Source organism: Flavobacterium gelatinilyticum, from assembly GCF_027111295.1.
GTDB lineage: Bacteria > Bacteroidota > Bacteroidia > Flavobacteriales > Flavobacteriaceae > Flavobacterium > Flavobacterium gelatinilyticum.
The window spans coordinates 4,497,150-4,612,492 of record NZ_CP114287.1; the positions used below are offsets into that span (position 1 = coordinate 4,497,150).

110 protein-coding genes, 3 tRNA genes and 3 rRNA genes (2 of these 116 cut by a window edge) are annotated in these 115,343 nt (G+C 34.9%); 55 read left to right on the forward strand and 61 right to left on the reverse strand.

Features of this window, described 5'->3' with window-relative positions; translation table 11 throughout:
• Positions 1 to 108: the start of an RNA-binding S4 domain-containing protein gene (locus OZP11_RS19385; RefSeq protein ID WP_281232151.1), read on the reverse strand. It extends 288 nt beyond the left edge of the window; only the first 108 of its 396 coding nucleotides appear in the window; it begins with the start codon at positions 106 to 108; its stop codon lies beyond the left edge, outside the window.
• Positions 109 to 187: 79 nt separating this feature from the next.
• On the opposite strand from OZP11_RS19385, the gene bamM reads away from it, so the two are divergent.
• A complete protein-coding gene (bamM, locus tag OZP11_RS19390) occupies positions 188 to 1,315 on the forward strand; it encodes a BamM family beta-barrel-assembly machinery protein (protein ID WP_281232152.1) in 1,128 nt (375 codons plus the stop codon).
• Positions 1,316 to 1,390: 75 nt separating this feature from the next.
• Here the strand turns inward: bamM and OZP11_RS19395 are convergent, their stop codons facing one another.
• The 3 genes from OZP11_RS19395 to OZP11_RS19405 all read right to left on the reverse strand — a co-directional run bounded on the left by OZP11_RS19395 (position 1,391) and on the right by OZP11_RS19405 (position 3,819).
• Positions 1,391 to 2,344: a transketolase family protein gene (locus tag OZP11_RS19395; RefSeq protein WP_281232153.1), complete on the reverse strand. Its 954-nt coding sequence runs from the start codon at positions 2,342 to 2,344 to the stop codon at positions 1,391 to 1,393.
• An 81-nt stretch (positions 2,345 to 2,425) separates the two neighbouring features.
• Positions 2,426 to 3,277: a transketolase gene (locus tag OZP11_RS19400; RefSeq protein ID WP_281232154.1), complete on the reverse strand. Its 852-nt coding sequence runs from the start codon at positions 3,275 to 3,277 to the stop codon at positions 2,426 to 2,428.
• Positions 3,278 to 3,519: 242 nt separating this feature from the next.
• Positions 3,520 to 3,819 (reverse strand): hypothetical protein, encoded by a 300-nt coding sequence (locus OZP11_RS19405; protein ID WP_281232155.1) that lies wholly within the window; start codon positions 3,817 to 3,819, stop codon positions 3,520 to 3,522.
• A 265-nt stretch (positions 3,820 to 4,084) separates the two neighbouring features.
• On the opposite strand from OZP11_RS19405, the gene tgt reads away from it, so the two are divergent.
• The 15 genes from tgt to OZP11_RS19480 all read left to right on the forward strand — a co-directional run bounded on the left by tgt (position 4,085) and on the right by OZP11_RS19480 (position 20,133).
• On the forward strand, positions 4,085 to 5,215 hold the full coding sequence (tgt, locus tag OZP11_RS19410; protein WP_281232156.1) for a tRNA guanosine(34) transglycosylase Tgt: 1,131 nt from the start codon (positions 4,085 to 4,087) through the stop codon (positions 5,213 to 5,215).
• Positions 5,216 to 5,280: 65 nt separating this feature from the next.
• Complete coding sequence (locus tag OZP11_RS19415) at positions 5,281 to 6,369, forward strand: LptF/LptG family permease (RefSeq protein ID WP_281232157.1); 1,089 nt, start codon at positions 5,281 to 5,283, stop codon at positions 6,367 to 6,369.
• Positions 6,356 to 7,258 (forward strand): DMT family transporter, encoded by a 903-nt coding sequence (locus tag OZP11_RS19420; protein ID WP_281232158.1) that lies wholly within the window; start codon positions 6,356 to 6,358, stop codon positions 7,256 to 7,258. Before OZP11_RS19415 ends, OZP11_RS19420 begins: the two co-directional genes overlap by 14 nt.
• A 45-nt stretch (positions 7,259 to 7,303) precedes the next feature.
• On the forward strand, positions 7,304 to 9,235 hold the full coding sequence (locus tag OZP11_RS19425) for an LTA synthase family protein (protein WP_281232159.1): 1,932 nt from the start codon (positions 7,304 to 7,306) through the stop codon (positions 9,233 to 9,235).
• A gap of 143 nt (positions 9,236 to 9,378) precedes the next feature.
• Positions 9,379 to 9,969 carry a dual specificity protein phosphatase family protein gene (locus tag OZP11_RS19430; RefSeq protein WP_281232160.1) on the forward strand — a complete coding sequence of 197 codons (591 nt, stop codon included), beginning with the start codon at positions 9,379 to 9,381 and terminating at the stop codon, positions 9,967 to 9,969.
• A 151-nt stretch (positions 9,970 to 10,120) separates the two neighbouring features.
• Positions 10,121 to 11,074: an acetyl-CoA carboxylase carboxyltransferase subunit alpha gene (locus tag OZP11_RS19435; RefSeq protein ID WP_281232161.1), complete on the forward strand. Its 954-nt coding sequence runs from the start codon at positions 10,121 to 10,123 to the stop codon at positions 11,072 to 11,074.
• Positions 11,075 to 11,214: 140 nt separating this feature from the next.
• On the forward strand, positions 11,215 to 12,759 hold the full coding sequence (dnaB, locus tag OZP11_RS19440) for a replicative DNA helicase (RefSeq protein WP_281232162.1): 1,545 nt from the start codon (positions 11,215 to 11,217) through the stop codon (positions 12,757 to 12,759).
• A gap of 175 nt (positions 12,760 to 12,934) precedes the next feature.
• Entirely contained in the window at positions 12,935 to 13,297 is a 363-nt protein-coding gene (locus OZP11_RS19445; protein ID WP_281232163.1) for a hypothetical protein, read from the forward strand.
• 26 nt (positions 13,298 to 13,323) lie between these two features.
• Positions 13,324 to 13,953: a hypothetical protein gene (locus OZP11_RS19450; protein WP_281232164.1), complete on the forward strand. Its 630-nt coding sequence runs from the start codon at positions 13,324 to 13,326 to the stop codon at positions 13,951 to 13,953.
• 275 nt (positions 13,954 to 14,228) lie between these two features.
• The gene (locus tag OZP11_RS19455) at positions 14,229 to 14,981 is read left to right on the forward strand and encodes a hypothetical protein (RefSeq protein WP_281232165.1); all 753 of its coding nucleotides are present in this window, start codon (positions 14,229 to 14,231) and stop codon (positions 14,979 to 14,981) included.
• A gap of 168 nt (positions 14,982 to 15,149) precedes the next feature.
• Complete coding sequence (locus tag OZP11_RS19460; protein WP_281232166.1) at positions 15,150 to 15,899, forward strand: hypothetical protein; 750 nt, start codon at positions 15,150 to 15,152, stop codon at positions 15,897 to 15,899.
• A 154-nt stretch (positions 15,900 to 16,053) separates the two neighbouring features.
• Positions 16,054 to 16,800, forward strand: a complete 747-nt coding sequence (locus tag OZP11_RS19465) for a hypothetical protein (protein WP_281232167.1) — start codon at positions 16,054 to 16,056, stop codon at positions 16,798 to 16,800.
• Positions 16,801 to 16,964: 164 nt separating this feature from the next.
• Positions 16,965 to 17,765 (forward strand): sensor histidine kinase, encoded by an 801-nt coding sequence (locus OZP11_RS19470; RefSeq protein WP_281232168.1) that lies wholly within the window; start codon positions 16,965 to 16,967, stop codon positions 17,763 to 17,765.
• Between the two features lie 110 nt (positions 17,766 to 17,875).
• Positions 17,876 to 18,541: a response regulator transcription factor gene (locus OZP11_RS19475; RefSeq protein ID WP_281232169.1), complete on the forward strand. Its 666-nt coding sequence runs from the start codon at positions 17,876 to 17,878 to the stop codon at positions 18,539 to 18,541.
• Positions 18,542 to 18,873: 332 nt separating this feature from the next.
• Complete coding sequence (locus OZP11_RS19480; RefSeq protein WP_281232170.1) at positions 18,874 to 20,133, forward strand: asparagine synthetase B; 1,260 nt, start codon at positions 18,874 to 18,876, stop codon at positions 20,131 to 20,133.
• On the opposite strand, the gene OZP11_RS19485 is transcribed toward OZP11_RS19480, so the two are convergent.
• The 10 genes from OZP11_RS19485 to thrS form a co-directional block, all read right to left on the reverse strand.
• Entirely contained in the window at positions 20,134 to 20,940 is an 807-nt protein-coding gene (locus OZP11_RS19485) for an endonuclease/exonuclease/phosphatase family protein (protein ID WP_281232171.1), read from the reverse strand.
• 85 nt (positions 20,941 to 21,025) lie between these two features.
• Positions 21,026 to 21,253 (reverse strand): hypothetical protein, encoded by a 228-nt coding sequence (locus OZP11_RS19490; RefSeq protein WP_281232172.1) that lies wholly within the window; start codon positions 21,251 to 21,253, stop codon positions 21,026 to 21,028.
• An 81-nt stretch (positions 21,254 to 21,334) separates the two neighbouring features.
• Positions 21,335 to 22,003 (reverse strand): DNA-binding transcriptional response regulator, encoded by a 669-nt coding sequence (locus tag OZP11_RS19495; RefSeq protein WP_281232173.1) that lies wholly within the window; start codon positions 22,001 to 22,003, stop codon positions 21,335 to 21,337.
• Between the two features lie 170 nt (positions 22,004 to 22,173).
• Positions 22,174 to 23,259: a sensor histidine kinase gene (locus OZP11_RS19500; protein WP_281232174.1), complete on the reverse strand. Its 1,086-nt coding sequence runs from the start codon at positions 23,257 to 23,259 to the stop codon at positions 22,174 to 22,176.
• Positions 23,260 to 23,430: 171 nt separating this feature from the next.
• Positions 23,431 to 23,865 carry a carboxymuconolactone decarboxylase family protein gene (locus tag OZP11_RS19505; protein ID WP_281232175.1) on the reverse strand — a complete coding sequence of 145 codons (435 nt, stop codon included), beginning with the start codon at positions 23,863 to 23,865 and terminating at the stop codon, positions 23,431 to 23,433.
• A 79-nt stretch (positions 23,866 to 23,944) separates the two neighbouring features.
• A complete protein-coding gene (locus OZP11_RS19510) occupies positions 23,945 to 24,517 on the reverse strand; it encodes a Crp/Fnr family transcriptional regulator (RefSeq protein WP_281232176.1) in 573 nt (190 codons plus the stop codon).
• A 123-nt stretch (positions 24,518 to 24,640) separates the two neighbouring features.
• The gene (gene rplT / locus OZP11_RS19515; RefSeq protein ID WP_008464948.1) at positions 24,641 to 24,985 is read right to left on the reverse strand and encodes a 50S ribosomal protein L20; all 345 of its coding nucleotides are present in this window, start codon (positions 24,983 to 24,985) and stop codon (positions 24,641 to 24,643) included.
• Positions 24,986 to 25,169: 184 nt separating this feature from the next.
• Complete coding sequence (gene rpmI / locus OZP11_RS19520) at positions 25,170 to 25,367, reverse strand: 50S ribosomal protein L35 (RefSeq protein ID WP_011921545.1); 198 nt, start codon at positions 25,365 to 25,367, stop codon at positions 25,170 to 25,172.
• 117 nt (positions 25,368 to 25,484) lie between these two features.
• Positions 25,485 to 26,039: a translation initiation factor IF-3 gene (gene infC, locus OZP11_RS19525; RefSeq protein WP_373921656.1), complete on the reverse strand. Its 555-nt coding sequence runs from the start codon at positions 26,037 to 26,039 to the stop codon at positions 25,485 to 25,487.
• Between the two features lie 16 nt (positions 26,040 to 26,055).
• The gene (thrS, locus tag OZP11_RS19530) at positions 26,056 to 28,002 is read right to left on the reverse strand and encodes a threonine--tRNA ligase (RefSeq protein ID WP_281232177.1); all 1,947 of its coding nucleotides are present in this window, start codon (positions 28,000 to 28,002) and stop codon (positions 26,056 to 26,058) included.
• A gap of 1,007 nt (positions 28,003 to 29,009) precedes the next feature.
• Between thrS and OZP11_RS19535 the strand changes: the two genes are divergently transcribed.
• The 6 genes from OZP11_RS19535 (at position 29,010) to pafA (ending at position 36,047) form a co-directional block, all read left to right on the forward strand.
• A 16S ribosomal RNA gene (locus tag OZP11_RS19535) occupies positions 29,010 to 30,523 on the forward strand.
• Positions 30,524 to 30,650: 127 nt separating this feature from the next.
• Positions 30,651 to 30,724: transfer RNA gene (locus OZP11_RS19540), tRNA-Ile, on the forward strand.
• Positions 30,725 to 30,821: 97 nt separating this feature from the next.
• Positions 30,822 to 30,895: transfer RNA gene (locus OZP11_RS19545), tRNA-Ala, on the forward strand.
• 143 nt (positions 30,896 to 31,038) lie between these two features.
• Positions 31,039 to 33,920 (forward strand): 23S ribosomal RNA (locus OZP11_RS19550).
• 184 nt (positions 33,921 to 34,104) lie between these two features.
• Positions 34,105 to 34,214: ribosomal RNA gene (rrf, locus tag OZP11_RS19555) — 5S ribosomal RNA — on the forward strand.
• Together the 16S, 23S and 5S rRNA genes with 2 tRNA genes alongside form the textbook arrangement of a ribosomal RNA operon.
• A 213-nt stretch (positions 34,215 to 34,427) precedes the next feature.
• Positions 34,428 to 36,047, forward strand: coding sequence for an alkaline phosphatase PafA (gene pafA / locus OZP11_RS19560; RefSeq protein ID WP_281232178.1), 1,620 nt, complete (start codon positions 34,428 to 34,430; stop codon positions 36,045 to 36,047).
• A gap of 117 nt (positions 36,048 to 36,164) precedes the next feature.
• On the opposite strand, the gene ald is transcribed toward pafA, so the two are convergent.
• Entirely contained in the window at positions 36,165 to 37,283 is a 1,119-nt protein-coding gene (gene ald / locus OZP11_RS19565; protein WP_281232179.1) for an alanine dehydrogenase, read from the reverse strand.
• Between the two features lie 203 nt (positions 37,284 to 37,486).
• Between ald and OZP11_RS19570 the strand changes: the two genes are divergently transcribed.
• Positions 37,487 to 37,945, forward strand: a complete 459-nt coding sequence (locus OZP11_RS19570; protein WP_008467950.1) for an Lrp/AsnC family transcriptional regulator — start codon at positions 37,487 to 37,489, stop codon at positions 37,943 to 37,945.
• 60 nt (positions 37,946 to 38,005) lie between these two features.
• Here the strand turns inward: OZP11_RS19570 and OZP11_RS19575 are convergent, their stop codons facing one another.
• Together OZP11_RS19575 and OZP11_RS19580 are read right to left on the reverse strand one after the other, a co-directional pair.
• Positions 38,006 to 39,454: a glyceraldehyde-3-phosphate dehydrogenase gene (locus OZP11_RS19575; protein ID WP_281232180.1), complete on the reverse strand. Its 1,449-nt coding sequence runs from the start codon at positions 39,452 to 39,454 to the stop codon at positions 38,006 to 38,008.
• A 206-nt stretch (positions 39,455 to 39,660) separates the two neighbouring features.
• Positions 39,661 to 41,061 (reverse strand): trypsin-like peptidase domain-containing protein, encoded by a 1,401-nt coding sequence (locus OZP11_RS19580; protein ID WP_281232181.1) that lies wholly within the window; start codon positions 41,059 to 41,061, stop codon positions 39,661 to 39,663.
• A gap of 164 nt (positions 41,062 to 41,225) precedes the next feature.
• Here OZP11_RS19580 and dapF point away from each other — a divergent pair, with 164 nt between their 5' ends.
• The 4 genes from dapF (at position 41,226) to OZP11_RS19600 (ending at position 44,687) form a co-directional block, all read left to right on the forward strand.
• A complete protein-coding gene (gene dapF / locus OZP11_RS19585) occupies positions 41,226 to 42,008 on the forward strand; it encodes a diaminopimelate epimerase (RefSeq protein WP_281232182.1) in 783 nt (260 codons plus the stop codon).
• 55 nt (positions 42,009 to 42,063) lie between these two features.
• The gene (locus tag OZP11_RS19590; RefSeq protein ID WP_281232183.1) at positions 42,064 to 42,597 is read left to right on the forward strand and encodes a GNAT family N-acetyltransferase; all 534 of its coding nucleotides are present in this window, start codon (positions 42,064 to 42,066) and stop codon (positions 42,595 to 42,597) included.
• A 13-nt stretch (positions 42,598 to 42,610) separates the two neighbouring features.
• Positions 42,611 to 43,651 carry an endolytic transglycosylase MltG gene (gene mltG, locus OZP11_RS19595; protein ID WP_281232184.1) on the forward strand — a complete coding sequence of 347 codons (1,041 nt, stop codon included), beginning with the start codon at positions 42,611 to 42,613 and terminating at the stop codon, positions 43,649 to 43,651.
• A 391-nt stretch (positions 43,652 to 44,042) separates the two neighbouring features.
• Positions 44,043 to 44,687: a peptidoglycan-binding protein LysM gene (locus tag OZP11_RS19600; protein WP_281232185.1), complete on the forward strand. Its 645-nt coding sequence runs from the start codon at positions 44,043 to 44,045 to the stop codon at positions 44,685 to 44,687.
• A gap of 36 nt (positions 44,688 to 44,723) precedes the next feature.
• On the opposite strand, the gene scpA is transcribed toward OZP11_RS19600, so the two are convergent.
• The 10 genes from scpA to dnaA form a co-directional block, all read right to left on the reverse strand.
• Positions 44,724 to 46,865 carry a methylmalonyl-CoA mutase gene (gene scpA, locus OZP11_RS19605; RefSeq protein WP_281232186.1) on the reverse strand — a complete coding sequence of 714 codons (2,142 nt, stop codon included), beginning with the start codon at positions 46,863 to 46,865 and terminating at the stop codon, positions 44,724 to 44,726.
• Between the two features lie 35 nt (positions 46,866 to 46,900).
• Positions 46,901 to 48,262 carry a methylmalonyl-CoA mutase subunit beta gene (locus OZP11_RS19610; RefSeq protein WP_281232187.1) on the reverse strand — a complete coding sequence of 454 codons (1,362 nt, stop codon included), beginning with the start codon at positions 48,260 to 48,262 and terminating at the stop codon, positions 46,901 to 46,903.
• 18 nt (positions 48,263 to 48,280) lie between these two features.
• Positions 48,281 to 48,619, reverse strand: coding sequence for an FtsB family cell division protein (locus OZP11_RS19615; protein WP_281232188.1), 339 nt, complete (start codon positions 48,617 to 48,619; stop codon positions 48,281 to 48,283).
• Positions 48,620 to 48,692: 73 nt separating this feature from the next.
• On the reverse strand, positions 48,693 to 49,301 hold the full coding sequence (gene udk / locus OZP11_RS19620; protein ID WP_281232189.1) for a uridine kinase: 609 nt from the start codon (positions 49,299 to 49,301) through the stop codon (positions 48,693 to 48,695).
• A gap of 298 nt (positions 49,302 to 49,599) precedes the next feature.
• Positions 49,600 to 50,481 (reverse strand): SDR family oxidoreductase, encoded by an 882-nt coding sequence (locus OZP11_RS19625; RefSeq protein ID WP_281232190.1) that lies wholly within the window; start codon positions 50,479 to 50,481, stop codon positions 49,600 to 49,602.
• Positions 50,482 to 50,558: 77 nt separating this feature from the next.
• Positions 50,559 to 51,686 (reverse strand): methionine aminotransferase, encoded by a 1,128-nt coding sequence (locus OZP11_RS19630; protein ID WP_281232191.1) that lies wholly within the window; start codon positions 51,684 to 51,686, stop codon positions 50,559 to 50,561.
• A gap of 39 nt (positions 51,687 to 51,725) precedes the next feature.
• The gene (locus tag OZP11_RS19635; protein ID WP_281232192.1) at positions 51,726 to 52,517 is read right to left on the reverse strand and encodes an energy transducer TonB; all 792 of its coding nucleotides are present in this window, start codon (positions 52,515 to 52,517) and stop codon (positions 51,726 to 51,728) included.
• A gap of 21 nt (positions 52,518 to 52,538) precedes the next feature.
• Positions 52,539 to 53,252 (reverse strand): SAM-dependent methyltransferase, encoded by a 714-nt coding sequence (locus tag OZP11_RS19640; protein WP_281232193.1) that lies wholly within the window; start codon positions 53,250 to 53,252, stop codon positions 52,539 to 52,541.
• 60 nt (positions 53,253 to 53,312) lie between these two features.
• Complete coding sequence (locus OZP11_RS19645; protein ID WP_281232194.1) at positions 53,313 to 53,780, reverse strand: low molecular weight protein-tyrosine-phosphatase; 468 nt, start codon at positions 53,778 to 53,780, stop codon at positions 53,313 to 53,315.
• A gap of 8 nt (positions 53,781 to 53,788) precedes the next feature.
• On the reverse strand, positions 53,789 to 55,216 hold the full coding sequence (gene dnaA, locus OZP11_RS19650; protein WP_281232195.1) for a chromosomal replication initiator protein DnaA: 1,428 nt from the start codon (positions 55,214 to 55,216) through the stop codon (positions 53,789 to 53,791).
• A gap of 187 nt (positions 55,217 to 55,403) precedes the next feature.
• Between dnaA and OZP11_RS19655 the strand changes: the two genes are divergently transcribed.
• Complete coding sequence (locus tag OZP11_RS19655; protein WP_281232196.1) at positions 55,404 to 55,808, forward strand: acyl-CoA thioesterase; 405 nt, start codon at positions 55,404 to 55,406, stop codon at positions 55,806 to 55,808.
• Between the two features lie 31 nt (positions 55,809 to 55,839).
• Here the strand turns inward: OZP11_RS19655 and OZP11_RS19660 are convergent, their stop codons facing one another.
• The 3 genes from OZP11_RS19660 to ribD all read right to left on the reverse strand — a co-directional run bounded on the left by OZP11_RS19660 (position 55,840) and on the right by ribD (position 58,187).
• Entirely contained in the window at positions 55,840 to 56,472 is a 633-nt protein-coding gene (locus tag OZP11_RS19660) for an IMPACT family protein (protein ID WP_281232197.1), read from the reverse strand.
• A 70-nt stretch (positions 56,473 to 56,542) separates the two neighbouring features.
• The gene (locus OZP11_RS19665) at positions 56,543 to 57,145 is read right to left on the reverse strand and encodes an HAD family hydrolase (protein WP_281232198.1); all 603 of its coding nucleotides are present in this window, start codon (positions 57,143 to 57,145) and stop codon (positions 56,543 to 56,545) included.
• The gene (gene ribD, locus OZP11_RS19670; protein ID WP_281235549.1) at positions 57,138 to 58,187 is read right to left on the reverse strand and encodes a bifunctional diaminohydroxyphosphoribosylaminopyrimidine deaminase/5-amino-6-(5-phosphoribosylamino)uracil reductase RibD; all 1,050 of its coding nucleotides are present in this window, start codon (positions 58,185 to 58,187) and stop codon (positions 57,138 to 57,140) included. The genes OZP11_RS19665 and ribD overlap by 8 nt, the downstream gene beginning before the upstream one ends.
• Before the next feature lie 127 nt (positions 58,188 to 58,314).
• On the opposite strand from ribD, the gene OZP11_RS19675 reads away from it, so the two are divergent.
• The 3 genes from OZP11_RS19675 to prmC are packed head-to-tail and all read left to right on the forward strand — an operon-like array spanning position 58,315 to position 60,504.
• On the forward strand, positions 58,315 to 58,800 hold the full coding sequence (locus tag OZP11_RS19675; RefSeq protein WP_281232199.1) for a GNAT family N-acetyltransferase: 486 nt from the start codon (positions 58,315 to 58,317) through the stop codon (positions 58,798 to 58,800).
• Positions 58,801 to 58,804: 4 nt separating this feature from the next.
• On the forward strand, positions 58,805 to 59,620 hold the full coding sequence (locus OZP11_RS19680; RefSeq protein WP_281232200.1) for a hypothetical protein: 816 nt from the start codon (positions 58,805 to 58,807) through the stop codon (positions 59,618 to 59,620).
• A gap of 35 nt (positions 59,621 to 59,655) precedes the next feature.
• Positions 59,656 to 60,504: a peptide chain release factor N(5)-glutamine methyltransferase gene (prmC, locus tag OZP11_RS19685; protein WP_281232201.1), complete on the forward strand. Its 849-nt coding sequence runs from the start codon at positions 59,656 to 59,658 to the stop codon at positions 60,502 to 60,504.
• Between the two features lie 67 nt (positions 60,505 to 60,571).
• Here prmC and OZP11_RS19690 read toward each other — a convergent pair whose 3' ends face one another.
• Positions 60,572 to 61,816 carry an ABC transporter permease gene (locus OZP11_RS19690; RefSeq protein ID WP_281232202.1) on the reverse strand — a complete coding sequence of 415 codons (1,245 nt, stop codon included), beginning with the start codon at positions 61,814 to 61,816 and terminating at the stop codon, positions 60,572 to 60,574.
• Between the two features lie 245 nt (positions 61,817 to 62,061).
• On the opposite strand from OZP11_RS19690, the gene hisS reads away from it, so the two are divergent.
• From hisS to OZP11_RS19745, 11 genes are all read left to right on the forward strand, one after another.
• Positions 62,062 to 63,486, forward strand: a complete 1,425-nt coding sequence (gene hisS / locus OZP11_RS19695) for a histidine--tRNA ligase (protein WP_281232203.1) — start codon at positions 62,062 to 62,064, stop codon at positions 63,484 to 63,486.
• A 312-nt stretch (positions 63,487 to 63,798) separates the two neighbouring features.
• A tRNA-Trp gene (locus OZP11_RS19700) sits at positions 63,799 to 63,869 on the forward strand.
• 358 nt (positions 63,870 to 64,227) lie between these two features.
• Positions 64,228 to 64,806 carry a nucleotide exchange factor GrpE gene (locus OZP11_RS19705; RefSeq protein ID WP_281232204.1) on the forward strand — a complete coding sequence of 193 codons (579 nt, stop codon included), beginning with the start codon at positions 64,228 to 64,230 and terminating at the stop codon, positions 64,804 to 64,806.
• Positions 64,807 to 64,881: 75 nt separating this feature from the next.
• The gene (gene dnaJ, locus OZP11_RS19710) at positions 64,882 to 65,991 is read left to right on the forward strand and encodes a molecular chaperone DnaJ (RefSeq protein ID WP_281232205.1); all 1,110 of its coding nucleotides are present in this window, start codon (positions 64,882 to 64,884) and stop codon (positions 65,989 to 65,991) included.
• A 159-nt stretch (positions 65,992 to 66,150) separates the two neighbouring features.
• Positions 66,151 to 67,080 carry an ABC transporter ATP-binding protein gene (locus OZP11_RS19715; protein WP_281232206.1) on the forward strand — a complete coding sequence of 310 codons (930 nt, stop codon included), beginning with the start codon at positions 66,151 to 66,153 and terminating at the stop codon, positions 67,078 to 67,080.
• A 77-nt stretch (positions 67,081 to 67,157) separates the two neighbouring features.
• Positions 67,158 to 68,474, forward strand: a complete 1,317-nt coding sequence (locus tag OZP11_RS19720; protein WP_281232207.1) for an ABC transporter permease — start codon at positions 67,158 to 67,160, stop codon at positions 68,472 to 68,474.
• A 179-nt stretch (positions 68,475 to 68,653) separates the two neighbouring features.
• Positions 68,654 to 69,817 carry a sigma-54-dependent transcriptional regulator gene (locus tag OZP11_RS19725; RefSeq protein WP_281232208.1) on the forward strand — a complete coding sequence of 388 codons (1,164 nt, stop codon included), beginning with the start codon at positions 68,654 to 68,656 and terminating at the stop codon, positions 69,815 to 69,817.
• A 102-nt stretch (positions 69,818 to 69,919) separates the two neighbouring features.
• Positions 69,920 to 70,618, forward strand: a complete 699-nt coding sequence (locus tag OZP11_RS19730) for a DEAD/DEAH box helicase (protein WP_281232209.1) — start codon at positions 69,920 to 69,922, stop codon at positions 70,616 to 70,618.
• A gap of 220 nt (positions 70,619 to 70,838) precedes the next feature.
• Positions 70,839 to 71,549, forward strand: coding sequence for an alpha/beta hydrolase (locus OZP11_RS19735; protein ID WP_281232210.1), 711 nt, complete (start codon positions 70,839 to 70,841; stop codon positions 71,547 to 71,549).
• 75 nt (positions 71,550 to 71,624) lie between these two features.
• Positions 71,625 to 72,428, forward strand: a complete 804-nt coding sequence (locus OZP11_RS19740; protein ID WP_281232211.1) for a Cof-type HAD-IIB family hydrolase — start codon at positions 71,625 to 71,627, stop codon at positions 72,426 to 72,428.
• A gap of 5 nt (positions 72,429 to 72,433) precedes the next feature.
• The gene (locus tag OZP11_RS19745) at positions 72,434 to 72,964 is read left to right on the forward strand and encodes a GNAT family N-acetyltransferase (RefSeq protein WP_281232212.1); all 531 of its coding nucleotides are present in this window, start codon (positions 72,434 to 72,436) and stop codon (positions 72,962 to 72,964) included.
• An 81-nt stretch (positions 72,965 to 73,045) separates the two neighbouring features.
• Here OZP11_RS19745 and OZP11_RS19750 read toward each other — a convergent pair whose 3' ends face one another.
• On the reverse strand, positions 73,046 to 73,567 hold the full coding sequence (locus OZP11_RS19750; RefSeq protein ID WP_281232213.1) for a hypothetical protein: 522 nt from the start codon (positions 73,565 to 73,567) through the stop codon (positions 73,046 to 73,048).
• Positions 73,568 to 74,053: 486 nt separating this feature from the next.
• On the opposite strand from OZP11_RS19750, the gene mtaB reads away from it, so the two are divergent.
• A complete protein-coding gene (mtaB, locus tag OZP11_RS19755) occupies positions 74,054 to 75,388 on the forward strand; it encodes a tRNA (N(6)-L-threonylcarbamoyladenosine(37)-C(2))-methylthiotransferase MtaB (RefSeq protein ID WP_281232214.1) in 1,335 nt (444 codons plus the stop codon).
• 75 nt (positions 75,389 to 75,463) lie between these two features.
• Here the strand turns inward: mtaB and OZP11_RS19760 are convergent, their stop codons facing one another.
• The 9 genes from OZP11_RS19760 to OZP11_RS19800 form a co-directional block, all read right to left on the reverse strand.
• Positions 75,464 to 75,973: a hypothetical protein gene (locus tag OZP11_RS19760; protein ID WP_281232215.1), complete on the reverse strand. Its 510-nt coding sequence runs from the start codon at positions 75,971 to 75,973 to the stop codon at positions 75,464 to 75,466.
• A 90-nt stretch (positions 75,974 to 76,063) separates the two neighbouring features.
• A complete protein-coding gene (locus OZP11_RS19765) occupies positions 76,064 to 76,780 on the reverse strand; it encodes a 3-ketoacyl-ACP reductase (protein WP_281232216.1) in 717 nt (238 codons plus the stop codon).
• Between the two features lie 114 nt (positions 76,781 to 76,894).
• Entirely contained in the window at positions 76,895 to 77,482 is a 588-nt protein-coding gene (locus tag OZP11_RS19770; RefSeq protein WP_281232217.1) for an LURP-one-related/scramblase family protein, read from the reverse strand.
• A 109-nt stretch (positions 77,483 to 77,591) separates the two neighbouring features.
• Positions 77,592 to 78,302 (reverse strand): SIMPL domain-containing protein, encoded by a 711-nt coding sequence (locus OZP11_RS19775; RefSeq protein ID WP_281232218.1) that lies wholly within the window; start codon positions 78,300 to 78,302, stop codon positions 77,592 to 77,594.
• A gap of 24 nt (positions 78,303 to 78,326) precedes the next feature.
• Positions 78,327 to 80,444, reverse strand: coding sequence for a vWA domain-containing protein (locus tag OZP11_RS19780; protein WP_281232219.1), 2,118 nt, complete (start codon positions 80,442 to 80,444; stop codon positions 78,327 to 78,329).
• Positions 80,445 to 80,525: 81 nt separating this feature from the next.
• The gene (locus tag OZP11_RS19785) at positions 80,526 to 81,488 is read right to left on the reverse strand and encodes a hypothetical protein (protein WP_281232220.1); all 963 of its coding nucleotides are present in this window, start codon (positions 81,486 to 81,488) and stop codon (positions 80,526 to 80,528) included.
• A 2-nt stretch (positions 81,489 to 81,490) separates the two neighbouring features.
• Positions 81,491 to 81,991 carry an RNA polymerase sigma factor gene (locus tag OZP11_RS19790; RefSeq protein WP_281232221.1) on the reverse strand — a complete coding sequence of 167 codons (501 nt, stop codon included), beginning with the start codon at positions 81,989 to 81,991 and terminating at the stop codon, positions 81,491 to 81,493.
• A gap of 217 nt (positions 81,992 to 82,208) precedes the next feature.
• Complete coding sequence (locus OZP11_RS19795) at positions 82,209 to 82,676, reverse strand: hypothetical protein (RefSeq protein WP_281232222.1); 468 nt, start codon at positions 82,674 to 82,676, stop codon at positions 82,209 to 82,211.
• A gap of 7 nt (positions 82,677 to 82,683) precedes the next feature.
• Positions 82,684 to 83,520 (reverse strand): DUF6929 family protein, encoded by an 837-nt coding sequence (locus tag OZP11_RS19800; RefSeq protein WP_281232223.1) that lies wholly within the window; start codon positions 83,518 to 83,520, stop codon positions 82,684 to 82,686.
• 211 nt (positions 83,521 to 83,731) lie between these two features.
• On the opposite strand from OZP11_RS19800, the gene OZP11_RS19805 reads away from it, so the two are divergent.
• Complete coding sequence (locus OZP11_RS19805; RefSeq protein ID WP_281232224.1) at positions 83,732 to 84,610, forward strand: PPK2 family polyphosphate kinase; 879 nt, start codon at positions 83,732 to 83,734, stop codon at positions 84,608 to 84,610.
• 218 nt (positions 84,611 to 84,828) lie between these two features.
• Here OZP11_RS19805 and OZP11_RS19810 read toward each other — a convergent pair whose 3' ends face one another.
• The gene (locus tag OZP11_RS19810; RefSeq protein ID WP_281232225.1) at positions 84,829 to 85,335 is read right to left on the reverse strand and encodes a hypothetical protein; all 507 of its coding nucleotides are present in this window, start codon (positions 85,333 to 85,335) and stop codon (positions 84,829 to 84,831) included.
• 190 nt (positions 85,336 to 85,525) lie between these two features.
• Between OZP11_RS19810 and OZP11_RS19815 the strand changes: the two genes are divergently transcribed.
• The 4 genes from OZP11_RS19815 (at position 85,526) to OZP11_RS19830 (ending at position 89,744) form a co-directional block, all read left to right on the forward strand.
• Positions 85,526 to 86,956: an MATE family efflux transporter gene (locus tag OZP11_RS19815; RefSeq protein ID WP_281232226.1), complete on the forward strand. Its 1,431-nt coding sequence runs from the start codon at positions 85,526 to 85,528 to the stop codon at positions 86,954 to 86,956.
• A gap of 23 nt (positions 86,957 to 86,979) precedes the next feature.
• Positions 86,980 to 87,207 carry a DUF8828 family protein gene (locus tag OZP11_RS19820; protein WP_012026986.1) on the forward strand — a complete coding sequence of 76 codons (228 nt, stop codon included), beginning with the start codon at positions 86,980 to 86,982 and terminating at the stop codon, positions 87,205 to 87,207.
• Positions 87,208 to 87,244: 37 nt separating this feature from the next.
• The gene (locus OZP11_RS19825; protein ID WP_281232227.1) at positions 87,245 to 89,179 is read left to right on the forward strand and encodes an LTA synthase family protein; all 1,935 of its coding nucleotides are present in this window, start codon (positions 87,245 to 87,247) and stop codon (positions 89,177 to 89,179) included.
• 106 nt (positions 89,180 to 89,285) lie between these two features.
• Positions 89,286 to 89,744 carry an HAD domain-containing protein gene (locus OZP11_RS19830; RefSeq protein ID WP_281232228.1) on the forward strand — a complete coding sequence of 153 codons (459 nt, stop codon included), beginning with the start codon at positions 89,286 to 89,288 and terminating at the stop codon, positions 89,742 to 89,744.
• Between the two features lie 53 nt (positions 89,745 to 89,797).
• Here OZP11_RS19830 and meaB read toward each other — a convergent pair whose 3' ends face one another.
• The 3 genes from meaB to OZP11_RS19845 all read right to left on the reverse strand — a co-directional run bounded on the left by meaB (position 89,798) and on the right by OZP11_RS19845 (position 92,127).
• On the reverse strand, positions 89,798 to 90,892 hold the full coding sequence (gene meaB, locus OZP11_RS19835; RefSeq protein WP_281232229.1) for a methylmalonyl Co-A mutase-associated GTPase MeaB: 1,095 nt from the start codon (positions 90,890 to 90,892) through the stop codon (positions 89,798 to 89,800).
• 128 nt (positions 90,893 to 91,020) lie between these two features.
• Positions 91,021 to 91,662 (reverse strand): NAD(P)-dependent oxidoreductase, encoded by a 642-nt coding sequence (locus tag OZP11_RS19840; protein WP_281232230.1) that lies wholly within the window; start codon positions 91,660 to 91,662, stop codon positions 91,021 to 91,023.
• A gap of 57 nt (positions 91,663 to 91,719) precedes the next feature.
• Positions 91,720 to 92,127, reverse strand: a complete 408-nt coding sequence (locus OZP11_RS19845; RefSeq protein WP_281232231.1) for an RrF2 family transcriptional regulator — start codon at positions 92,125 to 92,127, stop codon at positions 91,720 to 91,722.
• 117 nt (positions 92,128 to 92,244) lie between these two features.
• Here OZP11_RS19845 and OZP11_RS19850 point away from each other — a divergent pair, with 117 nt between their 5' ends.
• Entirely contained in the window at positions 92,245 to 93,156 is a 912-nt protein-coding gene (locus OZP11_RS19850) for an AEC family transporter (protein WP_281232232.1), read from the forward strand.
• Positions 93,157 to 93,267: 111 nt separating this feature from the next.
• Positions 93,268 to 93,906 carry a peroxiredoxin gene (locus OZP11_RS19855; RefSeq protein ID WP_281232233.1) on the forward strand — a complete coding sequence of 213 codons (639 nt, stop codon included), beginning with the start codon at positions 93,268 to 93,270 and terminating at the stop codon, positions 93,904 to 93,906.
• A gap of 143 nt (positions 93,907 to 94,049) precedes the next feature.
• Here OZP11_RS19855 and OZP11_RS19860 read toward each other — a convergent pair whose 3' ends face one another.
• The 4 genes from OZP11_RS19860 to OZP11_RS19875 form a co-directional block, all read right to left on the reverse strand.
• Positions 94,050 to 96,287, reverse strand: a complete 2,238-nt coding sequence (locus OZP11_RS19860) for a cation:proton antiporter domain-containing protein (RefSeq protein WP_281232234.1) — start codon at positions 96,285 to 96,287, stop codon at positions 94,050 to 94,052.
• 137 nt (positions 96,288 to 96,424) lie between these two features.
• A complete protein-coding gene (purB, locus tag OZP11_RS19865; RefSeq protein WP_281232235.1) occupies positions 96,425 to 97,771 on the reverse strand; it encodes an adenylosuccinate lyase in 1,347 nt (448 codons plus the stop codon).
• A 90-nt stretch (positions 97,772 to 97,861) separates the two neighbouring features.
• Positions 97,862 to 98,554: a sterol desaturase family protein gene (locus OZP11_RS19870; protein WP_281232236.1), complete on the reverse strand. Its 693-nt coding sequence runs from the start codon at positions 98,552 to 98,554 to the stop codon at positions 97,862 to 97,864.
• The gene (locus tag OZP11_RS19875; RefSeq protein ID WP_281232237.1) at positions 98,551 to 99,252 is read right to left on the reverse strand and encodes an SIR2 family NAD-dependent protein deacylase; all 702 of its coding nucleotides are present in this window, start codon (positions 99,250 to 99,252) and stop codon (positions 98,551 to 98,553) included. Before OZP11_RS19875 ends, OZP11_RS19870 begins: the two co-directional genes overlap by 4 nt.
• 176 nt (positions 99,253 to 99,428) lie before the next feature.
• Between OZP11_RS19875 and cysC the strand changes: the two genes are divergently transcribed.
• From cysC to OZP11_RS19895, 4 genes are all read left to right on the forward strand, one after another.
• A complete protein-coding gene (gene cysC, locus OZP11_RS19880; RefSeq protein WP_281232238.1) occupies positions 99,429 to 99,962 on the forward strand; it encodes an adenylyl-sulfate kinase in 534 nt (177 codons plus the stop codon).
• A 118-nt stretch (positions 99,963 to 100,080) separates the two neighbouring features.
• Positions 100,081 to 100,764 (forward strand): aspartyl/asparaginyl beta-hydroxylase domain-containing protein, encoded by a 684-nt coding sequence (locus OZP11_RS19885; RefSeq protein ID WP_281232239.1) that lies wholly within the window; start codon positions 100,081 to 100,083, stop codon positions 100,762 to 100,764.
• A 9-nt stretch (positions 100,765 to 100,773) separates the two neighbouring features.
• Positions 100,774 to 101,742 (forward strand): sulfotransferase family protein, encoded by a 969-nt coding sequence (locus tag OZP11_RS19890; protein ID WP_281232240.1) that lies wholly within the window; start codon positions 100,774 to 100,776, stop codon positions 101,740 to 101,742.
• A gap of 59 nt (positions 101,743 to 101,801) precedes the next feature.
• Entirely contained in the window at positions 101,802 to 102,464 is a 663-nt protein-coding gene (locus OZP11_RS19895) for a TrmH family RNA methyltransferase (protein ID WP_281232241.1), read from the forward strand.
• Positions 102,465 to 102,559: 95 nt separating this feature from the next.
• On the opposite strand, the gene secA is transcribed toward OZP11_RS19895, so the two are convergent.
• The 4 genes from secA to OZP11_RS19915 all read right to left on the reverse strand — a co-directional run bounded on the left by secA (position 102,560) and on the right by OZP11_RS19915 (position 107,779).
• On the reverse strand, positions 102,560 to 105,901 hold the full coding sequence (secA, locus tag OZP11_RS19900; RefSeq protein WP_281232242.1) for a preprotein translocase subunit SecA: 3,342 nt from the start codon (positions 105,899 to 105,901) through the stop codon (positions 102,560 to 102,562).
• Between the two features lie 86 nt (positions 105,902 to 105,987).
• Positions 105,988 to 106,209: a DUF2795 domain-containing protein gene (locus tag OZP11_RS19905; RefSeq protein WP_007138072.1), complete on the reverse strand. Its 222-nt coding sequence runs from the start codon at positions 106,207 to 106,209 to the stop codon at positions 105,988 to 105,990.
• Positions 106,210 to 106,428: 219 nt separating this feature from the next.
• Positions 106,429 to 106,998, reverse strand: coding sequence for a cob(I)yrinic acid a,c-diamide adenosyltransferase (locus OZP11_RS19910; RefSeq protein WP_281232243.1), 570 nt, complete (start codon positions 106,996 to 106,998; stop codon positions 106,429 to 106,431).
• A gap of 94 nt (positions 106,999 to 107,092) precedes the next feature.
• On the reverse strand, positions 107,093 to 107,779 hold the full coding sequence (locus OZP11_RS19915; RefSeq protein ID WP_281232244.1) for an ABC transporter ATP-binding protein: 687 nt from the start codon (positions 107,777 to 107,779) through the stop codon (positions 107,093 to 107,095).
• Between the two features lie 289 nt (positions 107,780 to 108,068).
• Here OZP11_RS19915 and OZP11_RS19920 point away from each other — a divergent pair, with 289 nt between their 5' ends.
• Positions 108,069 to 108,728, forward strand: coding sequence for a DUF6565 domain-containing protein (locus OZP11_RS19920; RefSeq protein ID WP_281232245.1), 660 nt, complete (start codon positions 108,069 to 108,071; stop codon positions 108,726 to 108,728).
• A 97-nt stretch (positions 108,729 to 108,825) separates the two neighbouring features.
• On the opposite strand, the gene OZP11_RS19925 is transcribed toward OZP11_RS19920, so the two are convergent.
• The 8 genes from OZP11_RS19925 to OZP11_RS19960 form a co-directional block, all read right to left on the reverse strand.
• Positions 108,826 to 109,227 carry an XRE family transcriptional regulator gene (locus OZP11_RS19925; RefSeq protein WP_281232246.1) on the reverse strand — a complete coding sequence of 134 codons (402 nt, stop codon included), beginning with the start codon at positions 109,225 to 109,227 and terminating at the stop codon, positions 108,826 to 108,828.
• Between the two features lie 220 nt (positions 109,228 to 109,447).
• Complete coding sequence (locus OZP11_RS19930; protein WP_281232247.1) at positions 109,448 to 110,227, reverse strand: O-methyltransferase; 780 nt, start codon at positions 110,225 to 110,227, stop codon at positions 109,448 to 109,450.
• Between the two features lie 17 nt (positions 110,228 to 110,244).
• Positions 110,245 to 110,730, reverse strand: coding sequence for an FKBP-type peptidyl-prolyl cis-trans isomerase (locus tag OZP11_RS19935; RefSeq protein WP_281232248.1), 486 nt, complete (start codon positions 110,728 to 110,730; stop codon positions 110,245 to 110,247).
• 53 nt (positions 110,731 to 110,783) lie between these two features.
• Positions 110,784 to 111,206, reverse strand: a complete 423-nt coding sequence (locus OZP11_RS19940; protein WP_281232249.1) for a four helix bundle protein — start codon at positions 111,204 to 111,206, stop codon at positions 110,784 to 110,786.
• Positions 111,207 to 111,316: 110 nt separating this feature from the next.
• A complete protein-coding gene (locus tag OZP11_RS19945; protein ID WP_281232250.1) occupies positions 111,317 to 113,179 on the reverse strand; it encodes an ABC-F family ATP-binding cassette domain-containing protein in 1,863 nt (620 codons plus the stop codon).
• A gap of 263 nt (positions 113,180 to 113,442) precedes the next feature.
• The gene (locus tag OZP11_RS19950) at positions 113,443 to 114,030 is read right to left on the reverse strand and encodes a hypothetical protein (protein WP_281232251.1); all 588 of its coding nucleotides are present in this window, start codon (positions 114,028 to 114,030) and stop codon (positions 113,443 to 113,445) included.
• The gene (locus tag OZP11_RS19955) at positions 114,027 to 114,425 is read right to left on the reverse strand and encodes a hypothetical protein (RefSeq protein ID WP_281232252.1); all 399 of its coding nucleotides are present in this window, start codon (positions 114,423 to 114,425) and stop codon (positions 114,027 to 114,029) included. Before OZP11_RS19955 ends, OZP11_RS19950 begins: the two co-directional genes overlap by 4 nt.
• A 379-nt stretch (positions 114,426 to 114,804) precedes the next feature.
• On the reverse strand, positions 114,805 to 115,343 hold the 3' portion of the coding sequence (locus tag OZP11_RS19960) for a T9SS C-terminal target domain-containing protein (RefSeq protein ID WP_281232253.1). It continues 427 nt past the right edge of the window; 539 of the gene's 966 nt are visible here — the last part of the coding sequence; its start codon lies off the right edge, out of view; the stop codon is at positions 114,805 to 114,807.

The window sequence follows — 115,343 nt, forward strand, 5'->3', positions numbered from 1 at the left end:
TTTTGCGACTTGCCCATTTACAGTAATCTGATTCTTTTTACAGGCTTCAGTCACCATGTTTCGGGTTTTGTAATAACGTACGCACCATAAGTATTTATCTACTCGCATAATTTTTCTAAATTCCAAGTTAAATTCTTTACAAAAATAAATCAATATTGTATCTTGCGCACCTAAAAAATTAACAATAATGAATAAATTTAAATATTATTTTATTTTATTACTGGCAGGAGCGGCAATAGTATCCTGCAATAAAAGTGACGACGATGATGTGGTGACTGTACCTTTGAGAGATTATGCAGAACAGTATAAAGCAGATAATGATTCTATTGTTAAGTATTTAAAAACTAACTATATGACGGTTACGGCGGATTTGGATGTTACTTTTGCTAAAATTCCGGCGGGAGGAACACAGCAGTCGATCTGGGACCAAAAAGAGTATCCGCTTAAAACCAGAGAGGTTTATGATGATGCTATTACGTATACGGTATATTATATAAGTTTTAATGAAGGAACGGTAGATAATCCTATGAATACAGATCGAATTTATGCCTCATACACGGGGTATACGTTAGGAAATGTTATGTTCGACAGTTCATATAATGTTCCGGGTATCTGGGATTTGGACGGTTCAGGATCAAGAGGGGTTTTTGTAGACGGATGGAAAGAAATCTTCCCGCAGTTTAAAACCGCAAAAAGAAGTGATAAGCCAGGTGCTGACGGAGCTTATACCTATACAGGTTATGGTGCCGGGGTTATGTTTCTGCCTTCGGGATTGGCTTATTATGCTAGTGCAGGAACAAAGTATGCGGCTTATTCGCCTATGATTTTTTCTTTTAAATTATTTGATTTAACAAGACTGGATCATGATTTTGACGGAATTTACGATGTAGATGAAGATTTAAACGGAGACGGATATGTGTACGATTTTAGAAACACAACCAAATATCCAAATCCGCCCGCTGATTTGATTGATGATACAGATAAAGACGGAATTCCGGACTTTTTAGATGCAGATGATGATAATGACGGTTATTCGACTTTGTATGAAATTACAAAACCTGATGATCCTGAGTTTTTATTTTTAGGCGGATTAAGTAAATATTATCCTTATAATCCAATTGCAGATAATCCTGATACGCCAAATTATGATGAATCTGAAATATATGGTATTCCAAGAAGACCTACGGGGGATTTAACGAATGATAAACTTCCTGAGTCAATAGATAATCCAAGAAAATTTGTTAAAGAAGATTTTGAAGCTCCAGGAAGAAAAAGAATACATTTGGATAACACATATCCATATCAAAAGAGATAAAACCAATTCAATTTGGTCGTAAATAAAAAAACCTCGAAATTCATATTTCGAGGTTTTTTTATAGTATGAAGAAAATTATTTTCTTTTAATTACTCTTTCTACAGCCTCAACAATTGCCTGATTGTTTAATTTGTATTTTTCCATTAACTGCTCAGGAGTTCCAGATTCTCCAAAACTATCTTTTACAGCTACAAATTCCTGCGGCGTTGGATTGTTTAAAGCTAATACTCCGGAAACACTTTCTCCAAGACCTCCAAGGTAATTGTGCTCTTCTGCAGTAACTACACACTTAGTTTTAGCAACAGATTTTAAAATAGCTTCTTCGTCAAGAGGTTTGATAGTGTGAATGTTGATTACTTCGGCAGAAATTCCTTTTGCTTCAAGAGCTTCAGCAGCAATAAGCGCTTCCCAAACTAAGTGTCCTGTTGCAATGATAGTAACATCTGTTCCTTCGTTTAACATAATTGCTTTTCCAATTACGAAAGGTTCGTCAGCAGGAGTAAAGTTAGCTACAACCGGACGGCCAAAACGTAAATAAGCAGGACCGTGGTGATCTGCTAAAGCTAATGTAGCCGCTTTTGTCTGATTGTAATCGCAAGTATTGATTACAGTCATTCCCGGTAACATTTTCATTAATCCGATATCTTCTAAGATTTGGTGTGTTGCTCCGTCTTCTCCTAAAGTTAAACCAGCGTGAGAAGCACAGATTTTTACGTTTTTATCTGAATAAGCAACAGACTGACGAATTTGATCGTAAACCCTTCCTGTAGAGAAGTTGGCAAAAGTTCCTGTAAAAGGAATTTTCCCTCCAATTGTTAAACCTGCAGCAATACCAATCATGTTAGCTTCTGCAATACCAATCTGGAAAAAACGTTCCGGGTGATTTTTTTTGAAATCATCAAATTTCAATGATCCAATTAAGTCAGCACATAATGCTACTACATTTTCGTTCTTTTGACCTAGTTCAGTCATTCCCGCTCCAAAACCAGAACGGGTATCTTTACTTCCTGTATTTGTATATTTTTTCATTTTTGTGTTTTTGAGGTTCGTTTTCAGTTATGGTGTTTGGGTATTATACTTAACACTAAAACCGATCACTGAACACTTTTTTTAGTAATCAACTTGATCTGCAGAATAGTTTTGAGCTAAAGCACTTGCTAATTGGTCATTATTTGGCGCTTTACCATGCCATGCATGTGTATGCATCATAAAATCAACTCCGTTCCCCATTTCTGTATGCAGTAAAACACAAACTGGTTTTCCTTTACCTGTTCTTGATTTAGCATCTGTTAATCCTGCAATGATGGCATCAATGTTGTTTCCTTCTGTAATTTCAAGAACATCCCAGTCAAAAGCTTCAAATTTAGCGCGAAGGCTTCCCATTGCTAAAACTTCATCTGTTGTTCCGTCAATTTGTTTTCCGTTAACGTCTACAGTTGCAATCAGGTTGTCTACTTTTTTAGCAGAAGCATACATAATAGCTTCCCAGTTTTGACCTTCCTGTAATTCTCCGTCTCCGTGTAATGTGAAAACTAAGTGGCTGTCGCCGTTTAATTTTTTAGCCTGTGCAGCACCAAGGGCAACTGATAATCCTTGTCCTAATGACCCAGAGGCCATACGAACACCAGGTAATCCTTCGTGAGTGGTAGGATGTCCCTGCAGGCGAGAGTTTAATAATCTGAAAGTTGCTAGTTCTGAAATTGGAAAGTAACCGCTGCGAGCTAATACGCTGTAAAATACCGGTGAAATATGTCCGTTTGAAAGGAAGAAAATATCTTCTCCAATTCCGTCCATATCAAATCCTTCTTTACGATCCATAATGTTTTGGTACAATGTTACCAAAAATTCAGTACAACCTAATGATCCACCTGGGTGACCTGAGTTGACAGCATGTACCATTCTCAGAATATCTCTTCTTACCTGGATCGTTAAATCGCTTAATTGTTGTGTGTTAGGCTTCATTTTATTTGTAAAAGTTAATACTGGTAACAAATGTAATTGTTATTTTGCGGGGAGACAAATGATTTTCTGCTTTAGTTTGCTGTAATTGTTAAATATTACTGCTTTTTTTATTGATTCTGAAAAAATATGAAACGATTCTGTTTTATCATAGAAAAACAGCCTTTTGGCGGGTGCCGGAAATAAAAAAGTCCTGCGTTTTGCAGGACTTTTAAATACAATTTTTTTATTGGTAAAAAACAGCGTCAGTTGTCACCTTGGCTGTAATAGTTGTTTTCCTCGTCTTCTGAACCTATTTCTTCCTGCTGGTCGTCAAGTTCAGAACCGGGAATATCTAAATCATTTCCTATTTTATCACTATTTTGTTTCCATTCGTGATTGTCCTGATTAATGATTCGCTCTCCCGAAATTTCTTCAGGATTGATGTCTTCCAGTTTATTGTCCTGATTGTAAATATCTTCGTTTGCCGGATAATCCATGTTTTCAAGATTTCTTTCGATTTGATCATCCTTGATCTGATCTAATTTTTCTTCAGAGTTTATCATGATTCCTATAATTTTAAGTGTATTCTATTTGGTATTTTGAATAATATAAAATTACAGATAGCAAATTTCATAATGTTATACTTTATCACTTTGATATTGTAGTTTTTACATTCCATTTTAATTTGTAAATGAATTTTACGGATGGGGATCTGAAATCGAAAAACAGATATTAAGAAAACATTAGCAGATTTTCTAATTGACAAATTATCTAATTAATAAAATTTACCCGAAATTAAATTATCTTTGCCGACTGAAAAACGAATTTATGAAGTTTGATTTACTACAGAAAGATCCGCAGTCGAAAGCAAGAGCGGGAAGTATTACTACTGATCACGGGGTTATAGAAACTCCTATTTTTATGCCCGTTGGAACGGTTGCATCTGTAAAAGGGGTTCATCAGCGTGAACTTAAAGAAGAAATTAATCCTGATATTATTTTAGGAAACACTTACCATTTATATTTACGTCCACAGACAGAAATTCTTGAAAAAGCAGGAGGACTGCACAAATTCATGAACTGGGATCGTAATATTTTAACAGATTCTGGCGGATATCAGGTATATTCTCTTTCTTCAAATAGAAAAATTAAAGAAGAAGGGGTGAAGTTTAAATCGCATATCGACGGTTCATACCACTTTTTTACACCAGAAAATGTTATGGAAATTCAGCGAACCATTGGTGCTGATATTATTATGGCATTTGATGAGTGTACGCCATATCCTTGCGATTATCGTTATGCACAGCGTTCTATGCATATGACACACCGCTGGTTAGATCGTTGTATTGCTCATTTAGATAAAGTGCCTTACAAATATGGCTACGAACAAAATTTCTTTCCAATCGTTCAGGGAAGCACCTACAAAGATCTGCGTCGTCAATCGGCTGAATATATTGCCAATGCCGGACAGCAGGGAAATGCAATTGGAGGGTTGTCAGTAGGAGAACCTGCTGAAGAAATGTACGCTATGACTGAAGTCGTATGTGAGATCCTTCCGGAAGACAAACCCCGTTATTTAATGGGAGTAGGAACTCCTATAAATATATTAGAAAATATTGCGCTGGGAATTGATATGTTCGACTGCGTTATGCCAACCCGTAATGCCAGAAACGGAATGTTGTTTACAGCAAACGGAACTATCAATATTAAAAATAAAAAATGGGAAGCCGATTTCTCTCCAATCGATGAAATGGGACATACCTTTGTTGATACAGAATATTCGAAAGCGTATTTGCGCCACTTGTTTGCTGCCAATGAGTATTTAGGAAAACAAATCGCAACTATTCATAATCTTGGATTTTATATGTGGCTGGTTCGTGAAGCCAGAAAACATATCCTGGCCGGAGATTTCAGACCATGGAAAGAAATGATGGTCAAAAACATGAGTCAAAGACTTTAAGAAGTTTCAAGTTTCAAGTTCTCTATGGAACGTGAAACCTGAAACAAAAACAAACAAAAATATATATGCTGACGATAATAGATAAGTATATTCTAAAAAGATATTTAGCCACCTTTTCGGTCATGATCTTATTATTTATTCCAATTGGAATTGTAATAGACGTTTCGGAAAAGGTGAACAAAATGTTGGAAAATAAGGTGCCGTTTACAGAAATTGCACTTTACTATTACAATTTTACAGTATATTTTGCAAACTCACTGTTTCCTATTTTTTTATTTTTGTCAGTAATCTGGTTTACTTCAAAATTGGCAAATAATACTGAAATTATTGCAATTTTAAGTTCAGGGATTTCATTTACAAGATTTTTAAGACCCTATGTTATTGGAGCAAGTATTGTTTCGGTTTTTGTACTTATTATGGGTTTTTTTATTGTTCCTGCCGCAAGTGAAGGATTTAATAATTTTAGGTACACTTATCTGAAAGGAAATGGAAAAGCCGAAATGCGGGGAGAAAGTACCAATGTATACAGGCAGATAAATGATAATGATTTTATTTTTGTAAATAGTTTTAACGAAGAATCGAAAACAGCTTTTAATTTTACGCTGGAGCATTTCGAAAAAGAAAAACTGACATATAAAATCACGGCAAGCCGTATAAAATGGGACCCGAAAGCGAAGACCTATGTTTTGTACGATTATACTAAAAGAACACTGGGAGAATTAAACGATGTGATCGAAAAAGTTCCGGAAAAAAATGTAAAGTTTAAATTCGAACTTGCCGATTTAACTCCGGTTGTTTATATTGCTGAAACACTCACATTAGGTAAATTAATTGATTTTATTGAAAAAGAAAGAAAAAGAGGTTCAGGGAATATAAATGTTTATTTAGTAGTACTGTACAAAAAATACAGTGTTCCGGTTTCTGCTTTTATTCTTACTGTTATTGCAGTAGCGGTTTCTTCAATGAAACGCCGCGGCGGAATGGGAATGAACCTGGCAATTGGTATCGCAATTGCATTTTTATTTGTGTTTTTTGACAAAATTTTTGGTACCCTTGCCGAAAAATCTACTTTTTCACCATTTTTAGCTGTTTGGTTTCCAAATATTGCTTTTGGAATTCTGGCAGTTTATTTATTACGCAATGCGAAACGATAATTTAAAAAGTTATTTAAATCTTCACTTAATTGTTTTTATCTGGGGTTTTACAGCCATTCTGGGTGCTTTAATTACAATTGATGCCGAAAACCTGGTCTGGTACAGAATGCTGCTGGCCTTAATTTTTTTGGGCGGATTCATTGCGGTTAAAAAAAAGTCTTTTAAAGTTCCTGTCAAAGAATTTTTTAAACTCATTTTTGTTGGACTATTGATTGCACTGCACTGGATTTTCTTTTTTAAGGCGATTCATGTTTCCAACGTTTCAATTACCCTTTCTATATTTTCTTTGGGTGCATTTTTTGCCTCCTTACTGGAACCTTTATTTTATAGAAGAAAAGTGCTTTGGTACGAGGTTTTCTTCGGACTTATAATTATTGCAGGTCTGGGATTAATTCTTCAGGTCGAGATTAAGTATCTTACGGGGGTATATTATGCACTGGCAGCTATTATTTTGGGGGTTTTGTTTACATTAATGAATGGAAAATTAATCTCAGATCATGAACCTTCAGTAATTACATTTTATGAATTTGGTGCCGGCGTTTTCTTCATTTCTGTTTATTTTTTATTTCAAGGAAAATTTACAGCAGATTTTTTCGAAATGTCTTTAAAAAATTGGCTTCTGTTATTTCTTTTGGCCTCAATTTGTACAGCCTATGCCTTTACAGCTTCTGTAAAAGTAATGCAGCGATTATCTCCTTATACTGTAATGCTGACTACCAACTTAGAACCTGTTTACGGTATTATTTTGGCTTATTTTATTTTGGGAGGAAAAGAAAAAATGAGCGTAGAATTTTATATTGGTGCCATTATAATTGTAATTACTGTTATCTTAAACGGAGTGATTAAACATTACTTAGAAAAAAATAAACAAAAATCGACACATTTGTAAGTAAAATCTTCTTATATTGCGCGCTGTTTTTGAATATTTTTTATAATGTATAAATATCTACGGGTAAACGAGTTAAAGGTCTTGGTTTACAGGCTGTTTTTGGCTTATCTTTTTTATTTTTTCGCCAGAATTCTTTTTTTTCTTTTTAATAAGGATTTATTAAAAGTAACCTCAGTTTCTGATTTTTTCTCTCTTTGCTATTACGGTTTGGCCTTTGATACTACAGCAATTTTATATGTAAACCTGCTGTTTATAGTGTTATCTGTTGTTCCCGCATATCGAAATACAAATGCCGGATATCAAAAAATCCTTTTCTATTTGTACTTTACGACGAATTTAATTGCTTATGCGTTAAATTTTGTAGATTTTATTTATTACAAATATACTTTTGCGAGAACTACAACTGCTGTAATGAATGTTTTGGAGCATGAAACTAATAAAATGACTTTATTTTTTAGTTTTCTGTTTAATTACTGGTATGTATTTGCACTGTTTGTTGTTGCAGCTGCATTTTGGATATTTCTTTACAAAAAAGTCCGGATTCAGGTTTTTATAGTTTCAGACAAAATCAAATATTTCGGTTTTTCATTGGTTATTTTCGTCGTCACTATTTTGTTGGTTGTAGGAGGAATAAGAGGCGGTGATTTTAAAAAATCAACAAGACCAATTAATATTGTAGATGCAAGCCGTCATGTTTCTTATGTTCCACATTCAGATATTGTTCTCAATACACCGTTTGCTGTTATTAGAACATTGTTTTCAAATAGCTTTAAAATTCCTGATTATAAAGAAGTAACTGAAAAAATAATACTGGAAAAAGTACAGCCGATAAAACAGTATAAAAATAATGTATCGTCAAAACCAAATGTTGTTGTTTTTATATTGGAAAGTTATGGGAGGGAATATGTTGGAGCATTTAATCAAAAGAACAAAATTCCAAATTATAAAAGCTATACCCCTTTTTTAGATTCTTTAAGCAAACAAAGCATGATTTTTACAAATGCTTATGCAAATGGACGCCAGTCTATACATGGAATGTCATCTATTTTAGCCGGAATTCCTTCTTTTAAAGATGCATTTACTTCATCTCCTTACCCCAAACAAAAAATAGAATCTTTGGTTTCTGTTCTAAAAAGTTTAGGATATGATACTTCATTTTTTCATAATGCAGCAAATGGTTCTATGGGATTCTTAGGGTTTGCTAATATTTTGGGCATCGAGAATTATTACGGAAGGACTGAATTTAACGACGATTCTGAATTTGATGGTTATTGGGGAATTTGGGACGAACCTTTTTTGCAGTTCATGGAAAAGACTCTCGAAACCAAAAAGACACCTTTTTTTGCAAGTGTATTTACCGTTTCATCTCACGAACCTTACATAATACCTGAGAAATATAAAAATAAATTTCCTGAAGGTAATATACCCATACATAAGTGTGTAGCCTATACTGATTATGCTCTGAAAAGATTTTTTGATCAAGCTCAAAAAAAACCTTGGTTCTCTAATACAATTTTCGTTTTTGCCGCAGACCATTGTAATCAGATTTATTACGATGAATATCAAAAAGCTGTTAATCGTTACGCAATACCTATTATAATATATAAACCCAATAGTCAATATGTAGGTGTAGATGATGATTTTGCCCAGCAAATAGATATTTATCCTACTATAATGGATATGATAGGATATGATAAACCTTTTAGAAGCTGGGGCAGGAGTTTGTTTGATAAAAAAGGTCAGCAGCCATTTGTTATAAATTCGACAGGCACAATTTATCAGTTTTCTAAAGGAAAATACATTTGCACATTTGACGGAAGTAAAGTACTTGGTTTTTATAATAAGGAAGATAAAGATTTGAAAAATAATCTAATATCAGAAAAGAACCCTGAAATGGAAGAGATAGAGCTGAATTGCAAAGCTTTTATATTCGATTATTACAGCAGAATTGTAAATAAAAAACTTTCTACTGAATAAATTACGAATTTTTAATTCTAGATCAATAGTATTACTGTCATAGAATTTATTTTGTGAGAATTTAAATGCTTATTTTTTATATTATGTAAGAATTTTATTCTTTATTGTTGTTTTTTGTTTTAGTTTTGCAAAAAATGATAATAATGAAAAAGAATAAGAAAAGGATTGGACTAGTGCTTATTGCCCTAGTACTTGCGGGAGTTGGAAAGTATGTCTATGATATGCATATAAACCATAATTTTGAAACAATAACAGAAGGTAAAGTATACAAATCAGGAGTAATCCCTCCGGATGAAATAGAGGATTACGTTAAAAAGTATCATATAAAATCAATTGTTGACCTACGTTTTCCCGGTACTCAGGATTTAGTAAATAACCCGGAAGTTCCAGAAGAACTTATGGCAGAAAAAGAAGCAGTGGCTAAAATTAAAGGAGTAAATTATTTTAATAACGGATCAGATCAAATACCAACCCAAAAAGATTTGGATGCCTTTTTTAAAATTATGGATGACAAATCAAATTATCCTGTATTAATTCACTGCTACCATGGGATAGGAAGAGCGCAAATGTATTCTGCTTTATATAGAATTGAATATGAAGGCTTTACAAATGAGGAAGCCCGAAATAAAACAAGGGCAATAATAAAATTTGGTTCTTTTGATGACGGAACACCCAAAGGGGAGTACTTAAAATCCTATAAATCAAGAAAGGAACTTGCAAAAGAAAAAAAGTAAAGAAACTTTTTTAATTGGAGGAAGACTGTTTTAAATCGTAATTGTTTTGTTCGTTAGATATTAAATCCATTTTTTAATGCTAAATAAGCATGTCAAACGATATAATATTTTTATATTTGCGGTTCGATTTAAAAACAAAATTCAAAAATCCATGGAATATTTAGATTTTGAGCTTCCAATAAAAGAACTTGAAGAACAGTTAGAAAAGTGTGTTATAATTGGAAAAGAATCTGATGTTGATGTTACACCTACTTGTAAAGAAATCAACAAGAAATTAGAACAAACTAAGAAAGATATATACAAAAACCTTACCGCCTGGCAGCGTGTACAATTGTCAAGGCATCCAAACAGACCTTATACTTTAGACTACGTTAAGGCAATCTGCGGTGATACTTTTTTAGAGCTTCATGGAGACAGAGGATTTAAAGATGACAAAGCCATGGTGGGCGGACTTGGAAAAGTAAACGGACAATCGTTTATGATCATTGGCCAGCAAAAAGGATATAATACAAAAACACGTCAGTACCGTAATTTTGGTATGGCAAATCCTGAAGGATACCGTAAAGCTTTGCGTTTAATGAAAATGGCAGAGAAATTTGGAATTCCAGTTTTAACTTTGGTAGATACTCCGGGTGCATACCCTGGATTAGAAGCCGAAGAAAGAGGACAAGGAGAAGCTATCGCAAGAAATATCTTCGAAATGGTTCGTCTGCAAGTGCCAATTATTACCATTATTGTAGGTGAAGGTGCTTCTGGAGGAGCATTAGGGATTGGTGTTGGAGACCGTGTTTATATGTTAGAAAATACTTGGTATTCTGTAATTTCTCCAGAATCATGTTCGTCGATTTTATGGAAAAGCTGGGAGTACAAAGAACGTGCTGCCGAAGCTTTGAAACTGACTTCATCAGACATGAAAAAACAAAAACTTGTTGATGATGTAATTCCTGAGCCGCTTGGTGGAGCACATTACGACAGAGATACTACTTTTAAAACAGTAGCAGAATATATTACAAAAGGATATAACGAATTGAAGGACTTATCAACAGCCGATTTAATTGCCCAGAGAATGGACAAATACAGTAATATGGGCGAGTTTAAAGAATAAATTCAAATGATATGATTAAAAATCCGAAGCCCCGCGGTTTCGGATTTTTTTTTGGTTATGAACAAAAAAACTTATTTATAAACATAAAACTAGTTATAACTCGATAGCAGATTTTTTTTAATTTTTGCTACTTTCGCTATATGGAAAATTTCAAAAACTTTAGTCCTGTAAAGGTCGACAAAACCACTATTATCAATCTCGAAAAAGGTAAACTTCCTCCTCAGGTAATTGATCTGGAAGAGGCAGTGCTTGGTGCGATGATGATTGATAAAAAAGGGGTTGATGATGTAATTGATATTTTACAGCCTGATGCTTTTTACAAAGACGCACACAAACATATTTTTGAAGCGATCCTACAGCTTTTTACTGAAACGCAGCCTATTGATATTTTAACTGTTTCAACTCAGTTAAAGAAAAACGGAAAGCTGGATTTGGCTGGAGGAGATTTTTACCTGATTCAGCTTACGCAGAAAATTGCTTCGTCTGCGCACATCGAGTTTCACTCACGTATCATTCTTCAAAAATTCATTCAAAGAAGTTTGATTCGAATTTCTTCTGAAATTATCGAAGAATCATATGATGAAACAACAGACGTATTCGATTTGCTGGATAAAGCTGAGTCTAAATTATACGAAGTAACTCAGGGAAATATCAAGCGTAGTTCTGAAACTGCACAGAGTTTGGTTCTTCAGGCGAAAAAACGTATTGAAGAAATTGCCGGTAAAGAAGGTTTGAGTGGTATTGCAACCGGATTTGAAAAACTAGATGAAGTAACTTCCGGATGGCAGCCTTCGGATTTGATTATTATCGCGGCACGTCCGGGTATGGGTAAAACAGCTTTCGTACTTTCGATGGCGCGAAACGTTAGTATCCAGTTTGGACATGCAGTAGCGATTTTCTCTCTGGAGATGGCGTCGGTTCAGTTAATTACCAGGCTTATTTCTTCTGAAACAGGTTTGTCTTCAGAAAAATTAAGAACCGGAAAACTGGAAAAACATGAATGGGAACAATTAAGTACAAAAGTAAAAAATTTGGAAAAAGCCCCATTGTTTATTGATGATACTCCTTCACTGTCGATATTCGATTTACGTGCAAAATGCCGTCGTCTGGCATCGCAGCACGGAATTAAATTGATTATTATTGACTACTTGCAGTTAATGACTGCCGGAGGAAGCGGAAAAGGAGGAGGAAACCGTGAGCAGGAGATCTCGACCATTTCCCGAAACTTAAAAGCCCTGGCAAAGGAGCTTAACGTTCCTGTAATTGCACTTTCGCAGTTATCACGTGCGGTAGAGACCCGTGGATCTAGTAAAAGACCCTTACTTTCGGATCTTCGTGAATCTGGAGCAATCGAGCAGGATGCCGATATCGTATCGTTTATCTACCGTCCTGAATATTATAAAATTGAAGAGTGGGATGATGATGAACAATCTTCAACAACGGGTCAGGCAGAATTTATTATAGCCAAACACCGTAACGGTGGACTTGAAAATATACGTTTGAAATTCTTAGGACACTTAGGAAAGTTCGACAACTTAGAAGAGTTTACAGGAGGTTATGATGATTTACCTTCAAAAATGAATCACGACGATAATCCGTTTATCACTAAAAATCTTCCTTCGGCTAATGAAGCTTTTGGAAGTAACCTTAATGATGACGATGATGATAGTGATGTTCCGTTTTAATCGAATAAAACCTAAACACGAAAGCCTTTGTAAGAACGAGATTACAAAGGCTTTTTTGTTTTTATTATTTAATATTTCCCTGCTATAATTTTAACAATAAAATTTCCTCTATAAAAATTATTTCGGTAGTTTAGCAAGACCATAAACAAGTAACTAATTTTAATCCTTAAAAACTATGAATGAAGAAGTCTTCCCAGGACCTATCCAGATTCCGTTGTCTACTGCCAAAGAGTGGGAAAAGAAGTACGATGAAACAGATATCAGTACTATCGAAACTGCAAGAGGAGCAGAAAAAGTAAAAGCATTTTTAATACCAAGAGAAACTTTAGAAAGTGTTCTTAAACTGGATACTGAAGCAGTTCGTGCCTATCTTGGTATAAATGATGAGGGTGAAAAAACTTTAATATTTGTTGGAGCAGAACTTGATAAAGAAACCGGTAAATATGTTGATGTTTACGGACAAGCTTCACAAGGTATGAGTGCCAAAGCAGCAGATTATGTTGTATATGATGGTGCACGCCCAAGTCCTCCATATTGATTTTTTTATAAAATGTAGTATTCAAAATGGATGATTTTTTAATATACTCAGGTTATTTGATTTTATTAATAAATCTTATACTATATTCATTTAGCTTTTTCCGCAAGGAAAAAGCTAATGTTTTTTTTGTTTTATATTTAGTATTTGCATTTACGATGCAGTTTTCGATGGAATTATTGTATCAAATAGGTATGACTAATTTAGTTGTCGTGAATATATTTTTTATCGGACAAATGATATTGTTAGGGTTGTTTTATAATTCATTATTACAGATAAAAAGCCATAAATTATTTGTAAAAATCGCTATGGCAGCTGCTCTATTAGTTTTAGCAGTACAATTTGTATTAGATCCTGACCAGTTTTTAAAGTTTAATTTGTTTGCAATCACTTTAACTTCATTACTTATTGTAGTATTTGCTTTATTGCATTTCTACAATATGCTTACAGAAACTAAAACCTATTATTATGTAAGTATAGCTATTGTACTTTATTTATTATCGAGCACAGTATTATTTTTAATAGGAAATCTGTCTTTAGGGCTAAGTGATGATGTAAAATATATAAGCTGGAAATTAAACGCCTTTTTATTGGTAGTGTATCAAACTTTTATTTTGTATGACTGGATACAAAGTTATTGTAATAAGGTAACAATTTAAACACCTATTAATTACTATGAATAATAATTACTAACCATGAAAAAAACAATTTTATTTTAGTATCAGGTTAGCTAAAACCAATTTTATTAAAACATCTGCATCTTCAATAGAGTTTGCAGATGTATTAATCACACTTCAACGCCAAGTTCTCCTTTACGAAGGTTCTGAACCATAATTTATCCGCCGTTTTTTTTATCACTTTTTGATTTCAAGTTTTAGAATATATTTTACCCAATAAATATTATTAACAAACATTACCAAAATCAATTATTATTATGAAGAAAACAATTTTATGTGCTTTGGCAGCAATGCTTTTTGCAGTTTCCTGTCAAAAAGATAATTCCCAAGAGGATAACAGTGCAGTCTCAAAAGCACAAAAACAAGATTGGCTTACTGCTGATTTGAATTCCGAATTCGCAAATTCACAAAAAAAAGTTACAGCTTATTTATTTTCGGCAGAAGAAACTGCAAAACTCGTAAAAACACCTAATATTAAAGAAGTTAGATTCGTATTAGGGTATTTAGATCATACTATACAAATTAATATGATAGGTATAGATGAGAACGGTCAAAAGTTAGGCATAGTTAATTCTGTCATATTGAAAGAATCAAATTATGATGAGCAGCTTACTAAACTAAATGAGTTAACAATTAGTAAAACTGCTAAAAGAACTCCTTTATTAAATAAACATTTGCTATTACCTCAGGAAGCTTTTAAAGGAATAGAAGCGTGGCAGAAAAAACTGAATTCTGTTTCTGGTCTAGACGAAGCAACTTCTCATGAAGGTTCCCGTTTCAGGTACTTTACTCTGGAATCAGCAGTAATCGAAGCCATGATCGATAAAGGAAATACTTCTAATGTTGGATTGTTTTTAGGACTTAATCCAAAAGAAAAAGTCACTACGATTCTTATAAGCCTGGATAAAAACAATGCGATCAAAAAAACATCTGTAACTTCAAAAGAAGGTGATGATGTGTATGACGCTACAAGACCATGTCCTCCGAATGGAGATCCCGAAGCATTCTAAAATTTATTAAAAACTTTAATTGTCCAAATAATTAAAGTTACATACCTCAGGAATCTTTTTTGTAAAGATTCCAATCATAAAATATTCAAGTTGTTTTAATCGCTTTTGGATTAAAAGGTTTGAAGAGTAAAATCTTACCATTTATATTAACCAAAATTAACTATTACTATGAAGAATGCCATTTTATGCGCTGCAATGTCAGCAATTCTTTTTGCAGTTTCCTGTCAAAAAGACAACTCCCTGGAGGATAAAAGTGCAATGACAACAGTCCAAAAACAAAACTGGCTTACTGTTGATCTTGACGCTGAATTTGCAAATTCGCAAAAAGAAGTGACAGCCTATTTATTTTCAACAAAAGAATTGACAAAATTAGTAAAAACCCCAAATGTTACCGAAGTTCATTTTGTTCTTGGATATTCAGACCATACTATACAAATTAGTACGGCAGGAGTAGATGCGAATGGAAAAAAATTAGGAGAAGTAAACTCTGTTGTGTTAAAAGAAACAGATTATAGTGCTCAATTAAGTAATCTAAATGAATCAACATTAAACACAACTGCAAAAAGAACTCCTTTGCAAAATGCACACATAATGTCTCCTCAAGTTGCTTTTGCAGGAATAACAGCCTGGCAGCAGAAATTAAATTCGGTTTCAGATCTGGACGAAGTAACTTCTTTTGAAGGAACTCGTTTTCGTTATTTTAGTTTAGAATCTTCAATTATAGAAGATATGGTAAAAAAGAATCCGGCTAATATTGGACTGTTTTTAGGATTAAATTCAAAAGGCAAAGTAACTACAATCCTGGTAGGTCTGGACAAAAATAATGCAGTCAAAAAAACATCTTTAACATCTAAAGAAGCTGAAGATGTTTATGATGGCACCCGACCTGTTCCTCCTTTTGGTGATCCGGAACCTTGAAACTAATTTTAAATAAAAGTTACCAAATACCCATGGAATTTTTTCTAATGAGATTCCAATCATAAAATATTCAAGTTGTTTTAATCGCTTTTTGGATTAAAAGTTTTGAAGAGTAAAATCTTGCTATTTATAATTAACCAAAATCACTATTACTATGAAGAATACCATTTTATGCGCTGCGATGGCAGCAATGCTTTTTGCAGTATCCTGCCAAAAGGATAATTCCCAAGAGGATAACAGTGCAATCTCAAAAGCACAAAAACAAGATTGGCTTACTGCTGATTTGAATTCCGAATTTGCTGATTCACAAAAAAAAGTTACAGCTTATTTATTGCCTGTAGAAGATGTGGCAAAGTTAATTAACACACCAGACGTTTTAAATGTACGTTTTGTTTTGGGTTACGAAAATAACACCATTCAAATAGATGTAGTTGGCGTTGATAAAGAGGGAAATGAATTAGGAACTGTAAAATCAAAAATATTGAAAGAAGCAGATTATGGAACTGAATTAGCAAAACTGAATCAGCTTTCTGTGAGTAAAACCAAAAAAAGAACAGCTTTACAAAACGAACATTTGCTGTCTCCTCAGGCTGCTTTTGCAGGTATAGAAGCCTGGCAGCAAAAGCTTAATACGGTTTCAGACTTAAATGAAATTACCTCTTACAATGGTGATCGTTTTGTTCATTTTACTCTTGAAGCTGAAGTTTTACAAGCTATGATAAATAAGTCAAGTGCCAATATTGGAGTTTTTTTAGGACTTAATCCAAAAGGAAAAGTTACTACGATATTAGTTGGACTTGATAAAAACAATGCTGTAAAAAAAGCATCATTAACATCAAAAGAAGAATTAGGGGATGATGATGATGTATACGATGGAGTTCGTCCTAGCCCGCCATATTAATATATATTTTTTTTGCAATAATTAATTTGAAATCTCTATTAGTGAAAACTAGTAGAGATTTTTTTAATTATTTACAAATTAAAATACCAGTAATGTTCTGTTTATAATAAATAGAAATGAATATATTTGACCTTGAAAATACCTTCTGAAATAAATTTAATTTGATGATTCTTCTTAACACAAATCCACTTCCGGAAAAAGAACTGGTTGCCATAATATTATACATCTCCCTGTTTTTAATAATTGTAGCAGTTGTATTGATCGTATTTTTTTATTTTTCAAGAAAAAAGATCATTCAAAAAGAACTTGAAAAAAAAGATTTGATATTGCAATATCAAAAAGAACAGCTTCATGCTATTGTTTTTACACAAGAAGAAGAGCGCAAACGCATCGCACAGGATTTGCACGATGATATTAGTTCAAAACTTAATATAGTTTCTTTGAATACGCATTTACTTTCGGCACCCAATTTAACAGTAGAAGAAACAAATGAAATTACCGAAAACATAATTAATCTTACGGCAAAGGCCCTTGAAAATTCAAGAAAAATTGCGCATAATTTACTGCCGCCTGTATTTGAAAAGTTTGGTTTAAACGCTGGTGTAGAAGAATTATGCCAGGAATTTGAGACTGCCAAATCGGTAAAAACGCATTATGATAACGAAATTGATTTTGATGCTAAAGAAATCGATCGTCATTTGCACGTTTTTAGAATTTTACAGGAATTAATGAATAATTCTGTCCGTCATGGCAAGGCTGGAGAAATTTGGATTGCTTTTAAAAATATAAATGGGATAAATACCTGCGATTACAAAGACAATGGTATTGGTTTTGACAGCAATGACCTTGAGAATCAAAAAGGATTAGGTATGAAAAACATCGACAGCCGTGTTTCATTTTTAGACGGAACGATCAAATTTCATTCAGAATTAAATAAGGGGATCTCAGTTATTTTTACTTTTTAATATAAAATCAAGAAATAATAGTCCTTTAACATCAATATAATGAGGTAATTTAGTTATTATTGATTGATATTTCGTACTTTCGATAAACCAAACGACCAAAAACAAATAGAATGAATGCCGTTATTAAAATCGCATTAGTCGATGATGAAGTTTTATTTCGAAAAGGAATAGCTTTTTTATTGCAAAGAGAAGATAACATTGATGTTATTTTTGAAGCTTCAAATGGCGAAGAGCTTATTTCAAAATTGCATAATAATGAGGAAAAACCGGATATCATTATTATGGATTTGAAAATGCCTGTGCTGAACGGTGTTGAAGCAACCAAAATTATTCGGAAATCTTTTCCCGATATTAAAATTATTGCACTCACCAGTTACGATTCAAAATCTTTTATTGCAAATATGATTCAGGTAGGTGCTGTTGCTTACCTTATCAAAAATACTACACCAAAAGATTTGATTACCACAATTAATGAGGTTAACAAAAAAGGTTTCTATTACAACGAAAATGTTTTAAAAACGATTCAGGAAACCATTGTGTCTTCAAAAAACTCAAAAGGTAATCTGGAAACCAGTTTTCTTTCGCCTCGCGAAGTTGAAATTCTGCAGCTTATCTGCCAGCAAAAAACAACTTCGGAAATCGCGGAACATCTTTTTTTGAGTCCAAGAACGATAGAGGGACACCGCAACAATTTGCTGCTTAAAACAGAGTCCAGAAATATTGCGGGTCTTGTAGTGTATGCAATTCAAAATGAAATTGCAGTTCTAAGTCTTTAATCTAATCCGGCTAAAAACTGGATAGACAAAATATAATACGCTACTATTGTTATTACAAGTATACAAACTCCGATTTTTTGAATAATATTTAATCCATTTGGCTGATTATCACTATCACTAAATTTCATGGCGTTGACTTTTTTATAGATTTGAGATTCCAAATATAATTAGAAATTGAATTTTTAAATCAGGTGTTTATACCTGTTTTTTGAGAATTTTTGTATTAATTATTAAATTTCGTTTTTATTTTAACTTTTTATTGATTTATAAAACCTGCATAATTGTGGTGTTTTAGGAACTTCCTTTATATCTTTACTAAAATATATTTTTTAATGAGAAAGAGTTTAGTCTGCATCTTTGTTGTATTACTGTCATTGAATGCAAAAGCGGCGTTCATTTTACTTCCAATGGACGAAAATACACAGCAAAATCACTTAAAAGCTTATGGGATAACATATTGGTGTTTGAGCCGCGACTACAAAGCGAGCTGGCTTCTTAATTATCGCGGCGGCTCATTTTTACTTCCGGATGCTGAAGAAATCCGCAAAGAATGTAAAATTCGCGGTGTAAGTTTTGAAGTGCTTTCAGACAGTGAAGAAGCTTCAATTTTAAATGATATTTCAAGTCCTTCTCAAAATATGGAATCTGTAATTCTTGAGAAAGCGCCCAAAATAGCAGTTTATACCCCAAAAGGCAAACAACCATGGGATGATGCCGTGACCTTGGTTTTGACTTATGCTGAAATTCCGTTTACACCAATATACGATGAGGAAGTTTTAACAGACCAGCTTTTGCTTTACGATTGGCTGCATCTGCATCATGAAGATTTTACCGGACAATATGGTAAATTTTATGCTGCATATAAAAATACACCTTGGTATATTGATCAAAAAAGAGATTCTGAAGCTATGGCAGCTAAACTGGGATATTCAAAAGTATCGCAGGAAAAAGGCGCTGTGGCAAAAAAAATAAGGGATTTTGTTATTGGAGGCGGTTTTATGTTTGCTATGTGTTCTGCTACAGATAGTTTTGATATTGCTCTTGCAGCAGACGGTGTAGATATTTGTGAAACTATGTTTGACGGTGATCCAAGTGAATCCAATTACCAGTCAAAATTAAACTATGGAAATTCTTTTGCTTTTAAAGACTTTATTTTAGAAAGAAAACCGGAAGTTTACGAGTTCTCAGATATTGATATGACCACAAAACGCAGAATTCCTATGGACAAAGATTATTTTACATTAATGGAATTTTCTGCAAAATGGGATCCAATTCCAAGTATGTTGTGCCAGAATCATACGCAGCTTGTTAAAGGTTTTATGGGACAGACAACTTCTTTTAATGAAGTTTTGGTGAAATCAAATGTTCTGGTAATGGGAACCTGCGAGTTAAATGGCGAAGCAAGGTACATTCATGGTGAAAAAGGAAAAGGAATGTTTACTTTTTTTGGAGGCCACGATCCCGAAGATTATCAGCATCAGGTTGGAGATCCGCCAACAGTTTTAGATCTGCATCCAAACTCTCCAGGTTATCGTTTAATCCTGAATAATGTTTTATTTCCGGCAGCCAAGAAGAAAAAGCTTAAAACATAATCAATTCAGGGAAAATTCTGTCCAGGCAGGAATATGATCCGATATTTTTCGGGCCTCTTGTAAGGAATTAAATTTCTTGTAAAAATGAATTACGCCAAAATTTAATACTTTGAGTTTAGCTGTATCATAAAAAATATTATCAAATTCAGACGCTAAACAAATTTCCGCAACACATTTTTGTTTTAATGTCGTTTTTTGCTTTTGAAAAACCGAAACATATCCCATTTTCTTTAATGGATTGAAAACAGTATGGGATTCCGGACAATTAAAATCTCCTGCAAAAACTAGATTTAAATCCGGATATTCCTGTGGGAGAAACTTAAAATATTTAATTTCTGTTTCTGGCTGTTTACTTTTTGTTATCGCATGAAAATTAACGACAGTAAATGTCTTTTTATTTACTTCAAAAGTAGCAAAGTAAGGTTCTCTGTCAATTACCAGATGAAATTTTTTCTCAAGCCAGGCATCACCTTTTAATTTTACTTTACCCGGTTTCCAAAGAAAAGCGTAACGCTCTGTTTTGTAACTGCTGCCGCTTGTTGGATTACTAATAGTATAATCCCATTTTGAACCCTTCTCATTTAGTAGTGCGGCAAGTTTTGCTACAGTTTGTGCACCACCATAGCCGGCAACAACTTCCTGTATCGCAACAATATCATAATTGCTGATAGTACTGGCAATAAAACCTAAAGAGGATTGAGATTTTGATTTTCCAAAGTTTTCTATATTCCAGGAAATAATTTTAACCTGAGAAAACGATTGGAATGTAATGAACAAAAAAAGAAGGTAACCCGTAATATTCTTCATGTATTAATAAATATCAAATATAGGAATTATGGGGATTTATCTCCTTAAAAGTTCTTTTTGTTTGCAGGATTAATAAAATACTTAATTAGAGCTTTTTATATCTGTTTTTTAAAGCTGTTACAATAATTATGATCTGCAAGACAAGAAGAGCCGGAATAAAAACTATTTTCCAGTCGACTTCAAGCCATCCTGATTTTTCAGAAATAAAGGCAAAACTCATAGAAAGGAATAAACAAAGCAGCATGGTTTTCATGATAATTATATTATGTGTCGTATTGATTTTAGAAAAATCAATTTTGTTTTTTGGTTTCATAGGTTAGTTAATAGTAGGTTAGTGCAAACTTATTTCTGTATCAGAACATTTTATTACGGAAATCCGTAATTCAGACTAAAATCAGACTAAGCCAAAATCCTTTGCTATAGCAATTAAGTGTACATTATTATTTGCCTTAAAATAGATTTTTAGTTTATTTATTCTTTTTTCGATACTGCTCGTTCCATTTGGAGTGATAGAATTGGCTTTAAAATCGTTTGAAATGTTTTCTAAAATATACCCTTTTGCCAAAAGTGATAAAATTGATATATCGTAAGATTCTATCTCAATCAATGATTTATCATTAAAATTAAAATTCAGATCTGATGACAGTATGTTTTCTTCATTGTTAAAAGTTCTTTCAACAGCATTTTTTAATTCCTCAATACTATTTCTCCCTTTAGTGACATAAGCGTTAATTCCTAAATCACTAAACAGAGCTTTAATTCGATATGATTTGTCTTCGATAGAAAAAACTATTTTTTTTAGTTTCGGCTGTACGGCATTAATTTGCTCTATCATGGTTTCACCGCTGGAAATATTTATTTTGCGATGATCTGCTTTAAATGACAAATCACTTATCAGTAAATCGTACGGCTTTTTTTCATTTAAAGCTTTTTTTATTTTTATCAGGCCTTCATCGCAGTATTTTACGTGATCGATTACCGGAATTTGTAACTCTTCGAGCGCTTTAATGACGGATAAACTAATACTGTCTAAATCTTCTGCGACTAAAACTTTTTGGAACATATAATTGGTTTTATAATTGAAAATCAAATCTTATTCTGAAATCTTTTTCTTATACAAAATTAACTGTTCCTTTTTTTGTTTCTGTACGGTTTTCCTCATTTTACAATCTTTTTTTTACTTTTTATGCTAAGCAGTTGTTGCTCAAATGCTTCACATTGATTAAGTGGTTTTTATATGGGGAATTTAAAAACCACTTTAAATCCTTTATTAGGATTTGTATCAATGTTTATTTCTCCTCTTATATTTTGAATTCGATTTTCGATGTTGTGAAGTCCGCTTTTAAAAGTTTTATTATTTATAGCTGCCCCTTTTCCATTATCGGTATAATTGATAGTAATCTTTTTTCCTGCTTCTTTAAAATTGATTCCCACCAGTGTTGCTTCACTATGTTTTTTCATGTTTACAAGCAGTTCCTGTATTATTCTGTAGGTTGTAATTTTTTTATTTCTTTCGACACAATTCCAACAGATGGAATCCAGACCATTAATAAGTAAGTTTATATTAGAAGTATGGAAGCCGGAAATCATTTCTTTTAGGTAAAAAACATAATTTTCATCTGTTACAATAAAACTGTTTTCTTTGGAGATATCCCTTATTCTGGAATATATTACATCAAGATTATTTAGCAGTTGTTCTTTATTTTCCTGTACAGAAAGATTTTTATGTTCTGTAAAAGCGATCGTGTGATAGAGATCATTTGCTAATTCATCATGCAGTTTTTTAGCAATACGTATTTCGCTTTTGTATGTGGCATCAACTTTTTCTTTGTTTGCTTTAGATGTTAAGTAGAAATAAAGAATAAGAATCAGGGTTAGACTCAGTAAAATGATAATGTACGAAACAATATTTCTGTTTTTCTGCCTTTCCAGCTGCAGTTCATTTTCGGTTTTATAGGTCTTAATTTTTAAATTTAGATTTTTAGAATTGTATTTAGCAGCAAACTGATTTTGGTTCTTTAAATTGATTTTGTTCAAGCTGTCACTTAACTTAATATAAAGGAGAAAGTTATTTTTTAGTTCAGTCTCTGTGCTGTTGTCAATTTGTGATTTTATTGAATTAATTTGTTTTGTAATAGATTCAGTTCTGACAATATTATTTCGAAGACCTTTGTCATAAATTACATCTGTATTGATATTCTCTGTTTTAATTTTGCTGTTTTTTATTTCTTCTATGTCTGAGTTGTTTTCCTGACAAGAACAGACAGCAACAAAAGAGATTAATAAATAGAGAAAAAACAGCTGGTATTTTGGTATCATGAGCCAAAAGTAGAAATTATAAATTCCTGGAATAGCGTAGAAATACGGTATTTTAGAAAAAATCAAATTTTTCTTTTTTTGTAGTTCTCATTTACAGCCAGATACAAAGAAGCCCTCTGGCAGGAGGGCTTCATGAAGTTTAATTGTTGTAAAATTTATCTTTATAAAAAATTAGACAGCTCTCAATCCGGTTGTAATAGCGAGTCTGTTCCATGAATTAATTGTAATGATAGTCAGGATAATTTCGGCGAGATATTTATCATCAAATAAACGCGCGGCATTTTCATAAACTTCATCAGAAACATGATTACTTATTAAAGTTACCTGTTCTGTTAAGGCCAAAATAGCTTTTTCTTCCTCAGTAAAAACATCGGCCTCACGCCATGCACTGATCAAGTAAATACGCTGTTCTGTTTCACCCTGCTTTCTGGCATCAGCAGTATGCATATTGATACAAAAGGCACAACCGTTTATTTGAGAAGCGCGTATTTTAATTAATTCTTTATGTGTAGATGTTAGTGAAGTTGTAGAAATATATTTTTCTAAATTCATTAAAGCCTGATATGCTTCTGGAGCAGCCTGTGGAATAACAATTCTTGATTTCATTTTTATATGTTTTAAAAGTTCATTACAAAGATCAATAATGCATACTTTCAGAAACTTGAACTACTTCAAGAAATTCAGGTTACACTTTTCCGGCTCTTATTTTGCTCATAAACTCAGCCGAGAAGTCCAAATAGGAGGCAAGCATATATTGAGGCACACGCTGTACAAAATCGGGATTTTGATTGTAAAAATGATGATATCGTTCTTCTGCCGACATGGTAAACAAAAACTTTATTCGCATTTGAGCAGCTCCAAATGATTTTTGGGAAACTATTCTAAAATATCTTTCCAGTTTAGGAATCTGAATTAAAAGAGGTTCTAAGATACTTTTTTCAAGCGCAATTATTTCGCAGTTTTCCACAGCCTGAATATAAAAGTGGGATGGAGTAGTATTGTGATAGCTTAAATAATCAGTTATCCACCAGTTTTCAATCGCAAACTGGAGAGTTTGTTCAGTTCCTTTCGGATTAATTATATATTGCCTTGCACAGCCTTTAGTTACAAAGTATAAGGTATTGCAGATTTGGCCTTCTTTTAATAAATGTTCTTTCTTCTTTACTTTAGAAAAAGTAATGCTTGATTCCAAAATATCAATTTCCTCACGATTTAAAGTGGTGAATTTCTGAATATGATTTAAAAGCGCTGTAAACATAAACGATTGCTTAATTAGATGTTTAAAGATATATCAGATTTGTTATAAAAACAAAAAACCATCCGACGCGTCGGATGGTTTTTCTATGATAAGTAAGTAATTTAAATTGAGTTTATAAAACGTTTATTTTACTTTATTAAGAATTGCTTTGAAAGCTTCAGGGTGGTTCATAGCTAAATCTGCAAGAACTTTACGGTTCAATTCGATTCCGTTAGCTTTAACTTTCCCCATGAATTGAGAATAAGACATTCCTTCTAATCTAGCTCCAGCGTTGATACGTTGAATCCATAATGAACGGAAATTTCTTTTGTTCTGTTTTCTGTCACGGTAAGCGTAGCTCATCGCTTTCTCTACCGCGTTCTTAGCAACTGTCCAAACGTTTTTACGTCTTCCAAAGAAACCTTTGGCTTGCTTCATTATTTTTTTTCTTCTTGCTCTTTTAGCAACTGAATTTACCGATCTTGGCATAATTTTAATGTGTTTTTGTAGCAGGCGTCCTGAATTGAATCAAAGGAACTTAATGGCCATACTCCAAGGTTATATAAATAATTTTTTAACCTAAAGAAAATCCTTAGTCGAATGTTTTAAAGTCAAATGTTTAAAGTCATCTGCTGACTTTATAACTTTATGACTTTTAACTTTTGACTTAATATTAGATAATTCTTAATTGTTGTTTGATGCTTTTCTCATCAGTTTTGTGAACTAGCGCTGAGTGTGTCAAAGCTAATTTACGTTTTTTAGATTTTTTAGTCAAGATGTGACTTTTAAAAGCATGCTTTCTTTTAATCTTTCCAGAGCCAGTAACTTTAAAACGTTTCTTAGCGCTAGATTTAGTTTTCATTTTAGGCATTTTTTCCTAGTTTTTTAATTTATTCTTACTTACTTATATCTTTGGTCTGAAAGTTTAAAAGTCAAAAGTTAAAAGTCAGTTTATGGCTTTCAACTTTAAGACTTTCAGCTTTAAGACTTATTTCTTTTTCTTAGGAGCAATGAACATAATCATTCTCTTTCCTTCCAGAACCGGCATCGCTTCAACTTTACCATATTCTTCTAAATCTGTAGCAAGACGTAATAATAAAATTTGTCCCTGATCTTTATAGATGATTGAACGCCCTTTAAAGAAAACGAATGCTTTTAATTTAGCTCCTTCTTTTAGGAACTTTTCAGCATTTTTTCTTTTAAATTCATAATCATGCTCATCTGTCTGAGGACCAAAACGAATTTCTTTTACCACAACCTGAGATGATTTAGCTTTTAATGCCTTATCACGCTTCTTTTGTTCGTAAACAAATTTCTTGTAATCCATGATTTTACAAACCGGCGGCTCAGCATTTGGCGAAATTTCAACTAAATCCAATTCAAATTGGTCAGCTAAACGCAGCGCATCTGCTATTTTAAAAACCCCAGGTTCAATGTTTTCACCTACAAGACGTACTTCAGGAACACGAATAAGATTGTTTATTCTGTGCGCATCTTTTTTCTCTACTCGAGGTTGAAAACCTCTGTTACTTTTTATTGCTATGACTTTCTAATTTAAGTTAAACTGTAAATACTTTTAATGTCTTTTTTATTTCTTCGTCTACAATCGCAGCAAATTCTTCGATTGAAACTGTAATGTTACCTTTTCCTTCTTGTCCATGACGACGGATAGAGATCGTACCGTTTTTCTCTTCTTCCTCACCAACAATAAGCATAAATGGAATTTTCTGCATTTCTGCATCTCTAATTTTCTTACCGATAGTTTCATTTCGGTTGTCAATTAGGGCGCGAATTTCGTGATTTTCTAGCAAATCTAAAACTTTTTTAGCATAATTTTCGTATTTCTCGCTCAAAGACAAGATAATAGCCTGCTCAGGCATAAGCCAAAGTGGGAAATTTCCTGCTGTATGCTCTAGTAAAATTGCTATAAAACGTTCCATAGATCCAAAAGGAGCTCTGTGAATCATAACAGGACGATGTAATTCATTATCAGCACCTTTGTAAGTCAATTCAAAACGCTCAGGTAAGTTATAATCCACCTGAATTGTTCCTAACTGCCATTGTCTTCCCAAAGCATCTTTTACCATGAAATCCAGCTTCGGACCATAAAATGCTGCTTCACCATATTCTACAACAGTATTCAGACCCTTGTCTTTTGCTGCATTGATAATAGCATTTTCGGCTTTTTCCCAGTTTTCATCAGTTCCAATATATTTTTCTCTGTCTTCCTGATCTCTCAATGAAATCTGAGCAGTAAAGTTTTCAAAACCTAAAGAACCAAATACATATAATACAAGGTCGATTACCTTTTTAAACTCTTCGTCTAATTGTTCTGGAGTACAGAAAATGTGAGCATCATCCTGAGTAAACCCTCTAACACGAGTTAAACCATGTAATTCTCCAGACTGCTCATATCTGTAAACAGTACCAAATTCGGCATAACGTTTCGGTAAATCCTTATATGACCAAGGTCTTACATTGTAAATCTCGCAGTGGTGAGGACAGTTCATTGGTTTCAATAAAAACTCTTCACCTTCTGCAGGAGTATGAATAGGCTGGAAGCTGTCTGCTCCGTATTTGGCATAGTGGCCAGAAGTAACATAAAGTTCTTTTTGACCAATATGAGGGCTGACAACCTGCTCGTAACCTGCTTTCTTTTGTGCTCTTTTTAAGAATTGCTCCAAACGATCTCTTAAAGCAGCGCCTTTAGGCAGCCATAATGGCAAGCCTTGTCCCACTTTTTGAGAGAAAGCAAACAATTCAAGTTCTTTTCCTAATTTACGGTGATCACGACGTTTTGCTTCTTCAAGGAGTTCAAGATATTCAGTTAAATCTTTTTGTTTAGGGAAAGAAGTTCCGTAAACACGAGTCAACTGTTTGTTTTTCTCGTCACCTCTCCAGTAAGCACCGGCAACACTCATGATTTTTACAGCTTTGATAATTCCGGTATTCGGAATATGTCCGCCGCGGCATAAATCAGTAAAAGTAGCATGATCACAGAAAGTAATTGTTCCATCTTCAAGATTAGAAATCAATTCAGTCTTGTAAACATTGTCTTTGTATGTCTCTAAAGCTTCAGCTTTAGTTACAGGACGCATTTTAAAATCGAATTTTCCTCTCGCAATCTCAAGGATACGATCTTCAATCTTCTTAAAGTCAGCTTCAGAAATTTTCTGATCTTCAAAATCAACATCATAATAAAAGCCATTTGCAATTGCAGGTCCAAGAGTTAATTTAATTCCAGGATACAATTCTTCAAGAGCTTGAGCCATTACGTGCGAAGTCGAATGCCAGAAAGCTTTTTTTCCTTCGGCATCATTCCATGTATATAATATAAGATTACCGTCGGTCGTCAATGGAGTTTCGGTTTCAATAGTTGTACCATTAAAAGATGCAGAAATCACGTTTCTGGCAAAACCTTCGCTAATGTTTTTAGCGACCTCCATTGGAGTTACGCCTTGAGCGAACTCTCTAATTGACCCATCGGGTAAAGTAATCTTGATCATTGTTTATAATTTTGTGAATGCAAATATAAGTGATTACAAAAATACATACAATATATATGTACAAGTTTACTTTATAATATATACGTATAGTTTTTGCTGTACTATATATAAAGGTATTGTGAGTTCTGAGCCCGACATGTTTTCAAACCCTGCCGGTTTTTGTTTTTTTATGCATATATATAATAAGTGCAGATTGTCCGGCAGATAGGAGTCAGAGCTTTTTAGATTTAATTAGGAGCTTTATCGCGCTATACGCTTCAATCTTTTAGCTCCGAACGCCGGCTGGAAAAGGATTTTGGCTTCTATCGGATCTGTGAAATGAGTTTTGATAATAGTTATTTTGAAAAAGACGGGATTTAAAAAGATAAAGAATCACCTTAAAAGAGATCAAAAGAATAAGAACTCCTCAAAATCGAGGGTCTGAAACCATTCCAAAATAATAAAAAAGGTAACAAAAGAGGAAAAATCCTGCATAATATGCAAAATAATTAAAATGTAAAAATGCTGTTATCAGTTAGTTAAGAAAAAGAGAGAAAAAAGATTAAAAAAACTCTTGAAAAAAGCTTGTTTAAGCGGAAAAAGGTTCTACTTTTGCACCCGCAACAGCGAAAAACGCTCTTCGAAATACTGACAAGGATTTGAATTAAGAGAGGAAGAAAATTTCTTGAAAAAAAAGATTCAAAAAAGCTTGTGAGATTTGAAAATGCTTTTTACATTTGCACCCCGCAAAACACGGAAAGTTCCTTGAGAGATTGATAAGAGAGATTAGAAAACGAGACGAAAAAAAAGTTTCAAAATTTTTTAAATTTTTCTTGCCAGAAACAAAAAGAATTTTTAGTTTTGCACCCGCTTTGAGAAACAAGCGATAAAGATTAAAAGAATACGTTCGTAGACATATTGAATTGACAGCTGTCCCGATTACTCGGGACATAAAAAATAAGAGTAATAGAATTGAGAGATTCGAGAAGAACCGATAGAATCTGCATCGCATAATAATATAAAAATATACGATGAAGAGTTTGATCCTGGCTCAGGATGAACGCTAGCGGCAGGCTTAACACATGCAAGTCGAGGGGTATGCTTCTTCGGAAGCAGAGACCGGCGCACGGGTGCGTAACGCGTATGCAATCTGCCTTTCACAGAGGGATAGCCCAGAGAAATTTGGATTAATACCTCATAGTATTACGACCCGGCATCGGGATGTAATTAAAGTCACAACGGTGAAAGATGAGCATGCGTCCCATTAGCTAGTTGGTAAGGTAACGGCTTACCAAGGCTACGATGGGTAGGGGTCCTGAGAGGGAGATCCCCCACACTGGTACTGAGACACGGACCAGACTCCTACGGGAGGCAGCAGTGAGGAATATTGGTCAATGGACGCAAGTCTGAACCAGCCATGCCGCGTGCAGGATGACGGTCCTATGGATTGTAAACTGCTTTTGTACGAGAAGAAACACTGATTCGTGAATCAGCTTGACGGTATCGTAAGAATAAGGATCGGCTAACTCCGTGCCAGCAGCCGCGGTAATACGGAGGATCCAAGCGTTATCCGGAATCATTGGGTTTAAAGGGTCCGTAGGCGGTCTTGTAAGTCAGTGGTGAAAGCCCATCGCTCAACGGTGGAACGGCCATTGATACTGCTGGACTTGAATTATTAGGAAGTAACTAGAATATGTAGTGTAGCGGTGAAATGCTTAGATATTACATGGAATACCAATTGCGAAGGCAGGTTACTACTAATTTATTGACGCTGATGGACGAAAGCGTGGGGAGCGAACAGGATTAGATACCCTGGTAGTCCACGCTGTAAACGATGGATACTAGCTGTTGGGCGCAAGTTCAGTGGCTAAGCGAAAGTGATAAGTATCCCACCTGGGGAGTACGAACGCAAGTTTGAAACTCAAAGGAATTGACGGGGGCCCGCACAAGCGGTGGAGCATGTGGTTTAATTCGATGATACGCGAGGAACCTTACCAAGGCTTAAATGCAGACTGACCGATTTGGAAACAGATCTTTCGCAAGACAGTTTACAAGGTGCTGCATGGTTGTCGTCAGCTCGTGCCGTGAGGTGTCAGGTTAAGTCCTATAACGAGCGCAACCCCTGTTGTTAGTTGCCAGCGAGTAGTGTCGGGAACTCTAACAAGACTGCCAGTGCAAACTGTGAGGAAGGTGGGGATGACGTCAAATCATCACGGCCCTTACGCCTTGGGCTACACACGTGCTACAATGGCCGGTACAGAGAGCAGCCACCTCGCGAGAGGGAGCGAATCTATAAAGCCGGTCACAGTTCGGATCGGAGTCTGCAACTCGACTCCGTGAAGCTGGAATCGCTAGTAATCGGATATCAGCCATGATCCGGTGAATACGTTCCCGGGCCTTGTACACACCGCCCGTCAAGCCATGGAAGCTGGGGGTGCCTGAAGTCGGTGACCGCAAGGAGCTGCCTAGGGTAAAACTGGTAACTAGGGCTAAGTCGTAACAAGGTAGCCGTACCGGAAGGTGCGGCTGGAACACCTCCTTTCTAGAGCCTTAGTGTTAGCTTTAATGAGCACGCTTAGGAAATAAGATGCAGGAAATTGAGGTTCTGAATCTGAGATTGTATTACTCTTGCTGTTAATTTAAAAAAATGAAAGAATTAAGTAAAACAGAGTCTCGTAGCTCAGCTGGTTAGAGTACTACACTGATAATGTAGGGGTCGGCAGTTCGAGTCTGCCCGGGACTACTAAGTTTACTTGATTTAAAAGGAAATTCTAGGGTTGAGTTCTTATGAATATAAATTCATAATTCATAATTCACAATTCATAATTCATAATTAGATTGGGGGATTAGCTCAGCTGGCTAGAGCGCCTGCCTTGCACGCAGGAGGTCAACGGTTCGACTCCGTTATTCTCCACTATCCCGATAAATAGGGAAAAAGTTCATTGACATATTGAGATAAGAAAATAATAAGAAAGTAGAAAGCGTTTTTTTGTTATAGTAGAGATACAAAGACAGAAAACAAAAAAAAACGGTCTTGTTTTTAAAACAAGATTGGTACAATAAGCAAAATAAGGGCGTATGGGGAATGCCTAGGCTCTCAGAGGCGATGAAGGACGTGATAAGCTGCGAAAAGCTGCGGGGACTGGCACACACAGATTGATCCGCAGATATCCGAATGGGGCAACCCGTTATATTGAAGATATAACACACCGATAGGTGGGCAAACCCGCTGAACTGAAACATCTAAGTAGGCGGAGGAGAAGAAAACAAAAGTGATTCCGTAAGTAGTGGCGAGCGAACGCGGATTAGCCCAAACCAATGTTGTTACGGCATCATTGGGGTTGTAGGACCGCGACATTTTATGCACAAGGAACCGGAAGTTTCTGGAAAGGAACGCCATAGAGGGTGACAGCCCCGTATGGGTAACAAGTGTAATAGATAGCGGTATCCTGAGTAGGGCGGGGCACGTGAAACCCTGTCTGAATTTGGCGGGACCATCCGCTAAGGCTAAATACTCCTGAGAGACCGATAGTGAACCAGTACCGTGAGGGAAAGGTGAAAAGAACCGTGAATAACGGAGTGAAATAGATCCTGAAACCATACGCTTACAAGCGGTCGGAGCCCTTTCGTGGGGTGACGGCGTGCCTTTTGCATAATGAGCCTACGAGTTAACGCTGCTGGCAAGGATAAGTACTTCAGGTATGGATCCGCAGCGAAAGCGAGTCTGAATAGGGCGCTTTAGTCAGTAGTGTTAGACGCGAAACCGTGTGATCTACCCATGGGCAGGTTGAAGCTGTGGTAACACACAGTGGAGGACCGAACCGGTTGACGTTGAAAAGTCTTCGGATGACCTGTGGGTAGGGGTGAAAGGCCAATCAAACTCGGAAATAGCTCGTACTCCCCGAAATGCATTTAGGTGCAGCGTTAGTTATAAAGTTATATAGAGGTAGAGCTACTGATTGGATGCGGGGGCTTCACCGCCTACCAATTCCTGACAAACTCCGAATGCTGTATAATGTTCACTAACAGTGAGGGCTTGGGTGCTAAGGTCCAAGTCCGAGAGGGAAAGAACCCAGACCATCAGCTAAGGTCCCCAAATATATGCTAAGTTGAAAGAACGAGGTTTGTCTGCCCAGACAGCTAGGATGTTGGCTTGGAAGCAGCCATTCATTTAAAGAGTGCGTAACAGCTCACTAGTCGAGCGGACGAGCATGGATAATAATCGGGCATAAGCATATTACCGAAGCTATGGATTTGACGTAAGTCAAGTGGTAGGGGAGCATTCCAACAGGGTTGAAGGTGTATCGTAAGGTATGCTGGACTGGTTGGAAAAGAAAATGTAGGCATAAGTAACGATAATGCGGGCGAGAAACCCGCACACCGAAAAACTAAGGTTTCCACAGCTATGCTAATCAGCTGTGGGTTAGTCTGGTCCTAAGGCGAACCCGAAAGGGACAGTCGATGGCTAACGGGTTAATATTCCCGTACTACTAATTACTGTGATGGGGTGACGGAGTGATGAAAGCGCCGCGAACTGACGGAATAGTTCGTTGAAGTACCTAGCTATAGGTCCTGTAGTAAAATGCGCAGGAACTGGTGAAATACGATAGTACTCGGAGTCTTCGGACAAAGAGATAGTGCGCCTAAGGGCTTCCAAGAAAAACCTCTAAACTTCAGGTAGTTAGTACCAGTACCGTAAACCGACACAGGTAGTTGAGGAGAGAATCCTAAGGTGCTCGAGAGATTCATGGCTAAGGAATTAGGCAAAATAGACCTGTAACTTCGGGAGAAAGGTCGCCCCGAGCAATCGGGGCCGCAGTGAAAAGGTCCAGGCGACTGTTTATCAAAAACACAGGGCTCTGCAAAATCGTAAGATGACGTATAGGGCCTGACACCTGCCCGGTGCTGGAAGGTTAAGAGGAGATGTTATCTTCGGAGAAGTATTGAATTGAAGCCCCAGTAAACGGCGGCCGTAACTATAACGGTCCTAAGGTAGCGAAATTCCTTGTCGGGTAAGTTCCGACCTGCACGAATGGTGTAACGATCTGGACACTGTCTCAGCCATGAGCTCGGTGAAATTGTAGTAACGGTGAAGATGCCGTTTACCCGCAGTGGGACGAAAAGACCCTGTGCACCTTTACTATAGCTTAGTATTGACCTTGGATAAATGATGTGTAGGATAGGTTGGAGACTGTGAAGCGGCGTCGCCAGGCGTTGTGGAGTCATTGTTGAAATACAACCCTTTGTTTATCTGAGGCCTAACCCCGCGATGTGGGGGACAGTGCTTGGTGGGTAGTTTGACTGGGGTGGTCGCCTCCAAAAGAGTAACGGAGGCTTCTAAAGGTTCCCTCAGTACGCTTGGTAACCGTGCGTAGAGTGCAATGGCATAAGGGAGCTTGACTGAGAGACATACAGGTCGATCAGGTACGAAAGTAGAGCATAGTGATCCGGTGGTTCCGCATGGAAGGGCCATCGCTCAAAGGATAAAAGGTACGCCGGGGATAACAGGCTGATCTCCCCCAAGAGCTCATATCGACGGGGGGGTTTGGCACCTCGATGTCGGCTCGTCACATCCTGGGGCTGGAGAAGGTCCCAAGGGTTGGGCTGTTCGCCCATTAAAGTGGCACGCGAGCTGGGTTCAGAACGTCGTGAGACAGTTCGGTCTCTATCTACTGCGGGCGTTAGAAATTTGAGTGGATCTGATTCTAGTACGAGAGGACCGAATTGGACAAACCTCTAGTGTATCTGTTGTCCCGCCAGGGGCACCGCAGAGTAGCTACGTTTGGAAGGGATAAGCGCTGAAAGCATATAAGCGCGAAACCCACCACAAGATGAGATTTCTTTTAAGGATCGTGGAAGATGACCACGTTGATAGGCTATAGATGTAAAGGCAGTAATGTCATAGTCGAGTAGTACTAATAATCCGTAAGCTTATGTACACCCTTTTCCTCTCTCGTCCCAGACGAGAGAGGAGGAAACTTTCTAAAGTATGTTTATTGTGTTTCTTTATCTCAGTATGTTAAAATATTTGCTCGACGCAGAGCAGTCTTTAAGTCGAAAGATTAAAGTTAAAAGTCAAAAGACTTTACCACTTTAAGACCTTTGACTTTAGACTAACAACCTTAAGGTGGTTATTGCGGCGGGGCTCACCTCTTCCCATCCCGAACAGAGAAGTTAAGCCCGCCTGCGCAGATGGTACTGCAGTTTTGTGGGAGAGTATGTCGTCGCCTTTCTTTTGAAAAACCCTATCCAATAATGGATAGGGTTTTTTGTTTTATAAAATTATCAAATACCTGACCTCAAATAACGAATATACGTTCCGAAAGATAAATACTCTAAGTTTTAAAAGTGTTAAATTATAATCAATTGTATAAGGTTACGTATTTATAGTTTAGACTTTTTGGATTTGAATGAGTATTTTTGTGTTTCAATTATTTTATTTAAACATGAGGAAAAATATTTTACTGTTGGCACTTCTTGTTATTACAAGTTTAAGAGCACAGGAACGTCCAAAATTAGTTGTGGGTATAGTTGTCGATCAAATGAAAATGGAATATTTATATCGATTTTCAGATGATTTTTCTCCAAACGGTTTTAAAAGATTAATGAATGATGGATTTACTTTCCAAAACATGCATTACAACTATATGCCAACTTATACTGCTCCTGGACACGCTTCAATTTATACGGGTACAACGCCTGCTACTCACGGAATTGTTGGTAATGAGTGGTTCAGCAGGACTCTTGGAAAAGAAATGTACTGTACAGATGATGCCGGAGTTAAAACAGTAGGTGACGGTACGGCTGAAGAAGGAGCCATGTCTCCTAAAAATCTTCAAAGCACTACAATTACTGATGAAGTTAGAATGGCGACTAATTTTAACGGAAAAGTGATTGGAATGAGTTTAAAAGATCGGGGTGCTATATTACCGGCTGGACATTTTGCCAACTGGGCATTCTGGTACAGTAAGACGGGATCTTTTATTTCAAGTACTTTTTATGGCGAGAAATTACCAGAATGGGTTGCAGAGTTCAACAATGAAAAAAACTACTTAAAATACATTAATAAAGGTTGGGATTTGTATAAGCCCTCTTCAGTTTACAATGAAAGTCTCCCGGATAATAATCCGTATGAAGGAAAATTACACGGAAGTGCAGCACCTATTTTTCCCTACGATTTAAAATCTATGTATGAGAAAAATGATGCAGGTATTATTCGTGCTACTCCTTTTGGAAACGATTTGTTAGCTGATTTTGCTAAAAGAGCCATTGAGAAAGAAGGATTAGGAAAAGATAACATTACAGATTTCTTAACTGTTAGTTTTTCTTCTACAGATTATGTAGGTCATTTGCTTGGGCCAAGATCTATGGAGCTTCAGGATACTTATTTGAGATTAGACCAGACAATTGCTGACTTTTTGACTTATCTTGACAAAACGGTTGGTAAAGGTAATTATTTACTTTTCCTGACAGCCGATCACGCAGGAGCTGAAAATGTAATTTATTTAAAGGATCGTAAATATAATGTAGATAATTATCCTTCTAAAGAAGTTAAGAAAAGCCTGCAGGATTTTTCGACTAAGACTTTTGGTGTAGATTTAATTCAGAATTATTCGAACTTTAATGTTTTCTTCAATAAACAAATTATTAAAGAGAAAGGATTGGAACTTGCAAAAGTAAAACAAGCTTTTAAGGATTTTTTGATCACGCAGCCTCAAGTTAAAAGAGTTTATACAGAAGAAGATATTTTAGCAAACGCTGGAAATGATTATTCGTTAAATTTTGTAGCTAAAGGTTATGATGTTACTCAAAATGGTGATTTAGTTATTGTTGATAAACCAGGTGATATCGAATATACACCAACAGGAACTTCACACGGCACTATTTATACTTATGATACTCATGTTCCGGCTATTTTCTATGGATGGAATATTAAAAAAGGAGAGTCGTATGATAAGAAAGCAATTACTGAGATTGCTCCAACAATTGCTCAAAAGATTAAAGTTACTTTCCCAAATGGAACTGAAGCTAAAGTAATGACTGAAATTCTGGGTAATAAGAAATAAAGATTTTACTGTTTTAAAAACTGTCTTCGTGACAGTTTTTTTTAATAAAAAAGGCTTTTCTAAATGAAAAGCCTTTTTGTTTATAAAAGTACAGTAAGTACTATTTAAGTAACAGCACTATGCGTTTGCAGTTACTATTTCTTCGTTAAAAGGAAGATTCCAAGCTTCGGCTACTCCTTTGTAAAGGATTTTTCCGTTAGCAACATTTAATCCTTTTTTCAATTCTTCATTTTCTGCACAAGCTTTTTCCCATCCTTTGTTTGCTAATTGAACTGCATATGGTAAAGTTGCATTTGTTAAAGCTAAAGTAGAAGTGTAAGGAACAGCTCCAGGCATATTAGCCACACAATAGTGAACGATATCATCAATAATGAAAGTTGGGTTTTCGTGAGTTGTCGGGGTACAAGTTTCGATACATCCTCCCTGATCTACAGCTACGTCAACAACAACAGTTCCCGGACGCATTAGTTTAAGCATATCACGAGTAATTAAGTGAGGTGCTTTTGCTCCCGGAATTAAAACTGCTCCAACAATTAAGTCAGCATCTTTAATTGCTCTTGTAATGTTATAATGGTTAGACATTTCTGTGTTTACATTCGCAGGCATGATATCATCTAACTGGCGTAAGCGTGGTAAACTTAAGTCCATAATAGTTACCTGAGCCCCTAATCCGGCTGCCATTTTAGCGGCCTGAGTTCCTACAATTCCACCGCCTAATACTAAAACTTTTGCAGGTGGCACCCCCGGAACACCTCCTAAAAGAATTCCTCTTCCTTTTAATGGTTTTTCAAGGTATTTTGCTCCTTGTTGAATTGCCATACGACCAGCAACTTCTGACATTGGAATTAATAAAGGTAAACTTCTGTCTGTTTTTTCTACAGTTTCGTAAGCTAAACAAACCGCTCCTTTTTCTAACATTGCGTGTGTTAATTCTTCAGATGAAGCGAAGTGGAAGTAAGTAAATAACAATTGATCTTTTTTAATTAACGGGTATTCAGATGCAATTGGTTCTTTTACTTTGATAATCATTTCTGCAATAGCATAAACGTCCTCAATTGTTGGTAAAACTACGGCTCCGGCTTCAGCATATTCTTCATCTGCAAAACCGCTTCCTAATCCGGCAGCAGCCTGAACATAAACTGTATGTCCGTGTTTTTTCATTTCAGAAACACCGGCAGGAGTTAAAGCAACTCTGTTTTCATTATTTTTTATTTCTTTAGGAACTCCTATAATCATTTTGTTATATGTTTTTTGTGTTATTGAAATTTGTTTTTACAAATCTACAGCGAGAGAATAAATTATGGTTTAAGTAAGAATAAATAAGAAAATATTATTTTATTTTTTAATTTTACAGAAAATAATTCTTTTTAGAGCCATAATTTATTCCTCAAAAAGAAAAAATAACTAAAACTAACTAATTTTAATCAAACGTTTTCGTAATGGCTTTAGATGAAATTGACAAAAAAATCTTACGTCTTTTACAGGAAGACGCTCACTACACTTTAAAAGACATCGCAAACAAAATTAATTTGTCTTTGACACCTGTTCATGATCGGGTAAAACGTCTTGAAAAAGATGGAATTATAGAAAAGTATGTTACGCTTTTGGATAAGAAAAAACTAGGAAATAATCTAACCGTTTACTGCCAGGTTACGCTGACTAAACAGACGTATGATACCTCGGAAGGTTTTAATCAGTCGATTTTGAATTTGCCTGAAGTTGTAGAATGCAATTATGTTTCTGGAAATTTCGATTATATGCTTAAGATTATCATTCCGGATATGGAAAGTTATCATCATTTTCATCAGAAAAAATTATCTGTCCTGCCTGAGGTCTCTCTTATAAATACGGTGTTTGTAATTTCAGAAGTAAAAAGTACAACGGTTCTGCCTATTTAATAAAAAACAAAAAGCCATCAGGAAACCTGATGACTTTAAGTCGGTTAGCTTTTGTTTGAATTAATAATAAGTATAACGTCTTACTTTGGCAATATATTTTGCTAAGCGAATAACTTGGTGGCTGTATCCATATTCGTTATCATACCAGATGTATAAAACTATGTTTTTTCCATCTTTTGAAACAATTACAGCATTGCTGTCATAAATGGAAGGAGCAGACGTTCCAACAATGTCTGATGAAACAAGTTCGTTATTTAGAGAATATTTTATCTGCTCTACCAGTTCTCCTTCAAGAGCATATTTCTTCATGATTTTATTGATTCCTGCAATTGACGTTGCTTTTTTAACTTCTAAATTTAAAATTACAAGAGATCCGTTAGGAACAGGAACACGAATAGCATTTGAAGTTAATTTTCCTTCCAATGATGGTAAAGCTTTTGCCACAGCACTTCCGGCTCCGGTTTCTGTAATTACCATATTGAGAGCTGCAGCTCTGCCGCGACGGTATTTTTTATGCATATTATCAACCAGATTCTGGTCATTTGTGTAGGCATGAATGGTTTCAAGATGCCCTTTTACAACTCCCAGAGTTTCTTCAACAACTTTCAATATTGGAGTGATGGCATTTGTAGTACAAGATGCAGCTGAAAATATATTTGTTTCATCAGGATTAAAATCAGTATGATTGACACCATGTACAATATTAGGAACTCCTTTTCCGGGGGCGGTCAGAAGAACTTTGCTTACTCCGTTTGAAGTTAAATGCCTTTTTAATGCTTCTTCTGTTGTAAAAGCTCCGGTATTATCTATTACTAAAGCATCATTAATTCCGTATAAAGTATAATCGATCTCTTCCGGAGAGTTTGCGGTTATGATATGAACAGTTGTTCCATTGATAATTAAAGCATTGTTTTTAGTATCAGCAGTTACAGATCCCTGAAAATCTCCGTGAATAGAATCATATCGCAATAGAGAAGCTCGTTTCTCTAAACTTGATGCATCATTTTTATCACGGGTCACAATCGCTCTCAGGCGCAATTGATTTCCTTTTCCGGTTTTAGACATTAATTCCCGGGCTAATAAACGTCCAATTCTTCCAAAGCCATACAATACAACATCTTTGGGCTGAATTTCTTTAGAAGATTTTGCTTTTTTTAGCTGTTCAATAACAAAATATCGGGCATCCGGATACTTTTCATCTTCTAAACGATATTCGTAAGTCAGTTTTCCAAGGTCAATTTTGGCAGGTGGAAGATCTAATGATAAAACCACTTTTGCAATTTCAACCGAATCAAAAATCGTGATAGGCTTGCCCACAAATTCACCTGCATATTGGTGAAGGTTGATAATATCGCTGACGTTTTTATCCAGTAACTGATTTTTGAATAAAACCATTTCAATGGATTTATCATACCATAAATCGCTTATGATTTTGATTAGTTCTACACCGGCTTTTCGTCGGTCTACTTGTAATGTTACCTCTTTTTGGTACAATGATTTGTTACTCATAATTGAAAAAATAAAATGCTCACTATTTTAAAATTTTGGGCAAAAGTATCTATTTCAATCGATTTCGTAAACTATTTTAGCATTTATTTTTAAAACAAAAAAGCCACCTTAATTTTCTTAAGATGGCTTTTTTTAAGTTTTCAGTCTCAGTTTAAAACTACAAACGGAGACTGTATACTAAAAAATTGTAAACTGATAATTGCGACTTATATAATAACTCTAAATATCTCTCCGTTTTTGTTGATCATTTCAATTCTTACACTTTGACCTTCGTCTTTTTTATTTAAAAGTTTCGAAACAGTTTCAACGTTTGTTGCTTTTACATTATCAATACTAAGGATGATATTTCCTTGTAATTCATTTTGATACTGCATTAAATTCTCGTTAGTGATATTTTTAATTTTTACACCATAATCAATTCTGAATTTCTTTTTATCAGCTGCGTCGATATTTTCTAATTCAATTCCTTTAAATTCTGTGCTGAAGAATTCATTTTTGCTTAAAGTTACAGGAACAGTTTTCGTTTTTCCTTCTTTGATGTACGTTACTTTTACGACATCATTAGGGCGTTTTGTGTTGATGTAACCTGAAAGATCAGCAAAAGTTGAAATATTTTGTTCATCTAGTTTAACGATAATATCACCTTTAGCAAGACCTGCTTTTTCTGCACCCGAGTTTTTAGAAACTTTGTTGATATAGAAACCTTGTGTTTCAGAAATTCCCAGTTCTTTAGATGCTGTGCTGTTTAGTTCGCCTCCTTCAACACCCAGAATTCCTCTTTGAACATTTCCATATTCCATGATATCTTCGATGATTTTTCGTGCGATATTAGACGGAACTGCGAATGAATATCCAACATAAGATCCTGTCATAGACGAAATCATGGTGTTAATTCCAATTAATTCACCTCTTGTATTCACTAATGCCCCACCGCTATTACCCGGATTAACCGCTGCATCGGTCTGAATAAACGATTGAATACCGCTTTGGTCTAAGTTTCTGGCTTTCGCCGAAACAATTCCGGCAGTAACCGTAGACGTTAAGTTATACGGATTACCAACTGCTAAAACCCATTCACCAATTTTTACACTGTCTGAATTTGCAAAAGCAGTGTAAGGTAATTTTTCATCGGCATTAATTTTTAATAATGCGATGTCCATTTTAGAATCTGTTCCTATAAGTTTGGCTTTATAAGATTTTTTGTTGTTTAAAGTAATTTCAATTTCAGATGCATCTTTAATAACGTGATTATTCGTTACGATATACCCGTCTTCTGAAATAATTACACCGGAACCCGTTCCTACTTGTTCCTGCTGTTGTTGTCCGCCATATCCGTAAAAGAATTCCAGCATTGGGTTGCTTACCGTTCTTCTCGATACGTTTTTAACGTGAACAACGGTATGGATTGTTTTGTCTGCAGCTTCGGTAAAATCAACTGCCTCTCCCGGTAATCCAACTGTTTTTCCGTATGAATTAGGAGCCAGGGTAACAACAGAATTTCCTTTTCCAAAAAAAGAACCACCATTGTCAAATAATAACTTGTAAGCACCAAGGGTAGTAGCACCGCTTAGCAGTGAAACTAAAAATAAGGTTGAAAATTTTTTCATATTACAATTTATGTTTTTAAGTTATTTTATGTATTGGTATTTTAACATTTACAACGTAAAATTATACCAAAAAATTATTTCGGAAAATGGTTTAACGCTCTTTAACAATGATTAACATTTCATTAATTAATAGTTCGTACTTTTGTACTTCTAACAACTAAAAAATGCAGATAGAATTTTATAAATATCAAGGAACCGGGAACGATTTTGTAATGATTGATAATCGTTCGGATTTCTTTCCAAAAGAAGATGTAAAACTTATTGAACGCCTGTGTGACAGACGTTTCGGGATTGGTGCTGATGGACTTATTTTATTAGAAAATGATTCTGAAACCGATTTTAGAATGGTATATTATAACTCTGACGGCAACCAAAGTTCGATGTGTGGAAATGGCGGCCGATGCCTGGTTGCTTTTGCCAATCAGCTTGGTGTTATTGATGACAAAACGACATTTATCGCTACTGACGGACTGCATCATGCAACTGTGGGAGAAGATGCTATTGTTTCGCTTCAAATGATTGATGTTGACGAAGTGCAAAAAAAGGATTCGTATACTTTTTTAAATACAGGTTCGCCGCATCACGTTCAGATTGTCGAAGATCTGGAGCATTATAATGTAAAAGAAAATGGTGCCACAATTCGCTATGGAGAATTGTACGGTGAAAAAGGAAGTAATATTAATTTCGTAAAAAAAGTCGATGACGGTACTTTTTCTCTTCGTACCTATGAAAGAGGGGTTGAAGATGAAACCTTAGCCTGCGGAACTGGAGCAACAGCTGTCGCTATTGCCATGAATGCCACAGGACAGACAGATAAAACCTCAATTAATTTAAATGTAGAAGGAGGAAAACTGGTGGTTTCTTTTGATAAAAACGGTGAGCATTTTACCAATGTTTTTCTAACCGGACCTGCAAAATTTGTTTTTAAAGGAACAATAGAGATTTAATAAAATACAAATTTTTAAATCCCAACACTCGACACTCTAAAATCAAAAAGCAATTATGATTACACTCAAAGGAGAATCAATTTATCTTAGGGCACTTGAACCTGAAGATCTGGAATTTGTATATTCTATGGAAAATGATCAGAGTATTTGGGAAGTCAGCAATACCAACACACCTTACAGTCGTTATTTGATTAGACAGTATCTTGAAAATGCCCGACAGGATATTTATGAAGCCCGGCAATTGCGTCTGGCTATTTGTCAGGATGATGATTTTCCGGCGATTGGACTTATAGATTTATTTGAATTTGACCCCAAAAATAACAGAGCTGGGGTTGGTATCGTAATTGAGAAGAAGGAAAATCGAGGGCAGAATATTGGTTCAGAGGCATTAGAACTTTTGATTAAATATTCTTTTCACAATTTAAACCTGCATCAGCTTTATGCAAATATTAGTACAAATAATGAAGCAAGTATAGCTCTTTTTACTAAATTTGGTTTTGAGAAAATAGGAATTAAGAAAGACTGGATTTTGCTGGACAACCACTATTATGATGAAGCAATTTACCAGTTAATCAATAAAAACATTTAAAACTTTAGAAGCTTTGAAATTGAAAAAAATTATTACAATAACCGCTGTAGCCGTAATTTCTGTTTTACTGATTTACGGTTTTATTTTAATCAGCAAAATATTTAGTGCCAATACTAAATTTGAAGAAAAAGAAGTTTACGTTCACGTGCCTACAGATGCCTCTTACAGTGATGTAAAAAAGATATTAGCGCCTTACATTAAGAATTTTGACAATTTTGAATTGGTTGCGAGTAAAAGGAGCTATCCTGAAAATGTGAAATCAGGGCGCTTTCTTTTGAAAAAAGATATGAATAATATCGACTTGGTTCGTGCTATGAGATCTAATATTCCTGTGAAACTGGCTTTTAATAATCAGGAGCGTTTGGAAAATTTTGCAGGAAGAGTTGGTTCTGAAATTGAAGCCGACAGTTTATCTTTAATGAAAGCTTTTAGAGATTCTACTTTCTTAAAAACAAACGGATTTAATGAAGAAAATGTTTTTGCCATGTTTATACCTAATACTTATGAAGTATACTGGAATACATCTGCAGAAAAATTCCGTGACAAAATGATCAAGGAATATCATAAATTCTGGACTCCGGAAAGAATTGAGCAGGCAAAAAAACAAGGGCTGACTCCGGTTCAGGTTTCAATTTTAGCTTCTATTGTTCATAAAGAATCAGTTAAAAAGGACGAAAGACCTCGAATTGCGGGAGTTTATTTAAACCGTCTTCGTCTCGAAATGCCCCTTCAGGCAGACCCAACAGTAATTTATGCTTTAAAATTACGAGATAACGATTTTGATCAGGTTATAAAACGCGTGTTTTATAATGATTTGATTATGAAATCTCCTTACAATACATATGTAAATATCGGACTTCCTCCGGGACCAATTGCAATGGCTGATATTACAGCTCTTGAAGCAGTTTTAAATCCGGAAAAACACGATTATATTTATTTTTGTGCAAGCGTTGACCGTTTTGGTTATCATGAATTTGCAGCCAGTTATGAAGAGCATCAAAAAAATGCAAAAAGATATTCAGACTGGATTGCTAAACAAGGAGTAACCCGATAACAAAAAAATAAAGATTACTTTTCAAAAAGTTATTCAAAAAAGCTTTCAATCTTCTCTAAAATGAGCTTTCCTTTGAAAGCTTATTTTTTTATATAAAAATAAAAATCTTACAAAATTTACATTTTAAATTGTAATCTTTTTCTTTCTTTTTTAACGAATTCTGCTAAAATTGATATAAAATTGCATTTTTTTGGATTTAATTTTTCTGTTTTTGAGGACTTAATAATTATGTACGATTCTTCTGGAAATGACCGTCATTAAAGGGATTAGTAAAGATTAGGTATATTTTGAAAATCCGCTAAACCGTTGATAATTAGATTTTTTTGTTTTTAGTTACCTTTGCAGCGTAGAAATTTCAAAGAAGTGACAGTGATTTGAAGAAAAACAATTTATGATAAAGAAGTGGTATTTTTATGCGAGTTTGATCGTAATTATTACATTTTTAAGTTTGGGTTTTAAACCCTTTACTAAAGAAACCAAACCTTGGTTTTTGACGGAGAAAACAGATGGATCGGAATACATATTTCCATCTGAAGAAAAGGATGATTATCCTAAAATAAATCTTAACGTTCCATATACCGGAAAACGTCTTATCGGTTTCAAAGAAGCAGTTGCTTTTAAAGAATCTCAGGGAAAATACAGACTTGTAAATTCACTGGGCTATATGGGAAAATATCAGTTTGGTTCAAAAGCCTTACGCGCTATTGGTGTCAGCGATGACAAAGATTTCCTAAAAGATCCTGCACTCCAGGAAAAAGCTTTCGTAGCATTATTATCTAAAAACAAATGGATTTTACGCAAAGAAATCGAAAGATATGAAGGGAAAATCATTAATGGGGTTAAAATTACCGAATCGGGAATTTTGGCAGCAGCCCATTTAGGAGGCGCCGGATCAGTAAAAAACTTTTTTAGACATGGTGGCAACAGGCATTTTAGAGATGCATTTGGAACTTCATTAAAAAGTTATTTAAGAGATTTTTCAGGCTATGACCTTTCTTTTATTGAGGCAGATAACAATGCCACAATTAACGACTAAAAAAAGTCCCGATTCGGGACTTTTTTTTGAAATAAACTAATCTATTAATATTTCAAGGATTTGTATTGCAGCTTCGCTGATTTTGGTTCCGGGACCAAAAATGGCTGCAGCGCCGGCATCAAATAAAAACTGATAGTCCTGCGCCGGAATTACACCTCCTACAATTACCATAATATCTTCACGATCATGTTTTTTTAGTTCTTCGATAACCTGAGGAACAAGTGTTTTATGTCCTGCGGCCAAAGAGGAAACACCTAAAATATGCACATCATTTTCGACAGCCTGTTTAGCTGCTTCTGCCGGAGTTTGAAATAATGGACCTATATCCACGTCAAATCCAACATCGGCATAACCTGTAGCTACTACTTTTGCACCTCGATCGTGCCCATCCTGTCCCATTTTGGCAATCATAATTCTGGGACGTCTTCCTTCCTGTTTAGCAAACACATCTGCTAACTGCTTTGCTTTTTCAAAGTTCTCGTCGTTTTTTATTGCTGCACTGTACACACCGCTAAAAGATTTAATCTGTGCTTTAAACCTTCCGAAAATACTTTCGAGAGCAAAACTTATTTCGCCTAACGTTGCTCTGTTTCGGGCAGCTTCAACAGCGATTTCTAACAAGTTTCCTTCTCCGGTTTTAGCACAATGAATTAATTTTTCAAGGGACTCATTTACTTTTTGAGCATCTCGTTTTGCTTTTATTTCTTCCAATCGCTCAATTTGCTGTTTACGGACCATTTGGTTGTCAACATCTAAAATCTGCAGCGGATCTTCTTTTTCTAATCTGAATTTATTTACTCCAACAATAATATCCTGTCCGCTGTCTATGCGTGCCTGCTTTCGTGCAGCAGCCTCTTCAATTCGAAGTTTTGGTATTCCTGCTTCAATAGCTTTGGTCATACCGCCTAATTCTTCGACTTCATTTATAAGTTTCCAGGTATTTTCTAAAATTTCATTAGTCAAAGATTCAACGTAATAACTGCCTCCCCAGGGATCAACTGTTTTGGTAATTTTAGTTTCTTCCTGCAGATAAATTTGTGTATTGCGGGCGATTCTGGCAGAGAAATCTGTTGGAAGAGCAATCGCCTCGTCTAATGCATTTGTATGAAGTGATTGTGTTCCGCCAAAAGCTGCCGCTGCTGCTTCGATACAGGTTCTGGCAACATTATTAAACGGATCCTGTTCTGTTAAACTCCACCCGCTTGTCTGGCAATGTGTTCGTAATGCTAATGATTTATCGCTTTTCGGATTAAACTGCTGAATCAGTTTTGCCCAGATCATTCGGCCTGCACGCATTTTTGCAATTTCCATAAAATGGTTCATTCCAATAGCCCAAAAGAAAGAAAGGCGGGGAGCAAATTCATCAATCGTCATTCCTGTTGATAAACCTGTTCGAATATATTCTAAACCATCTGCAAGAGTATAAGCCAATTCAATATCAGCTGTTGCTCCGGCTTCCTGCATGTGATATCCGGATATGGATATAGAATTGAATTTTGGCATTTTTTTGCTGGTAAATTCAAAAATATCCGCAATAATTTTCATCGATGGAGCAGGAGGATAGATATACGTATTTCGAACCATGAATTCTTTCAAAATGTCATTTTGAATGGTTCCTGAAAGTTTATTAAGTTCAACGCCCTGTTCTTCGGCAGCTACAATATAAAAAGCCATAATAGGCAGGACTGCACCATTCATGGTCATTGAAACCGACATTTCGTTCAGCGGAATCTGGTCAAACAATACTTTCATATCTTCAACCGAATCGATTGCTACGCCTGCTTTTCCAACATCGCCAACTACACGTTCATGATCTGAATCGTAACCGCGGTGTGTTGGTAAATCAAAAGCTATAGAAAGTCCTTTTTGACCCGCAGCCAGATTTCTTCTGTAGAAAGCATTACTTTCTTCTGCAGTAGAAAATCCAGCGTACTGACGAATCGTCCACGGACGACGAACGTACATAGTAGCGTATGGTCCGCGTAGGTTTGGCGTAAAGCCTGCTCCAAAATCCAGAAATTCTAAATCTTCTATATCTTTTTCAGAATAGTTTTTTTTAATTTCGATTCCCTCAGCTGTAGTGAAGTTTTGGGTTAAGTGCGAAGCATTATGCGTTTGATCGCTTAACGTGGCATTTTTAACTTCTAACTTTATATGTTTAAGGTCTTTTCTTATCATAGACACTTTTCTTTTTTTGAATTAATTACATTACATTATTCCAGCTCCAGTCTTTCCTGTTCCAGCTTTTCAGCTAATCTTTTTTCGATTATAGGTGTAATTAATGTTTTTCTCGGCTTGATTTTTACAAAAGGAAACAGCTCTAAATCATGTTTCATTTTGTCTTCGTTGTTAGGATATTTATTTGTACCCAGTAAAATCTCTTTTTTTGAATCGAATAATTCCTGCTCTTTATTGGCACTTTCCTGAATTTTCTTTTTTATAGTTCCGTCATTCAGAAGTTTTAAAAATCCTCCGTTAGATTCAATATCCTTAAATAAAGTCAGACTTTTTTCTGCCAATTGCATGGTCAGGCTTTCGATATAATAACTTCCGTCTGCCGGATTATCAACTTTATCAAAATAACTTTCGTGTTTTAAAACTAATAATTGATTTCGGGCAATTCTGTCTCCAAATTCATTGTCCTTGTGATATAAAGAATCATAAGGTAAATTAGCTACGGCATCTGCACCGCCCAAAATAGCCGACATACATTCGGTTGTAGTTCGCAGCATATTTACATTATAATCATAAATCGTCTTGTTTCGTTTTGTTGGCGTTACCAAAAAATGACAATCCAGATCAGGATTATATTCGGCAGCGATCAGTTTAAAAAGCATTCGTAAAGCACGAAGTTTAGCAATTTCAAAAAAGTAATTTGTTCCAACTGCTATTTGAAAAACCATTGGTTTTGTAAAATTCTGAAAACGATTCAGATATTCGTTGGCATGCGCTAAACTATAGGCAATTTGTTGTGTAATATTGGCACCGGAATTTTGGTACAAACCAGAATCGATACTTAATAATGAAAGGTTTGTCGTCTCTTTTGAGATTTTTTCAATCGTTTCAAAATTATTTTTATCCGAAGTTAAAAACCAGTTTCCCTCTTTTGCTAAATGACCAATTGGATCTAAACAACAGAAAAAAACAGCTTTTTTTTCGATCGAGATTTGGTCTAATTTTTTAACGAAATCGATTGAGAGGAAGCTTAAATTGAAGTAAACGATTTTGTTCTCTAAAGGAAGATTTTTCAATAGAGAAGTAACATCAATATTTTCGTTTTGAATAGTAAAACGTAAGCTTTCGGCACCTCTTTGCAATGTGTTAATTGCTCTTTTAACCGATTTTTCGATATCGTGAACAAAAATATTCTGGCAGATTTTAAAATCAGATGTTTTTGTAGTAACCGAAGCAGATTTGGTAAATTCGTCTCTGTGATAAAAAGGTTTAACCTGAATATCTTCGGGAGAATTCCAGATTACGGTTTCGTTGTAATCAGCTCCATCCAATTCAAACTGTATTTTTTGTTTCCACTGTTTGGATGAAATCGGATTAAAATCGTCGAATAGGTTAGCCATTTAGTTTTTTTTTCTTGATTATTCTTTGTCCTGAATAGTATCTCCTTCAAAGTGAATGATGTAAATATCTTCGCTGTCTTTTTTCATAAAGTACTTTTCGCGGGCATATTTTTCTATTTGCTCAGGATTTTTAAGTTGTTTAATCTGTTCCTGATCTTTTTTTATTTCGTCCTGATAATATTTTTTATTATCCTGGAGCTCGTTAATCTGACCATCTAAAAAACGATGATCAAAATAGGAGTAATTGTCTAAAAATAACATCCAGACAACAAAAAACAGGAGCACCCAGACGTATTTGTTGCCCAGGTATTTAAACCATTTTTTGTCTTTATATGGATTTTTAAATTTAAATTTCATTTTAAACAATTACTTCTTTAATGATAAATTTGATCTTTTGGACCGCTTTGATGGTTTAAATTTACGATAAAAATTATGAAATCCTCTGATTAATTACAGCACGAACCACATCAATTGCTACTGTATTGTATTTGTCATTTGGAATGATAATGTCAGCAAAAGCTTTAGATGGTTCTATAAACTGCTCATGCATAGGTTTTAATGTTGTCTGGTAACGGTTTAAAACTTCATCGATATCACGACCTCTTTCTGAAATATCTCTTTTTAAACGACGAATTAATCTTTCGTCAGAATCAGCGTGAACAAAGATTTTAATATCAAACATATCACGTAATTCCGGATTGGTCAGAATTAAAATTCCCTCAACAATCATTACTTTTCTAGGATGCGTCGATACGGTATCATCTGTTCTGTTATGCTGAATAAAAGAATACACAGGCTGATCAATGGTTTCTCCTTCTTTTAAAGCTTTAAGATGTTTTACTAATAATTCGAAATCAATAGCGCGAGGATGGTCAAAGTTGATTAAAGCCCTTTCATCAAAAGACAAATTGGTAGTTTCTTTATAATAAGAATCCTGAGAAATAACCCCCACTTCTGTGTCTGGTAATTCATTCATAATCTGGTGTACTACCGTTGTTTTTCCACTTCCTGTTCCTCCTGCGATTCCTATAATGAGCATATATTTGTTGTTATAATTTGTTTCGCAAAAATAATAATTAAAGTGAATTGCTAAACATATAATGTGCTTTTAAACCATATAAGTAATGTAAGTTAATTTAAACAGAATATACTCAGTTATTTTTTTACTTCATTGAAATTCCAGCATTCATATTGGTAAAAAACTATAAACATCTTATTTGTTTTCAAACCTTATGATGCGATTAAAATAATAAAAAAATCCCGACAGCTTGCTGTCGGGATTTCGTGCAATCAGTATAGTTTAAAAAAAATATTCTGAATTTAGTAAGCACTTGTAATTATTTATTCTTTTTTGCTTTAATCATCATTTCGAGCTGATCCCACAGTTCTTCAGGGATTGCTTCTAATAAATTGAATTGTCCGGCACCTTTCAGCCATTCACCTCCATCAATTGTAATAACATCGCCGTTTACATAAGCTGAAAAATCAGAAACTAAATACGCTGCGAGATTGGCCAATTCCTGATGGTCTCCAACACGTTTCAACGGCACTTTTTTTGCCATATCGAATTTTTCCGAAAGATCGCCCGGCAATAATCTGTCCCATGCACCTTTAGTTGGGAATGGCCCCGGAGCAATGGCGTTAGAACGGATTCCGTATTTGGCCCATTCTACAGCAAGACTTCTGGTCATGGCTAAAACTCCCGCTTTGGCTGTTGCGCTTGGTACAACATACGCAGAACCTGTCCAGGCATAAGTCGTAACAATATTTAGAATCGCTGCTGATGTTTGTTTACTGTCGATCCAGTGTTTTCCAAAAGCAAGCGTACAGTTTTTAGTACCTTTAAGAACGATGTCGATAATAGTATCAAAAGCATTTGCAGATAAACGTTCCGTTGGCGAGATAAAGTTTCCGGCAGCATTGTTCAAAAGAACATCTACTTTTCCAAAAGCTTTTAAGGTTTCCTGAAGCATATTCTCTACTTCCTCGTAATGACGGACGTCACATTGAAGTGGCAGACATTTACCTCCGGTTTCTTTTTCAAGTTCAGAGGCCGTATTTTTCAGTTTATCTAAATCTCTGGAAGTAATCGCAACCTGAGCACCTAATTCTAAAAAATACTTTGTCATTGCTTTTCCTAAACCACTTCCGCCTCCGGTAACTACAATGACTTTACCTTTTAAAGCATCGTCTCGCAACATTTTATCTGTATAGCTCATACTTTTTTTTCTTTTTACAATATTAATTAAATAAAATAGGATGCATGCATAATATTGTTATAAAATTTCAACAAATTTTATATATCACATAATTTTTTTGCGGCAGACTCTAATGTAACGTTGTCTTTGGCAAAACAAAAGCGTATTAATTTTTGATCTTTATGATCAGAGTAAAAAGTCGAAATAGGGATAGCTGCAACACCATGATCGATAATAAGGTTTTTGCAGAAAGTTACATCATCCTGATCTGATATATTAGCATAAGAGGCCACCTGAAAATAGGTTCCTTCGCAAGGTTTTAATTCGAATTGACTGTTTTTAAGCAGTTTTTTAAAATAATCTCTTTTTTCCTGATAGAATTTTCCAAGCTGATTAACATCAACAACATCTAAATATTCGTTGATTGCAAACTGAGAAATACTGTTTACACTGAAGACCAAAAACTGATGTACTTTTTTGATTTCTTTCATTAAATGTTCTGGTGCAATTGTGTATCCAATTTTCCATCCCGTTATGTGAAATGATTTTCCGAAAGAAGAAACCATCACACAACGATCCAAAAGAAAATCTTTGGAATGTGCCGAAATATGCTTTTCTTCAAAAGTGATGTATTCGTAAACTTCATCAGACAAAATAATGATGTCAGGATATTTTTCAAGAAGATTTTTTAACTGAACAAAATCATTTTCGGTTAAAATTTTCCCAGTCGGGTTATGTGGATTATTGATAATCATCATTCTGGTTTTACCAGAACATGCTTTTTCAATTCTTTCCCAATTTGGCGTATAATCGTTATTCAATGCCACACGAACCGGTTTTGCTTTACAAAGTAAAACAGGAGATTCGTAAGAATCGTAACTCGGATCGAGAATAATTACTTCGTCATTTTCTTTTACCAAAGCCAAAATAGAAGTGAAAATTCCCTGCGTTGCTCCGGCTGTAACCAAAAGTTCTGTGTCTGGATTAATCGTTCTGTTGTAAGAATCCTGAGTTAACTTCGTAATTTTATTCATCAACAGCGGATAACCTGCCATTGGTGTATATTGATGAACGTTTTCTTTAGCTAATCTCGCTGCAATATCAGTCAATCTTTCATCAACAGGAAAATTTGGAAATCCCTGAGAAAGATTTATCGCATTGTATTCGGCTGCCATTTTTGACATTACTGTAAAAATGCTTGTCGTTACGTTTGGGAGTTTACTCATGATAAAGTTTGATTAGGAGAAAACTTATGTGAGAAATCGTTAGTTTACTATTATAGGCATAGAATAAAGAACTCGAACTATTTTGTCATTTTGTTTTCCAGGAATCCATTTTGGAGATTTTTTTAAAACTCTAATTGCTTCAGCACCTGTCCCATATCCAAAATCTCTTAAAATTTTTATATCACTTAAAGATCCATCTTTTTCAATAATAAAAGTAACATATACCCTTCCTTTAAGATCTTTTTGTGGATTTTTATAGTTTTCTTTTAAAAAGAGTTCTAATGCTTGTTGGCCACCTGGAAATTCAGGCTTTACTTCTAAGCCAGCGGTATTATATACTTGATTTTCTTCTTCAATAACTAGTGAAACTGTATTGTTATTAGTACGTTCATAAAATTCTCGGGCTTGATCTGGTTCGATACCGTTTACAGTTATAGGAAATGAATAATTCCATCTCACATATTTGTTGTCTCTTTTTGCAGGAATCCATCTGGGAGATAATTTTAAAACCCTAATCGCTTCTTCTCCTGTTCCATATCCAATGTCTCTTAAAACTTTTATATTACTTAAAGTTCCATCTATTTCAACTATAAAGGAGACATAAACTTTTCCTTTTAAGTTTTTTACAATTGGCATTCTATAATTGTTTTTTATAAAGTCATTATATAGAGCCTCTGAGCCACCACGGAATTCGGGTTTGGAATCGACACGAGTTGTTTCTTCGTTACCATTAACTACATAATCAGGATCTGATTTGATCGCAGGTTCTTTGTGTTGGGAAAATATAGTTTGTACAAAGCAAATCAAAATCAGAATTAAAAACTTTTTCATTATGATGGTTTTAAAGTTAGCTTACATTTTATGAATGATAAAAATCGCAGGACGTTTATCAAGGTCAACTTTTAATTTTTTCCAATCAGAAACTTTCATCGTTTTGATGAATTCTGTTGGAAGCGTAATATCTGCCGCAATACATAAATGTGTTGCAGGACTTAAAATCTGTAAAAGATCTTCAATCAGTTTATTGTTTCTGTATGGAGTTTCAATGAATAACTGAGATTGGTTTTTATCGTAAGATAATTTTTCAAAATGGCGAATTGCTGATTTTTTTTCATCTTTATCAATTGGCAAATATCCGTTGAAAGTAAAACTCTGGCCGTTCATTCCTGAAGCCATCATCGCCAATAGGATAGAAGAAGGGCCGACTAAAGGTACAACCTGAATTCCTTTTTCGTGTGCCAGTTTTACAATTGCAGCACCGGGATCTGCAACGCCCGGACATCCGGCTTCACTCATCAATCCCATATTTTTTCCTTCTAATAAAGGTTTGATGAAGTCTAAATGTTCGCTGGTTTCAGTTCTTTTGTTTAAGGTAAAAAGAACCAATTCTGATTGTTTTTTTTCCGGATAAACTGCTTTTATGGATTTTCGGGCTGTTTTATCGTTTTCAACAATATAATGGTCAATGACTTCTATAGTTCTTCTAACTGTTTGTGGTAAAACATCCATTGGATCGCTTTCGCCCATTGTAGTTGGAATAAGATATAATTTTCCTAGAAGTTTCATGTGTTTTTCTTTAAAATTAAAAAATTCAACTATCTCTGTTTTAGAAACAATTGAATTGAATTAGGAGTGTTTTCTTAGAAGCTGATCTGCGATTAAATCAGTTACTTCGTCCAGCATTTGATAAACATTATCAAAACCGTTTGCAGAACCGTAATAAGGATCAGGAACGTCGACATTTTCATCTGGAAATAATTCGTTTAGAATTAAACGGACTTTATTTTTATGTTCAGGAGTCTTGGCTAAGTGAACTACATCGCGAAAATTTGAATTATCCATTACGTAGATATAATCAAATTTATCAAAATCAGAAGAGGTAATTTGTCTGCCTTTTTGTTCGCTGATATTGATTCCGTTTTTTCGGGCCACTTCGATAGAACGTTTATCAGGGCAATGCCCAACATGCCAGGAACCTGTGCCGGCAGAATCTACAATAAATTTATCCTGAGGTAATTTTGAGGCTAAAATTCCTTCTGCTAAAGGAGACCTGCAGATATTCCCCAGACAAACCATTAAGACTTTTACAGGCATGGCGCGTATTAAAGCGTTAGTTTTTTATTGATGTCTTCGACAAATTTTTTAAATTGTTTGTCTGTAGAAACTAAATTGTCAACCGTTTTACAGGCATGTAATACAGTAGCGTGATCACGGTCTCCAATTTGTGAACCAATATTTGCCAAAGAAGCTTTTGTAAATTTCTTGGCAAAGAACATCGCTAATTGTCTGGCCTGAACAACATGTCTCTTTCTCGTTTTAGATTGAAGTGTTTCAATGTCTAACTGGAAATAATCTGAGACAATTTTTTGGATATATTCGATAGAGATTTCTCTCTTAACGTTTTTAACGAATTTCTCAACTACACTTTTTGCCAGTTCGATCGTAACTTCTTTTTTATTGAAAGAAGACTGAGCGATTAACGAAATAATAGCACCTTCAAGTTCTCTTACATTCGATTTAATGTTACGTGCAACATATTCCAGAATATCTTCAGGCATAGAAACACCGTCACGGTATAAAATGTTTTTTAAGATTGAAATACGGGTTTCGTAATCAGGCTGATGCAGTTCTGCAGATAATCCCCATTTAAAACGGGACAACAAACGCTGTTCAATATCCTGCATATCAACAGGAGCTTTATCTGATGTTAAAATTACCTGTTTTCCGTTTTGGTGCAGGTAATTGAAAATGTGGAAAAAGACATCCTGAGTTCCTGATTTTCCAGATAAAAACTGAACATCGTCAATAATTAAAACATCGATTAACTGGTAAAAGTGAATAAAATCGTTACGATTGTTCTTTTTTACAGAGTCAATATATTGTTGTGTGAAAATTTCGGCAGAAATATATAAAACCGTTTTTTCAGGATATTTATCTTTTACTTCAACTCCTATAGCGTGTGCTAAGTGAGTTTTTCCTAAACCAACTCCTCCAAAAATCAATAATGGATTAAAAGAAGTTCCTCCCGGTTTGTTGGCAACAGCCATACCTGCAGAGCGGGCTAAACGGTTTGAGTCTCCTTCAAGGAAATTATCAAAACTGTAATTAGGATTTAACTGAGATTCAATTTTTAAATTTCGGATTCCCGGAATAACAAACGGATTTTTAAGCTCTGGGTTTAAGTTTTTAAACGGAGCATCAACCTCCTGCGGTTTCATTGGCACTCTGTTGGAACTTGGCAGCTGCTCGGTAAAAGGCTGTTTGTTTCCATAAGTGTTCTCCATTTTAATTTTATAGAGTAACTTTGCGTTTTTTCCCAGTTCTTTGGTAAGCGCAACTTTTAGTAATTTTACGTAATGCTCTTCGAGCCACTCGTAGAAAAATTTACTTGGTACCTGAATATATAATGCGTTATCGGTTAGCTCAACTGATTTGATTGGCTCAAACCAAGTTTTGTAGGCTTGATCTTGAATGTTGTCCTTTATGAAAGACAAACAGTTTTCCCATACCGATTGAGCAGTTTTAGTCATAGATTCAGATAAATTTTTATATTATTTATATAAGATTCTCCTGTAAAAAAGGAGCTGTTTTATTCCTTATTTCGGGATAACAAATATGTGAACAAATTTCTGTAAAAAAAAATATTTTGATGTGTATTTTTATAAAAAAATATTGTATCAGGACTTGAATAATTTAATTTTTTTTAATATATTAAGAATGAAAAATCATCAGACACAAGTGCGTGTCCGCTACTCAGAAACGGATCAAATGGGGGTCGTTTATCACGGAAATTATGTGCCTTATTTTGAGATTGGACGCGTGGAATGGCTTAGAAATAAAGGGATTTCGTATAAAAGCATGGAAGAAAGCGGTATTGGACTTCCAATTGTTTCCATGCAGATCAATTATAAAAAATCGGCTCGTTATGATGAGCTTTTAACTATTCATACCACCTTCAAAAGTCAGTCATCTGTTAAGATTGAATTTGACTGCGAAATTTATAACGAGGCAAATGAGTTATTAACAACTGCTGTGTTTATTTTGGTATTTATTTCGTTAAAATCAGGCCGCCCTACAGCTCCTCCAAATTATATTTTGGAATTGTTTAAAAGCTTAGAATAATTGTTAAAACGAATACATTTTTAATGTTAATTTAGATAATTTTAATATCGATTTCAAACATTAAATCAAAAATGTCGAATATAGATTCGGCATTTTTTTTGCGCGTTTTTGTCATTATTTTACCAATCGGCTGTCCGGAAACTTCGTCCATTTCCATTTCCTGAGATGTAATTTCGAGTTTCTTTTCTTTAATCACCCGCATGACTTTATTCATGTTTTTATAATCAAAAGAAATTAAAAACTCAACATCGATCGTTTTTTCTACAATTTCACAAACTTCCAGTGTCATCTGCGCCGTTGTCCGGTATGCACTTATTAAACCGCCTACGCCTAATTTAATGCCTCCAAATATACGAACTACAACTACAAGAACGTTAGTGAGGCCAAAAGATTGTATCTGGCCGTAAATTGGCGCCCCCGCTGTATTGCTTGGTTCGCCGTCGTCGTTGGCGCGATATATAATTTTTGGTGCCGTGCCCAGTTGGTAAGCGTAGCAGTAATGAACTGCGTGCGGATGCATTTTTTTTAAATTTTCAATAATTGGTTTTACCTCTTCATCGCTGTCAATAGGATACGCATAGCCAAAGAACTTGCTTCCTTTTTCTTTAAAAAGCACTTCTTCAGATTCAAATGCGATGGTTTGGTAGGTATCGTTGTATTCCAATTTATTAAAAATGTTTTTTTAGCCTCGGATTAACTGATAATCATTTAATCCGTGGATGACTATATAATGATTAAAGTATGTTTTTTTCAAATAAATCAATCACATCTTCCTGTCCCACCTGCAGATTCCAAACCTGAAATCCTAAAGCAGCGGCCGCATCTGTGTTTTCCTTTTTATCATCCACAAATAACGTTTGTGACGGGATTAAATTATGTTCGTCAATTAAATGCTGAAAAGATTCGGCATTGGGTTTGCGCTTTCTAATTTCATACGAAAAATGTACTTTTTCAAAACACTGGTAGAAATCAGTATAAAATGGAACGCCATTTCTGTTTTGGAAAGTTTCGATATGAATAGAATCTGTATTGCTTAATAAAAACAAACGGTATTTTTTTGAAAGTTCTTTTAAGAAATCCAGTCTATACGAAGGGAAATCGGCTAAAACAGCATTCCAGGCCTCCAGTATTTCTTCTAAAGAAGCATTTGGAAGTTCTTTTTGAAACCCGCCTACAAAATCATCATAAGAAACATCTCCGGTTTCAAACAACAGATTTAAACGGTCCATTTCAGAATTCCATTCAGTCATGCCTAATTTTTTCAGACCTGAAATTGTACCTTGTTTATTTAAATTGATAAAAATATCGCCAAAGTCAAAAATTATAGTATCAATCATGGTTTCGTATATATAATAATTCGTCTGTCTGAATAAACGTTTTGCTAATGCTGCTTTTTTGAATAACCGGTGCTTTTACGCCTTTTTCAAAAACATTCTGCCCTGTAAAAATCCTCGCCTCATCCCAAAGATCTTGATCTATAAAAGACTGCAGTGTTTTTCTGCCTCCTTCAATAATTATAGATTGTATTTGATGTTTGTATAAAACGTCTAAAATCTTCGGAATTGTATTTTTATCAAAATCAATCTTTTCAAAAAAAGTGTTTTCTGTCGAAAGATTTTCATCTGAATTAGAAAATACAATTGTTTTTGTACTTTCATCAAAAATAAAGCTGTCTTTAGAGATTCGGTTATTTTGATCTAAAATCACTCTTACCGGATTATTTCCGTACCAATCTCTTGTGTTTAGTTTCGGATTGTCATCTATAACAGTTTGTGTTCCCGCTAAAACAGCCTGCTCTTCGCTTCGCCATTTATGAACCAGCTGCCGGGAATACTGGTTGGTAATCCAGACAGGTTTGCGTTCATGGTCTGTGGTTTTCTCGGGCGCCAGAAAACCATCCTGACTTTCGGCCCATTTTAATATAATATAAGGTCTCTTTTTTTGATGAAAAGTAAAAAAGCGTTTGTTGAGTTCGTTACATTCATCCTCTAAAATGCCTACAGTAACGTTTGCTCCGGCTTCTATTAGTTTAAGAATCCCTTTTCCTGCCACTTTTTCGTTAGGATCAACAGTTCCTACTACTACATTCGGGATCTCATTTGCAATAATTAAATCACAGCAGGGAGGCGTTTTTCCAAAATGACTGCAAGGTTCGAGGCTGACATATATAGTTGCTTTTTTTAAAAGCGATTTGTCTTTTACAGATTTCACGGCATTAACCTCGGCGTGCGGCTCCCCGGATTTTTTATGCCATCCTTCGCCTATAATTTTATCTTCGTAAACAATTACACTCCCCACCATCGGATTTGGATAGGTGGTTCCAAAGCCGTTTTTAGCAAGCTCAATGCAGCGTTTAATATATTTTTCATGTTTATTCACGGTGCAAAAGTAACTATTTTTCAATTTTTTGTCTAATGTTATGTGTTAAGTTGTGAAACAATACAAATAGTTGTAAAAGTATCGAAAAAGTATTTTTATTTTTGTGTTAATATAGGTCAGAAAAAGAATGAAAAACTGGATTATCAGGAAGATTAAAAAAGAAGATAATAGAGCAATAGCGCAATTAATACGATCCGTTTTTGATGAAATGGGAATCCCAAAAGTGGGAACAGCTTACGAAGACCCGTATTTAGATTTAATGTTTGAAGAATATAATAAACCGAAATCTGTTTATTATGTAGTGGAATGCGAAAATGAAATTTTAGGGTGTGCCGGAATTGCACCGCTCAAAAATGGAGATCCCAAAATTTGTGAACTGCAGAAAATGTATTTTCTGCCAAATGTCCGCGGTTTGGGAATTGGCGCAAAGATGATGCAAACTTGCCTTGAAGAAGCAAAAAGTTTTGGTTTTGAAAGCTGTTATATCGAAACGATGCCGTTTATGCACGCTGCACAAAAATTATATAGAAAATCGGGTTTTGAATATTTAGACGGACCAATGGGGAATACCGGGCATAGTTCTTGCCCTGTATGGATGTTGAAAAAATTATAAGCCAATGAAAAAAGGTATTTTAGGAATTGTTTTAGTTTTGGTTTTCTTTTCTTGTAAAGATGCTCATAAGAAACAAATAGTGAAGACTGCTGAAAAAAAGATAGAACAAACTGTTCCGGCTGTTGATGGTGATAGTACAAATGAAGTTACGGAAGAGGAAGAATTCAAAAAAGATTTTGATATCCTTCTGCCAAGAAGTTACCGAACCTATGAAAATGTAAATGATGCGGCTTCATTAAATGAAAAATGGGCAGAATTATATGAAGAAAACGGCGAGTACTATATAGGAAAAGCAAAATTTAAAATCGAAAAAGGTTTTGATGATTGTACCGGAGACTCTACAAAAACAATTTTACCGGAAAATAAAACTTTAATTTTTATAAATAATCCGGAACTGAAAAACAGAAAAGTACAATCTTTAAAAATTAATAAAAAAAGAATCTGGCCTGGAGAAAAATCGACTTTGAAATTTGATAATACCAGTTATGTTCTGCGTGCCGAAGGCAAAGTCAATTCACAGTACAAAGTGCATACAGATGATGATAAAGAAGAGATTTTTAAAGAAGTCGAACATTATAAATTGTATTTAACAGCAGGAAATACCCCGGAGAAATTAATTCTTACTGAGCACTCTTTTAATGATACTTTTACAGAACTTCTTTTTTCCGGAGATTTAGACGGTGATGGTAAACTGGATTTTATTTTTGGTTCTAATCGTAATTATGAAGAAGAGCGTGTTCTCTTGTTTCTTTCGTCACCTGCAGCTAACGGAGAAGCTGTCAAAAAAGTCTCTGAAATAGCCGTGCAGTTTGACTGCTAAAAAACTACTATACTATCTAACAGATATAAAATAAAATGAAGATAAAACAATATCGTACACAGTTTATTAAAGAGTTGTCGCCTTTTTACGATGCGTACGAAGCGGAAAGTTTTTTCTATTTAATTTTAGAAGACAAACACAAGCTGCGTCAGATTGATCTGGCTTTAAATCATGAATTATTCTTCTCTGATGTCGATTTGGATATCTGGGAAAATCTTTTGATACAGTTAAAAAAAGAGGTTCCTATTCAGTATTTGCTCGGTAAAACCAGTTTTTACGGATTAGATTTTGAAGTAAATGAGAATGTACTGATTCCAAGACCCGAAACAGAAGAACTGGTTGAATGGATTATTAATGAAAATATCGGCAGATCGAAAAAGATCAAAATTCTCGATATAGGAACCGGAAGCGGCTGTATTGCTGTTTCGCTGGCGAAGAACCTGCCAAAAGCAGAGGTATATGCAATTGATGTTTCTAAAAAAGCAATAGAAACAGCCAAAAGAAATGCAGTAAACAATAATGTAGAGGTAACGTTTATGTACCAGGATATTTTAGTTACCGATGAACTAAAATGCAAATTCGATGTTATTGTTTCGAATCCGCCTTATGTGCGCAATCTTGAAAAAGAAGAAATAAAAAAGAATGTTCTGGATTACGAACCGCATCTTGCTCTTTTTGTAGACGATAATGACGCTCTGGTTTTTTACAGAAAAATTGCTTCTCTGGCTCAAAATAATCTGCTGCCAAACGGGCAGTTGTATTTTGAAATCAACCAGTATTTAGGAAAAGAAATGATCGATCTTCTGGGGAAAATGGATTTTATAAATATCGATCTCAGAAAAGATATTTACGATAACGACCGAATGATAAAAGTGAATATTTAATTTTAATTTTCTGTCGTAGTCACAGTTTGCAGTTCAAAACGGAGACTGCGGCTGAAAACTTAAAAAATTATTCGTAACGCAAAGCCTCAATAGGATCTAGTTTTGAAGCTTTTATTGCAGGATATAAACCGGAAACTATTGCTACCATAAAGCTGGTTGCAAAAGCGGCAAAAATCGCCATCCACGGAATTACAAAAGCAAAGTTCATTACTGTGGCAAAGGCAAAACCAATCAAAATTCCTAAAACAATTCCAACCAGACCGCCAATTTGTCCAATTAATAAAGTTTCGATAAAAAACTGAACAGAAATCGTCACTTTTGTTGCGCCAAGTGCTTTTCTAACACCAATTTCGCGTGTGCGTTCTGTAACGGAAACAATCATAATATTCATTAAGGCAATAGAAGAACCCAGAATTGTAATGATAGATATAATCCAGGATGCCCAGCCTAAATATTGTGTAATTCCTAAAATTCTGTTGATTAAATCATCGCTTCGTCCAATACCAAAATTATTATCACGAACCGGACTTAGTTTCCGAACTCTTCGCATTGTACTAGTTGCATTATCTACAGCTTCGTCCAAAAGTTCTTTTTTCGATACCATAACACTTATGGTATAATTGATATTTGGAGCTGTAAATAAAGATCTTGCTACCTGAATTGGAATCAAAACACGTAAATCCTGACTGTTTCCAAAAGTAGAACCTTTCTCTTTTAAAACCCCAATGACTTTAAAACGGGCACCGCGAATAGAAATGATTTTGTCAATTGGGTTAACATCCTTTAATAAACCTTTTTCAAAATCAGAACCTACAACGCACGAATACGTATTATTGTCAATATCAAATTGGTTAAAAGATCTTCCTAAAGTAGTTTCTAAGCCTGAATTAGAAATAAAATGCTCGTCAACACCTACAATCGTAATTTCAGGATCGGTTTTAGTATCCAGATATTTTACTTCGGCTTTTGAAGTTGCGGTAAAAGAAAGGGAAGTTTCTGTAAAAGGATATTTGTATTTATTTTTAAAAGCCACAGTTTCAGGATACGAAATAATTGGGTTTACAACTTCTCGTTCATTTCCGCCGCGATTTTTAACGGTATTTTCATATTGGTTAATGTTGAAAGTATTGGCTCCCATCGATGCAAAATTGGTAGAAACTGTATTTTCTAATGCTGTTACAACAGTCAGAATTCCAACAAGTGCCGTAATTCCAATTGCAATAATTAATACAGTAAGAGTGGTGCGCAAAATTTGAGTTTTGATCGAACCAAAAGCAATTCGGATATTTTCTTTAAATAATTTTAGCATCATGACCAATTTGTCACGAAAATACGGTTTTTGTTACAAGTTTGTTTTCGAAGTGTTATTATTTATTTTAAAAAGTAAGATATTTGCAGGCGATTTTAAATTAAGTAGAAAGTTGGAAAGTCATAGAGACGAAAGCGCAAGAACCAACAATCACAAAAAATCCAGAAATAATTAATTTTAAAGGTTTTTGAGACTAGGATTAGAAAATAATCTAAAATCAGAAATCTAAAATCTAAAATAAAAAAGAGATGGCTTCAAAACCAAGTATTCCAAAAGGAACCAGAGATTTTTCACCAGCCGAGGTGTCAAAACGTCAATATATTATTCAGACAATAAAAGCTAATTTCGAGAAATTTGGTTTCCAGCCAATCGAAACGCCTTCGTTTGAAAATTCAGATACCTTAATGGGAAAATACGGTGAAGAAGGAGATCGTCTGATTTTTAAGATTCTGAATTCAGGTAACTTTTTCTACAATAAAAGTAAAATTGAATTGCCGGAATCAATTGAAGAATTACAAATCAATTCTGCTGAAAAGATAAGCTTAGAGCAAAGAATTGAATTGAATAAATTTACAGGAAAAATTTCTGAAAAAGCACTGCGTTACGACTTAACTGTTCCGTTTGCAAGATACGTGGTGCAGCACCAAAGCGAAATTGAATTTCCTTTTAAAAGATACCAGATTCAGCCGGTTTGGAGAGCAGATAATCCGCAAAAAGGACGTTTTAGAGAATTTTTCCAGTGTGATGCTGATGTTGTAGGTTCAAAATCGCTTTGGCAGGAAGTTGAATTGGTGCAATTATACGATACTGTTTTTACATCTTTAGGTCTAGAAGGTGTAACCATTAAAATCAACAACAGAAAAATTTTATCTGGAATTGCTGAGGTAATTGGTGCTTCAGATAAATTAATCGATTTTACCGTTGCGCTTGATAAATTGGATAAAATAGGAGAAGACGGCGTTAAAAAAGAAATGATTGAAAAAGGAATTTCTGAAGAAGCTTTAGTAAAAGTGCAGCCACTTTTCAGTTTCTCAGGAACTTTTGGTGATAAAATCAATCAGCTTTCAGAATTATTGTCTTCGTCAGAAGAAGGTATGAAAGGTGTTGAAGAATTAAAATTTATTTGCGACAATGTGGCCGATTTAGGTTTGTCAACTGCAATTTTAGATCTTGATGTAACACTGGCACGCGGATTAAATTATTACACAGGAGCTATTTTTGAAGTTGCGGCTCCAAAAACCGTATCAATGGGTTCTATTGGAGGCGGCGGAAGATACGACGATTTAACTGGGATTTTTGGGTTAAAAAACATGAGCGGTGTCGGAATTTCATTTGGTTTGGATAGGATTTATTTGGTTTTAGAAGAATTACAATTATTTCCAGAAACGGTTTCTGCTACATCAAAAGCGATTTTTATTAATTATGGCGACAAAGAAGCTTTGTATGCATCAAAAGCAATTCAGAAATTAAGAAAGGAAAATATAAAAGTTGAATTGTACCCGGATAACGTAAAAGTGGGGAAACAATTTCAATATGCAGACAAACGTTTGATTCCATTTGCAGTAATTGCAGGAGATCAGGAAATTGCATCGAATACTTTTGCACTTAAAAACTTAGTTTCAGGAGAGCAGATTTCTGTTGATTTTGACGGATTGAAAAACGCATTGATCTAATTGACATTGGATTAAGAAATATTTCACGCAAATTTAAGCAGATTATATATGATTTTAATTTTTAAAAATCTGTGTAATCTGCTTAAATCTTTTAAAAATCTGCGTGAAATAATCTGGTGAAAAAAAATGTATTTTTTTGTTTAGATTTTTTAATTAAAATGGTTTTCTTTTAGTCAGATTATGAGAAGCTTATGAGATTCTATCGGGTTTTAATTGAATAAAAATCTGTTTGGATCTGCTTAAATCCTTTTAAAATCTGCGTGAAATAGTTGCGGGACAAGAAAAAATACTCTTAATTTGCGACCTCAAGTTACGGGCGTAGTTCAAGGGTAGAATAGCGGTCTCCAAAACCGTTGATGGGGGTTCGAATCCCTCCGCCCGTGCAAAATCAAATACCTCGAAACTGCTAATTGCTAATAATTGGCTTTAGGGGAATCAAAAAAACAAAAGCATAAAAAAAAGCTTCGTCTCTATAGGCGAAGCTTTTTTTAATATAAGGTAAATTTGAATTAATAATTATTTTGAGGCCGAGGCCAACCCTTAAATTCAATTTTGGTGGTAATGATTTTTGTTTTTATTGGTCCCAAAGATAAGACAAACTAAAACGTAATAGTCTTAAAATTATAATAAAATTTTATTGTGTATTTTCGCTTTTTAAAAGTCTCATAATTAATAAAGTGACAATTTGACATTTTATAAGGTTTGGCAGTACTTTTGCAATCCAACAGAAAGAATAAAAAAATGAAGTTTAAAAATATTTTTAAAAATAAAAGTAATATGACTACGGAAAATACAGAATTCGATCAGGAATTAGATGATGCAACGATAGAGAATAACGCTAATGGAGAGCAATTAATTGTTGAGGAATTAAGTGTTGAAGAGCAATTGGCTCAAGACTTAGCTAAAGAAAAAGATAAGTTTTTGAGATTATTTGCCGAATTTGAAAATTACAAAAAAAGAACTTCAAAAGAGCGTCTTGATTTATTTAAAACCGCAAACCAGGAAGTTTTATTGGCTATGCTTCCAGTTTTAGATGATTTTGACAGAGCTGCAGTAGAAATCAACAAATCTGATGACGAAAACCTTAAAAAAGGAGTGGAGTTAATTCACGAAAAACTAAAAAGCACTTTAGTTTCTAAAGGTTTAGAGCAGGTTGAAATACAAGCTGGTGATGCATTTAATGCAGACATCGCAGAAGCAATTACCCAAATTCCGGCTCCGTCTGATAAATTAAAAGGGAAAGTGGTTGATGTTATTGAAAAAGGATACAAATTAGGTGACAAAATTATTCGTTACCCTAAAGTTGTTGTTGGAAACTAAAATACAGTAAGGTTCAGGAATTCAGTTTTATAAAATTGGAATTTGGAATTTTAGATTTGGAATTTAATCTAGATTATGAAAAAAGATTTTTACGAAATACTAGGCATTTCAAAAAATGCTGATGCTGCCGAAATCAAAAAAGCATACAGAAAAAGTGCTTTAAAATACCACCCTGATAAAAACCCGGGCGACAAAGAGGCAGAAGAAAACTTCAAATTGGCGGCAGAAGCTTATGAGGTTTTAAGTGATCCGCAGAAAAAAGCGAAATACGATCAGTACGGTCATCAGGCATTTGATGGTTCCGGCGGATTTGGCGGTGGTCACGGCGGTATGAACATGGATGATATTTTCAGCCAGTTTGGTGATATTTTTGGCGGCGGATTTGGCGGTTTCGGAGGCGGTGGCGGAGGCCCTCGTCGTGCTAAAGGAAGTAATCTTCGAATTAAAGTAAAACTAACTTTAGAAGAGATTGCAAATGGAGTTGAGAAAAAAGTAAAAGTAAAACGTAAAGTTCAGGCAAAAGGAGTTACTTACAAAACCTGTACGACTTGTAATGGTCAGGGACAGGTAATGCGTGTAACTAATACTATTTTAGGAAGAATGCAGTCTGCATCAACCTGCCCGACTTGCGGCGGTTCTGGTCAGATTTTAGATAAAAGACCTTCTGAGGCAGATGCACAAGGAATGGTTCAGGAAGATGAAACTGTATCAATCAAAATTCCTGCAGGGGTTACTGACGGAATGCAGTTAAAAGTTTCTAACAAAGGAAATGATGCGCCTGGAAATAGTATTCCAGGAGATTTAATTGTTGCGATTGAAGAAGTTGAACACGAATTTTTAAAACGTGAAGGAGAAAACGTTCACTTCGATTTATACATCAGTTTCCCTGAAGCTGTTTTGGGAGCTTCAAAAGATATCGAAGCAATAAACGGAAAAGTTCGTATTAAATTAGAAGAAGGAATTCAGTCCGGAAAAATCTTACGATTAAAAGGAAAAGGAATCCCAAGTTTAAACGGATACGGAAACGGGGATTTATTAGTTCACGTAAATGTATGGACTCCAAGAACGCTTAATAAAGAGCAGAAACAATTCTTTGAGAACGCTTTAAACGACGAACACTTCGTTCCAAGCCCTGAAAAATCAGAGAAATCATTCTTTGAAAAAGTAAAAGATATGTTCTCATAACAAACACTTTTTTAGAGATGTTTTTACATAAAATAAAAACCCATTCTATAAACCAGAATGGGTTTTTTGCGTATTATTAGGAAGATACGATGTGAATTATTTACTTTTACAAATCGTTGGCCCAAAAAGCTGGCTGATATAGAAAACCTAAAAACAAAAATGAGCAACTTACTCGAAGTACACAAAGTCGTAAAACAATATGGCGATTATGTAGCGCTTAACGAAGTTTCATTAAATGTGCCCAAAGGCAGTATTTATGGGCTTTTGGGTCCAAACGGAGCCGGAAAAACTTCTTTAATCAGAATCATCAACCAAATTACACTTCCGGACAGCGGTAAAGTAATTTTAGACGGAGAAGAGCTGCAGCCAAAACACGTACAGGTAATTGGATACCTGCCGGAAGAACGCGGTTTGTATAGTTCGATGAAAGTGGGGGAGCAATGTTTGTATCTTGCCCAAATGAAAGGACTTTCAAAAGCCGAAGCCAAAAAACAACTCTATTTCTGGTTTGATCGTTTAGGTATTCAGGGCTGGTGGAATAAAAAAATTCAGGAACTATCTAAAGGAATGGCGCAGAAAATCCAGTTTGTAGTCTGTGTGCTGCACAAACCAAAACTGCTGATTTTTGACGAGCCGTTTTCCGGATTTGATCCTGTAAATGCCAATGTAATCAAAGATGAAATCCTGGCATTAAAAGAGCAGGGTTCTACTATTATTTTTTCGACACACAGGATGGAAAGTGTTGAGGAATTATGCGATCATATTGCCTTAATCCACAAATCGAATAAACTCATCGAAGGAAAAGTAAACGATGTAAAACGTCAGTTTAAAAGCAATAGTTTCGAAGTAGGTATTTTGACAAACAATGTCGAAGGTCTTATGTATGATATTACACAAAAATTTACTGTTTCGCCTGCGAGTTTTAAATCACTAAACAACGAATTGAAGCTGAACATCCAGATTGGGAACGCAGCGCCAAACGAATTGTTAAACGTTCTGACACAACGCGGACAAGTAACGCATTTCGTGGAAAAAATTCCAAGTGTAAACGATATTTTTATTCAGACAGTTACCGAAAATAAAATTTAGATTTCAGATTTCAGATTTTAGAGTGAAAACCTGAAATCTATAATCTAAAATCAACATTCTAAATCCAAAATAAAAAAATGAGCATCATTTCGTTGATTATAAAAAGAGAATTTATAGCCAAAGTCCGCAATAAATCTTTTGTTGTCATGACTTTTCTTAGTCCGCTTTTATTTGTGGCTATAGCGGTTTTTATTGGCTATTTAAGTTCGATGAAAGCAGAAACAAAACGAATTGCGATTCATGACGAAACGGGACTTTTTGCAGCCGATTTTTTAAAAGTAAATAAAAACAGCTCAGAGTTTAAATATTATGATTTGTCTGAAATTGAGGTAAGAGCCTTAAAAGACAGTATTACCAAAGAAAGTTTCAGTGGTTTAATTGTTATTCCGAAAACAAATAATATTAAGAATTTAGAAAGCAAAATTGAATTTATTTCCAATAACAGCCCAAGTCTTTCTTTTATAGAAAATACTCAGGACATCATTGGAGAAAAAATTACAAAACTAAATCTGGAAAAAGCCAGACTTGATACTCTGGCCATTCAAAAAGCACAATCAAAAGTCAATATTCATCTTGTAAAAGCTTCTGGAGAAGAAAGTCTAAAAGGCTTAAACGAAGTCAAAATTGCGATTGGAGGAGCTTTTGGTTATTTGATTATGATGTTTATTATCATATACGGAAATATGGTAATGAGAAGCGTCATCGAAGAAAAAACCAACCGAATTATCGAAATCATTATTTCATCGGTAAAACCCTTTCAGTTAATGATTGGTAAAATTGTTGGGACTTCACTGGCCGGAATTTTACAATTTATAATCTGGGCTGTGATTGGTTTAGGATTGATGCTTGCCGCATCGGTATTTTTTGGAGTCAATGTGGGATCAGCTTCCAGAATTCCGCCTGTTTTGGCACAGTCAGTTGGACATAACTTTTCAGAAATCATGCAGATTGGATTAAGTGAAGCGTGGAATCTCCCTATTGCGAGTATTTTAATCAGCTTTATAGTCTATTTTATTGGAGGATATTTTCTGTACAGCTCATTTTACGCTGCTATTGGTGCCGCGGTTGACAATCAGACAGATTCACAGCAGTTTTTGCTGCCTATTATCATGCCGCTTATTTTAAGTGTTTATATAGGGTTTTTTACGGTAGTAAATGATCCTCACGGAACCATTGCAGTTGTTTTTTCAATGATTCCGTTAACATCGCCAATTGTAATGTTAATGCGTATTCCGTTTGGCGTGCCGTGGTGGCAAATCGCAATTTCGGTATCATTATTGTTTGCAACATTTTTCCTTGTTGTCTGGTTCGCCGGAAAAATCTACCGTGTAGGTATTTTAATGTACGGTAAAAAACCAACCTGGAAGGAATTGTATAAATGGCTTAAATATTAATTTTTGAAGGGACAAAGGTTCAGAGTGACAAAGGAACAAAGTTTTTTAGTTTGTGATTATTGAATCTCTGGCGCTTTAAACCTTTAAGAAAATCGTATAACAATAGTTCTGAAGAACAAGGCGACAAAGATTTTAAACTTTGTCCCTCTGTTCTTTGCAACTTTGAACCTTAAAAAAGAATGAGTAAAATACTAATTGTCGAAGACGAAGCAGCGATCAGGAGAGTTTTGGTAAAAATATTATCAGAAGAAAATGATTCGTATCAGGTTGATGAAGCCGAAGATGGTGCGGCGGGACTTGAAAAAATAAAAAACAACGACTATGATCTCGTTTTGTGCGATATCAAAATGCCAAAAATGGACGGTGTTGAGGTTTTGGAAGAAGTAAAAAAGATAAAACCTGAAATCCCAATGGTGATGATTTCTGGACACGGCGACATGGAAACCGCCATTCAGACCATGCGTCTGGGAGCTTTTGATTATATCTCGAAACCGCCGGATTTAAACCGTTTGCTGAATACAGTTCGTAATGCTTTGGATAAAAAACAATTAGTTGTTGAAAATAAAATACTGAAGAAAAAAGTCAGCAAAAATTACGAAATGATTGGCGACAGCGAGTCAATTAATCATATAAAGGTGATGATTGACAAAGTAGCGCCAACCGAAGCCAGGGTTTTAATTACAGGGCCAAACGGGACAGGAAAAGAATTAGTGGCACATCAGCTTCACGAAAAAAGCGAACGTGCCGGTTTTCCTCTAATTGAAGTAAACTGTGCGGCGATTCCGAGCGAATTGATAGAAAGTGAATTATTCGGCCACGTAAAAGGCGCTTTTACATCGGCAGTGAAAGACCGTGCCGGAAAGTTTGAAGCAGCAGATAAAGGAACTATTTTCCTGGATGAAATTGGCGATATGAGTCTTTCGGCGCAAGCCAAAGTTTTGCGCGCACTTCAGGAAAACATGATTACCAGAGTAGGTGCAGATAAAGATATAAAAGTAGATGTTCGTGTTGTTGCGGCAACCAATAAAGATTTAAAAACAGAAATTGCCGAAGGCCGTTTCCGCGAAGATTTATACCACCGTCTGGCTGTAATTTTAATCAAAGTGCCGCCATTAAATGAAAGACGCGATGATATTCCGGCTTTGATTTCGCATTTTGCAGAAAAAATAGCCTCAGAACAAGGAAATGCAGTAAAATCATTTTCTGCATCAGCCATAAAATTATTGCAGGAATACGACTGGACAGGAAACATTCGTGAACTTCGAAATGTAGTAGAGCGATTAATTATTCTGGGAGGAAACGAAATATCTGAAACAGATGTAAAATTGTTCGCAAGCAAATAATTGCTTCGCACTTTAGCTATAAGCTTTAGGCTTTAAGCTCTTTTTTAAAAATTAAATAATTTTTGCTTACAGCATATAGCTTAAAGCTTAAAGCATAAAAAAATGAAACTAAAAAAAATAAACGAGAAATTACAGGAAGGCTTAATTGAAAGTGGTTTAACAGATGCAAATGTATTGCAGTCAGAAACTTTTTCGACCATAAAAAGTGGTGCCGACTGTGTTATTATTTCTCCGGAAGGAACTGGAAAAACCACCACAATTGTGTTGAATGTAATTCAGCAATTAACAGGTAAAACCGAAGAATCACCTCGTGCTTTGATCATTGTAGAGAGCAAAGAAAAAGTACTTGAAATGGAAGAACTTTTCGGGAAATTTGGTAAATACACTAATCTAGAAGTATACGGAGTTCACGATAAAGGAGATATGGATTATGATAAAAACTATGTTTCGACCGGAATCGATGTTTTAATTGGAACACCCACAAAATTAAACGATATGTTTAGTACGGCAGGCTACAATGTAAACCGTCTGAAAATGTTTATTCTTGATGATGCGGATTCAATACTGAAATTACGCCACGAACCAAAAATTACCCGTATTTCAAACAGTATTGCCAAAACACAGCGAATTGTTTTTACTGAAACAATGACAGAACGTATCGAACTTTTGGCAGATAAGATTATGATCGAGCCTTATTTATTCGATATGGATGAAGAAGAAGATGATGAAGATGAAGAGGAGTTGGACGAAGAAGGAACAGAAGAGCTGGATGAAGAGGAATACGATAACGAAGAAGAATAAGTGCAATTTAAGTATACAGTCCCGGTTTTCAGCTGAAGATCGGGATTTTTAGTTTGCAGTTTCAGTAAGCAGGTTAGAGTGAAACTGAAAACTGCGACCTGCTGAAACTAAAAAAATGGAAATAATAAAGACCTTTAAATTTTTGACAATTGCATTACTGTGCTTTTTTCTGCTTATTTATTTAATCATGATTTCATATGTTTAGTTTAATCAGGCAGGATTGGTTTTTCATAGTGCGAGACTTCCAAAAGATTATAAATTCGATTATCAGCATAAATTTGAGGAACTCAATATTCGTTCGTTTGACGGAAGTCTTCTGAATGGGTTATTATTTAAGGCAGAAAATTCTAAAGGACTTGTTTTTTATCTTCACGGTAATGCCGGGACATTGGAAACCTGGGGGAAAATTGCCAGTATTTACACTTCGTTAGGTTACGATATTTTTATTATGGACTACAGAAGTTTTGGAAAAAGTGAAGGCGAAATAGAGAATGAAGAACAATTAACTCAGGATGTTTCGATAGTCTATAAATCAATCTCTAAAAGATATACCGAAGATAAAATTATAATTGCCGGTTATTCTATAGGTTCGGGTTTTGCCACCAAACTTGCTTTAAAAAATAAACCTAAAGCATTGATTCTTCAGGCACCGTATTATAATTTCTTGGAATTGTCAAGTTCAAGAGTGCCGTTTTTTCCTGATTTCATGAAAAAGTTCAGTTTAGAGACTAATCTGTATCTGCCGGAAGTAAAATGTCCCATCTATATTTTTCATGGAACAGAGGATCAGTTAATTCCTTACGATAATTCGGTTCGATTGAAAAAGTTATTGAAATCAAATGCCTATTTTTATCCTTTGAAAAATCAGGATCACGTGGGAGTAAATGAGAATGAAGATTTTCAAAAACAATTAAAAATACTATTAGAATAATTTATTAGCTGCAGTTTTCAGTGTCAGTAATCAGTGTTGCTGGAACTGTAAACGGCGGCTAAAAACTCAAAAAAAATGCAATATAAAATGTTAGTGCTCGACATGGATGATACCTTGTTGACAGACGATCACAGAATTTCAGATTTAAACAAAAAAGTATTATTAGAAGCACAGGCAAAAGGTGTTCACGTTGTTTTGGCTTCCGGAAGACCAACTTCGGCCATGACAGCTTATGCAAAAGAACTGGAGCTGGATTTAAACGATTCGTATATGATTTCGTTTAACGGAGCGGTTGTCAGCAGGGTAAAAGATGATTTGGTTTTATTCGAGCAGAAATTAACTCCTGAACAAATTCACGATTTATACGATTACAGCGTCGAAAAGAAAACGCATATTATTACCTATCTGGACGGCGAAATTATAAGTGAAACTGATTCTGAATATATCGAGATAGAAAAAGATATTACAGGTCTTCCTCATCGTAAAGTGCAGATTTTTAAAGATTATGTAAATAGAGCGGCAGTAAAATGTATTTTATTAGAAGATCCTGTTTACTTAAAAACACTTGAAAACGACTTAAAAGAAAGAATGCCGCATTTAAGCGTTTCGATGTCAAAACCCTTTTTTCTTGAAGTTGCCCAGCATGGAATTGATAAGGCAGCGAGTTTAAAACTTCTGGCTGAAAAGTTAGATGTTCACCAAAGTGAAATTATCGCTGTAGGCAATGCCGGAAATGATTTAACGATGATTGAATATGCCGGTCTAGGTGTCTGGGTAGACAATGTAACGCCGGAACTTCGGGATAAAGCCAATTTGATAGTGGCATCAAATAATAATGATGGTGTTGCCGAGGTAGTGCAGCGCTATATCTTAAATTAAATTTTATGAAGAAACCAATTGAAACAGAACGATTACTTTTAAGAGAATTACAGCTTTCAGATGCTGAAGGCATGTTTGAATTGGATTCGAACCCTAATGTGCATTTGTTTCTGGGTAACAGACCTGTAAAGAATATTGAAGAAAGCATCGAATACATTCATTTCGTGCAGAAACAATACAAAGATTACGGAATAGGACGCTGGGCTGTTATTCTAAAAGAAAGCAATGAATTTTTAGGCTGGTCGGGAATTAAATTCATCACAGACGAAATTAACGGCCATAAAGATTTCTACGAATTAGGGTATCGTTTTATAGAAAAACACTGGGGAAAAGGATATGCATCTGAAGCCGGAAAAGCTTTTGTTGATTATGCTTTTAATGAGATAAAAGCAGAGGTATTATATGCTTACGCAGATGCAGGAAACGAAAATTCAAGAAAGATTCTTGAAAAACTGGGATTTCGTTTTGTAAATTCTTTCGAATATGAAGAAGAATTAGAAGTTTGGTATGAACTCAAAAATCCAGACAGAAACTAAGAAATGTATTCCAAATCTTTACATACTTAAAAGTCAGTAAAGATTTGGAAACAATTCAGAGTTGAAAATATTTTGGAAATATTATTTTTTAGCTACAGAAACAAAATATTTATTTCCGTCACCCATTGTCAATTTAACACGTTCGTCGCAAAGATCGATTGCAAAATTTGCGCTTTCGTAACAGCTGCAAGTTGTGTTTTTATCTTTAGACATTTCAGTTTTACAGTTGTTGTTTTTGAAACTTGCCAATTGAGGCGTGTATAAACTTACTAAGTCTGTAGAAGCAGTTACTAACGAGATAATACTAGCAGAATTATTGTTTGTAATTCTGTATACGATTCTGTCAGTATAGTTTACTTCGTTTACTGTTACTTTACGGATATAAGTATAAGCAGTTGATTCTGCACCTGGTTCTTTAACCTCAAATTTAAAACCAACAGCACGAATAGCAACGTCAAATTGCTGTTGAGAGTTTAAACTTGCCCAGGTTGTTAAAGTACTAATAGAAGGAAATGGATTTGCAACAGGGGCATTAGTAGTTTGCGCTTGCGAACTAAAAACGGTTAAGAACATCAAGCAGATTGTGGGTAAAAATGCTTTCATAAAGCGTGGTATTTGTAATTTAATTTTTGCCTACTCTCTTTGGTTTTCGGCTTTCCCATTTCATTTTGTAACACAAAACAACAACATAACGAGTAAAATTCAAAATTGTTATGCGTGAATTATTATTAAATTAATAAAAAGCATCCGGAATTTTGAAATCCAAAAAAAGATTTCGTAAATTAAGATACTGGTAAATGTAAGATTTTTTGAATTTAAACTAAAAAAAAATGTATTTAATCGATTAAATTTGCATTTAATCGATGTTTTTGTCATTTTATTCTTATTGAATTGCTAAAGATAAAGTTCAGAAAAAATATTCTCTTATCAAAATAACTGAGGCCAGATTATTTTATTTATTTTAATACTGGTTTTAGTATGGCAAAACTTGTTGAAACGAAGTGTCTTATTGGTTTTCTTTTACAAAAATTGTTTGTAAATTTGCAGCCTTAAATTTTTTGACAACGATTTCATTAATTTAAGAGAATTATGGAAAATAGAAAAAAAGTTGCCTTTTACACTCTGGGTTGTAAGCTGAATTTTTCAGAAACTTCTACAATCGCCAGAAATTTCAACGACGAAGGTTTTGACCGCGTCGATTTTGAAGATGTCGCCGATATTTATGTAATTAATACCTGTTCTGTTACAGATAATGCTGATAAGCAGTTTAAGCAGGTTGTTAGAAAAGCAATGAAGCTCAATGAAAAAGCTTTTGTTGCCGCAGTCGGCTGTTATGCACAATTAAAACCGGAAGAATTAGCCTCTGTTGACGGCGTAGATTTGGTTTTGGGTGCCACAGAAAAGTTTAAAATAACCGATTATATTCATGATTTAAGCAAAAACGATATGGGTGAGGTTCACTCATGCGAAATTGCCGAAGCTGATTTTTATGTAGGAAGTTATTCTATAGGAGACCGCACGCGCGCTTTCCTAAAAGTTCAGGATGGCTGCGATTATAAATGTACTTACTGTACCATTCCTTTGGCACGAGGTATTTCAAGAAGTGATGCTCTGGAAAATGTTCTTAAAAATGCTCGTGATATCTCGGCTCAAAATATCCGTGAAATTGTTCTGACCGGTGTAAATATCGGGGATTATGGTAAAGGGGAGTTTGGAAACAAAAAACACGAACATACTTTTCTGGATTTAGTTCAGGCTCTCGATAAAGTAGAAGGAATCGAGCGTTTACGAATTTCATCTATCGAACCGAATTTGCTGAAAAACGAAACAATCGATTTTGTTTCTAAAAGCCGCACTTTTGTACCGCATTTTCATATTCCGCTTCAATCCGGAAGCAATGATATTTTAAAGCTGATGAAACGCCGTTATTTACGTGAAGTCTATATTGACCGCGTAAATAAAATTCGAGAAGTAATGCCGCATGCGTGTATTGGTGTCGATGTAATTGTTGGTTTTCCCGGAGAAACAGATGAACACTTTTTAGAAACCTATCACTTCCTTAACGAACTGGATATATCCTATCTGCATGTATTTACTTATTCTGAAAGAGATAATACAGAAGCGGTAGATATGGAAGGAGTTGTTCCGGCAAATGTTCGTTCAAAAAGAAGTAAAATGCTTCGTGGTTTATCCGTTAAAAAACGCCGTGCTTTTTACGAAAGCCAGTTAGGAACCAACAGAACTGTTTTGTTTGAAGGCGAAAATAAAGAAGGATATATTCATGGTTTTACAGAAAACTACGTAAAAGTAAAAACACCGTGGAATCCTGAATTAGTAAATACTCTGCAGGAAATCAATTTAACCAAAATCGACGAGGACGGAAGTGTTCGTATAGAGTTTTTGAGTAAACTTGCCGAGGTTTAAATAATACACAGTATTTGTCATTCCTCTGAATGACAAAAAAAGCCCTTTTGAATTTCAAAAGGGCTTTTTTTATAACTATTTCTGATCATCAGGAATTACCAGTTTCAAAGAATTAATATAATCCGTATCAAATTCTATAACTCTGATTTTTTCAGGATTAAAAGCTAAATCTCCTCCAAACTGCCCGCGGGTATCTAAGAAATCAATGGTTAGTTCTTCATCATTCAGTTCTATTAACTTTCCTAGATAAGCTGATTTTGATGATTTTTTTGCAATCTGAAAAACACCATAATTCTGTGCGATAAAATTCATAATCGAGGCTAAATCTTTGATCGGAATAATATCATCTGAATTGATTTTTAAACCTTTCATTCGAATTACCTTCTCGGTAAAAGCCAGATCAGGATCACGGTTTACACTTTCGATATTTTTATTTTTGAGAATAACAAAGCCATCCAAAACAAAATCTACAGGATTGTTTCGAAGTAAAATCCAGTCATCTGAATAATCAATAAGAAAACCGGTGAAAATTTCTTTTTTGTCCAGAAACGCTATTTCGATTAATTGTCTTAAATATTGTTCCATAATTGAGAGGTGAAAATCCAAAAATCAAATTCCAAATTCCAAAAACTTTGAGATTGGAATTTGGAATTTAAAATATTGGAATTAAGTTTTTTAAGGGTTGGTTGACCAAATACTGCTGTTTTTAATAAACACTCTTCGGTTTAATTTAAGCTGAGCGATGATTAAATCTGCCATATCTTCAGACTGCATTACTTTCTCCGGATTTCCGTCGGTTAAGTTTAAGTCTTTAGCCATGTCAGTTGCAACGGTGCTTGGCGTTAAAGCGGTAACACGAATGTTGTGTTTTCTCATTTCCTGCATCAAAGAATCGGTTAAACCTAAAACAGCAAATTTAGAGGCGCTGTAGGCACTTGTTAAGGCATTTCCGTTTAATCCTGCAGTAGACGAAATATTGATAATATCTCCGGATTGTCTTTCGATCATATTCGGGATTACGGCACGGGTAGTATAATATGTTCCCATTAAATTTACCTGAATAATTCTTTCCCAGGCATCCGGTTCTAATTCTAAGAATTTTCCAAAAGAAGCAATTCCGGCACTGTTAATTAGAATATCAATGCTTTTAAACTGTGTCAGTGCTTTTTCGACAGCCGCATTAATTGAATTGATATCCGAAACATCAGCACTCAGAGCCAAAGCTTTTACACCCAGGTTCGAAGCTTCGTCTGCCAGCTGTTCAATGTCTTTTTGTGTTCTTGAAACTAATATCAGGTTTACACCTTCTTTTGCCAAAGCAATTGCTGCGGCTTTTCCTATTCCTTTTCCGGCACCTGTAATTAAGGCGTTTTTATTTTTTAAATCGGTCATGATTGTATTTTTTGAAATGCAGAAAGCATCATTATAAGTCTTACAAAAATAAGCTTTTGAAAACTAAAATGATGCTTTAAAATATATTCTTAATCTAAGTTTAACAACTTTTGATTATTCTTTCAGAACCATGTCAATACACATTACAGCTCCCAGAATTAATTGTCTCAACGGACTGTCAGCCGGTACTGTTTCTTCAATCTGCAGTACATAATTATCAGCACTTGTAAAAAACTCTTTTCCTAAGCCGGCCCATTTTTTACTTACCTGCGCAAGCTGTCTGTTTTCGTGAGAAAATTTAAAATCCCATCCGGTCCATTTTCCCTGAAGGGTTGCAACAGGTTTTTCGTTTTTGTCCAGAATATCAAACTTTCCGCCTATAGAAAAGAACTTTTGTTTAAAAGTACCAACCAGACGATCTTTGTCATCCAGAACTTCAACAGTCGATCTGAAAATGGCAACACCGCGTCTTACTGTAATTAATTTTTCTCCGGATGCAGTAGTGATTTCAACATTAAAAGGAGTTGCTCTTTTATAATCTGTAAAACGAAGCACTTTAGTGAAAAAACCAAGGTTATTTTCACGGCAGTTCATAATTATCTGATTGTTTTCCGGATTGTAAATGTCGTAGTTGTTGGCAGCTTTAAACATTCCGATATGTTCTTTTACTAAAAATAGATTTTGGCTTAAAATTGGGTTCATACGTTTATAAAATATTATTTTAGAATAAAGACCAAATGTAATAAAAATCGCTATGAACACACTGGTTTTACCTCTTTATATATGTAGAAATAAATTTAAAATTATACCATCATTCAAGTGAAAAACGAACAAGGATAGTGCTTGAAATTTTTATTTTTTCGAATTCGATATCAGGTTCAGAATAAGGGTTTTTATTTGTTCCGTATGCCGTAACTGCAATTTCACTGAGAGATGATATTCCTCTTACTCTTACCGGCGCAGCATTAGGGATGTTTATATTATTTATCTGAACAGCATTTCCAATTTTTTGATGCAGTGGTTTAATAAAACTCTCCGCTGTTTGTCTGGCATTTTCTGCTGCTTTTCCGTTTATCAAAAGCTGGATTTTCTTTTCGTCTGAATTCTCTGCTTTAACTACATGAACATTTGAAATACCAATGGTTTCTAATGCCAAAAAGACTTTGGATGTAGTTTTGGCATCTGTAACGATAACAGAATAGGATTTGGTTTTTAAAATATCAGTCTGTTTTAAAAGATAGGTTTTAAAATTACTCCCCATGTCCTTTACAGAAACATTCTTTTGCGTGTCGATGCCAATTTCTTCTAATTTTTTAATCATCTCGGTTTCTGCTTCCTCAACAGATTTTTTTCCTTTAAAATCTCTTTCAGCAAGAAGAATGTTTATCCAGATTTTATTCGGCATGACTAAAGTATCGGATAGTCCGTATACTTCAATATATGGTTTTTCTGTTTGATTTTTCTCCTGAGAAAATGCGTGCAGCGTACTAATAATAATTAACAGGAAGCTTAATTTTTTCATAACTATATAATTTTGGTTGATTATTTAATCGAGATTGGCGCTTTCAATAAGACGAATAAATTCGGCTTTGTATCCTTCTTTGTCAAAAGACATTCCTTGTTTAGCCAGATCTGCAATTTCTTCAGAAGATTTGTAGGCGATTAATTTAGAATCTCTTAGTTTTAATCCAAACCAGGCCACAGCAGAGCTGAATTTTAAATCATCGCTGGCTTTGCTTAGCGAAACCGCTTTGTTGTTGATAACCTGAACCATTTCGATGCTTTTGTCACCATCAGGTTTTTTATAGCGGAATTTTATCGTTGCCAATTCATTGTTGTAATGATTTGTTCCGGTTTCTGTTTTGGTATATTTTAACTCATCTGCCAGAATTTTTAAATAATCACTTTTTACTCCTGTCGGAATTATTTCGTATAAAGCCGTAACAGTGTGATTGCTGCCTAGTTCTCCCGCATCAATTGCATCATTTTTAAAATCTTCCGGACGCAGTTTTCTGTTTTCATAACCAATTAACCGGTAGGCCTGAACCTGGTTTGGATTGAATTCTATCTGAATTTTTACATCTTTGGCAATGGCAAACATCGAGCCTTTAAACTCTTTTCCAAGAAAACGATTTGCTTCCTGAATATTATCGATGTACGCATAATTTCCGTTTCCTTTATCGGCGAGAATTTCCATTTTACTGTCTTTGTAATTTCCCATTCCGTACCCCAGACAAGTTAAGAAAACGCCTGTTTTTCTTTTTTCTTCAATCAATTTTTCCATGTCAGAGTTAGAAGAACTTCCCACATTAAAATCACCATCGGTTGCCAGGATTACTCTGTTATTTCCGTTTTTTATAAAATTTTCTGTTGCAATTTTGTAAGCCAGTTCGATTCCTTCGCCTCCTGCGGTGCTTCCTCCGGCTTGTAATTTATCCAGCGCTTTGATAATCGTTTTTTTGTCAGCGCCTGAAGTTGGTTCCAGAACTACTCCTGCTGCTCCGGCGTATACTACGATCGCCGCTTTGTCTATTGGACGTAATTCGTTTACCAAAATTTTCATCGATTTTTTTAATAATGGTAATTTATTCGCTGCTTCCATAGAACCCGAAACGTCAATCAGAAAGACAAGATTCGAAGCCGGTAAATTATTCATTGGAATATCTTTGCCCTGTAAACCAATTTTCAAAATTTTGTTTTGGTCATTCCACGGAGAATCACTCAATTCTGTATTGATAGAAAACGGATGTTCCCCTTTTGGCTGCGGATAATTGTATTTAAAAAAGTTGACCATTTCTTCAACACGAACAGCATCTTTCGGGACTTTCTGCCCGCTGTTTAAAAAGCGTCTGATGTTGGTATAAGACGCATTATCAACATCGATAGAAAAAGTAGAAAGCGGTGCTGTTTTTGGACTTTCGAATGCGTTTTCTGTAAAAGTGTCATAATTTTCCTGATTCGATTCAGAAGGATTTCTGATGATGTTTAGTTTTTTATCTATTTCTTTTTCAGAAAGATTTTTAAAGAGTTCATTTTTCGTCGTAATAATAAGCGCACCATTAAGGGCTCTGCTTCCATAAAGAGCCACTGCCGATTCTTCTTTTAAAACTTTTACATCATTAATATCAGTCGGATTAATTTTTGCCATCTGATCTGCTTTTATCGGCATCCCGTCAACAATATACAGGGGTTCTTTTTTAGGAGAAACAGATTCTGCACTATTTGTAGTAAGGACCGGAGCATTTTGATGGTTTGATGAAATTTGAAGACCCGAAACAGTGCCACCTAATATTTGCAAGGATTGTTTTGCAGCTCTCTTTTTTGTTTTAGAAATTCCGTAACCTGTATAAACAACTTCCTGAAGTTCCTGAGCGCTTTGTTTTAATACTACATTTATAACATTAGAATTGTTTACGGTTACAGTCTGAGAATTCATCCCGACGAAACTAAAAGTAAGCACGTCTCCTGTTTGTGCCTTAATGGAATATTTTCCGTCAAAATCGGTGGCAGTTGATTTTTTGGTTTTTTGAATATAGACATTTACTCCGGGTATCGCCGTTGCATTTTCATCTGTAACGGTTCCGGTAATGGTTTTTTCCTGCGCCATGCTTACGAAACATATAAGCATAACAATGGCTGATGAAATAAGTTTTAAACTTTTCATGATAATGAGTTTTAGAATGAATGTTTGAGTTTAGCTTTGTCAAAGTTGAAGCTTTGACAAAGCTTTGATGTGCATTTCTGCCTATTTCTTCGGAGTTGGTCTTCCGGTTTTTGTTGTAATGATTACGACTCCTTTTTTGCCTTTTTCGCCATATTTTTCTGTGGCTTCCAGATCCTGAAGAATGGTAATGGTTTTAATTTCCTGCTGGTTTAGCGGAGCATAAGGACTTGTTGGATTAGTGCCGAACAAATCATTTTCTGAATAATAAATGCCGTCAATAATGTAAAGAGGTTCATCTAAAATTACCAGCGATTCAACATTTTCCGGCTGCAGGTTAGGGAGTTCTGCCTGCATCATTTTGTCTCTTTTGGCATCATCACTGTGCGACATCGCAGTTCCGTTAAGAATTACTAACGGGGCGCTTTTTTTAGCTCTTGCAGTCTGTTTTGCTGCAAAGGCTACTTTGGCAGATTCTCTTTCTGCACCTTTTATATAGTCCGAAGCTACAGGTGATTCTTCTTTGAAAATACTATTTACATCTTCTTTACTATCTTTTAAAGATGGGGCAGAAACAGCTTGTTCATCCGCAGTAACAGGACTTGGCATTTGAGGCATTTCTAATATTTCGGAATTTTCTGAAGATTCATGAATTGCGACTTGTTCCTGCTGTTTAATTTGTTTGTCTAAGATTGCAGCAGCTTTTTCTTTTGACACCAACGGCGAATCTGATGTAACAACTGCATTGTTTTTTTCTAAAGCCGTATTGTCAATAGGTTCTATTTGGTCTTCGTTAATTACAACTTTTGAGTTTTCGATACTTGTAGTTTTATCTGATTTTAAAAACTGAGTTCCCAGAGAAATTACTAATAAAAGAGAAGCTGCTACAGCAATTTTTTTCCATAAAGCAATCGTTTTTTTATCTTCTTTTTTATCGAGTTTGTCTTCCAGGCGCGACCAGACTTTTTCCATTCCCGGAAAATCTTTGGTTTCTGCATTATCTGCAGCTTCCTTAAATCTGTTAAATATTTTATCTTGATTGTCCATGACTATTTTGCTTTTTGATAATACAATTTATTAACCAGTTCTTTTAGTTTGGTTTTGGCAGCGTTGAGCTGCGATTTTGATGTGCCTTCAGAAATATTCAGCATTGCGGCTATTTCTTTATGTCCGAAACCTTCTATGACAAAAAGGTTGAAAACGGTTTTACAGCCATCCGGAATATGGTTTAATAAATTGAGTAAATCTTCCTCTTCTAATGTGTTTATTTCTTCGGTAAAAGGCTGGATAAGAACTTTTACATCATCAAGATACATGTTGAAATTGGTGTTTTTCCTGATGGTCGCCAAACAGTGGTTAACGGTAATTTTTCTGGCCCAGGCTTCAAAAGCTTTTTCTTCTTTCAACTGGTCAAGTTTTGTGAAAATAGTGTAGAAAGCGTCGGCAAGAGCTTCTTCAATTTCTTCTTCTTTCTTGAGGTATCGTTTGCAGACACGATACAATTTCGGAGCCATGTGCTCATAAACCTGACGCTGGGCATCACGGTTCATTTTTTTGCAGTTAGAAATTTGAGTTTCGTTTATCACAATTTTGGTCTTTAATTATAAAGAGTACTAAAAAGATAAAAAGGTTGGGACGAAGATGAAAAAAATATTTTTTTAATGGATTGTAGTATTTGTGTCTCTCTAACTTTACGAATCTCTGTGGTAAAACTGCTTTTGCAAAGAATAGCACAGAGATTCTCAAAGTAATCTCTAAACAGTATTTTTATTTAAATGAATTTTTATACCAGTTTTCTATTTTCTTAACTGATTCGAAGTCAGTTTTTGGATTAGAATTCAAACCTAAATTGATTTTTGTTTTCGAGATATAAGAATTTAGAAAAATTATCGCAAAACCACCGACTTCTCCGCTTTCGTTTGAAATATGAGATGAAAAAAAATCCATATATCCACAGCATTTTTCTTTAGAATCCATAATTGAAATTAAATATTCAACATCATCATGTTTTACCCAGTTTTCTGGAAACGCTCCTGTCATTGTAATTGTGTTTAAAGAGTTTTTACTATTATAACTTTCAGTAAAAAGCTTAATAAATGACTTTGGATCCATATCTTTTGCAGAAAGGGTCTTATAATATTTGTTTTCTTCTTTGTTCTTTTTAAAATCATAAAACAAATATGAACCTGCTAGGACAACAGAAACCATTATTAATGAAAGAATTAATTTTTTCATATATTCATTACTTAAGAGGCAATGTCAATTTATAAATCTTAGTTTCCAGAACTTCAGTGTCATTATCTTCGCAAAGTAAAAACTCGATTTTGTTATTTTCTTTTTTATAGAAAGTAAGGCCTTCAAATTTATTGGTTGAAGTAATTTTTTGAGTGAAATCTATTTTCATGGTTTTCAAATCGATTCGACCAATGAAACTTCCTAATATTTCGCCGTCGTCGTAAGTCGATTTGGTATCTTCGGCAGTTGAAAGAAAATAGATTTTATCTTCTACCAAAACGGCATCGGTAAAACTGGAACGAACACCTTTAATTTTGGGTAATTTATAATTGACAGAAATCAGGGCAAATTCATCGCCGAGACTTTTGGCATGAAGGGTAAAAATGGTGTTTTTGTTCGAAACGCCGTTTCCGCGATTAAACAGATACCAGTTTTCGCCATCGAAAATAGCACCTTCCAAATTAAAATCTTCCGGTTTTATAGAACTGAAATTCTGCATTACCGCATATAAATCGGTTAAATTATTTTTTTGTAAAACGGTTTTTGACTTAAGATCAAATTCGATCATTTTGTTTCGTTTTTCGGTTGAACCCGAACCAAAAACATAGAGGGTGTCGTTGTGATGTGTCAGGGATTCGAAATCCGGTTTTAGGTTTTTTGGGATGTTTTGTGATGCATTGTCTATTAAAGCATGCTGGTTTAGCTGCTTGTTCTGAATATTGTATTCGTATAAAAATCCGCTGTTGTCGCCAATTACGTAAAGAGAATCGTTATTGAAAAATAATCCTGATGCAGAACCAATCCCAATGATTTGAAATAATATTTCTAATGTAAATTTTTCCATGAAATGTTGTTTTGAAAATAACTGCCCAGCCCTGAGAGCAATGAAAATACTTTGAAAAGAAAATGCATTTTTTCCTGGCAGAACAAAGCGGCCGGAGAAAGCTCTTGTTATGGCTTTGGAAAAAAGCAGTTTATTAAAAAGTATTGCAATGAATAGCAGGAATATGCTTCGTAAAATTACTATATTTATAATTATATAAAATGAAAAAGATATGAAATCAATAGATCCGAAGGATTTTAAGGTGACAGAAAAAATCAAACTGAAGAAGCTGCCAACTTTATTAGATGTTGAGGCTGACGATGATGAAAAAGAGGAAAAACTTGAGAATGTAAAAGCAAAATTAAGTGACCTGCAGGATATTATGTATGCGCATAATAAATACTCGGTTTTGATTTGTCTTCAGGGAATGGATACAGCCGGAAAAGATAGTCTGGTAAGAGAAGTGTTTAAAGAATTTAATCCGCGCGGGGTAGTAGTCCATAGTTTCAAAACGCCAAATTCAACCGAATTGGAACATGATTATTTATGGCGCCATTATATTGCGCTTCCTGAAAAAGGCAAGTTTGCGATTTTTAACAGAACGCATTATGAAAATGTTCTGGTAACACGTGTACATCCTGAATTTATTCTGGCTGAAAATTTACCGGGAATTAATACAGTTGATGATATTAAGCCAAAGTTCTGGAAAGACAGAATTGAACAAATTAATAATTTTGAAAAACATATTGCGCAGAACGGAACAATCATCATGAAATTTTTTCTGCATTTAGGCAAGGATGAACAAAAGGATCGTTTATTACGCCGACTGGAAGAGGGAAAACACAACTGGAAATTCTCTCCAGGTGACCTTAAAGAACGCCAGCACTGGGATGAATATCAGCAGTATTATGAAGAAGCAATAAACGAGACTTCGACCGGGCATGCGCCGTGGTACATCGTTCCGGCAGATGATAAGGATATGGCGCGTTATATTGTAGCCAAAATTATTTGGGAAGAAATGAAACAATACAAAGACATTCAGGTTCCTGCACTCGACAAAGAAATCCTGGACAATTTTGATGTTTACAAAAAAACTTTGGAGAAGAGTTAATTAGATAATTTACAGTACATATAACCCCGACAAGTTTTCAAATACCTGTTGGGGTTTTTCTTTGTTATGCGTTTTGGAGTTAGGATTTTGTTGTAGAATAGTAAACCTTTAGAGGTTTGCTGTATAACCAGGAAACGTTTAAAAATACAAAACCCGGAAGACTATGAAAACTTCCGGGTCTGTTACCAAAAACAAAAAAATAAAATAAACCTTTCTTTTTATAGATCAAAACCATAGGCTAAACGTAGAGCCACTTGATTGGTTTTGAATTTGTTGTAGTCCTCATAACGAACACTAATGTCTATGTATTTATTAGCATACCCAATTCCAGGCGCCCATAAAAAAGTAGTGTCATCATAACCGTTAGTTACGGCAAAACCGGCACCTACTTCACCCAATACATAAAATTGGTCTTCCCAGATAAAAGCTTTAAAACCGGCTTTTGCAGGAATAAAACCTAAATCTTTTCCATCTTCTTCCGCAACAAATAAGTTAGTAAAACCTGTTGTTAAGGTCAATGATGTTTTTTTAGATAAATCATATTGTAAACGAACGTCTCCCCCAAGAGCCCAGTCGTAATCACCATCGGTCGGAAGCCCGCCGTTTAATCCAAAACCTAATCTAAATCCCTGATCGTAATTTGTTGCTGCGCTATCCTGAGCAAAAGTTGAATTGGAGTATAAAAAAGCAAAAGCAGCGAGGCATATAATTTGTAATTTTTTCATGGCATATAATTTTGAATTATTAATAATGTAAAAGTATAATCAAGGTGCACGGAGCTTGTTATATAATTTTAAAAAATCGTTACATAATATTGATGTCTGCTTAATTTTGCCTTAAAATTGGCATATATTTTTATAGATAGGACAGAATTCACCGCTTCTGACTATCTTTGCCGACTAAATTAGAATACAAGTGAATTTAAAGCAGTACACCAAAGAGTTTTCGTATAATTTAAAACTGGCTTATCCCGTAATTTTAGGTATGGTCGGCCATACTTTAATCGGTATAGTCGACAATATAATGGTCGGGAAAATAGGAAGTACTGAACTGGCAGCGGTTTCTCTTGGGAACAGCATGATTTTCATCGCCATGTCGCTTGGAATTGGCTTTTCGACCGCAATTACCCCAATTGTTGCTGAAGGAGATGCCGAGAAAAACGATTCTAAAATCCGTTCTGCATTTCATCACGGATTATTTTTATGTACCATTTTAGGTTTAGTGCTTTTTACCGTTATAATGTTTGCAAAACCTATAATGGAGTTACTAAAGCAGCCCGCAGATGTAATTGTTCTGGCAAAACCGTATTTAGGATGGGTGGCTTTTTCCTTGATTCCTTTAATTATGTATCAGGGATATAAACAGTTTGCCGACGGAATGTCGCTTACGAAATATTCTATGTATGCCATGGTAATGGCAAATGTACTGCATGTAGGCATCAACTACGTACTGATTTACGGAATATGGTTTTTTCCTAAAATGGGAATTATAGGAGCCGCACTAGGAACCGTGATTTCGAGAATATTTTTGGTAATGTTCATGCATATTATGCTTTCAAGAAGAAACGATTTAAAACGTTTCTTTAAAGGTTTCAGTTTTAACGAAATAAAAAAAGCCACTATAAAGAAAATTGTAAGCCTTGGATTTCCGTCTGCCATGCAGATGCTTTTTGAGGTTGTATTGTTTACGGCATCGATCTGGCTTTGCGGTAATATTGGAAAAACCAGTCAGGCGGCCAATCAAATTGCATTGAGTCTGGCATCGATGACGTTTATGTTTGCAATGGGATTAAGTGTAACCTCAATGATAAGGGTAAGTAACCAAAGAGGCTTAACCGATTATAAAAAACTGATTGTTGTAGCCCGTTCGATCTTTTTACTGGCGATTATTTTAGAAACCGTTTTTGCAATTTTCTTTATCATTTTTCACAACTATCTCCCTCATATTTTCTTAAACATGGAAAATACAGGACAAATTCTGGATAACGAAGAAGTAATAGCCATAGCTTCAAAATTATTATTGATTGCAGCCGTTTTTCAGATTTCTGACGGAATTCAGGTGGTTGTACTTGGCGCATTACGCGGACTTCAGGATGTAAAGGTTCCTATGTATATTACGTTTGTTGCCTACTGGATTATTGGTTTTCCAATATCGTATTATTTAGGAGAACACACACAGCTTAAAGCACAGGGAGTCTGGGTAGGTCTTTTGGCAGGATTAACAGCAGCGGCGATTTTTCTGTATATTCGCTTTCATTATTTAACGAAAAGACTAATTCTCAAATCAGAAACAAAACCAAACAACGAAACTGCAGCTGTTAAAGAAAATTTAATCGCAGTAAAATAATACTAACACTAAAAATCAATAAAATGGAATTACCTAAATTTTTACTTGGAGATAATACTGATTTTCCGGATGATATTTTCATCATTCACCTTGATTATCCTAGATTTATAATTAATTTAAAAGATGATGAGGTTGAGTTTTTAGAAGAAGCGGAAGATCTTGACGAAGCTGAATTGAATGCCGAAATGGAAGGCCTTATAGAAAAGGCAAATGAGTTTTACGACAGGGAAGTTAATCGTTACGAAGAATAGAAATTGTAATTTTTTCACCACACAAATACCACATTAAATGAAAAAATTACGATTTCTAAAACCAATAATCAATTTTATTTTAATTGGATTACTAATTACTACTTTAAGCCGGATATTTTTGTTTTTTCTTTTTAAAGAGAGAGTAGAACAAACACCGGATTTTTGGTTTATTTTTCCAATAGGTTTGCGAATGGACTTGATTTTACTTTGCTATTTATCATTTCTGCCAGCCGTTTTAATTACTTTTCTACCCAATAACTGGCTGAAATTTACCAATCGATTTTTGGTATTTTACAGCTTCCTGTTTCTGTTTTTGATTCTTTTTGTAGAATTGGCATCACCGGATTTCGTAAAACAATATGATACGCGTCCAAATAAGATTTTTCTTGATTATCTTATTTATCCAAAAGAAGTCGTTGGGATGCTGTTAAAAAGCTACATGACTTCTATTATCATCACATTTCTCATTTTGGGAGTTGTCATTTATTTTGCATTCAAAAAAGGGAAAAAGTATTTTCAGACAGAAAGCACTCCGTATAAATTGAAATTAATGCTTTTTCCACTTACGGCATTTTTGTTGTTTTTTGGGGCACGCTCAAGTCTTACTTCAAAACGTCCAATTAATGCGAGTAATGCTGTTTTTTCTACAGATCAGTTAACCAATACATTAGGACTGAATTCATTCTATACAGTTGCTTTTGCAGCTTATTCAATTAAGAATGAAGGAAACACCAAAATGTACGGAAAAATGGATGAAGCCGAAGCGATTGCACGTGTAAAAAAATACATGATCGCTGGCCCGAATGATTTTACAGATGCCGATATTCCGTTTCTGCATGTACAACAGCCGGATTCTGTTTTAAAAAAGCCGTACAATCTTGTAATCTTTTTACAGGAAAGTCTGGGAGCAGAATATGTTGGAATTTTAGGAGGAAAACCATTGACACCTGAATTTGATAAATTATCGAAAGAAGGAACTTTGTTTACCAATTTATATTGCACAGGAACCCGAAGTGTCCGCGGTATCGAAGCGGTTGTAACAGGTTTTTTGCCGTCACCGTCAGAAAGTGTTGTAAAACTGGGGAACTCACAGCAGGGATTTTTTACGCTTGCCGATGCTTTAAAACAAAAAGGGTATGAAACCAGTTTTATTTATGGCGGAATGGCGAATTTTGATAATATGGCTTCTTTTTTCAACGGAAATGGTTTCACAGATATCGTAGATCAGAACGATTTTGAATCAGATGGAAATAAATACGCTTTTAAAGGAACCTGGGGTTATTCTGATGAAGATTTGGTTACAAAAGCGAATGCTTATTTTAAATCAAAAGGAGACAAACCATTTTTCTCTTTGATGTTCTCGACTTCAAATCATGAACCTTTTGAATATCCTGCGGGAAGAATCCAGCCTTACGATAAAAAACCGGCTACCGTGAATAATGCTATGAAATATGCCGATTTCTCAATTGGGAAATTCTTCGAACTGGCTAAAAAAGAGGAATATTTCAAGAACACCATTTTCATTGTAATCGCAGATCATAATACAAGAACTTACGGCAAAAATCTGGTGCCGATAAACAAATTCCATATTCCGGCCTTCATTATGGGGCCTGGAGTTCCAAAAGGAGCTGTATATGACAGACTGGCAAGTCAGATCGATATTCCGCCAACATTGCTGGCTTATTTAGGAATTCCGTTTGAAACTCCAATGGTAGGACGAAATTTAACGAAACTGGATCCAAAAGTACAAGGAAGATCGATTATGCAGTTTAACGATATCAATGCGTTTAGAGTAGAAAATCAGGTTGTAATTATGCAGCCTAATTTGAAACCGCTGCAATTCGAAATCAAAAATGATACAACGCTGATTCCTGTAAAACTAAACGAAGATTTAGCAAAAGATGCCTTGGCGCATGTTATTACGGCAGGAAATTTATACAAAGAGAATAAATATAAATTACGTAAAAAGTAGTTTTTGAGGTTTCAAGCTGCAAAGTAAAAAAGTGACAGAGGTTCATTGAAACAGAGTATAAAACTTTGTTACTTTGAACCTCTGCTGCTTTTAGTAATTTTGTATTATGACGATACTATTAGATATAGATGGTGTGATGGTTCCTGCCAGTTCATGGAAAAGACCTGAGTTTTTAAACGATGGATTTCCAGCTTTTAGCAATATTGCTGTTAAGGCGCTTGAGAGAATTATCTCAGAAACTGGCGCTTCTATGATATTGACTACCTCACATAAGTCGAAATATTCTATTTCAGAATGGCATGAGATTTTTAAACTGAGAGGAATCAAAGTTAGTACAATTGATCGCCTTTCTGAAAACTCACCTGAATTAAGCAGGAAAGAAGAAATTTTAAAATGGGATTTTTCCAAATTAAACCACAAGAATTTTGTTATAATTGATGACGATAAATCATTAAACGGTCTTCCGGTTTTCTTAAAAGACAAACTTGTTTTAACAAGTCCCTTAGTTGGATTAACAGATGAATTAGCATCACAAGCTATCTCAATTCTTATTAAAGAAGATTAAATGAACTTGCATCACTTATATGGTGCAAACAACTTTGCGACTTTGTATCTCTGTCACTTTGTACCTTTAAAATAAAATTCCAACAAATTCTGAGCAGCTGCAAAAGGTGAAATTTCATCATTTTGCACTGCTTTTTTGCTTTGTTCCAATAACGAAATAATATCCGGCTGGTTGTAGAAATTTTGCTTCAACTGCTCGTTGATGGTTTCCATCATCCAGAAATTATTTTGTTCGTTTCTCTTTTCCTGAAAGAATCCGGTTTCTCTGGTCATTTCAAAATAATCCAGAATAGTATTCCATATATCCAAAATGCCTTCTCTTGTAACGGCGCTGCAAGTTGTTACTTTTGGCTGCCAGTTTGATTTTTTTGGAGGGAATAAATGCAAAGCCCTGTTAAAATCGACTTTTGCCTGATGAGCTTTTTTTATATTATCGCCGTCTGCTTTGTTGATTACGATGGCATCTGCCATTTCCATAATACCGCGTTTGATTCCCTGAAGTTCATCGCCGGCACCGGAAATTTTTAGTAGCAGAAAAAAATCAACCATACTGTGAACCGCAGTTTCACTTTGTCCAACGCCAACGGTTTCTATAATAATGGTATCAAAACCTGCTGCTTCGCATAAAATAATCGATTCACGAGTTTTACGGGCAACACCGCCTAAGTTTTCGCCAGATGCACTTGGGCGTATAAAAGCATTTTCATCTTTTACCAATTCCTCCATTCTGGTTTTATCACCCAGAATACTTCCGTGTGAGATAGAACTGCTGGGATCAACTGCCAGAACGGCAACTTTCTTGTTTAATTGAGTAAGATGAGTACCAAAAGCTTCAATAAAAGTACTTTTTCCAACACCGGGAACACCCGTAATTCCTATTCGTATTGATTTATTGGCATAAGGTAAACAAGCATTGATAATTTCATCTGCTTTTTCAGCATGTTCCGGATTTGTGCTTTCAACTAAGGTAATGGCACGGCTTAAAGCGGTCCGGTTTCCTGAAAGAATACCTGAAATTAATTCCTGAGAGGAGGGTTGTTGTCTGCGTTTGAATTTAATTTGATTGATAGCCGAAATGTTGGTGATTTCGGGAGATGAAATTCCAGCTTTTTCAGTTAAACTGCCGGCTTGTTTATTAAAATCAGACAAAACGCATTATTTAGAATTGTAAATGTACTGAAAACAAAAACAGTTTCAAAAGCGGAATACTGCCTAAGAAACTGTTTTTTGTTAAATATGTATTTAGAAGTTACAGAGAATAAAACTCAGCGTCTAAATTAGTATGCTGCAGTAAATCGTACCTGGTGGTGTTTTGGATTTTCAGTTTCGTCAGCAATTACAACTGCTAAATCTTCTACAGATAAAATACTTCTTTGTTCGTCATTGAAAACCGGATTTTCTAATCCTAAACGATATTTTCCTGTTCTTCCGGTTTTTGTTCCAGCGTGCATTTCAAAAGCAGGACTGAAGAATGCCCAGTCTAAATCTTTTTCTTCTTTAATAATATTTAAATAATTTCTTGCGGCATTAGCACCGGCGAAAATTTCTTTTGGGAAATCCGGCGTGTCAACGGCCTGTAAATCCGGAGCAACGTATAAACTTCCGGCGCCTCCAATAGTGATAAAACGTTTTACCCCCGATTTTTTAACCGCTTCCTGAATTGCTTTTGAACCATTAAGGAAATCATCGTAAATATTTGGGTTTGTCCATCCCGGATTATACGCATTGATAACAGCGTCATGACCTTTTAAAATTTCTGCCAAAGCATCAACATTAAAAATATCAGCAGAAACCCACACAGCATTTGTTGTATCTTTTGGAGTTCTGGCAATAGCCGTGATTTCATGTTTTCTGTCTGCTAATTCGTTTAAAATAGCTGAGCCAACAAATCCTGTAGCTCCAATAAGTGCGATTTTCATAATATATAAATTTATTTAGTAATAAAAAAAGTTACAGTTTTGGTTAAAAAAATAGTTTTAAAACTGGTTCGAAAAATCTTCTAAAGAAATTCCTTCGAGCTGTGCACTGACTTTTTTGTTCATTTCGATGTACAAGGCGTCCAGGTTTTCGTTTATCTTTTTTCCAACCGGACATTCCGGATTCGGCTGATTTTTTGCATAACCCAAACCAATTGTTTCAAAAGTCATTTCAAAAATTTCTTTTAAAGTCAGTTTTGACGAATCTACAGCCAGTTTTGTGCCGCCATTTTTTCCTTCTTTACTTTCTACAATATGGTGTGCTTTTAGGTTTGCGATTTCTTTTCGAACCAAAACAGGGTTTAGGTTGATACTTCCGGCAATAAACTCAGACGATAAATAATCATTTGGGAATTTTGTCAGCAAAGTAAGAATGTGAATCGTTATGGCAAATTTACCTGAAAGCATACTGTAATAAAATATATTACAAATATAAAGCGTTTTATAACACAAAAACTAATTTTAACCAAAAATTAATTCTTTTTAGCAATTTTTAAATGCCTATTTTTGTCTTAAGGCCTTGATATGACTAACTTTATTATAATATTCTTTTTTCTGTTTTTAGGACTGCTTCTCAAGAATGTAAAGCGGTTTCCAACCCATATTTATAAAAGCATCAATAAAATTGTTATTTATATATGCCTTCCTGCCATCACTTTATATCATATCCCGAAAATACAATGGAGCAATGAATTATTGTTCCCGATAGGAGCAGGATGGATCAGCTTTTTTCTCGCCTTTTTATTTTTTCATTTTTTAGGAAGAAGGCTGGGCTGGTCTAATAAACTTATCGGCTGTCTGATTCTTACGGCCGGTTTAAGTAATTCCTCTTTTCTTGGCTATCCAATTATAGAAGCTTTGTTTGGAAAGAAAGGATTAGAAACAGCTGTTCTCGTAGATCAGCCGGGAACTTTTGTTGTGGTTTCGACTCTGGGGGTTTTTGTTGCTGCTTTTTATTCTGATGGAAGTCCTGATTTTAAAAGTATTGCAAAAAAGATTCTGCTTTTTCCGCCGTTTCTTACTTTTATTGCAGCTTGTTTACTGAATGTTTTCAATTACGATTTGGAAGTATCGATTCAGTCGCTTTTATTAAAATTAGGAAGCCTGGTTACACCGCTTGCCTTGTTTTCGGTTGGACTTCAGTTAAGCTTTGACCGAAAAAGCCGTCACTGGAAATTTTTGCGTCTGGGGCTTTTCTTCCGGCTGATTTTTATACCGCTGTTTATTTTTATTTTATATGTTTTTGTTTTCGATCAGCGTTCGGAGGCTGTAAAAATCACGATTATCGAAGTTGCTATGGCGCCTATGATTACGGGTGCGATTCTGGCTTCGACGTATGGATTAAAACCAAAATTAAGCAGTATGATGATTGGTTTTGGTATCCCAATTTCGTTTCTCACAATCGCGATCTGGTACTTTATAACTGGGTTTATATAGACTAAAATAGTAATTATATAGAGGATGTAGAATTTTAACTTTTTTTAAGAGTTTTGATGTTTTCTCTACGAATATTTTAGTTAATTTTAGAGAAACTAAAAAAATTAAATTATGTCAACATTAAGATTAGGTGATATAGCTCCGGATTTTCACGCAGAAACCACACAAGGACCAATTAATTTTCATGAATGGTTAGGAGATTCATGGGGTGTTTTATTTTCACATCCGGCTGATTTTACTCCGGTTTGTACAACTGAATTGGGAACTGTGGCGAACTACGTACCGGAATTCACAAAAAGAAATACTAAGGTTATTGCTTTGAGTGTAGACGGTTTGGATTCTCACAAGGAATGGATTAAGGATATCAACGAAACTCAAAATACTGAGGTTAATTTTCCAATTATTGCTGATGAAGACAAAAAAGTAGCCAATCTTTATGATATGCTTCACCCAAATGCAAGTGATAAATTTACGGTGCGTTCTGTTTTTGTGATAGGTCCTGATAAAAAAATTAAACTGACTTTGACGTATCCTGCATCAACAGGAAGAAATTTTGATGAATTACTTCGTGTAATAGACAGTTTACAATTAACAGCAAATTACAGCGTAGCAACTCCGGCAAACTGGCAGGACGGACAAGATGTGGTAATTGCTCCGGCTATTCCGGACAGCGATATTCCGGCAAAATTCCCAAAAGGACATACGCCGATTAAACCGTATCTACGTTTAACACCACAGCCGAATAAGTAATTTTTTAGGTTCTGAGATACTAAGGTTTTAAGGTTTTGTTGGAGTGTGAAACTCTTACTTTCTTTTTTCCTTTAGAAAAAAAACGCTGAGATTTTTTCAATCAGGAAAAATCTCAGCGTTTTCTATATAAAAACTTTAGCAGCTTATTTCGCCGCCAGTAAAGTATTCATTCTTTTTTTATCACCTACTACCCACAGAATGTCATTTTTCTCCAGAATTAAATTTGATTCAGGGTTTAGGATACGATTTCCGTTTCGTTCGATACCTACTACCATTCCGTCTGTTTTGGCTCTAAACTCACCAATGCTTTTTTGAATAAACTCTTCCTGTGATACCTCAAGCTGACGCAGCACTATATCTGTTTCTTCAACTTTTGGCGGTGCTTCGGTTTCATTTTGATTTAAATATTTGGTGAATTCGGCAATTTGTGCATCGGTGCCAATTACACAAATTTCATCTCCGGGAAACAAACGTTCGTTTTTAGTTGGGATTGGTATTGTTACATCGCCGCGTTTTATATAAGCAATATTGATTCCGAGCTGTTCACGGATTTTTAATTCCTGAAGGGTTTTACCAACAAGATTAGATTCTTTTCCAATGTCAAAAAATGACATGTGACCATCCCAGGGCATTAAATTAGCATATCGTCTGTCTATTTTTTTATTTTCACGATCATTAAGATTCTTTAGAAAATGATTTTCAATTTTATGATATTGATCGTTCAGTTTTTTTGGGAAAATCTGATAGGCTCCAATAGCGATTATCAGTGCAACAAAAGCAACCAAAGGAGAGAAGAAAATATTCAGCAGAAAGCCGACAAAGAACAAACCAAGGCTCATTCTAATTAAAATCAACATTAAAAGAGCGCCGCGATATTTACGTTCTTCCCATAATATTTCGACTTCGTCAACTTTTACTCTGCGTAATGAAAGTGCCCATAAAAAAGGGGCAATGACTACCAATGTTAATAGAGCGGCCAAAGTGTTTCCAAAACGGGTATCAGCTACTAATGGCGCTACAAATTTTGACGATAATAAAATGATAGCGGTAATAATTATGGTATGCAGTACAATTTGTGTAATAGATGAACGAAGCACAATCTGCCAGGTGCTGACTGATTTAATTGCCTGTGCGTTTACACTATATCGGTTGATGTTTTTTACCCATTTTTTAGGCATTTTAGATTCTAAAAACTGAGCAAAAGTCTCGGAGTATTTAATTAAAAATGGTGTTGTAAAAGTAGTTATGGCAGAGACAGCCACAATTATTGGATAAAGAAAATCGCTGGTTACTTTCAGCGTCATACCCAACGTGGCAATAATAAACGAGAATTCGCCAATCTGAGCTAAACTCATTCCGGTTTGAACGGATTGTTTTAAGGGCTGGCCGGAAATCAAGGCACCGATGGAAGAGCTGAATGCTTTCCCGAAAATCGTCAATAAAGTAATCAAAGCAACCGGAAGTGCATATGTAACCAATGTTTCAGGATTAATTAACATTCCTACTGATACGAAGAAAACCGCGCCAAATAAATCTTTTACAGGCTGAATTAAATGCTCAATTTTTTCTGCCATTGTAGTTTCAGCAATAATAGATCCCATGATGAAAGCGCCCAGGGCAGGAGAGAAACCAACATTGGCGGCAAATATTACCATCATTAAACATAAGGCAAGCGAAATGATAAGCAGCATTTCATCTGTTAAAAGATGTTTGGCTTTTTTCAAAATCGTCGGAATTATGAAGATCCCTCCCAGGAACCAGATGATCAAAAAGAAAATCAGTTTTAAAACAGACTGCAGTAATTCACCTCCCGAAACCTGATCGCTTACGGCAATAGTCGAAAGCAGTACAAGCATTAAAATCGCAACTATATCTTCAACGATAAGAGCGCCAAATACGATCCCTACGAACTTTTTTCCTTTTACGCCCAATTCGTCAAACGCCCGGATAATAATAGTTGTAGAGGAGATCGAAAGTGTTGCCCCAAGGAAAATACTGTCCATTTTTCCCCAGCCCATCCACTGGCCTACACAATACCCTATAAGTGTCATAAACATAATTTGGGTTATGGCAGTGACAGATGAGGTGCCGCCTACTTTCATCAGTTTCTTAAAACTGAATTCGAGTCCCAGACTAAATAGTAAAAATATAACCCCGATTTCGGCCCAGACTTCCACACTTTTCATGTCGGTTATCGAGGGGAAAAAATCAAAGTGGTTTCCGGCTAAGAATCCTGCAATAAGATACCCTAAAACCAACGGCTGTTTCATTTTTTTAAATAACAGAACGGCGATTCCTGCAGTCATCAGGATTAATCCCAGATCACTGATTAAAGGTTGTAGGTGGTGTGTACTTTCAGCAGCGGCATTTAAGGCAATCATAAAGTGGTATTTTGGTTTTTTCGAAGCTGATCCAGCTTTTAATTTTAATTGTAATTTAATGGGAAGCTTCCTCTGGTTAAATAAAAAAGCTATCCGGATAAAGATAGCTTTTTTTGATAAAATATTTTATGTTTTGTTTAAATTCCTGTGTAATTACTAGGTGTTATCTGCAATAATTCTGTTTTAACGGCTTCTGAAACTTCCAGCGTTGCAATGAAATTATGAATCGCATTTTTATCAATTGCTTCGTTTGTTCTCGTTAAACCTTTTAGGGCTTCATACGGATTTGGATAGGCTTCACGACGAAGAATTGTCTGGATAGCCTCGGCTACAACTGCCCAGTTTCTTTCTAAATCTTCGGCAAATTTGCTTTCGTTTAAAAGCAGTTTGTTTAAGCCTTTTAAAGTAGCTTCAAAAGCAATGATAGTATGACCCATTGGTACACCTACGTTTCTTAAAACGGTACTGTCGGTCAAATCGCGCTGTAATCTTGAAATTGGCAGTTTTGCTGCTAAATGTTCGAAAATAGCATTGGCAATTCCTAAGTTTCCTTCAGAATTTTCAAAATCAATTGGGTTTACTTTATGAGGCATTGCAGAGGATCCAATTTCTCCTGCTTTGATTTTTTGTTTAAAGTAATCCATCGAAACATACGTCCAGATATCGCGGTCTAAATCGATAATGATATTGTTGATTCTTTTTAAACCGTCAAAAAATGCTGCAAAATGATCGTAATGCTCAATTTGAGTTGTCGGGAAAGAATGGTGTAAACCTAAATCAGTTTCAACAAATTTATCCCCGAATTTTTTCCAGTCAATCTGCGGATACGCAACGTGGTGTGCGTTGAAGTTTCCGGTTGCACCGCCAAATTTAGCCGCAAACGGAATATTGAATAATAAACGCATCTGCTCTTCTAAACGCTCAACAAAAACCAGGATTTCTTTTCCTAAACGGCTAGGAGAGGCCGGCTGTCCGTGCGTGCGTGCCAGCATTGGAATGTCTTTCCATTCAACGCTTAATTCTTTTAATTTAGAAATTAAAGAAATTAAAGACGGCATATATACCTGCTCAAAAGCTTCTTTTGTCGAAAGCGGAATAGCCGTGTTGTTGATATCCTGAGATGTTAATCCGAAGTGAATGAACTCTTTGTACTGTGATAAACCTAGTTTTTCAAAAGCATCTTTAATAAAGTATTCAACTGCTTTTACGTCGTGGTTGGTTACTTTTTCTGTTTCTTTAATCCAAAGCGCATCTTCTGTCGAAAAGTTTTTGTAGATGTTTCTCAGGCTTTCAAATAAATCTGAATTTACGCCTTGCAGCTGCGGTAATGGAATTTCGCATAAAGCAATAAAGTATTCAACTTCAACTAATACGCGGTATTTTATTAAAGCTTCTTCAGAAAAGAAAGGTGCCAGGTTTTGAGTTTTATTTCTATATCTTCCGTCAATTGGCGATATAGCATTCAATTCGTTTAGAGTAGTCATTGTTATGTTGTTTTTCGAAAGGTGCAAATATAAGCGATTGTTAAAACTTCTGAAAATTACTGAAGCTTTATTATAGGTAAACTTTGTAATTTAAATGATGGTTTTGAAGATTTTATCCCAAATCGTGAAATAAAAACCAAAATTTCGGGCTTCATTTTTATGATGATCGTTATGAAATTTAGTAGTCGAAATCCATTGGGTAAAATAATTTTTGTACCAAAAAGAAGGAAATATATCGGTTTTTAAATGACCGAATATTCCGTATGATAAATTTAAAATGAGATAAATAATGATACTCAGATAATTAAATTCTAAAATAGTAATCAGAAAAAGCCAGATAAAGCCAAAGCCCAGCGTTTCGACCGGATGAAGCACATACAAGCTGTACACATTGGTTTCTACATGAGTATGATGCAGTTTATGAACCGGATAAAGCCATTTTAAATGATGAACCAGAAAATGAAAAATGAACATAAAAAGATCCATCAGCAGAATCAATACTAATGTGTCAAAAAATAGAAGCCGGAGCGAACTGGAAAAATCTATTTTCAAAATTCCGTGGCAATACAATTCAAAACCCGTCAGAGTAATAAACGTATTGCATAGTAGAGTTGAAATAACCCATTTTTGGTCTTTATTCTGTAAAACGGTATTTTCTGGTTCGATTATTTTTCCAATCAAAACTGATAAACCAATCAAAGTCAGATTTTCAATTAAAAAGAAAACAAAGAGCGAAAACACGTTAAATTGGGCTAATTGTTCCAGCCAGTTTTCAAAAATCATGACAGGTTTTCTAATTCAAATAATTTTTTGCGCATATCGGCAACACCTTCGGTTGCGGTTTTGGCAATAACTTCAACCTTGTTTCTAAGATTAGGAATCGAAATAGGTTTAGGATCAATATAAAAAACAGGAGTACTGCCCGGGGTGTACGAAATTAATCCCGCAGCCGGATACACTTGCAGCGATGTGCCAATTACAGCAAAATAGTCGGCAGTTTCTGTTATATCAATTGCTTCTTCAAGTGCCGGAACCTGCTCGCCAAACCAAACAATATGCGGACGCAGCTGATGCCCGTTTTCATCCAGATCGCCGGTAAATAAGTCTTCTGTCCAGTCCAGAATCAGATTGACATTTTTTGTACTTCTTACTTTTAATAATTCGCCATGTAAATGCACTACTTTTGAACTTCCGGCTCTTTCATGCAGATCGTCTACATTTTGAGTAATGATATGCACATCAAAATCTTTTTCGAGTTCAGCCAATATCTGATGTCCTGAATTAGGCTGTACTTCTTTTAACTGCTGACGTCTTTTGTTATAAAAATCCAGCACCAGTTCCTGATTTTTCTGCCAGCCTTCCGGAGTTGCGACTTCCATTACATCATGACCTTCCCATAAACCATCGCTGTCACGAAAAGTTTTAATGCCGCTTTCGGCACTTATTCCAGCTCCGGTTAAAACAACAAGTTTCTTTTTCATTCTTATTTTATTAAAAGATAAAAATAGTAATTTCTGCATTTATTATGTGATAAAATAAGACATACTCAATGTGGATTTAGATTTTTTTGAGCGAAAAATAAAGCGTATTTATACTTATTGTGTCAGTTTTTTAAATTATTTAGTTTTAGCCTAAATTAAGCAAAAAGAAATTCTAAATGATTTTAATACAGTTTACGGGATTATCCGGTGCAGGTAAAACGACTTTGGCAGAGCAGGTTCGGCATTTATTAGTGCAGAATAATTATGCCGCAGAAATAGTCGATGGCGATGTGTACCGAAAAACGATCTGTAAAGATTTAGGATTTTCTAAAGAGGACCGCTGCGAAAACGTGAGACGGCTTTTTGATGTGGGACGTAATTTGATCGAAGAAAAAAAAATCGTACTCATGTCTGTTATTAATCCGTATGAAAATCTTCGAAACGAATTACGGAATTTCGAATTTGTACGGACTGTATTTTTAGATTGTTCGATTGAGAACTTAATAGAACGTGACCCAAAAGGATTGTACAAAAAAGCCCTGCTTCCGGATCATGACGAGAATAAAATTAAAAACTTTACCGGAATCAGCGATGTTTTTGAAGTACCGAAAAAAGCCGATTTAATTTTAAAAACCGATGCCGAAACGGTATCTGTTTCAACCCGCAAACTGTACAATTTTATAATAGACAACCTGAATAATGCGGTTTAAAATATAAAAATCATTTCCCGCTTTGTAAATTTTAGTTTAATTGCTTGATCATTAAGTTGTTATAAGTTATATATTTATAAGGTGAAAAATATCTGTCTAATTTAATCTTTTTAAGCGTATGAATCCTTCTTCCTGCCACCTCCCGATTTCTTTTTCAGTTGAAAAATTACAAAGAGATCTTGAGATTTGTGAAACAAAATTATGGACACCGCACTTTAATACCGGACGGTATGAAGGCAATTGGACGAGTGTTGCATTGCGGTCGCAGTCAGGATTGGAAAATGATATTTTTTCTTTTCCGGATAAGGAATATAAAAATACCGAACTGCTGGAAAGCTGTCCGTATTTTAAAGAAATCATGGACTGGTTTCAATGCGAAAAAGAAGCTGTACGATTATTACGATTAGGACCTGACAGCGAAATAAAAGAACATGTTGATAACGATACTTCGTATGAAGATGGGTTTTTCAGGATTCATGTACCGATTATTACCAATTCTGAGGTTTATTTTTATGTAGATAAAAAACTCGTTCCTATGAAAATGGGAGAGTGCTGGTATGCTAATTTCCAGTTGCCGCACAGTGTAGAAAACAAAAGTTCTGAACCCCGTATACACCTTACGCTCGATTGTATACGAAATGAATGGTCGGATGAATTGTTTTCTAAAATGGGATTTGATATTAGTTATTCTCCAAATGAAATGGAATATTCTGATGAGATGAAACAGCAGATTATAGCTGAGCTGTCCCGAAATCCATCCGAAATTAATGCTAAACTTATTGCCGAACTTCAGTCAAAATAAAACATCAAAATGGAAAAAACTCTACACCCGCTTTTTAACTGGATTCCGATTAAATTAATTGAAATAGATAACGAGATCTATTTTGAGTGGATTTATTTATCTAATGTTCCCTTTGCAGAACCTTTTTTTGATGAAACGCTTGCAAAGTGCAAAAGTCATGAATACAACAGTAAAACAATTAAATTAATAAGTACCGCCGAGAATGTAATTGAGTGGTCTAAAGAATTGGTTTCGGTTGAATTGAAATCGCTCGTGTTTCATGTTTCCAGATGCGGTTCAACCATGCTGAGTCAGTCTCTGGCCACTTCGCCAGAAAATATAATGATTTCTGAAGCACCAATTGTAGATCAGGTTTTACGAAGTGATGCCTTTGGTCCGGATAAAAAAAGCATCTTACTGCAAGCTGTAATTGCTTTGCTGGGACAAAAAAGATTTCCTGAACAAAAAAATCTCATATTAAAACTGGATGCCTGGAATATTTTCTATGCCTCTTTTTTCAGATCTGTTTTTCCTGATATACCTTTTGCTTTATTGTACAGAAAACCATCTGAAGTACTCAAATCACACCAGAAAATGATGGGAATGCACATGGTTCCCAATTTAATTCCGCCAAGTGTTTTTGGGATTACATCAAAGGAAATTCAGGAAATCAGTTTTCGTCAGTACGGTGCTTTGATTTTGGAAAAGTACTTTCAGGGATTTCTGGATTTTTATGCCGAAGACAAAAATGTAACCATGCTGGATTATGATAAAGGCATGAAGAATGTTATAGAAAGGTTTATTTCTTTTATTAAAGTACAGTATTCTGATAGAGAACTTGAAAAAATGATTGAACGTTTAAAACAGCATTCTAAAAATAAAAATGAGGCTTTTACCGGAGATTCCTATAAAGATGATGATTTAGCCGTTGACCTTACCAATGTAAATGCCCTGCACGTAAAGCTGAATGCCGGCTTTGTCGAAGATTTAGTGCGTTAAAAAAACAGGAGTTATTCATTCTCTTTTAATTATGTATTTTTGCGGCAAACATAAATAAAATGATTGATTTAGATTACCTCGCATTTTTAGAAGATATATTAACAGAGAACAGAAAAAGTAATTTTTTAAAAGTATTAGAAAACCGTACCAAACATTTTACAGTTGCTGTAGAAGATGTTTTTCAGATGCATAATACAAGTGCTGTAATGCGCAGCTGTGAGGTTTTCGGGATTCAGGAACTAAATGTTATCGAGCAGCGGTTTGGTAAAAGAATCGATAAGGAAATTGCTTTAGGTGCTCAAAAATGGGTAGATATTAACAGATTTGATTCGGTTTCAGGATGCCTTACGGATTTAAGAAGCAAAGGCTATCAGATTATCGCGACAACACCTCACGAAAAAGACTGCATGCTGGAGGATTTTGATATTACTAAACCCAGCGCCTTATTTTTTGGAACAGAAAAAGAAGGTTTATCAAAAGAAATCATGGACAATGCCGATGGTTTCTTAAAAATACCAATGGTTGGTTTTACCGAAAGTCTGAATATTTCGGTTTCTGCCGCAATCATCATTCAAAACTTAACCAACAGATTAAGAAGATCTGATATTAACTGGAAATTGACAGAAGAAGAAATTCTGGTAAAACGTCTGGACTGGGCAAAAAACTCTATAAAAGATATAAAACGAATTGAAGCGCGTTATTATCAGGATAACCCAAGATAAAGTTCTGAGAGGCTAAGATTCTAAGGCACTAAGCTTAAAAAAAATCCCCGACTACATAAATAATCGGGGATTTTATATTTAAGATTGAATCTTTATTAGTTAATCAGAACCCATGTTCCTGCAGCAATTAAAGCTTCAGCTTTTTTGTACTTCATTGTTTCTGTTTTACCAGTAGCAACTTCCTGAACTGTAACAGTATCGTTTCTGTTGATTTTTGGCATATCTCTCACGATTGTTTCAGTAACCTGACGCTGTTGTGTTTCTCCTGCTTCACGGTTCATTTCTTCGCTGTTTGGAATTTCGTCTTTACTTAATTGTAAGTTTTCTTTTTGACGAACTTCTCTTGCTTCGTGAATTTCCGGAGCATTTTGAGCAGGTAAATCACCTTTGAACAAGAATGAAATAACTTCTTTGTTAACGTTGTCAAGCATTCCTCTAAACAAGTTGAAAGCTTCTAATTTGTAAATTAGTAACGGATCTTTTTGTTCGTGAACAGCTAACTGAACAGATTGTTTCAATTCGTCCATTTTACGTAAGTGTTTTTTCCAGGCCTCATCAACAATCGAAAGTGTGATGTTTTTCTCAAAATCAGCTATTAACTGAGCACCTTCGCTTTCGTAGGCTCTTTTTAGGTCTGTTACTACATTCAGGGTTTTAATTCCGTCAGTAAATGGCACTACGATTCTTTCAAACTGATTGTTTGGTTCTTCAAAAACTCCTTTTATGATTGGGAAAGCTTCTCTTGCGCTTCTTTCGGTTTTTTCTGTATAGAAAGCCAAAGCTTCTTTGTATACTTTTCCTGTAATTTCAATTTCAGATAATTTAACAAAATCAGCTTCTGAAACCGGAGCCGTAATTCCAAAATAACGAATTAAATCAAAATCAAATCCTTTGAAATCATTTGCAACTTTATTTTGGCTTACGATTAATTCGCAGGTATCGTAAAGCATGTTTGCGATATCTAATTTAAGACGCTCGCCAAATAATGCGTGACGACGACGTTTGTAAACTACCTCACGCTGCGAGTTCATTACGTCATCATATTCTAATAAACGTTTACGAACACCAAAGTTGTTTTCTTCTACTTTTTTCTGAGCACGTTCAATAGATTTAGTCATCATAGAATGCTGAATAACTTCACCTTCTTTAAGTCCCATTCTGTCCATTACTTTCGCAACTCTTTCAGAACCAAATAAACGCATTAAGTTATCTTCTAGAGAAACGTAGAATTGAGAACTTCCCGGATCTCCCTGACGACCAGAACGACCACGTAACTGTCTGTCTACACGACGGGAATCATGACGCTCTGTACCCACGATTGCTAAACCTCCTGCAGCTTTTACCTCCGGAGATAGTTTAATATCGGTACCACGACCAGCCATGTTTGTTGCAATAGTTACAACTCCGGCTTTACCTGCTTCTTCAACGATTTGCGCCTCTTGCTTGTGCATTTTAGCATTCAATACGTTGTGTGTGATTCCTCTCATTTTAAGCATACGGCTTAATAATTCTGAAATCTCTACAGAAGTTGTTCCAATCAATACCGGTCTTCCGGCGTTTGATAATTCAGTAACGTCTTCGATTACAGCATTGAATTTCTCACGTGTAGTTTTGTAGATATAATCTTCTTTGTCTTGTCTTGCAATTGGACGGTTTGTTGGAATTTCAACCACATCCAGTTTGTAAATCTGCCATAACTCTCCAGCCTCTGTAACAGCAGTACCGGTCATACCGCCTAATTTGCTGTACATTCTAAAGTAGTTCTGTAAAGTTACCGTTGCAAAAGTCTGCGTTGCGGCTTCGATTTTTACATTTTCTTTTGCTTCAATCGCCTGGTGTAATCCGTCAGAATAACGACGTCCGTCCATGATACGGCCTGTCTGCTCATCGACAATCATAATTTTGTTGTCCATGATAACGTACTCTACATCTTTTTCGAATAAAGCGTATGCTTTTAAAAGTTGTGTTAAAGTATGAATACGCTCGCTTTTTACGCCAAAATCCTGAAATAATCTTTCTTTGGCTTCAGCTTCAGCGTCTTTGTCTAATTTTTGTTTTTCGATTGCAGCAATCTCAGTTCCAATGTCCGGTAAAACGAAGAAATCAGAATCAGTATCTCCAGAAAGGTATTTGATACCATTGTCAGTCAATTCTACCTGATTGTTTTTCTCTTCAATCACAAAATACAAAGCTTCGTCAACTTTGTGCATTTCGCGATTGTTATCCTGCATGTATTGATTTTCGGTTTTTTGAAGTAATTGTTTAATTCCTTCTTCACTCAAAAATTTAATTAAGGCTTTGTTTTTAGGTAAACTTCTGTAAGCTCTTAATAATAAGAAACCACCTTCTTTAGTGTTTCCTTCTTTGATTAACTTTTTAGCTTCGGCTAAGAAACCATTCGCTAACTGACGTTGTTGTGCAACTAAGTTTTCGATTTTTGGTTTCAATTCGTTAAATTCATGACGGTCTCCCTGAGGAACCGGTCCTGAAATAATAAGCGGTGTTCTCGCATCATCAATTAATACAGAATCGACCTCGTCGACAATTGCAAAATTGTGTTTTCTCTGAACTAAATCGTTTGGCGAATGCGCCATGTTATCTCTTAGGTAGTCAAAACCAAACTCGTTGTTGGTTCCGTATGTGATATCAGCATCGTAAGCTTTTTTTCTGGCTTCGGTACTTGGCTGGTGGTTGTCGATACAATCAACAGATAAACCGTGGAATTCGAATAAAGGTGCTTTCCATGTGCTGTCACGTTTTGCCAAGTAGTCATTCACGGTTACTAAGTGAACTCCGTTTCCGGTTAAAGCGTTTAAGTAAAGCGGAAGTGTTGCAACCAAAGTTTTACCTTCACCCGTCTGCATTTCGGCAACTTTACCTTCGTGAAGCACCATACCTCCAATTAACTGAACATCGTAGTGAATCATGTCCCACGTAATGTCTTTTCCGGCAGCGTTCCATTTGTTTGCCCAGATTGCTTTTTCACCATCAATAGTGATGTATGATTTTGCAGCAGAGAATTCACGGTCTTTAGGAGTTGCAGTAACTTCAATATGAGAGTTTTCCTTGAAACGGCGTGCTGTTTCTTTTACAACTGAGAATGCTTCAGGAAGAATTTCCAATAAAGTTTTTTCAGAGATTTCATAAGCTTCTTTTTCAAGAGCATCTATTGCATCATAAATATCTTCTCTTTTGTCGATATCCTCAATATTTTCAACTTCAGCTTTAAGCGAAGCAATTTTAGCGTCTTTATCTGCTCTTGCTTCTTTGATTTTATCCTTAAAATAAACGGTTCTTCCTCTTAATTCGTCGTTTGAAAGACTCATTAAAGGAGTTTCGAATGTTTTAATTTTATTTAAATAAGGTTGTAAAGCTTTGACGTCTTTTTGGGATTTATCCCCAACAAAGACCTTGATGATGCTGTTTATGAAACTCATAATTTATCGTATTTCTATTTTATATAATTGTATTTGAGCCAAAAAAAAAGCCTCGGTGATGAGACTTTTTCATTTGGTTTATTTTTCTAATATTCATCCTCATTCCAAAGATAATCTTCGTCTGTTGGATAATCAGGCCAAATTTCTTCCATTGATTCATATATCTCGCCTTCATCCTCGATAGACTGAAGGTTCTCTACTACTTCTAATGGAGCACCAGCTCTAATAGCGTAGTCTATAAGTTCATCTTTGTTAGCAGGCCATGGCGCATCACTTAAATAAGATGCTAATTCTAATGTCCAATACATCTGTTATCTGTTTAGTTTGTGCAAAAATAAATTTTTTACTGAAAAAGACAAGTAAAATTTGATTTATTTTAATAAAATTTAAGAACGTCTTTGTTAGTACCCAGTTTTCAGTGACAGTTTTCAGTTTTAAAACTTAAATTTGCTGCTGAATTGCTGTGTTTTTTAGTAATCAGTTTTGAATGTTGATTTAGCAGTCTGAAAACTGAAAACCGTGACTGTTTACTTTCTGGGAATCCACTTTACTTCCTCTGCTTTTAGGTCTGAGGACAACTTTCGTGCCAAGACAAAAAGGTAGTCAGAAAGTCGGTTTAAGTACATGATTGCGATTTCAGGAACATGTTCATTATGACTTAAATGTACTGCCAAACGTTCCGCACGACGGCATATACAGCGTGCAATATGACAATGTGACACGGTTGGATGACCACCCGGAAGAACAAAATGAGTCATTTGCGGAAGACTTTCTTCCATTTTATCTATTTCGTTTTCGAGCAATTCAATATCCGACTCGATTATTCCAAGGTTTTTTAACCGAAGTTCGCCGTTTTTTAAAACTTCTTTTTCCTGCGGCGTTGCCAAAATGGCGCCCACAGTAAAAAGACGGTCCTGAATTTCGATTAATATAGTTTTATAATGTGAATCGATTTCCTGATCGCGAATCAATCCGATATACGAATTTAATTCGTCGACTGTTCCGTAACTGTCAATGCGAATATGATCTTTAGGAACACGTGTGCCTCCAAAAAGTGCTGTTGTTCCTTTATCGCCTGTTTTGGTATATACTTTCATTTTTATTGTAGATTGAAGATTTCTGATTTTAGATTGATATGCTGTTGTCTAAAATTTTAGATTTAGAAAATAATCTAAAATCAGAAATCTAAAATTATTTTGTTGTGTCGCTTTCTATTAATCCATCCCTTAAACGGATAACACGATGTGCGTAGGCTGCGATATCTTCTTCGTGAGTTACCAGAATTACTGTGTTTCCCTGCGCGTGAATATCGCCAAAAAGCTTCATAATTTCTACAGAAGTTTTACTGTCTAGGTTTCCTGTTGGTTCATCGGCAAGAATGATCGAAGGTTTGTTAACCAAAGCACGGGCAACAGCAACACGCTGGCGCTGTCCTCCTGAAAGCTGATTGGGCTGGTGATCCATTCGGTCAGCTAAATTTACCTGTTTTAGAACTTCTGTCGCGCGTGCAATTCTGTCAGATTTACCGTAACCGGCATAAATCATAGGCAGGGCAACATTATCCAGAGCTGTGGTTCTGGGTAAAAGATTGAAGGTTTGAAAAACAAAGCCAATTTCTTTATTTCTAATTTCGGCAAGTTCATCATCTTTCATCTGGCTGACATCTTTTCCGTTTAAAACATAACGCCCGGAAGTTGGAGTGTCCAAACAGCCTAATAAATTCATTAAAGTCGATTTTCCGGATCCCGAAGGTCCCATCAAAGCAACATATTCTCCTTTATTGATTTCTAAATTAATTCCTTTTAAAACATATACGATTTCGTTTCCCAGAACAAAATTTCGTCTTATGTCGGTTATTTTAATTAATGGATCTGCCATTTGGTTTTACAATTTTGGATTTAAAAGTACGAAACACTTTTCAATAAAATTATAAGTAGTTAAGATTTGAATTTTGTTACAAAAGCCTCTGCATAGAAAAGGCAGTAATAATATATTTTTTAAGAATAGAAAATTGTTATATTATTTTTGATTTGTCTTATAAAATTATCAGTATTTTGTGTTTTTTATAATTTTTAAATGTTTTTAGGTTTGAAAACATGATAATAATGTAATTTTCTGTATTTGATGTTTACTAAATTTGATTAATCAATTAATAAAAATCAACATTATGAAAAATATTAAAATAGTATTAGGAATTGCATTAATAGCTTTAGGTTTTGCTTCATGTAAAGATGAGAAACAAGAAAAAGCGCAAAAAACTGTAGACTCTTATGTAACCTACGTAGATTCTGTTAAAAATGTAGCTGCTGCAGATTTAAAAGAAAACTGGCAAGATGTAGAAGCCGAATATGACAGAAGATCTCAAGAGGCTCAGGCAGCTTTAGCAGATATTAAAGATAACGCCTCTGCTACAGAAAAAGTAAATACGAGCAAAATTAAATATGAAGAATTTAAAAACGAAATATCCGCCCAATTTGCCCCTCCGGCTCCAAGCCCGAAACAGCAATTAAGAGATGCTTTGTTTGGTGCTGGAAAAATAGGTGATGATATGAACTTCAGCTGGGTAAATGCTCAGAACATTCACAGCGTTTATCAGCAGTTCGTTCACACTGTAGAAGATAATAAAGACAAATATTCCAGAGAAGACTGGGATGAAATTAAGTTAATGTATGAAGCACTTGACAGCCGTAAAAATACGGTTGAGAAAGAAGGACTTACATCTGAAGATAACAGAAAAATCGCTGGCTTAAAAGTGAAATTTGCACCAATGTATACTGTTAACAGAATGGGAGCTAAGTCTGAAGAAAATAAAGAAGCTAAAAAATAAGAATTTTTCAAAATATTTTGAATTAGATAAAAATGAAAAAGACAATCAGAAATGATTGTCTTTTTTATGTTTTAATAAAATGGAATGATCGCGAAATTTATTTGTTGATTAATTTTTCAAGCTTTGTCATCATATCTTCTTTTTCTTTCAGCATACGCTCATACAATGCAATTTTCTCTTCATGTAATTGAATTATCTTTTCAATTGGATTGTAGTTATTAATTATAAGTCCAGTCGCGTAATCATGCGCATTGAATGTGCTTGCAATAACATTTACTGCTCGTTCTTCATCAAAATTTTGAAAAGCTTCAATAGGAATTTTCAAAGAACTAGAGATTTGTTTAAGCAGATTGTCTTCAATTACTTCTTTCTGTTCCAGCATAGAAATTTTTTTCTGGTTCCAGTCTTCTCCCAAATCATAAGCAAGTGCTTCTTGTTTGATGCCAAGCATTTCTCTAAAACGTTTTACGTTTCTTCCCTGATGAATTTTCTGTTCCATAATGCATGTCGTTTTTTCTAAAGGTTCAAATATAAAGTTATTTGTACTAAAAATACTAAGTTTTAAAGGTAAAAAAACATCTCATTAAACGTACTCTTTTTGTCAGATATTATACCTGAATTTAGAATATTTTACCTCAATATTAATTTCACTTGTTTAATTGTTCTAGGGAAAAGCCGTGTAATTACTCTGTTATAAATATTTGAAAAGCTAAAAAAAATTATGCTCGAATTATAAAATGCTCTTTCGGCTGTTCTCTTCTAAAAAATACAAATCCCCATTGAAAAGTATCAATCGTGACTTTTACTTGAGGATGATTTTTAATGATTTCCCAAGCTTCTTCCATATCTTCTGACCAATGAATGTCATCGAAAATCCAAACAGAATCATTGTCTATTGTTGGCAATAAAAGATCAAAATATGCTAGAGTTGCTTTTTTAGAATGATTTCCGTCAAAATATATTAGGTTGTAATTTACAGCTTGAATATTCTCGGAAATTAAAAAAGATTCAAATTCAGAAATTACATTTTCGACATTATTACAATCAAATTCAGCCAGCTGATTTTGTGCAGCATTTGCTGTGTTCGGACAGCCTTCAATTGTAACCACTTTAGCTTTGGGATTCCCTAAAGCCAGGGCAGAAGTTGCCAAACCCAAAGAAGTTCCTATTTCCAGAATGTTTTTTGGCTGAAAATACTGCGTTACCCGAAACAATAATTCGGCACGTTTTGGCGAAATTCCTGCAGTTGAAGCAATTTTAGAAATCTGTCTTCGGTTTGATTTAAAGACTTTTGAACCGGCTCCAAAATCGGTTACGTCAATAAAGTTTTTGTTTTCTAAAAGTGATTTTCGGTATTTTTTTAGAATTTGATATTCCGGTTTTGGTTTTTTGTCGTAAAAACATTTGGTCAGCAAATTAAAAACAAACGGAGAATGAACTCCATGTTCGTTTTTAGATTCCCAAAGAAATTTTAGATACGATTTAATTTGAAACAGCATTCTGAATTAGGAATATCTTAGTTGATTGATTTTAATGTAATATCAAATATAAGTACAGATCCTCCGGGAATACCGTTGTAATTGTGGCTGCCGTAGCCTAAATGTGCAGGAATAAAAAGTTTGCCTTTTCCTCCTGGTTTAAATTTAGGAATTCCTTCTTTCCATCCCAGTATTACCTGATTTAAACCAAACGACGCACCTTTTTTCTCTTCCTCTGTTTCTGCATCCGGATCACTTTCGTCAAATGTATTTCCGTTTGTGTAATATCCTCTGTAAACAACAGTCACATTTGAAGTTGCTTCAGGAAACTTTTCACCTTCACCTTGTTCTTCAATAATAAAGTATAAACCAGAATTATTTCTTTCTGCAGTAAGGTTGTTTGCAGCTAAATAATCAACAATTTCCTGTTCGTTTTGAGCAGTGTAATCTTTTGTTTCATCCTTATCGCTTGCGCATGAGCTTAGGAGAACAACAGATAGCAGGGTTAATATAAGGTGTTTCATTTTTTTATTGTTTTTATGACTAATTATTTCGTTTTCAGTCTCAGTTTTCAGTCTCAGTTTTCAGTCTCAGTTTTCAGACTGGGTTGAGTTTTTAGTTTTTCAGTTTTGTTATTTTGGCATCCAAACTTTGTTGGATTGTTAATCATATAATTTATTAGTTTTCCAATTTCTATATTTTTAGTGTTTAACGATTCAAACACTTCTTTACTTATGTATTTACAAGCCAGAGAAAATTCCAGCCATGTATTCGTTTCAGAGTTTTCAGCATCACTATCAGTCAGTTTGCTTATAAAATGATTCATATATCTCCTTTTTCGATATGCTTCTGCAATATTAGCTGTAACACTTCGCGAAGATCTTCTTATTTGATCGGTCAGCGAATATTTTTCTTCTGTTGGAAATATTTTTGATAATTCAAAAATTTCCATAGCAATCTCAAATGACTTTTTATAAGCCAGTAATTCTTTGTAATCCATTTTTTTATTTTTTGCAAGAATAATAAAAAAGAGGAAAAAGATTACTTTTTTATAGATATATTTTTACTAACACACAACGACTGCGACTAAAAACTGCGACTGAAAACTAACTATCCTTCAATTTTAGCAGAGAGCTCAAACCATCTCTCTTCCTTTGCTTCAATTTTATTAATGATATTTTGAAGTTCGCCGGCTTTTTTCTCGATATCGGCATCGGCTACTTTTCCGTCAGAGAATAATTGTTCGATTTTGGCTTTTTCAGCTTCAAGATCTTTAATTTCTCTTTCGATTTTCTGATATTCTTTTTGCTCGTTAAAAGTCAGATTTCCGGTTGTGTTGTTTTGTTTCCAGTCTTTCTTTTCGGCTTTTGTTTCTTCTTTTTGAGTAACATCGGCACTGTCTTCATAAGCACGGAAATCAGAATAGTTTCCGGGGAAATTTTCGATTTCGCCCTGACCTCTAAAAACAAATAAATGATCGACGATTTTGTCCATAAAATAACGGTCGTGAGATACTACTAATAAACATCCCGGATAATCCAGAAGGAAACTTTCCAGAACGTTCAGTGTTACAATATCCAAATCGTTTGTAGGCTCATCGAGAATTAAAAAGTTTGGGTTTTGGATTAAAACCGTACACAAGTACAAACGTTTTAATTCGCCTCCGCTTAATTTTTCAACATAATCGTATTGTTTTTTGGCATCAAAAAGAAAACGCTCCAATAATTGAGAAGCCGAAATAATCTTTCCTTTTGTAAGCGGAATATATTCTCCGTATTCTTTAATCACATCAATTACACGCTGCCCTGGTTTTGGATTAATTCCCGATTGTGTGTAATAACCCACTTTTATAGTATCGCCTTTTACAACGCGTCCGCTGTCCGGCGGAATTGTTCCTGTTAACAGATTCAGGAAAGTAGATTTTCCTGTTCCGTTTTTACCAATAATCCCGATTCTTTCGCCGCGCTGAAAATCAAAACTAAAATCATCCAGAATAATTTTGTCCTTGAATTTTTTAGAAAGTTTGTGAAGCTCAATGATTTTGCTTCCCATTCTTTCCATGTTAATTTCAAGCTCTACTTTATTTTCTTTACGTCGGCTTTGTGCTTTTTCCTTAATAATGTAAAAATCGTCCTGACGTGATTTAGATTTGGTGGTTCTCGCTTTTGGCTGGCGGCGCATCCATTCTAATTCTTTTACAAATAAGTTTTTGGCTTTGTCAATACTGGCATTTTCAGAAGTGATTCTTTCTTCTTTTTTCTGTAAATAATACGAGTAATTTCCTTTGTATTGGTATAATTTTCCGTTGTCTAATTCGATAATTTCATTGCAGACACGTTCCAGAAAGAAACGATCGTGCGTTACCATAAACAATGTAATATTTTCTTTGGCAAAATAACTTTCAAGCCATTCGATCATTTCAAGATCCAAATGGTTGGTTGGCTCATCCAGAATCAATAAATCCGGACGATTGATTAGGATTATAGCCAGTGAAAGACGTTTTTTTTGTCCTCCCGAAAGGCTTTTAACTTTCAGCTTAAAATCTTCCAGTTTTAGTTTGAACAAAATCTGTTTGTACTGCGTTTCAAAATCCCACGCATTGTGCTGATCCATAGCATCGAAAGCTTTTTGATAGGCTTCTTCATCAGCAGGATTTTCCAGTGCTTTTTCGTACGCTTCGATTACCTTAAGCGTTTCATTGTCTGAAGCGAAAATACTTTCTTCAATCGTAAGTTCATCCTGCAGGTTATTGTCCTGCGAAAGAAACGCCATTCTGATTCCTTTTCTCAAAACAACCTGTCCGGTATCCGGCTCCTCCAAACCATTGATAATGCTCATAATGGTGGTTTTTCCGGAACCATTTTTAGCAATAAAAGCGATTTTCTGGTCTTTGTTAATTCCAAAAGAAATGTTGTCAAAAAGGACTCTTTCGCCAAATGACTTCGATATATTTTCTACAGATAAGTAGTTCATGTTTTTTTATTTTTTAAATCAGATCATACAGCATTTTAAATATGTTGTTTTCTGAATTATTTGTACAGCGTTTTTGTGCTGTTTTTCTTTAAATTGACCGCAAATATAGCCTTTTGAATTTAAACTAAAAAAGATAGCAAATGGCTATCTTTTTGGTTTGAAATTTTAAATGGTTTTCTTTTTAGATTGTTGTTGTTTTGTAGGTTTAATTTTTCTATGATTTTTATTTGCTAATTTGGTTAGTTATGATTTTATACAAATCATTAATCAAGAATATTTTTCCACTTAGTGTTGCTGTTGATGGTGTCAATATCGTAACACAGTATTTCAAATTGACTCAGGAGCCTGGTTATTTCTTTTCTTGTAGTTTTAGGATCTTGGCAAAGTTGCAAAATTCTATTTTCTATAATTTTTGATTTTTTGAGAGATTCTTGAGTAATTCTATTTCGTTCTGTTATAATTTTTCTTAATGAATCAATTCTCTTTATATAGATAAGATTACTTTCTCTACTGGAACTTTTTTTAATTTCATCATTAATAATATTTTTAAGAGACTGATTGATGGCATCTAAGCTCTTGGAATAATCCACACTTTTAGGAATATTTATTGCAGGATTAAAATTAATTCTAATAGTATCTTTAGGTTGTTCATTACCATCTCTTTTTAGAAAAGAAATGAGAGAATCTTTATATTTATTAGATAGTACAAGACTATCGTTAGTTATTTTTAAATTTACTAATTTAGAATTTTTGGTGTCAATATTTTCAGCTTGAAATATAAAAAGTATTGGAATAACAGTTGTTATTAATCCTAGCAATATAAGCTTTACATTTTTTAAATCTTTTTTCATAGCATTTTTTGTTTTATCAACTCTCTGATTATTTCGCTCAATTCTTGATTAGTTATTGATACTTGTGTAAGTTGTTGAGGAATTCCTTCTTCATTTTGATATAATTTTTTAAAGGCTTCATATAAATTAACCTTGCGTTCTGAAATAGAGTCTTCCTGTAGGCTCATAAATAGATAGCTAAAAATTGGGATTAAAAAGACCTTTACTGTATCACCTGAATAGAGAATTTCAACATTCTCTTTTATGTATGCGTAGATTATTAAAAATACAACAGCTATAATAATCGAGTATAGACAAATCCAAAAACGTTTTTCTCGAAATTTACCATCTTCTAACTCTATCGCACAAAGAGTTTCTAAAATTTCCTTGTATGAATTAACTGAAAACTCTCCCATTTTTTAAATATTTTATACAGTTTATTTTTATCTACGATAATGGTTTCAATAAGTCCAATTTCCTTCATCTTATGCTACATGTTAAGATTTCGTTGACCTATCTAAATATTTTTTTTTATAGTTCTTTTTTTGATGTTTATAATATTGAAATATAAGTGTTTAAAGTGGAATTTAGTCAAGTAGATATACCTGTTTTATGTTTGAATTTGAATGAGAAATAGAGGTTTAATAAAATTCCAAAAACATAACGATTGTTGTGTAGTTGTCTAGCCAAGATTGACATAATATTTTATACAATTTGAAGTTAAGTAATTCTAGTGTAATAAATAAAGTTAGTGTTTGGTAATGAAGTATTAATAATCAATTTCTATTGAATAAATTATTTACGGACATACGATTTCAGCACAGAACTCAAATCTAAATAATGAATTTGCTGCGGAGTATTCAAAACTGGTTTGCGAACCAGAGACTCATTCGTAATAAAATAATGGAGACCGTCTTTTGTGGTAATACCTTCAATTTGATGAAACGGAAGTTTAAGATTTATGCGGCGTTTGTTTCCTGATGAAAAATCAAAGTTTTTAAAATCGTATAAAAGATACAGAAACGTTTTTCCGGTTTTAGAATAACCGCAGAGTGCTATGATTTTTTTGTCTTCAAGATAAACGGCTCCGGTTACTAAACCATTTGTGTCGATGGTAGTTTTAAATTTTGCAATATGATTTCCGGTTTCATTAGGCAGGACGTAAACTGCGGTTTTAGAAGATTTCCATTGTTTGGTAAAAAGATAAATACTGTCCTTGGAAACAATAAAAGCTTCACAGTCAAAATTGGTTGAGTTGGGTTTTTGAGCCGAAAAATCCGTTTGGTCTTCGTAGCTGAAAGTAATTTTCCTGATAACCGGATTCTGATTGAGAA

Bases quoted from the DNA above. Each gene is read 5' to 3' on its own strand.
- OZP11_RS19615 (WP_281232188.1), bottom strand. From the start codon at position 48,619: ATGAAATTTAAATTTAAAAATCCATATAAAGACAAAAAATGGTTTAAA.
- OZP11_RS19645 (WP_281232194.1), bottom strand. From the start codon at position 53,780: ATGCCTGTAAAAGTCTTAATGGTTTGTCTGGGGAATATCTGCAGGTCT.
- OZP11_RS19885 (WP_281232239.1), top strand. From the start codon at position 100,081: ATGAATCCTTCTTCCTGCCACCTCCCGATTTCTTTTTCAGTTGAAAAA.
- prmC (WP_281232201.1), top strand. From the start codon at position 59,656: ATGAAGATAAAACAATATCGTACACAGTTTATTAAAGAGTTGTCGCCT.
- OZP11_RS19870 (WP_281232236.1), bottom strand. From the start codon at position 98,554: ATGATTTTTGAAAACTGGCTGGAACAATTAGCCCAATTTAACGTGTTT.
- OZP11_RS19775 (WP_281232218.1), bottom strand. From the start codon at position 78,302: ATGAAAAAATTAAGCTTCCTGTTAATTATTATTAGTACGCTGCACGCA.
- OZP11_RS19600 (WP_281232185.1), top strand. From the start codon at position 44,043: ATGATAAAGAAGTGGTATTTTTATGCGAGTTTGATCGTAATTATTACA.
- OZP11_RS19785 (WP_281232220.1), bottom strand. From the start codon at position 81,488: ATGGACAATCAAGATAAAATATTTAACAGATTTAAGGAAGCTGCAGAT.
- OZP11_RS19945 (WP_281232250.1), bottom strand. From the start codon at position 113,179: ATGAACTACTTATCTGTAGAAAATATATCGAAGTCATTTGGCGAAAGA.
- OZP11_RS19940 (WP_281232249.1), bottom strand. From the start codon at position 111,206: ATGGATTACAAAGAATTACTGGCTTATAAAAAGTCATTTGAGATTGCT.
- OZP11_RS19950 (WP_281232251.1), bottom strand. From the start codon at position 114,030: ATGAAAAAAGATTTAAAAAATGTAAAGCTTATATTGCTAGGATTAATA.
- OZP11_RS19435 (WP_281232161.1), top strand. From the start codon at position 10,121: ATGGAATATTTAGATTTTGAGCTTCCAATAAAAGAACTTGAAGAACAG.
- OZP11_RS19590 (WP_281232183.1), top strand. From the start codon at position 42,064: ATGATTACACTCAAAGGAGAATCAATTTATCTTAGGGCACTTGAACCT.
- rpmI (WP_011921545.1), bottom strand. From the start codon at position 25,367: ATGCCTAAAATGAAAACTAAATCTAGCGCTAAGAAACGTTTTAAAGTT.
- OZP11_RS19640 (WP_281232193.1), bottom strand. From the start codon at position 53,252: ATGAAACTTCTAGGAAAATTATATCTTATTCCAACTACAATGGGCGAA.
- OZP11_RS19955 (WP_281232252.1), bottom strand. From the start codon at position 114,425: ATGGGAGAGTTTTCAGTTAATTCATACAAGGAAATTTTAGAAACTCTT.
- tgt (WP_281232156.1), top strand. From the start codon at position 4,085: ATGAAGTTTGATTTACTACAGAAAGATCCGCAGTCGAAAGCAAGAGCG.
- OZP11_RS19770 (WP_281232217.1), bottom strand. From the start codon at position 77,482: ATGAACCCAATTTTAAGCCAAAATCTATTTTTAGTAAAAGAACATATC.
- dnaB (WP_281232162.1), top strand. From the start codon at position 11,215: ATGGAAAATTTCAAAAACTTTAGTCCTGTAAAGGTCGACAAAACCACT.
- OZP11_RS19810 (WP_281232225.1), bottom strand. From the start codon at position 85,335: ATGAAAAAATTACAAATTATATGCCTCGCTGCTTTTGCTTTTTTATAC.
- OZP11_RS19570 (WP_008467950.1), top strand. From the start codon at position 37,487: ATGGCTTTAGATGAAATTGACAAAAAAATCTTACGTCTTTTACAGGAA.
- OZP11_RS19465 (WP_281232167.1), top strand. From the start codon at position 16,054: ATGAAGAATACCATTTTATGCGCTGCGATGGCAGCAATGCTTTTTGCA.
- OZP11_RS19405 (WP_281232155.1), bottom strand. From the start codon at position 3,819: ATGATAAACTCTGAAGAAAAATTAGATCAGATCAAGGATGATCAAATC.
- OZP11_RS19675 (WP_281232199.1), top strand. From the start codon at position 58,315: ATGAAAAACTGGATTATCAGGAAGATTAAAAAAGAAGATAATAGAGCA.
- OZP11_RS19625 (WP_281232190.1), bottom strand. From the start codon at position 50,481: ATGAGCTATACAGATAAAATGTTGCGAGACGATGCTTTAAAAGGTAAA.
- OZP11_RS19890 (WP_281232240.1), top strand. From the start codon at position 100,774: ATGGAAAAAACTCTACACCCGCTTTTTAACTGGATTCCGATTAAATTA.
- OZP11_RS19500 (WP_281232174.1), bottom strand. From the start codon at position 23,259: ATGATACCAAAATACCAGCTGTTTTTTCTCTATTTATTAATCTCTTTT.
- OZP11_RS19750 (WP_281232213.1), bottom strand. From the start codon at position 73,567: ATGAAAGCATTTTTACCCACAATCTGCTTGATGTTCTTAACCGTTTTT.
- OZP11_RS19475 (WP_281232169.1), top strand. From the start codon at position 17,876: ATGAATGCCGTTATTAAAATCGCATTAGTCGATGATGAAGTTTTATTT.
- OZP11_RS19490 (WP_281232172.1), bottom strand. From the start codon at position 21,253: ATGAAACCAAAAAACAAAATTGATTTTTCTAAAATCAATACGACACAT.
- OZP11_RS19510 (WP_281232176.1), bottom strand. From the start codon at position 24,517: ATGTTTACAGCGCTTTTAAATCATATTCAGAAATTCACCACTTTAAAT.
- thrS (WP_281232177.1), bottom strand. From the start codon at position 28,002: ATGATCAAGATTACTTTACCCGATGGGTCAATTAGAGAGTTCGCTCAA.
- OZP11_RS19820 (WP_012026986.1), top strand. From the start codon at position 86,980: ATGGAATTACCTAAATTTTTACTTGGAGATAATACTGATTTTCCGGAT.
- OZP11_RS19905 (WP_007138072.1), bottom strand. From the start codon at position 106,209: ATGTATTGGACATTAGAATTAGCATCTTATTTAAGTGATGCGCCATGG.
- OZP11_RS19480 (WP_281232170.1), top strand. From the start codon at position 18,874: ATGAGAAAGAGTTTAGTCTGCATCTTTGTTGTATTACTGTCATTGAAT.
- OZP11_RS19745 (WP_281232212.1), top strand. From the start codon at position 72,434: ATGAAGAAACCAATTGAAACAGAACGATTACTTTTAAGAGAATTACAG.
- OZP11_RS19455 (WP_281232165.1), top strand. From the start codon at position 14,229: ATGAAGAAAACAATTTTATGTGCTTTGGCAGCAATGCTTTTTGCAGTT.
- OZP11_RS19420 (WP_281232158.1), top strand. From the start codon at position 6,356: ATGCGAAACGATAATTTAAAAAGTTATTTAAATCTTCACTTAATTGTT.
- OZP11_RS19825 (WP_281232227.1), top strand. From the start codon at position 87,245: ATGAAAAAATTACGATTTCTAAAACCAATAATCAATTTTATTTTAATT.
- OZP11_RS19705 (WP_281232204.1), top strand. From the start codon at position 64,228: ATGAAGTTTAAAAATATTTTTAAAAATAAAAGTAATATGACTACGGAA.
- OZP11_RS19485 (WP_281232171.1), bottom strand. From the start codon at position 20,940: ATGAAGAATATTACGGGTTACCTTCTTTTTTTGTTCATTACATTCCAA.
- OZP11_RS19760 (WP_281232215.1), bottom strand. From the start codon at position 75,973: ATGGAACAATATTTAAGACAATTAATCGAAATAGCGTTTCTGGACAAA.
- secA (WP_281232242.1), bottom strand. From the start codon at position 105,901: ATGAGTTTCATAAACAGCATCATCAAGGTCTTTGTTGGGGATAAATCC.
- OZP11_RS19925 (WP_281232246.1), bottom strand. From the start codon at position 109,227: ATGGAACAGAAAATTCATCAGGGAAGAAACGTAAAACGTTTTAGAGAA.
- OZP11_RS19430 (WP_281232160.1), top strand. From the start codon at position 9,379: ATGAAAAAGAATAAGAAAAGGATTGGACTAGTGCTTATTGCCCTAGTA.
- OZP11_RS19665 (WP_281232198.1), bottom strand. From the start codon at position 57,145: ATGATTGATACTATAATTTTTGACTTTGGCGATATTTTTATCAATTTA.
- pafA (WP_281232178.1), top strand. From the start codon at position 34,428: ATGAGGAAAAATATTTTACTGTTGGCACTTCTTGTTATTACAAGTTTA.
- OZP11_RS19850 (WP_281232232.1), top strand. From the start codon at position 92,245: ATGACTAACTTTATTATAATATTCTTTTTTCTGTTTTTAGGACTGCTT.
- OZP11_RS19655 (WP_281232196.1), top strand. From the start codon at position 55,404: ATGAAAAATCATCAGACACAAGTGCGTGTCCGCTACTCAGAAACGGAT.
- cysC (WP_281232238.1), top strand. From the start codon at position 99,429: ATGATTTTAATACAGTTTACGGGATTATCCGGTGCAGGTAAAACGACT.
- OZP11_RS19765 (WP_281232216.1), bottom strand. From the start codon at position 76,780: ATGACCGATTTAAAAAATAAAAACGCCTTAATTACAGGTGCCGGAAAA.
- OZP11_RS19830 (WP_281232228.1), top strand. From the start codon at position 89,286: ATGACGATACTATTAGATATAGATGGTGTGATGGTTCCTGCCAGTTCA.
- OZP11_RS19730 (WP_281232209.1), top strand. From the start codon at position 69,920: ATGAAACTAAAAAAAATAAACGAGAAATTACAGGAAGGCTTAATTGAA.
- OZP11_RS19740 (WP_281232211.1), top strand. From the start codon at position 71,625: ATGCAATATAAAATGTTAGTGCTCGACATGGATGATACCTTGTTGACA.
- OZP11_RS19915 (WP_281232244.1), bottom strand. From the start codon at position 107,779: ATGGCAGATCCATTAATTAAAATAACCGACATAAGACGAAATTTTGTT.
- dnaA (WP_281232195.1), bottom strand. From the start codon at position 55,216: ATGACTAAAACTGCTCAATCGGTATGGGAAAACTGTTTGTCTTTCATA.
- OZP11_RS19800 (WP_281232223.1), bottom strand. From the start codon at position 83,520: ATGGAAAAATTTACATTAGAAATATTATTTCAAATCATTGGGATTGGT.
- OZP11_RS19935 (WP_281232248.1), bottom strand. From the start codon at position 110,730: ATGAAACACCTTATATTAACCCTGCTATCTGTTGTTCTCCTAAGCTCA.
- OZP11_RS19715 (WP_281232206.1), top strand. From the start codon at position 66,151: ATGAGCAACTTACTCGAAGTACACAAAGTCGTAAAACAATATGGCGAT.
- OZP11_RS19505 (WP_281232175.1), bottom strand. From the start codon at position 23,865: ATGAAATCAAGAATTGTTATTCCACAGGCTGCTCCAGAAGCATATCAG.
- udk (WP_281232189.1), bottom strand. From the start codon at position 49,301: ATGCTCATTATAGGAATCGCAGGAGGAACAGGAAGTGGAAAAACAACG.
- hisS (WP_281232203.1), top strand. From the start codon at position 62,062: ATGGCTTCAAAACCAAGTATTCCAAAAGGAACCAGAGATTTTTCACCA.
- OZP11_RS19780 (WP_281232219.1), bottom strand. From the start codon at position 80,444: ATGAAAAGTTTAAAACTTATTTCATCAGCCATTGTTATGCTTATATGT.
- scpA (WP_281232186.1), bottom strand. From the start codon at position 46,865: ATGATAAGAAAAGACCTTAAACATATAAAGTTAGAAGTTAAAAATGCC.
- OZP11_RS19795 (WP_281232222.1), bottom strand. From the start codon at position 82,676: ATGAAAAAATTAATTCTTTCATTAATAATGGTTTCTGTTGTCCTAGCA.
- OZP11_RS19920 (WP_281232245.1), top strand. From the start codon at position 108,069: ATGAAAAATATTAAAATAGTATTAGGAATTGCATTAATAGCTTTAGGT.
- bamM (WP_281232152.1), top strand. From the start codon at position 188: ATGAATAAATTTAAATATTATTTTATTTTATTACTGGCAGGAGCGGCA.
- OZP11_RS19805 (WP_281232224.1), top strand. From the start codon at position 83,732: ATGAAATCAATAGATCCGAAGGATTTTAAGGTGACAGAAAAAATCAAA.
- OZP11_RS19445 (WP_281232163.1), top strand. From the start codon at position 12,935: ATGAATGAAGAAGTCTTCCCAGGACCTATCCAGATTCCGTTGTCTACT.
- purB (WP_281232235.1), bottom strand. From the start codon at position 97,771: ATGACTACTCTAAACGAATTGAATGCTATATCGCCAATTGACGGAAGA.
- rplT (WP_008464948.1), bottom strand. From the start codon at position 24,985: ATGCCAAGATCGGTAAATTCAGTTGCTAAAAGAGCAAGAAGAAAAAAA.
- OZP11_RS19855 (WP_281232233.1), top strand. From the start codon at position 93,268: ATGTCAACATTAAGATTAGGTGATATAGCTCCGGATTTTCACGCAGAA.
- OZP11_RS19575 (WP_281232180.1), bottom strand. From the start codon at position 39,454: ATGAGTAACAAATCATTGTACCAAAAAGAGGTAACATTACAAGTAGAC.
- OZP11_RS19895 (WP_281232241.1), top strand. From the start codon at position 101,802: ATGATTGATTTAGATTACCTCGCATTTTTAGAAGATATATTAACAGAG.
- OZP11_RS19790 (WP_281232221.1), bottom strand. From the start codon at position 81,991: ATGAACCGTGATGCCCAGCGTCAGGTTTATGAGCACATGGCTCCGAAA.
- OZP11_RS19875 (WP_281232237.1), bottom strand. From the start codon at position 99,252: ATGAAAAAGAAACTTGTTGTTTTAACCGGAGCTGGAATAAGTGCCGAA.
- dapF (WP_281232182.1), top strand. From the start codon at position 41,226: ATGCAGATAGAATTTTATAAATATCAAGGAACCGGGAACGATTTTGTA.
- OZP11_RS19470 (WP_281232168.1), top strand. From the start codon at position 16,965: ATGATTCTTCTTAACACAAATCCACTTCCGGAAAAAGAACTGGTTGCC.
- OZP11_RS19910 (WP_281232243.1), bottom strand. From the start codon at position 106,998: ATGAAAGTATATACCAAAACAGGCGATAAAGGAACAACAGCACTTTTT.
- OZP11_RS19415 (WP_281232157.1), top strand. From the start codon at position 5,281: ATGCTGACGATAATAGATAAGTATATTCTAAAAAGATATTTAGCCACC.
- OZP11_RS19630 (WP_281232191.1), bottom strand. From the start codon at position 51,686: ATGAGTAAACTCCCAAACGTAACGACAAGCATTTTTACAGTAATGTCA.
- OZP11_RS19860 (WP_281232234.1), bottom strand. From the start codon at position 96,287: ATGATTGCCTTAAATGCCGCTGCTGAAAGTACACACCACCTACAACCT.
- ald (WP_281232179.1), bottom strand. From the start codon at position 37,283: ATGATTATAGGAGTTCCTAAAGAAATAAAAAATAATGAAAACAGAGTT.
- OZP11_RS19425 (WP_281232159.1), top strand. From the start codon at position 7,304: ATGTATAAATATCTACGGGTAAACGAGTTAAAGGTCTTGGTTTACAGG.
- dnaJ (WP_281232205.1), top strand. From the start codon at position 64,882: ATGAAAAAAGATTTTTACGAAATACTAGGCATTTCAAAAAATGCTGAT.
- OZP11_RS19610 (WP_281232187.1), bottom strand. From the start codon at position 48,262: ATGGCTAACCTATTCGACGATTTTAATCCGATTTCATCCAAACAGTGG.
- OZP11_RS19845 (WP_281232231.1), bottom strand. From the start codon at position 92,127: ATGCTTTCAGGTAAATTTGCCATAACGATTCACATTCTTACTTTGCTG.
- OZP11_RS19690 (WP_281232202.1), bottom strand. From the start codon at position 61,816: ATGATGCTAAAATTATTTAAAGAAAATATCCGAATTGCTTTTGGTTCG.
- OZP11_RS19395 (WP_281232153.1), bottom strand. From the start codon at position 2,344: ATGAAAAAATATACAAATACAGGAAGTAAAGATACCCGTTCTGGTTTT.
- OZP11_RS19460 (WP_281232166.1), top strand. From the start codon at position 15,150: ATGAAGAATGCCATTTTATGCGCTGCAATGTCAGCAATTCTTTTTGCA.
- OZP11_RS19635 (WP_281232192.1), bottom strand. From the start codon at position 52,517: ATGAAAAAGTTTTTAATTCTGATTTTGATTTGCTTTGTACAAACTATA.
- OZP11_RS19495 (WP_281232173.1), bottom strand. From the start codon at position 22,003: ATGTTCCAAAAAGTTTTAGTCGCAGAAGATTTAGACAGTATTAGTTTA.
- OZP11_RS19720 (WP_281232207.1), top strand. From the start codon at position 67,158: ATGAGCATCATTTCGTTGATTATAAAAAGAGAATTTATAGCCAAAGTC.
- OZP11_RS19580 (WP_281232181.1), bottom strand. From the start codon at position 41,061: ATGAAAAAATTTTCAACCTTATTTTTAGTTTCACTGCTAAGCGGTGCT.
- OZP11_RS19930 (WP_281232247.1), bottom strand. From the start codon at position 110,227: ATGCTGTTTCAAATTAAATCGTATCTAAAATTTCTTTGGGAATCTAAA.
- OZP11_RS19680 (WP_281232200.1), top strand. From the start codon at position 58,805: ATGAAAAAAGGTATTTTAGGAATTGTTTTAGTTTTGGTTTTCTTTTCT.
- OZP11_RS19840 (WP_281232230.1), bottom strand. From the start codon at position 91,662: ATGAAAATCGCACTTATTGGAGCTACAGGATTTGTTGGCTCAGCTATT.
- mtaB (WP_281232214.1), top strand. From the start codon at position 74,054: ATGGAAAATAGAAAAAAAGTTGCCTTTTACACTCTGGGTTGTAAGCTG.
- OZP11_RS19725 (WP_281232208.1), top strand. From the start codon at position 68,654: ATGAGTAAAATACTAATTGTCGAAGACGAAGCAGCGATCAGGAGAGTT.
- OZP11_RS19400 (WP_281232154.1), bottom strand. From the start codon at position 3,277: ATGAAGCCTAACACACAACAATTAAGCGATTTAACGATCCAGGTAAGA.
- OZP11_RS19450 (WP_281232164.1), top strand. From the start codon at position 13,324: ATGGATGATTTTTTAATATACTCAGGTTATTTGATTTTATTAATAAAT.